The sequence below is a fragment of the Segatella hominis genome, assembly GCF_004535825.1.
Classification (GTDB): Bacteria; Bacteroidota; Bacteroidia; order Bacteroidales; family Bacteroidaceae; genus Prevotella; species Prevotella hominis.
In genome coordinates, this window is sequence record NZ_SGVY01000004.1 from 1 (window position 1) to 115,343 (window position 115,343).

Genomic DNA, 115,343 nt, shown 5'->3' on the forward strand with positions numbered 1-115,343 from the left:
TTTACCCGAATCATCGGGAAAATCAGCGCATTTACAGTCTTGCAATATATTAATTATGTAAACAACAGACCGGTTGGCAGGGTTAAGTATGCGCTAAATTAATTCCGCCAACGGGTTAAAGGATATAATAATTCTACAAGTTTATTGGCTATATAGGTAGAAAAATAAACATCAGAGCAAGATGGAATGGCAAAATAATAATATTAAATTATACCACTTATGTCGCTTCCAATGATACGGCTCGTATCACTCAAATGATACCGCCTATGCCACTTTGACGATACCCTCAAAATAGGGTGCACCAGTAAATTCCAGTGTCTATAATGTGGGATTGTTTACAGGTGCGTCCAAAAAAACAGTGAAAACTTTGTTAGTTTCAAAATAAAGCCTTAACTTTGCACATATAAACTGGTTAAATTTCATAGCATGATGAAACAGCAAGTAAAACAAGTACCATACGGAGTATCTGATTTCGCCACGGTGATGAGTCAGAATCTATATTATGTCGATAAGACGATGTTTTTGCCAGAGCTGGAGAAGCAGCCTCGCAATCTCTTCTTCATCCGTCCCCGTCGTTTTGGAAAGAGCATATTTCTCAGTATGCTCTACTCTTACTATGACTGTAATCAGAAGGAGAGTTTCGAAAAACTCTTTGGTAGTTTGTGGATAGGGCAGCATCCTACATCCCTGCAAGGAATTTACCAGGTACTGTTTCTGGATTTTTCTCAGATAACAGGTAAGATAGAAGTTTTGGAGGAAAGATTCAATGCCTATCTCTGCATCAAGTTGGATAGTTTTGTAGAGCAGTATGCTGCATATTATGGTGATAAGAAGGTTCAGGAAATCAAGACGAAGACACAGTATGCTGATAAGATGCAGATAATCTTTGATGCAGCCAAGGCAAATCATTTTCAGCTTTATCTTATCATCGATGAATATGATAATTTTACTAATGTAGTGCTCAATGAGCATGGTGAGAAAGTGTATCATGCCATTACTCATGCCGATGGATTCTATCGTGATGTCTTCAAGAAGTTCAAGGGAAACTTCGAGCGCATCTTCATGATGGGTGTCAGTCCTGTAACCCTGGATGATGTGACAAGTGGGTATAATGTGGGATGGAATATCTCCGTAAAGCCAGAGTTCGACGAGATGCTGGGCTTCTCTACCAAGGATGTAGTCGAGATGTTCACTTATTATAAGGAGATGGGAAGCATTCCTGCAGATAGCGATGTGGAAGCCATCGTCAACGATATGAAGCCTTGGTACGACAACTATTGCTTTGCAGAAGAAGCATTGAATAAGAGTGTCAGAATGTTTAATTGCGATATGGTGCTTTACTATCTTCGCAATTATATGGATTACGGACGTTCTCCTCGGCAGATGATAGACCCGAATACCAAGACTGATTATGGCAAGATGAAGAAGCTCTTGCAATTCGATAAGTTGGATGGCGAGCGCAAGGGTATCATCCGCAAGATAGCGGAAGAGGGACAGATTGTTGCACAACTGGAGGAACAGTTCTCTGCTTATCAGATACCGAAGGCTGAAATCTTCCCAAGTTTGCTTTTTTATTATGGCATGTTGACCATCAAGGGTACACGTGGCTCTAAGTTGATTTTAGGCATTCCTAATAATAATGTTCGCAAGCAGTATTACGGATATTTGGAAGAAGAGTATCAAGCAAAGTCGTATGTAGATACCAACAGATTGACGGATTACTATTACGATATGGCTTATGATGGTGTATGGGAGGAAGGATTGCGTTTCATGGCTGATGCCTACGCTAAGGTTTCTTCCGTGCGTGACGGAATAGAATCGGAGCGAAATCTGCAAGGTTTCTTTATGGCATACTTGAACCTCAACGATTATTACATCACGGCTCCCGAATTGGAGTTGAATCATGGCTATTGTGATTTCTTTTTATTGCCTGATCATACCCATTATGCCAGTCTGCACAGCTACATCCTCGAACTCAAGGTTCTCTCCAGAAAGGAGTTTGATGAAGAGTTGAAGGATGTCTTGAAGGAAGATGGTAGCCCTATGAAAAAGTCGGAGAAGCAATGGTTGGATGCAGTGGAACAGATCAGGCGATATGCCGATGCTCCAAGGGTTGAGGCTCTTCGCCAGGGCACAACGCTTCATAAGATTATCATGCAGTTCAAGGGCTGGGAGTTGGCAAGGATAGAGGAAATAGAGTAAAAGATAGGGTTTATAACTCTATCTTTTTTTCATAAAATACCCCTTTATATCTCTATCTTTCAGCAAAGTTAACATAAAATAATTGCACTTGCTTGTTGAATTCGCACTGATTATATTCACCTTTGGGTATCAATACAATGTTATTGCTATTTTATATTTAATATTTAACATCCTTTTCTTGTATGTTACCTCTTTTTTCTGTAATTTTGCACAAAAAGAAATATACGTTAGGTATAAATGAAGATTTCAGTTTCTCTGGTCTGTTTTCTGATGCAGGTCTTTGCAACTGCAAAGATAGTGAGAATGAATTTGTTATTGCGCTAACTAAACGGATGGATGTTGTAAGCGTAGTGTTTTGGTATTGTCAAAAAGCAAAGATATGAATAGTGATAATATAGATTTTGTAACTTATTGCATAGGTAACTTATCTCGCAGGTTGGGATTGAATGCTCGTGATGTATATCACCGTCTTAAAACTTCTGGTATACTTGCTGATTATATTATCCCAAGCTATGATGTGCTCCATACTTTCAGCAAGGAGTATCTGATGGAAGATCTTACTGATTTTATGAAAGAGAAAGGAGTGTTAGCCTCATGAAAGTTTACCATGCTTCAATGGTGAGAGTTGAACATCCTGATGTTTTACACTCACGTAAGTTCTTGGATTTTGGTCAAGGTTTTTATGTAACGACTTTGCGAGAACAAGCCGTTAAATATGCGCAGCGTTTCATTCGTAGAGGAAAAGAAGCTTGGCTCAATGTTTACGAATTGGACGAACAGCTTATAACCTCTTCCTATTCTCTGAAAGAGTTTGAAAAATATGATGAGGAATGGCTGGATTTTGTAGTTGCTTGCCGTAAGGGAAATGTTGTTGGTGATTATGACATTATCCAAGGTGGCATTGCTAATGATAAGGTATTTCGAACTGTTGATTTGTTTTTTGCAGGAGATATAACAAAGGAAGAAGCTTTGCGTCGGCTCTTGTTTGAAATTCCTAATAATCAACTGTGTGTTCGTTCGCAAAAGTTATTAGATAATTGTTTAGTTTTTAAAGAAAGTATAAGATTATGACAAACAATACAGTTCTGCATGATGAAGGTTGGCATGCTATATTGGAAGCAAAGTTTGCTAGAATCATATCTGAAATTAGTAAGATGTATAACGTGTCACTAGATGATGCGATGGATATGTTTTATAATTCAGAAACAATGCAGTTGATGGAAGAGGGGGTTGCTGACCTTCATTGCCGAAGCGAAAAATACTTGGCAGAGGAGGTTTGGAGAGAGAAACATTCTTGATGATTATCTTTGCAAAAACATAAAGGTAATCTTTATGACGAGAATGCCTAAAGTAGGAAGGGTGGCTGCAGCCTTGTAGAAACAAGGCTGCGGATTTTTTATTCCAGCCCCCACATATCATTCAGCATACTGATTGCTGACTCCGAGCGGAAAACATGATTGCGGAAGGTGATGATGCCTTCGGGAGCAAGGTGGGCTTCGAAGGAATTCACCAGGAAATCTGCTTCGAGCAGAATGCGATGGTCGAGGCTGGTAACATCTTGATAAGTATGATGATGGGCAATGAGCCAACAGATTCTTTCTATCTGTGCGGCTGTGAATCCATCAACTTCTGACAGTACTTTTCTTGCCTCGTCAGGACCCAGTTCTTCCTGGTGCTTGCCATCGCAGTTGCCGTATCTGGCTTCTGAAACGTGAATGCCTACATCGTGAAGAATGGCTGCTGCTTCGAGCACGAAGAGGTCTTCCTGGTTCATTCCCTCTGCTATCGCAATCATGCGGGCAAAGTCGTGTACCTTTACGAAATGCTGGATGCGTGGCGCATCGCCACCATCGTATTTTATCATCGCCCTCATCAGTTGGGCGAGTATCAATTCCTTGTTTGTCATAATCTTATGTTTTTTAAATTCTTTTTTCTTATTCCAATTACCTATAGCCACCATACGCTACGCCTCCAGAAGGAAGGTTAATCCGCTGATTCCGATATAGGCATAGATGATGTATTTGAGCAGGGAGCCGCTGAGGTGCCTGAACACCCAGGCGCCTATCAGGTTGCCAATGAAGACTCCCGCTATTCCATACACATAACCTATGGAGACCGTAGTGGTGAAGAAACCATTGTAGGCTCTTGCCAGTGTCATCATCAGATTGCCTGCCAGAAAATAGGTCTGCGTCATCGCCAGATAATGTTCCTTGTCTGGCTCAGAACTTACGAAGTAGAGCACGGCTGGGGGACCCTGCATTCCGAAGAATCCTCCCATCAGTCCGCTCAATGTTCCTGCCGTAACCTGCACGGGCAGCGTAGTCTTCACCTTGATGCGCTTGCTGAAGAAGGCGAAGTAGATGCTCACGATGATCAGCGTAATACCGAGCAATATGTTCAGTATGTGATATTCCATCCGCTTGAGCACGAAGATGGCTCCGATGGAGATGATGATGAAGGTGAACAGAATAGGCAGCAGCCGCCTCCAAGTGATGTACTTGTATTTCTGAATGACGATGATCAGCGAGGTGGTCATCGCCAGGATGCCCGAGAGGGTTGTTGCCTCACCGAAGGAAGGCATGATAGAGGGGAGCATCGTCATGATGAAGATGCCAAAGCCGAAGCCAGTGGTGCGTTGTACAAAACTGGCTCCGATGCTCAACAGAAAAAGTTCGATGACAATATTGTCCATTCTGCTGTAGGCTTATTGATGGATGTAATCCAGAATCTGCTCAGCATGAATCTTGGTCTTGATTTCCTTAGGAGTGAAGATTTTTTCGATGATGCCTTCTTCGTTGACGAGATAGGTGGTGCGGAGGATTCCGATGGTCTTTCTGCCGCAGGTAACCTTCTCACCCCAGCAGCCGAGTTCCTGCAACAGGGTGGTCTCGGTATCAGCAATAAGAGGGAACTGCAGGCCCTTGGTTTCTGCAAACTTCTTCTGCAGTGCCTGCTTGTCCTTGCTCACGCCGATAATCTCGTAACCGGCAGCTGCTAACTCTTCCTTATGAGCCTGCAGGGAGCAGGCTTCGGCAGTGCATCCGCTGGTGTTAGCCTTTGGATAACTGTAGAGCACAATCTTGCGACCACGAAAATCGCTTGCCTTGATTTCACGTCCGTCCTGGTCAATGCCAAGAATCTCAGGTATTTTATCTCCTACATTCATAATTGTAATTTTTAAATTTGTTTTCTGTTCTTTTTATCACTAACTATTGATGATAAATCAAATGCAAAAATACAATATTTATTCTAATGGAGAAATGAATTAGCCTTTTTTAATTTAATATGCCAACAGGATTTAACGATACCCATACGTTTTTGCCATTTTTCCTTTGTCATTTCGAATAAAATGGGCAATACAAGATTTAAAGCTCTTGAAGCCTTGAGGGAATTTTATGACGTCTATTATATATTATCATCCTGACTGAGCATGAGCGCCCATAATAAGAAACTTATACATGAAACTATGCCTCTCTCCTCTGTCTCTGACAGTTTGTTTTGGGAATCTGTTACAAATACCCCTTTATAACTCTATCTTTTGTCATAAAGCGCCCCTTTATAACTCTATCTTTTGTCATAAAACACCCCTTTATAACTCTATCTTTTGTCATAAAACACCTCTTCATAACTCTATCTTTTGTCATAAAATACCCATTTATAACTCTATCTTTTAGCAAAGTTAACATAAAATAATTGCATATCTCGTTAATAATCAGTATTTTTGCAACTGTATAATCATAAAGACGCAAAGATATGGATAAATACTTGTCAAGAAGCATCGACCAGGCTTTACTGGAATGGAAGGATAATCCTCGAAGAAAACCGCTTTTGGTGAGGGGCGCCCGACAGGTAGGCAAGTCGAGCACCATTCGGCATTTAGGCAAGAACTTCAAATATTTTTTGGAAGTTAATGTGGAAAGAAATCCTGAGGTGATGGAATTCTTTAAGGGCAGTCGTGATGTGAAGAGCATTGCTGCTAAGCTCTCCGACTTCTTTAATGTGCCAGTTGTTCCGGGCGAAACCCTTCTTTTCCTTGATGAGATACAAAAGTGTGAAGACGTCATTCATAGCCTTTGGTTTTTTAAGGAAGATTATCCCGAACTTCATGTCATTGCTGCAGGTTCGCTCTTGGAGTTTGCGCTGAAGAATTTGTCATCATTTGGAGTGGGCAGAGTAAGTTCCCTGTTTGTCTATCCGATGTCTTTTGATGAATTCCTGACAGCAACGAGACAAGAGGGGCTTCTTAGAATCAAGCGAAATAGCAGTCCTACGAATCCGCTTCCCGAGGCATTCTATAATAGGTTGGTGGAAGCCTTCCGAAGTTATATGCTGGTTGGCGGAATGCCAGAAGCCGTGGCAACCTACACGGAGACAGGATCTTATCGCTATAGTAGTGACATTGTAAACGAAATCATTCAGGGCTATCAGGACGATTTTGCCAAATACGGAGCCAAGGCAAATCCTCTGCTTTTGCGCCAAACTCTCATAAGTGTAGCGCATCAGGCAGGAGCCAAGTTTGTTTGCAGTAGGGTAGAAGGGCAATATCGTTCGGCAGAAGTAAAGGTGGCTTTGGAGATGCTGAAGGATGCCGGGCTAATCATACCGACCTATCATACGGATGCCAATGGGGTGCCGCTTGGAGCTGAAATCAATGAGCGGGTAGTAAAATATCTGATTCATGATACTGGCGTGCTACTTGGTATCTTAGGAATAGATGATGATATCGATGAGCGCATCAAGGAGATGATGGTGGCAGACTCCATCGATCTTGTTGACAAGGGGCATGTGGCAGAGATGATGGCGGGTTTGGAACTTATCAAATATTCTTCTCCGCAGACGCGGCACCAGTTGTACTATTGGCAAAATATGAACAAAGGTACTTGTGCCGAGGTGGATTATGTAATAGGTCGCAGTGGCAGCATCGTTCCGATAGAAGTAAAATCGGGCGTGAAGGGTTCTATGAGCAGTATGTATTCGCTGATGCGCAATCCGCAGAAGCATATAGAAATGGGCATTCGCTGTTCTCTCGAAAATTTTGGTACATTCGCGAGTCCTGATGGCAAAAAGATAGACATTATTCCTCTTTATGCAATCTCCAATTTATTTGCGGAGAAGTAGATGGGGGATATATAAATGATATAGTTATGAGCAACGATAAAAAAACAATAAAGGAAATGCGGGCAAACGAGATGACTTCGGCTTTTCCTACGCATCCTGGAGATGTTCTGAAGGATGAAATAGAATATCGTGGAATCTCTCAGCGACAGTTGGCGGAGGAAATGGGGATTGCCTATTCTGCTCTGAATGAAATTCTGAATGCTCGTCGCCCTGTGACGGAAAAAACAGCTTTGCTCTTTGAGGCTGCACTTGGAGTGAATGCTGAGCCTTTGTTGAAAATGCAGATGGGATATAATCTGCAATCAACTAAAAATGATTCTACCTTTATGGCCAGATTGGCAAAAGTAAGAAGGGTGGCTGCAGCCTTGTAAAAATAGTCTTCGTGGTTTCTGATATAAGTATCCATATCTTCCTCCTTAACAAGGATTGGACCTTTGATGTTTGTAAAGATGAAAGGGTAGCAGTCGTCATATTTTATATTGAAATAAAAATTCCCCAACCCGCTTGAAAAAGTAGGTTGGGGTTATTTGTTATGGTATCCAGCATAAAAGAAAAACGTTAGTTTTCGCTTTTATCAGTAGCTCAGATTTTGAACCATATCCAAAGGTAGCTGGGTCGCTTTGGCTACCTGTTCTGTTGGAAGTCCCATAGCCAGCAAACGTTGAGCTGTTTCTATGTTAGCTTCTATTCTACCTTCCCTTTTCGCCGTATCAATGGAGTTCTTGATATCCCGGTATGCCATCTTGCTTGCTTCATACTCCCTCATTTCCTGAGGTGTAAACTTGGCTATTTCTGCTTCCTCGAAGAGTCGGTCGAAAACTTTATCACACAGTTCCTTCGGACGCTGTGTAAGCTTATAGAGGTTTTTCAGCGCATATAGCCATTTATCATACAAGGTTTCCAACTCATCTAAAGTCTTGTCGAACTTAGCAATCTCTACATAGATAAACTCCAGCTTATCGTAGAAAATCTTATGGGTAGCGGTATCGCACAACTGTACATGGTGACGGATTTCCTCCTTGTCGAAGGCGTCCTCGTTCATGTTGAAGTTGAGCAGCGCAACTGTATAGACATGGTTGAGTTGGAAATCCCATTCACTCCCCTTTGGTGCCTGCTCGCGAATCGGGAAAGTGGAGTAGAAGAGAGAGCGGTCCTTGAAATAGGTCTGGTAGGCATTCTGCATTTCTACGATAAACTTCTCGCCGTTTTCTCCTTCGCAATACACGTCAAAGATAGCCTTGCGGTCTGTATAGACATCTCCCACGTGCTCTGGATTCAGATACGATACATCCTTAACAACCTGTCTGCCATTAAACAAGCTGTTGAGGAAGCAAATCAGCAAATCCTTGTTCATTGCCGTTCCAAAAATGCGCTTGAAGCCGAAATCGGTCAGCAAGCTGATATATCGTTCTTCTACCTGTTTCATACGATATTCAATTTAAATTATATGTAAATATAGTGACTGCGAGTGTAATGAAAGCATGCTTTCTGATTGCCGAGCGCCGCCTATATCCTGCAAAGTTAAGACATTTATTTCTATTAATCAAGAAAATCTTGGATTTTTTCTTTATCTCCCTATAACTTTTCAAGAAACTGGAAAATTTGTAGTATCATAGATTGTAAATATCAATTAAAAAAATTATTTTTGCAATATCTTTCCTTTATCCCACACAACTCGTCACATCAGAATACTGAGATACGGCGAAGGCATTCTTCTTCTCGGTCTTCACAAGGTTGAGGTCGGCCTGGTCGGGGTTCTTACCCTCTCGTTTTGCCTGGTTGATACGTGATTTAGCCTGATTGATAGCAAGGAGGTTACTGTTCACTGAGCGCATGGTAATGCTGTAGTTAATCATACTTTTTGTGTGTTTTGATGGTTGATATTTCAATTCCCCAGAAGCCCCGTTTCTTGCCCTTATTTTGGTCGTCATTGACGACCGACGCCTAACATCAATCGAGACTCAAATGTGTCGTCTGTAAAGACCGACTTTCGGTGCAAGAGAAGCTTTCTTTCGATTGCTGGTGCAAAGGTACAACAATTTGGAGTTGAAAACAAATTTTTCCGCTACAGATTTTTTAGGGGTGTCTGTAAGTGTCTGGCTGATAATGCTTTACAATGATATTTCGGAAATCAATTGCTGCATTTTGACTGATTTTGAAGAAAATGAAGGTTTGCTACTCAAGAATTTTAAAAAAGCGGTCATTTGGTCATGGTCATGTTCGGTCAAAATCGTTTTCGGGAGCGCTCGGTCATCCTATAATATAATATAAATAATATTTATATTATATTATAGACCATTTTGACCGATTCAAATTTCATTTTGACCGAAAATGACTTTGACCAAATGACCGGATTTTGTTTTCTTCATAGCAAGTGTTTTAGTGTATAAGATGTAGTTAGAAGTGCTTGAGTGTCAGTGTGTTATATGATTATTGAACCCTCTTTTTCTCTCCAGAAAAATCTTATTCTTATATGCTCCTGTCTCTCAAATTCTAAGAAAATCCATGTTCAATATCCATTTCTTGCCTATCATTTTGTTGTGTTTCTTTACTAAAACTGCATTTTGGGGTACTTGTTTTTGCATTTCTGCTTCATTTTTTCGACATTTTCGAGGTCTTAAATCGCAAAAATAGCCTCAAAAATAACTTTTACATTAAAAAAAATAATAAAATTCGATATTATATAAAAGATTTATTCTCTTTGCCAAAAGATATGAAATACGGAACATTTTAGATGCTGATAAACATATAGAGCGAATTAGAATTACCCCCAAGTGGCAGAGTTAAGTACTTTATTATGAGTGACTTATAAATCCTAACTCATGGGAGTTGAATCAACCATAGGCAGTAATACGTAAATTAGAGAGGGAACAATTATTGTGTATTTATACTATGATAAGAAATCCCTATTTATGGAGCGTTTTTCGGCTTATTCTTTCACTTAAGAGCTCAAAACTGCGGATTTTTTCACTAAAACCCCTTATTTTGATTTAACGATACCCATACGTTTTTGCCATTTTTCCTTTGTCATTTCGAATAAAATGATTAGCTTTGCTGTTGTAAAATAGCAAGTTTTTAAAGGATGCAGAAGTATAAACTTTAACGAAGCGCTTTATTGAGGTCTAATGATGCGCTTCGTTAGGTGTTAATGATGCGCTTCGTTAGGTGCTAATGATGCGCATCTTTAAGGTGCAATGATGCGCATCTTTAAGTCATGTTGTTTCTCTATAAGCTATATCCTTGAAAATCAATAACTTTCGGCAAAGATTCAATATGACTTGAGCACTATTTCTGCTACCTTTTCCAACCATTCTTTATCAATACTATCGAAGGTGTTGAGGTGTTCGCTGTCAATGTCCAGTACGGCGATGACCTCACCATTTCTAATGACAGGCACTACTATCTCTGAGCGGGAAGCACTACTGCAAGCTATATGACCAGGAAACTTTTCTACATCTTCTACAACGATGGTTTCTGCCTTGTCCCAAGCTGTGCCACAAACTCCCTTGCCCCGTTTGATGCGGGTACAAGCCAAAGGTCCTTGGAAAGGTCCTAATACAAGGTTTTCATCAATGACGCGATAGAAACCTACCCACCAGAAATGAAAGGTATCCATGATGCATGCTGAAATATTTGCCATGTTGGCGATGATGTCGCTTTCTCCCTCTATGAGCGATTGAAGCTGAGGGAGGAGAGTGGCGTAAAGTTCTGCCTTCGTTTCTCCTTTTATTATAAGATGTTCTGCCATGATGAAAATGTTTTGTCTTGTTGATGTTTATGCAAAGTTACTGATTTTCCTAAAAATAGGGGGCTAAGAATGGGTTAAATCTTCTAAAAAAGTAAAGCCTATCCGCTATGAAAGTAGATGGTAAGCTGGCAAGTTCTCAATAGAAGTGCAAAAAACTAAGGGGCAGGCTTCATAATGATCAACTCATAGCCTGACTTCACTAAATTTTTCGTCCTAAAATTTGTGAATATCGAATTAAAATGTTATCTTTGCCATGTGTTTTTTAAAAATATGATTATGGAATATCAATGGTTTGAAGAATTGCCACCGAGTTGTCCGCCATTTGACTCTGTTGAATGCGATGGTACTTATTTCCGTGTATCCTATGGAAATCCTGCGGAATCAGAGGACTTTTTCTCTCAAAAACGATTGGCACCAAATAAAGTTTTTAAAGGAGAAGGTATTGATGATTGTATAGTGAGAGCAGTATCTGTCTTTTCCTTATTGGAGGATGCAAAAAGACTATTGAAACTCCCAAAAAGTTCAAGCATGCCAATATAGCGGAGGTAAGCCTTCGGCCTATGGATGGAAAAATTAAGAAGACATTCAAAAACTCTCATTATTCTTGGTGGAGAAGCAAAGCGTTTGATATTAAAAAGGCAAAAACAATAGAATTATGAATATGAAACAATCCAAGCTAAAAGTAGATAGCATACTGGAGTATTACGACAATCCTCAATTGCTAACCGCAAGGGATTGTTTTGATACGTTGTATTTGTGTTTGCTGTATGAAGATACTCCCGAATGCAAATATACGGCAATTCGTATTTCCAGTAAGAGATTGCAGAATTTCTGCATGGGAAAGAAAGACTTGCGCTCCTTGTTCTTGTCTCCTGAAGGAGATAAGGAGTACTTTAATGTGAGAGGGGCTGATAATAACCTTGTGCTGGATTTGAAAATCAATACAACAATACCTGAAGATCGTTTGCCAGATGAAGGTTATTATCTGGAAACTTCAGGTAAGGAAAGCATTGTTGTTAATATCCCAGTTAAGGATAAAGGTCTGTTTACTGAAATAGTCAGAAAGTTTGGTTGGGCTTGTATGTAGTTGTATAGAAGTGTCATTATTTAAAGAATGGAATATATGGCAGATAAAGATATGAAATGGAAGACGCTCTCGCAGAAATATCTGATAGAGAAGCCTTGGCTCACGGCGCGTGTTGATAAGGTGCAGTTGCCAACTGGGGTTATCATTGACGAATATTATGTGTTGGAATATCCTGATTGGGTGAATACCATTGCCATTACGAAGGACGGAAAGTTTGTGTTTGTTCGACAGTATCGTTATGCATTAGGAAAGACGGTGAACGAACTTTGCGCTGGAGTGGTGGAGAAGGGGGAAGACCCGATGGATGCTGCCAAGCGAGAACTGATGGAAGAAACTGGATTTGGTGGTGGTAACTGGCAGAAGTGGATGATAATCTCTGCTAATCCAAGTACACATACCAATCTGACTCACTGCTATTTAGCCACGGATGTTGAACCTTTAGGTGAACAGCATCTTGATCAAGGTGAAGACTTGGAACCTCGTATGTTCTCCCGTGAGGAAGTATTAGATATGCTACAGAAAGGGGAGATTTGGCAGGCTTTGATGGCTGCTCCACTATGGAAGTATTTCGCAAACTAAACGTTGTTTTTGTCATATGGATTTACGTTTGTCGGTTATATCAATAGTTGCGTTGATTGCATTGCCTGTCTTCTCTCAGGAAGATAGCATCAAGACCGTTCATCGCATTGCTGTAGATGCCGTTCCTGCTACCATCTTTCATACCAACGAGTTTCTGCGTGGTGGAAATGAGGAGATCAGGACGATGAACCACGATATGACCTTTACGCTTAAATATGCTTTTATGAATAGAGATGAGGTACGACCGGGGGCTATTCATCAGGGAGTGTATCAGGGTGTGGGCTTGGCAAGGCATGAGTTCAACCGATGGCTGGCAAATCCTATCTCCGTTTATCTGTTTCAAGGTGCGCCTATCGTGAATTTCTCCCGTAGGGTTTCGCTCAATTATGAATGGAACTTGGGTATGGCGTTTGGATGGAATGGATATGATGAACTGAACAATCCGGAGAACAAGGTTATCGGATCGAAAGTTACGGCTTATATTGATGCTGACCTTTACGTCAAATGGATGCTCTCCAAGGCCTTTGACTTGAATGCCGGTATCTCGTTGAGTCATTTCTCTAATGGAAACACCACCTATCCTAATATGGGGCTGAATACGGGTGGTATCCGGTTGGGATTGGCTTATTACATCAACCGACAACCATTGACTGTGCCGAAGGTGGAGCGAGAAAAGTTGCCAGACAGCCGTGGTTTTTATACAGATGTGATTCTGTATGGTGCCTGGAAGCAGGGCGTAGGGTATGATGGTTATGATCATTATCTGTTGCCTGGAAAATATGGCGTGATGGGCTTCAATGTCAATCCGATGTATCGGCTGAATCCGTGGCTCAGTTTAGGAGCGTCGCTTGATGGCGTGTACGATCGTTCGGCAGGCAGGGAGAATGATTCCTGGGGCGAGGATGTGAATCATAAGTTTAGTACTCAGGCTGGTTTGGGTCTTTCGGCTCGTGGTGAATTTGCCATGCCTTATTTCAGCATCAACTTCGGTGTCGGAACCTATCTGCTTGGCAATCGCAACGATTTCAGAGGTGTGTATGAAGTGCTTGCCCTGAAGATTCATATCACCAAACGTGCCATGCTGCACATCGGCTACAGTCTTGTGGATTTCAAAACTCCCAATAATCTGATGCTGGGATTGGGGTGGCGATTTGGCGGCAAGTAATGCCGCCATCTTTCGCCAGCTATTCTATTATGATATCTTATTTCTTTATTTGAATATATTTTTGATAGCATAAAGCGGATATACCCTGATGTCTTCATAACACGAAAAGTTTTCGAGTGATGTGCGGATTCCGTAGTCGATGCCTTTCTGTTGAAGGAAAATACGCATGCTTTGCATTGATCCTTTTATGCCCGACTTTACTTCAATAGGTCGTATTTTATCGCCTAGCTGAACCACATAATCCACCTCTGCGTTGCTACCGCTTTTTTCTCTGTGCCAGCAGTATAATGATCGCGGTTCGTAGCATGGCGATGATTTTATAATCTCATTACCTACAAAGGTTTCTGCAATGGCTCCTCGATTAATTACTTGCATATCAGTGGTAGCGATAAAATCGGCAATGTTCAGTCCTAAAACGCTTTGTAGTAAGCCTGTATCTAGAAATATCATGCGGCGGTATTTCTCATTGATTTCTGCGCCTAAAGGAATTCCGTTGGCAGAGGTATGGGTGACTGGATATACAAGACCTGCTAAAATCAGTGTTTCCAGTGCTGTCTTGATTTGCCCACTATTACCATCGCAGTCCACCTTATTATATACAAACTTTCCTAGTCCTTGTTCTGCTACAGAACGGAATACTGCATCGATTCGCATAGATGGTACCCTTTGACGATATTTTGCAAAGTCATCTCTGTAGGATTGTATCAATTCTTTCAATATGCGCTGGCATTCCAGCAGGTCTCCGTCTTTACAAAATCTAGCTATGACGGCTGGCATGCCTCCGAGAACAAGAAACTTACGTAGTTGTCTGGCTGCTTGCTCGTGTATTGGTTCAGGCAAAGGTGTCTGAGGTGTGGATTTGGAAATCATATCGGCCAGCATCTCGTCATTTGTTGCCCACAGGAATTCTTCAAAACTGAATGGGTACATAAAAATACTACGTATTCTTCCTACTCCATAAGATGGTAATGATTCCAAAGCAAACTCTAGCAATGAACCTGCTGCAATGAGATGTAGCTCAGGATATTTCTCATAAAAATATCGTAGGCGATTAATGGCTTGTGGGCATGCTTGTATTTCATCGAAGAACAACAAGGTCTTGCCTGCGATGATAGGAGTGTGTAGCTGGATGGATAGCAATTGACAGATTTCCTGTGGTGAGTAAGTGCCGTTGAACATATAATGTATATCTGGGCGTTCATTGAAATCTACTTCTGCAAAATATTCAAACTCTTCTGCAAGATGTCTTACTGCTGATGTCTTTCCTACTTGTCTTGCTCCACGTAAAAGCAATGGTTTTCTCTCTTGAGATTTTGCCCAAATCTCAAGTTCTTTGTCTATATGTCTTTTTAGATATTTTTTCATAATTCGTAACACGTTGATAATCTGGTGCAAAGATACGGATTTTTCTAAAATTAGGGGCTAAGAATGGGTTAAATCTTCTAAAATTAGGGGCTAAGAATGAGTCAAACCTTCTAAAATTAGGGGCTAAGAATCTAAGATACAGGTGCATTACTGCCCGGAACCACGCTCATTATATGGAGAATCTTACCGACCATGATCTGGTGTATCTCGCCATTGTGCCTGAGCATCATTAATATCTCTGGAATATCAGGGAAAAACACATCATGTTCCTCCTGAGGAAAATGAAAAAATAGAAAGTCCAACTCGGATGCCTCTCTTATAAAAAGGCTCCAAGCTGGACTTTCGTCATTCTTCTCTCTCTCTTATATTGTTATAGTCATCTGTTTTTATCTAAAAGAATATGCTGCTGATTAGAGTTTCTCGCAGAATTCGATTTTCTCCTTGTTAGGACCCTCAATAGTGAAGAACTTAACCCCGTTCTCCCAGAAAGGAAGACCATTTACCTGCTGATCCAGCATCTTGAAGGTTCCGGCTTCCTTTACTACCTGGAAAAGATCCTCTATGTTCTTTACATCAATAGCAATGTGGTCGATGGCTCCATATTCCATCTTTGCCTGATGGTTCTGATAGGTCTCGATGATGAGATTGTGGAGCTGGAGGAAGGCTACTTCCTCGGTGCCGTTCACTGTGCGGAGGGCTGTCTCGAAGCCCAGGGCATGATAAAACTCAATGGTCTTGTTGATGTCGTTGGTAGGAATGCCGATGTGCTGCACGCCTGTTGTAAATTCTTTGATCTTCATAATGAATTTGTGTTTAGATGATTGTTATGATAAAATTTTCTGTGTTCTTTGAAGATTTAGAAGCGGATGATTTCTGCTCCAATCTGGAAATAGCTCTCGTTGCTCTGCGGATTCCACATGCCCTTGGCGTAAACCGGAACGGTGTAGTTGCCGAGCTTGAGATCGTGGGTGGCTTGCAGTGATACGTGAACGATGCCTGCCGTGGTTCCGAAGAAGTGGGCATCCTCGCCAGCTCTGTTCAGGGCGAAGGCTCCACCTACTCCTGCATCTACCTTCCAGCCATCCTTCTGGTAGATTGAGTATTCCGCATAGGCGAAGGTGGAATATTTCTGCTCGGTATTGTCGCTGTTGCGGTCGCGTCCGAAGACTACCGTTGACCAGCTCAGGAGCAGTGGAAATTTCTCGTCCTGAAACCGGTAGCTCAATGTTGCATCGAGGAATCGGCCCGTGGTATGGGCAGAGTAGTTCCAGTATTCCTTATTATTATAGTTGGCGCCAGGGGAGAAGTTGTAGGTGTCCCACAGGGCGAATCCCCAACCGCCATCCTTCAGATTCAGATAATGGTTAAACTCCTTGTAGGAGCCTTCCGAGTTGCAGCCACCCCAAAGTCCTATGGTAACGTGGTCGTTGGCCATCGTATAGCTCAGGTCAGTGAGGAGGACGATGCCGTCGGAAACTTCCATGCCACGCCACAGATGGTTGTTCTGCACGTTGGCTTTCAGATGGAGCTGTGCCTGGGCATTTCCCAGGCAAGCAGCCATCATCAAAACAATAACTACAATTCTTTTCATGGTTTAACAACAAAATTCCTTCGGTAATACAGGCATGGCTCCATTCTGTGTACAGACGAATGCCGAAACCTTTACTGCCAATTCATGAGCTTCCTTTACGCTCTTACCCTTCAAGATGCTTGCCACGAATGCGCCTGTGAAAGAATCACCGGCACCCACTGTGTCTGCCACTTCCACCTTTGGTGTCTCTATAAACGAAACTTCGCCAGGGGTGAACACATAGCTGCCGTTTACGCCGCAGGTAAGGATGAGCATCTTCAGATTGTACTTGCCCAAGAGGAGCCAGCATTTATTCTCCAAGTCGATGCCCGGATAGCCGAAGATGCGGCTTACGGTGATCAGTTCTTCATCGTTGATCTTGAGGATGTTGCATCGCTTGATGCTCTCGGTGATAATTTCCTTGGTATAGAATCCCTGACGGAGATTGATATCGAAGATTTTGAGGATTCCTTCTTCCTTCGGCATGTTATCGAGGAAGCGGTAGATGGTGTTACGGGAAACCTCGTTGCGCTGAGCCAGCGAACCGAAGCAGACTGCGGTGCAATTCTTTGCCAACTTCTCCAGGGCTGGGGTGTAAGGGATGTTGTCCCAAGCTGCTCCTTCCTTGATGTCGTAGCAAGGAATACCGTTAGCGTCGAGTGAAACCTGGACGGTGCCCGTAGGGTAGGCTACCTTATCTATCTGATAGTTGAGATGGTGATCGTTGAGTTCCTTCTCCAGTTCCTTGCCCAGCTCATCATCGCCCATTGCGCTGACTGCACAGCTCTCGAGTCCGAACTGCGAAACGTGGTAAGCAAAGTTGGCTGGAGCGCCACCTAACTTCTTTCCTTCTGGAAGCACATCGAAGAGTGCCTCGCCGATACCTATCACTGATTGTTTCTTTTCCATTGTCATTTTTACTTTAAGAATGTTAGAGATGTTACTTGATTTCTGTTGCAAAGGTAGCATTTTTCAGCTACCTTCACAAAGAAAAATCATCTAAACTTTCTGCAAACGTTCCCGCAATCGTTTTCAATTTCTGCAATCGTTTGCAGTATGTTTCTGCTCTTCTATCCTTTACTTCTTCTCTTCAGGTTTCTGTTCGAAATCGATAAGAACCTTCATGCTGGTTTCGCGATGAGCGTCGATAAACTTGTAGGCGTCATCGTATTCTTCGAAGGCGAAACGGTTGCTTACGAGTGGCTTGAGGTTGACGATGCCCTTGCTTACGTAATCGATGGCTGTGAGATAATCTTCGTGGCGATACATCATTGAACCGATGAGTCTCAACTCATGCTCGCCAAGATAGAACATGCTGAGGGCTGGGTCCTTGGCAAAGACTGCCACAACCACGATGTCGCTACCTTTCTCAATGGTCTCCATCAGTGAACGGATGGAAACTTCTACACCTGCTACCTCGAAACCTACCTGATAGCCTTCCTCACCGAAGAGTTCCTGGGCTGCCTCCTTCAAGGTCTTCTTGGTGATGTTGAGGGTATGCTTGATGCCGCACTCACGAGCCTTAGCCAGGCGGAGGTCGCTTACGTCGGTAATCAACACATTTTTGGCGCCACGGGCAATACAGAACTGGGCTATGAGGTTGCCGATGGTTCCTGCACCGCTCACTACTACATTTTTACCCTTTACGTCGGTGCGGTTGCTGGCATGAGCACCAACGGCTGAAGGCTCAATCATGGCACCATAGTCGAGGCTCATGCCTTCCGGTAACTTTGCCACGCGGTCGTCATCTACTACAAAGAAATCCTGTGCTGCACCATCTGCCTGGAAAGCCTGAACACGCAGGTGCTCACAAACATTATACTGTCCGCGCTTGCAAGGGTTGCACTTGCCGCAAACCAACTGTGGGCGAGCGGTGATATGGTCGCCAGGTTTGCAGACGGTAACTTCGCTGCCTACAGCCATAACCACTCCTGAGTACTCATGTCCCTGAACCACTGGGTAGAAGGTGGCTGGGTGAAGACCGTGGTAAGAGTGAATCTCGCTACCGCAGATGCCGATGCGCTTGATGTTGACGAGAACCTGATGAGCAGTTAAGTCTGCTGCCTTTGGTTCTGCTACTTCCTTGAATTCGATATGCTTTGGTTCTACCAATATTGCCTGTCTCATAATTATAATGTTTTAAAAATGTTATTGTTATGTCGGTGGGATAAAAGATCCCGGTTTAATTTATTTCTTCTTATTTTCCAGATCGGTCATAATCTGCTTGTATTGCTTCTTGTTGAGCTTGTAGAAGCAAAGGCATCCTGCGGTGATAATCCACAAGACTCCCGGAATGGTGCTGAAGGCGTGGTGCATGATGCTCAGTACTTCTGGATTCTGCATGGCATTGCTTACATATCCTGCGCTGCCCAGGGCAATGGCGAGAAGCGATGTGCCGAGTGCCATTCCTATCTTGTTGCCCAGCGAGATGAAGGCGTATTGGAATCCGTCGTTTCTGATGCCCGTCTTCCACTCGCCATACTCCACACAGTCGGGGATGATGGCATAGATGGCTGTATTGAAGCCTGAGAAAAAGAACCACGACAATGCCGAGAACAGATAGAACATGATGGCGCTACCGTTAGGGCTGAAGAAGTACAGACCTATCATCGTAATACCGGTGAGGAAAGCGAAGATGGCTGCCGTGAAACCCTTGTTGCCCGTTTTTCTGAATACCAGAGGGAAGCAGGCTGCACCTATGATGCTTGGTACGATGATGGCCATGGAATAGTAGGAGAAGAGCGTTGCCGAACCTTCTACATAAGTGAAATAGTAGAGCATGTCGGCGTTGCGTCCGTAGTGAATGAAACCGAAGAGCAACTGTCCTAAGAGGGCAAGCAGATAGGGCTTGTTCTTCATCACGGAGCGAAGCTGCACCTTTAGAGGGAGCTTCTGTCCCACAGGAACTTCTACCACTTCCTTGGTCTTGTGGAAGCAGAACAGATGGCAGGCGGCGAAGATGATGCCGTAGAGTACAGCCACAGCCAGATAACCATATTTGGTATCGCCTGCGCCAAACCAGCTGATGAGCGGAACGGTTACGATGTTGATTACTCCGATGGCCATCATGGCGCTCACCGAACGGCTGGTATTGAGCTTGGCTCTCTCATCGATGTCTTGTGTCATGGCTCCGCAGAGTGTGCCGTAAGGCAGGTTCACGCAGGTATATCCCAACACCAGGATGCAGTAGGTTACTGCCATATAGATAATCTTGGCGGTCTGGCTCCATTCCGGATGAGCCCAGAAGGTGAGTATCAGTACCAGTGCCGTGATAGGAGCTCCGAAGAGCAGCCATGGGCGGAATCGTCCCCATCGGGTGTGGGTCTTATCGGTAAGTGTGCCGATGATGGGGTCGTTGATGGCGTCCCAGAATCGGGACACAAGCATCAGGGTTGCTACGGCACTCATGCTGATTCCGAACACATCGGTGTAGAAAATCATGAGGAAGTTGCCCACGAACATCCAACTGAAGTTGCAGCCTACATCGCCCATTCCATAGGCGAGCTTGCTGATGAAGGGAACCTTTCCCTGTGAATGGTTCTCCTGCGAGTTGGTCGCTTGAGATTTTGAATCCTGTTCCATTTTTTTTAGGTTTGATTGTTATGTTTGTTATTATTTATTTATATTTCTTATGAAGATAAAAAGCGATTTGTGAATTCGTTTTTTTCTTGTTTCCATTGCAAAGATAGAGCTATTTTGCTGGAAAAACAAGAAAAAAAACGATTGTTTTTTCGCAACCGTTCCCGCAACCGTTCCCATTTTTCGCAACCGTTCCCAAAAAGATTTCTTAGTTTTTTGTTGTACCTTTCTTAGAAAATAATTATCTTTGCAATCATATTCAACAAAAAATAAAAAGAGATATGGCAAAGTATGTAACGATCATAGATATAGCAAGGGAGTTGGGTATTTCTAAGTCCACTGTTTCGCGTGCTCTTTCGGGAGATACAGGTAATGTGAAGGCAGAAACCTTGCAGAGGATATTGGAAACAGCCGAGAGGATGGGCTATCATCGCAATGAACTGGCAGTGAACTTTCGCCAGCAGAGTACTCATAATATCGGTATTATCATTCCTGAAATCGTTACTACATTCTATATGACCTTCATCAATGATGCTCAAGCTATCCTACGCAAGCAGGGATATAAGGTGATGATTGCCATTTCTAACGAGAATCCAGAACAGGAACGGGAGAACATCATGATGATGGAGCAGCTGCGTGTGGATGGTATTCTGATGAGTGCCTGCGATAAGGAGCATAATGTGAATTTATATAATAAGGTGATAGAAAGAGGCATTCCCATCGTGTTTTTCGATAGAACCGTGGAGGGGGTAAAGGCTTCTCTTGTGCATATGGATGATTATATCATGTCGTTTTTCATGGTGGAGGCTTTGTTGCGCAAGGGATATAAACATATTATTCATATTCCGGGACCTGCCTATATCCGAAATAGTTATGAGCGGTTGAGGGGCTATCGGGATGCGCTGGAGAAGTTTCATATAGAGTTTCAGTCGCAAGATGTGTTGTCGCCAGCTTTATCTGCGGAGGAAGGTAGTTGGGTGATGGAGCAGTTCTTGAATAAGAATGTGCCCTTTGATGCAGTTTTTGGTTTTACCGAGACTGCCGTGTTGGGAGCTAAGAGTGCCATCCAAAAGCGTGGCTTGCGTATTCCGGAGGATGTGGCGCTCTGCTGCATGTCGGGCACAGCCCTGTCCACCTTGGTTCATCCGCAACTGACGGCTGTTGAGCAGCCTATTGAGAAAATGGCACAGGAATGTTGCCGACTACTATTAGGGCATATTGCCGATGGTAATAGGAATACTGAGGAAATGGCATTGAGAGGCGAAACCATAATAAGAGAATCTACATAAAGAAATCGGTTCCCAAGAACTGCATAAAAAGATAAACGACATTGAAGAATCTACATAAAAAGCGGGTATGTCATTGTATTTGAATGACACACCCGCTTTTTTATATTATATCTCTAAGTATTATTTAATCTTCTTCATTCTCCAGCAAGTCGGTGCCGAGGTGAGTGGTCTGCTCGCGCTTCAGACGGTCGCGCACTTCCTTAGGCTTGGTGGCGTAGGTAATCATTCGGATAGAATCGTTATAGCTTACGTACTTCCAGAGCCAGTTGAGTAATACCATTACCTTGTTCTTTACGCCAAGAATAGAGCGAAGATGGACTACCAGCCACAATACCCAGGCAAAGAAGCCCTGGCTGTGAAACTTGCCAAGCTCTACCACAGCCTTGTGTCTGCCTATGGTTGCCATTGACCCCAGGTTCTTGTAGCGGAAAGGCTTGAGTTGGGTATCGTCTGCTCCCTCTGCTATCTTCTGGATATTCTTGGCCAGAAGCGCAGCCTGCTGAATGGCTACCTGAGCCAACTGTGGATGACCGCCAGGATAAGCTGGGTCTGTGGTCTGGATACACTGGTCGCCGATGGCAAAGAGACCGTCCATGCCAGGGATGCGGTTGAATTCATCTACTACGATTCGGAAACCACGACCCAGATGGTCACCTTCTATACCTGTGATAGGCTGTGCCTTTACACCGGAAACCCAGAGGAAGGTACGGGTAGGAATCTCTTGACCATCCTTCATCAGAACTTTATGGTCCTTATAGTCGGTTACCATCTTACCGAATTGTACATCTACACCCATGCTGGTAAGGAAATCGTATGCTTTCTTGGACGAATCCTGCGACATTCCTGCGAGCAGTCTGTCGCCGGCTTCCAGAAGATAGATATGCATCAGAGATGAGTCCATATCAGGATAATCGTAAGGAATCACGTAGCGCTTCATTTCAGAGAGAGCTCCGGCAATTTCCACACCAGTGGCACCACCGCCCACAATCACTACGTTCAGAAGTTCCTGTCGTTCCTCTTCTGTAGCACAGGTCAAAGCACGTTCCAGATTACTCAGCACGGCGTTGCGCAATCCCATCGCCTCTGAAACGGTCTTCATCGGAATAGCCCATTTCTCGATATTGGCATTACCATAAAAATTGGTAGTGGTACCGGCTGCGAACACCAGATAATCGTACTCGATTTTACCGATAGATGTCTGCAGAATCTTCTTGTCTGGGAATACGGCTCTCGCTTCTGCCATGCGGAAGTAGAAGTTCTTGCGCTTGCGGAAAATCTGACGGAATGGGAATGAGATGGAACTTGGGTCGATACCTGCCGAGGCAATCTGATAGATAAGCGGAGGGAACTGATGGAAGTTGTTCTTGTCGATCAACACTACCTGAAGGTTTGCCTTGCTGAGGTCTTCTGCCAAGCGAAGACCACCGAGTCCACCACCTACAATCACAACTCTCTTCAACTGATTTCTCTTGATATTAATACTCATAACTGCTGCTATATTTTTATAATTACTAAATACATATATTTGCTGAAAACTATTTTCATAAGGCATATAGCCTCGTTATCTCTGAAAATTCGATTGCAAAGGTACAATATTTTTATGAGGTAGCAAAGAATGAAGTGTAGAAAAATGAGTGAGAAGTCCATTACAAACGTTCCTATTTTGAAATTTGAAAACTGATGTTACAAAATGTAATATGTGGATTGCATTTTTATAGAGGTCTTGTAACTTTTTCATGTAAAGTCAAGGATATCGTCCGTTTTTTCGCATTTTATGGTGAAAACTGGTGTTTTTTTCTTACTTTTGCAAATTAAAAACAAGATAACATCAATTTACATTATAATTTCAGAAAAAATGGTCATAGATTTTGAAAAGATTGCTGAGGCTCATTTGGAGGGCTTCAAGGGTGGAAAGGGTAAACTCGATACCCGTAATTATGTGGACGATAAGGTGAAGATTATGTATTCTACCTTGCGTCCGGGTGCATCAACTGGTCTTCATACCCATGAGGGCAACTGCGAGATTATCTATGTGGTAAGCGGCACAGCTACATTCCATTATGACGATACCGTAGAGGAGGTTCGCCAGGGACAGGTGCATTACTGTCCGATGAATCATGCTCATTACATGGAGAATCTCACAGACCATGATCTGGTCTATTTAGCTATCGTACCAGAACATCATTAAAAAAACTACGTTTCTGAAGTTATCTTTCTAAAATTCAGAACGTGTAAAGGGGGGAATGGTAATCATTCTCCCTTTTTTCGTGTTTTTGAAACAATTTTTTTTAAAAGTTATGTCTTGTTTCAGAAATAATTGTTAACTTTGCAACCGCTTAGAAGCATTTAAACAAAATAACGTTATAACAAATTTATGAACTTTACACTATTTATCACCGTTTTGCTGACGGCTGTAACCTTGGTGGTGGCTGCTTATGTCATCGCAAAGTTGATCGGTCCTCGTTCATACAATCCGGTAAAGGGTGAACCTTTTGAGTGTGGTATTCCGACACGTGGCAGCTCCTGGTTGCCATCACACATCGGCTACTATCTCTTCGCCATCCTTTTCCTGATGTTTGATATTGAGACTGTAATGCTTTACCCATGGGCAGTCGTAGTTAAGCAGTTTGGATCTATGGCTCTCGTGAGCATCGGGTTCTTCCTGTTGGTATTAGTATTAGGCCTGGCTTATGCTTGGCGGAAAGGAGCATTGGAATGGAAGTAAACAAAAGAGCCTCTATCAAGAGTATTCCTTACGACGAGTTTAAGGACAATGACACCCTCGAGAAAATCGCACAAGAGCTGAATGAGGGTGGTGCTAATGTGGTAGTTGGTTCTCTCGATGCCGCCATCAACTGGGGACGCAGTAATTCACTCTGGTCATTGACATTCGGTACCTCTTGCTGTGGTATCGAGTTTATGGCTGTAGGTTGTGCTCGTTATGACTTCTCCCGTTTCGGTTTCGAGGTAACACGTAACTCTCCACGTCAAGCCGACTTGATTATGTGTGCCGGTACTATTACCAATAAAATGGCACCTGTTTTTAAACGTTTGTATGATGAAATGGCTGAGCCAAAGTATGTGGTAGCTGTAGGTGGATGCACCATCTCTGGTGGACCATTCAAGAAGAGCTACAATGTAGTTCGTGGTATCAGCGAGTTAGTTCCTGTGGATGTCTATATCCCAGGTTGCCCTCCACGCCCAGAGGCAATCCTTTACGGTATGATGCAATTGCAGCGTAAGGTAAAGGTTGAGAAATTCTTCGGTGGTGCTAACCACAAGATGAACAGCGAGGAGAAGGAACTGTCTATGAGCAAGGGTGGTCTTCGTGGCTTGAGCAACGAAAACCTTTCTGATGCTAATCTGCTCGGACATAAGGAACCAATCATCGTAACAGAAGTACCTGAGGATTTCGACCCTCAGAAAGGTCTAACTGATTAATATAATAAGGTATAAGAATATGAAACTGAATAATATTGAATTGAGTTTTGATAATTTCGCTTCTGAAATGGCGAAGTTGAAGAACGAGAAGCATTTCGACTACCTTGTTACCATCATCGGTGAAGACTTCGGTGAGGAAGGTCTCGGATGTATCTATATTCTTGAAAATACTCAGACTAACGAACGTTGCTCTGTCAAGACTATCGCCAAGAAGGTGGATGGTTCTGATGTGATTCCTACAGTCATCAATCTCTGGAAGGTTGCTGATCTGCTGGAGCGTGAGGTGTTTGATTTCGTCGGCATCAAGTTCTTGGGTCACCCAGATATGCGTCGTCTTTTCCTCCGTACTGATTTCCAGGGCTATCCTTTGCGCAAGGATTTCGATATGAGTCCAGAGGCCAACAAGTTCCCTTGTACTGATGAGCCTGAGGATGATTTCACTGTAGAATACAGTCTTAGTGCTGATGGTCATCTGGTAGCTACTGAAAAGCGTCGCTTCGATGAGGATGAGTATGTTGTCAACATCGGTCCTAACCACCCATCTACCCATGGTGTGCTCCGTCTTCAGACCGTTATCGACGGTGAGACCGTGAAGCGTATCTATCCTCACCTCGGATATATCCACCGTGGTATCGAGAAGATGTGGGAGAATATGACTTATCCTCAGACTTTGGCTTTGACCGACCGTCTGAACTACCTCTCTGCCATGATGCACCGCCACGCTTTGGTAGGCGTTATCGAGGAGGCTATGGGTATCGAACTTTCTGATCGTATCCACTACATCCGTACTATCATGGATGAGTTGCAGCGTATTGACTCTCACTTGTTGTACCTCGGCTGTACCGCACAGGACTTGGGTGCTTTGACTGCATTCCTCTACTGTATGCGTGACCGTGAGCACGTGTTGAATGTGATGGAGGAGACAACTGGTGGTCGCTTGATCCAGAATTATTACCGTATCGGTGGTCTTCAGGCTGATATCGATCCTAACTTCGTTCAGAACGTGAAGACTCTCTGCAAGTATCTCCGTCCGATGATTCAGGAATACCTCGACGTATTCGGTGACAACGTGATTACTCACAACCGTCTCGAAGGTGTAGGTCCTATGAATTATGAGGATTGTATCAACTATGCCGTTACAGGTCCTGCAGGTCGTGCATCTGGTTGGAAGAACGATACTCGTAAGCGTCATCCATACGATATGTACGACAAGGTAGAGTGGAAGGAAATCACTTTGACCGGTTGCGATTCTATGGATCGTTACTACGTTCACATCCAGGAGTTGTATCAGAGTTTGGATATCATCGAGCAGTTGATCGACAACATTCCAGAGGGTGAGTACTACATCAAGCAGAAGCCAATCATCAAGGTTCCAGAGGGACAGTGGTATTTCTCAGTAGAGGGTGCCAGCGGTGAGTTTGGTGTATATCTCGACTCAAAGGGTGACAAGAGTCCATACCGTATGAAGATGCGCCCAATGGGCTTGTCTTTGACAGGTGCGCTCGATCCAATGCTTCGTGGACAGAAAATCGCTGACTTGATTACAACAGGTGCAGCAATCGACTTCGTAATCCCTGATATTGATAGATAATTATGTTTGATTTTAGTATAGTAACAACATTCATCGACAATTTGCTTCGCCAGACTTTGGGTTTGGGCGACTTCCTGTCGATTCTGATAGAGTGCGTGCTCGTGGGTATCTGCATTTTGACAGCATACGCGCTGATAGCCATCGTACTTATCTTTATGGAGCGTAAGGTGTGTGCCTACTTCCAGTGCCGTCTCGGCCCTATGCGTGTAGGTCCTTGGGGTATCTTCCAGGTATTCGCTGATGTGCTCAAGATGTTGATCAAGGAGATCTTTGCTGTAGATAGAGCCGACAAGCTGCTCTACTACATCGCACCATTCCTCGTGATCATTGCCTCTGTGGGTACTTTCTCATTCCTTCCATGGAACAAGGGAGCTCATATTCTTGACTTCAACGTAGGTGTATTCCTCATCACTGCCGTAAGTTCTATCGGCGTTTTGGGTGTGTTCCTCGCTGGTTGGGCATCTAACAATAAGTACTCTGTGGTATCTGCCATGCGTGGTGCCGTACAGATGATTTCTTATGAGATGTCTCTCGGTCTCTGCCTGATTTCTGCAGTAGTTCTTACTGGTACTATGCAGGTGAGCGGTATCGTTGAGGCTCAGACTGGTGCTTGGAACTGGTTGATTATCAAGGGTCATGTACCAGCTATCCTTGCTTTCCTCGTATTCCTTGTAGCAGGTAATGCTGAGGCTAACCGTGGTCCTTTCGACTTGGCTGAGGCTGAGAGTGAGTTGACTGCAGGTTATCATACAGAGTATTCTGGTATGGGCTTCGGTTTCTACTACTTGGCTGAGTACCTCAACCTCTTCGTGATTTCTGGTATTGCTTCTACCGTATTCCTCGGTGGTTGGGCGCCATTGAACATCGGTATCGAGGGCTTCGACAATCTGATGAACTTGATTCCTGGTTTCATCTGGTTCTTCGGTAAGACCTTCGTTGTGGTATGGCTCCTGATGTGGGTACGTTGGACTTTCCCACGTCTCCGTATCGACCAGATCCTGAAGTTGGAGTGGAAGTATCTGATGCCTTTGTCACTCATCATTCTGATCATGATGACCGTGTGCGTAGCATTCGGAATCCACGGATAATCTTTAATACACATTATTATAATAATAAGAAAGTATGTCTAACAATTCATATTTCGGCGGTATTGCTGCGGGTTTGAAGACCCTCGCTACTGGTATGAAGGTCACCATGAAGGAGTACTTCACACCTAAGAGCACTGAGCAGTATCCTGAGAACCGCAAGACTACACTCCACATCTCTCCACGTTTCCGTGGTCGTCTGGTTTTCGTCCGTGACGAGAATGAGGCTTACAAGTGTGTGGGTTGTACATTGTGTGAGAAGTCATGCCCTAACGATACCATCAAGATTCAGACCGAGATGGTGGAGGACCCAGAGACAGGCAAGAAGAAGCGCAAACTGGTAGATTACCAGTACGACTTGGGTGACTGCATGTTCTGTGAACTCTGTGTGAACGCATGTAACTTCGGTGCAATTAAGTTTGTCAACGATTTCGAGAATGCAGTCTTCGACCGCAACAAGTTGGTGATGCACCTCGACAAGGAGGTTTACAAGGGCGGAAGCCTTCCTAACCTCATTGATGGTGGCGCTCCACTCGAAATCGGTAAGTTTAACACCAAGACTAAGTAAGGAGGACTTTAGACAATGATAACAGCTAATTTATTTATGTTCGTCATCTTGGCAGTAGTCATCCTTGGCTCAGCCATCATGTGCGTAGCTACCAAGCGTATCATGCGTGCGGCAACTTATCTGTTGTTCGTGCTCTTCGGTGTAGCTGGTGTATTCTTCCTGCTCGACTATACCTATCTGGGTGCAGCTCAGATTGCTGTATATGCAGGTGGTATTACTATTCTTTATGTCTTCGCCATTCAGTTGGTTTCCAAGCGTACCCTTCAGGGTCTTTTGGAGCACGTGAAGGGTAGCAAGGTCATTGGCCGTGCACTCGTTTGCCTTGTAGGTTTCGTAACCTTGGCAGTCATCGTGTTGAAGAATCACTTTATCGATTTGGCTGCAACAGTAGCCGACACTGAGGTGCCAATGGAGCAGGTAGGTTCTGCCCTGGTAGGTGCAGACAAGTATGGCTATGTATTGCCATTCGAGTTTATCTCTGTATTCCTGTTGGCATGTATCATCGGTGGTATCTTAATCGCAAGAAAGGAGGATAAGAAATGATTCCAGTACAGTATTTCTTCGTGCTTTCAGCACTCTTGTTCTTCATCGGAGTATATGGCTTCTGTACACGTCGTAACCTCGTTGCCATGCTTATCTCCATCGAGCTTGTATTGAATGCAGCCGATCTGAACTTCGCTGTGTTCAACCGCATTCTCTTCCCTGGACAGTTGGAAGGTTTCTTCTTCACATTGTTCTCTATCGGAGTAGCAGCAGCCGAGACAGCCGTAGCGCTCGCAATAATTATTAACGTTTACCGCAACTATCACAGTGACCAGGTGAACAGTATTGAAAACATGAAATTCTAATTAAGACAATGAATTACAGTTATGCATTTTTGATACTTCTTCTCCCATTCCTGAGCTTCCTGGTTCTGGGACTTGCGGGTATGAAGATGAAAAAGCAGGTAGCAGCCATCATCGGTACCATCCTGATGGGTTGTGTATTCGGTCTGTCTATTTATACAGCATACGAATATTTCTTTGCTATCGGCCGTGATGCTTCAACAGGTTTGTATCCAACTGTTGACTCATTCAATTTTACTTGGTTGAAGTTTACTGAGTTGCTGACTTTCAACATTGGTTTCCGTCTGACACCAATCTCTGTATTGATGCTCATCGTGATTACCACCGTCAGCTTCATGGTTCACATCTACAGTTTCGGTTATATGGCTGAGCGTGATGAGAATTACAAGGTTGAGGGTTATGAAAAGGGTATGCAGCGTTTCTACGCTTACCTCAGCCTCTTCACCATGTCTATGTTGGGTCTGGTAGCAGCTACCAATATCTTCCAGATGTATCTTTTCTGGGAGTTGGTGGGTGTCTGCTCATACTTGCTTATTGGTTTCTATTATCCAAAGCATGCAGCAGTACATGCCAGCAAGAAGGCGTTCATCGTAACTCGTTTCGCTGACCTCTTCTTCCTCATTGGTATCTTGTTCTACAGCTTCTATGTAGGTACATTCAACTATGACTTGAATGCTCAGCCTGAACTTCAGAGTTCTTTGGCAGGTGCGGCATGGGTAATGCCAGCAGCATTGTTCCTTATGTTCATCGGTGGTGCAGGTAAGAGTGCGATGTTCCCATTGCACATCTGGTTGCCAGATGCAATGGAGGGTCCAACTCCTGTTTCTGCGTTGATTCACGCTGCTACCATGGTTGTAGCTGGTGTTTATCAGGTAGCCAGCCTCTTCCCAATCTGGGTAGAGTATGCTCCTAACACACTTCACTACGTAGCTTATATTGCAGCTTTCACAGCATTCTATGCAGCAGCAGTAGCTTGCTGCCAGCGCGATATCAAGCGTGGTTTGGCTTTCTCTACTATTTCTCAGATTGCTTACATGCTCGTTGCACTGGGTGTTTGCTTTGCTGTAGATAACCATCATGGTGGTTTGGGTTACATGGCTGGTATCTTCCACTTGTTTACTCATGCTATGTTCAAGGCCTTGTTGTTCCTCTGCTCTGGTGCCATCATCGTCATCATCGGCAGCAACTTCAAGGAGTACATGGGTGGTTTGCACAAGTATATGCCTATTACCAACATCTGCTTCCTCATCGGTTGCTTGGCGATTGCAGGTATTCCTCCATTCGCAGGTTTCTTCTCTAAGGATGAAATCATTACTGCTTGCTTCCAGTTCTCTCCATTCATGGGCTGGTTTATGACAGTAGTAGCTGGTATGACAGCATTCTATATGTTCCGTCTTTACTATGTTATCTTCTGGGGACAGAGCTATTATGAGTTGGACCCAGAGAACCGTCGTAAACCACAGGAAGTTCCTTTTGTAATGTGGGGTCCATTGGTATTCCTCGCAGCAATCTCTTGTGTTTGCGGTATGATTCCTTTCGGTCACTTCGTTTCTGCTACAGGTCAGAGCTATGATATTCACATCGATACTCAGGTGGCTTGCACCTCTATCGTTGTTGCTATTATCGGTATTGCTCTTGCTACTTATATGTATGCACCAAAGAAGACTCCATTGGCAGACGGTTTGGCTAAGAAGATGCCTAAGTTGCACAAGGCAGCCTTGAATCGTTTCTATATTGATGATGCTTGGCAGTTCTTTACACATAAGATTGTCTTTGGTTTGTTCTCAAAGCCTATTGCATGGTTCGACCGTCGTGTCATCGATGGTACCTTCAATTTCATGGCTTGGGGTGCACAGGAGGCAGGCGAGACTATCCGTCCATGGCAGAGTGGCGATGTACGCAGCTATGCTATCTGGTTCCTTACAGGTACTGTAGCGTTGACTTTGTGTCTGCTCGCTCTTCTTTAATTAAAGTCTCACAATTAAGTAAATAGAAAAGAAATGAATTTAAGTATATTCGTCATAGTACCACTCCTGATGTTGCTCGGCCTTTGGTTGGCTCGCAACGACAAGCAGGTTCGTGGTGTGATGGTAGCAGGTGCCAGCGTGTTGCTTGGCCTCTCCATCTATTTGGTGTTTGCATTTCTCGAGGCTCGTGAGACAATGCCAGCAGACCAGGTTCCTATGCTCTTCACTTACAGTGTGCCTTGGTTTGAGCCATTGCACATCAACTATTCACTCGGTGTGGATGGTATTTCTGTAGTGATGCTTCTCTTGACTTCCATCATTGTGTTCACCGGTACATTTGCTTCTTGGCAGATGGAGCCAATGAAGAAGGAGTACTTCCTCTGGTTCACTCTCTTGAGCATCGGTGTATATGGTTTCTTCATCTCTGTCGACATGTTCACCATGTTCATGTTCTATGAGGTTGCGCTGATTCCTATGTATCTCCTCATCGGTGTATGGGGTAGCGGTGCAAAGGAGTATTCTGCTATGAAGTTGACTTTGATGTTGATGGGTGGTTCTGCTCTTTTGATTATCGGTATCTTGGGTATCTACTTCTACAGTGGTGCTCAGACATTCGAAATTCTGGATATCGCTCACCATACCAATGGTGCTCACGCTATTCCTGAGAGCGTTCAGAATGTATTCTTCCCATTGCTCTTCATCGGTTTCGGTATTCTTGGAGCTTTGTTCCCATTCCATACATGGTCTCCTGATGGTCACGCAAGTGCGCCAACAGCCGTATCTATGTTGCATGCCGGTGTATTGATGAAGTTGGGTGGTTATGGTTGCTTCCGTATCGCTATGTTCCTTTTGCCAGCAGCTACTCATGGTTTCTGGATTAAGGTGTTCTTGGTATTGACAACCATCTCAATCGTTTATGGTGCTTTGTCAGCTTGTGTACAGACTGACTTGAAGTACATCAACGCTTACTCTTCTGTATCTCACTGTGGTATGGTGCTCTTCGCACTCTGTATGATGACCGAGACAGCTGCAACTGGTGCTATTCTCCAGATGTTGTCTCATGGTTTGATGACCGCCCTCTTCTTCGCCGTTATCGGTATGATTTATCATCAGGCTGGTACACGTGACGTTCGCTACTTGGGTGGTTTGATGAAGATTATCCCATTCCTCTCAGTAGGTTATGCTGTAGCAGGTTTGGCTAACCTCGGTTTGCCAGGTTTCTCTGGTTTCGTAGCTGAGATGACTATCTTCGTAGGTTCATTCCAGAATGCCGATATGTTCCACCGTGTATGTACCATCATCGCATGTACTTCTATCGTAGTAACAGCGGTTTACATCTTGCGTTGTGTAGGTAAGATCCTTTATCAGAAGGTTCCTAATCCAAAGTTGGAGAAACTCCACGATGCAACATGGGATGAGCGTATTGCAGTAGCAGGTCTGATTGCCTGTGTAGCAGGTCTCGGTATGTTCCCACTCTGGGCAGAGGAGATTATCATGGACGCAGTAGGTCCTATCTTTAGTGTAATTATGTAATAAATATCAGAAGAAATGAATTACAGTCAATTTTTAAATATGATTCCAGAAGCTACCCTGATGGTAGTTCTGCTGATCACTTTCTTTGCTGACTTCTGCAGTTCCAAGAGCGCAGACCGTAAGTGGTTCAATCCTCTGGTATGTCTCTTGATGGTGGCTCACATTGTCATCAATATCTTCCCAACAGAAGCCACAGAGGCATTTGGCGGCATGTACACAACAGGTCCTGCTGTCGGTGTCTTGAAGACTATCCTTGCTCTCGGTACCCTCATCGTGTTGGTACAGGCCAAGGAGTGGTTGAGCCGTAAGGACACAGCCTTCAAGGAGGGTGAGTTCTATATGTTGATTATCTCTACCTTGCTCGGTATGAATATGATGGTAAGTGCCAACCACTTCCTCCTGTTCTTCCTCGGTCTTGAGATGGCATCTGTGCCAATGGCTTGCTTGGTAGCATTCGATAAGTATCGTCACAATTCAGCTGAAGCTGGTGCTAAGTTCATCCTTACTGCTACATTCTCAAGTGGTGTGATGATTTATGGTATCTCTTTGCTTTATGCTGCTTGTGGTACTTTGTATTTCGATGACGTTGCAAAGGTTATCTCTGCATCTCCATTGACCATTGCTGGTATGGTATTCTTCTTCAGTGGTTTGGGCTTCAAGATTTCTTTGGTTCCTTTCCACTTCTGGACAGCTGATTCATATCAGGGTGCTCCAACTACAGTTACAGGTTATCTCTCTGTAGTTTCTAAGGGTGCTGCTGCATTTACTCTCTGTGCTATCCTCATGAAGGTATTTGCTCCAATGGTAGAGTACTGGACAGTATTGCTTTACATTGTCATTGTACTTTCTATCACTATCGCCAACCTCTTTGCTATCCGTCAGAGTGACTTGAAGCGTTTCATGGCATTCTCTTCTATCTCTCAGGCAGGTTACATCATGTTGGCTGTGGTTGGTAACTCAGCAATGAGCGTGACCGCTCTGACATACTATGTATTGATTTATGTAGTTGCCAACTTGAGCGTGTTTACCATTATCTCATCTGTTGAGGAGCACAACAATGGTACAGTTATGATGGACAGCTACAACGGTTTGTACAAGACCAATCCACGTTTGGCATTCCTGATGACATTGGCATTGTTCTCATTGGGTGGTATTCCTCCATTTGCAGGTATGTTCTCAAAGTTCTTTGTGTTTATGGCAGCCGTTCAGGGTGCAGATATTCACACCACTCTTGGAGCATGGGCTTATGGCGTAGTATTCATCGCTTTGGTTAACACCGTATTGAGCTTGTACTACTACTTGCTTATCGTGAAGGCCATGTTTATCAAGCACAGCGATAATCCGCTGCCTACTTTCCAGAGCGCTTGCTCAACAAAGTTGGCGCTTGCCATTTGCACAGTAGGTATCGTTGCATTCGGTATCTGTTCATGTGTATTCGATTGGATTTCTGTAGCAGCTAATGCATAACATCATTAAGGTATAGAATTCTTATCAAGAAGAAAATACAGATTTAATATAAAAAAGGATGGGGCTCCATGATAGAGTCTCATCCTTTTTTTGTATTTTTGCACCATGAAAAAGATTTTTAGATCATTACTATATATTATCATGATGCTGGGGTTGGCATTACTTCCCGACCTCTGGCTGTGGTTTGATGCTGTTTCTACTTGGCCTTTAGCTTTGGCAATAGCATGGTGGATACCATCAGCTTTGCTTCTTCTGGCAGAAACAGGACTGCAATTTGGCGTATATCATAGACTTTCAGTAAGAGTCCTTTTTACGATGATTCTTTTTTCTGTGATGCCAAAGATAGTTTATATCCTTTTGTCTCTATTTTTGCCTTGGTGGGTTGCCATTCTTCCTGCCTTGTTTATGATAGGGGGATTCATATTTGGTTTCACGAAGGGATGGAGAAAGTTGGAAGTGAAACAGATCACCTATTCGTCACCGGATTTACCTCCCTATTTTGATGGTTATAAGATACTGCATTTCACGGATTTTCATTTGGGTACTTTTCCCAAAGATACGGATTTCGTAGAAAAAGTGGTGGAATGTGCCAATAATGAAGATGTAGAACTGATGGCTTTTACAGGAGATTTAGTCAATAACTCTGCTACAGAAGTCGCTCCATATCTGGAAACATTAAAACAACTTCATGCTCCCGACGGAATCTATTCGGTATGGGGAAATCATGATTATTGTGAGTATGATAACAATCATTCCATTGGAGCTTTGAAGCGAAACCGCAAAATGCTTTTCGGATTTCAGAAGGAGTTGGGCTGGACTCAGTTGATGAATGAGCATGTTACCTTATCGCATGGACTGGCAAGTATTGAGATAATAGGAGTAGAGAATGCAGGAAATCCACCTTTCTCTAATCGTGCCAACTTGAAAAAGGCAATGAAAGGAATCGTAGATAAGAAAGCTTTCAAAATACTCTTGACCCACGACCCACATCATTGGCGCAAGGAGGCTCTGAAGGCTGGCATACATCTTACCCTTTCCGGTCATACTCATGCTGGACAGATTCTCATAGGTAAATTGACACCAGCCCGTCTGGCTTTCAAGGAGTGGGGAGGTATTTATAGGCGGGGTGCCCAGATGCTTTATGTATCCGCAGGTATCGGTGGCTCTTTCCCTTTCCGTTTGGGAGCATGGCCTGAAATGACTGTCATCACATTGAAAAGAAAGTTATAAAATAGCGATTTCCTTTCAAAAAGTTTATCAATTGTTTGGAAGTTATTTAGAAAAACGTTATTTTTGCATAAGAGTAGAGTTATGTCATATAATTCAGTCAATTTAGGAGTTTTAAAATCAAAGAGAAGATGAAAAGTTTAAAGAATCTTGCCCTTGTGGCAATGACATCATTGGTGTTGGCTTCCTGTGGAACCACCCAGCAAGTACCACTGACAGGTCGTACTCATCGTATTTCAGTTTCTGATGAGCAGGTGTTGAGCCTCTCTAATCAGGAATATACAAAGTATATGGCTTCGGCTAAAAAATCCAAGAATGCTACTCAGACAGCTATGGTCAGAAGAGTAGGTCAGAGACTGGCAACTGCCGTAGAAACATATTTGAAGCAGAATGGTTTTGCTAATGACTTGAAGAATTATTCCTGGGAATTTAATCTGGTGCAAGACAATAGTGCCAATGCTTTCTGTATGCCTGGTGGTAAAATTGTAGTTTATGAAGGATTGCTCCCATATACCCAGAACGAGACCTGTCTTGCCATTGTTCTTGGTCATGAAATTGCACATGCTGTAGCTAAACATAGTGCCGAGCAGTTGAGTAAGCAGCAGAATCAGCAGATTGGTACTAATATTTTAGGCAGTGTTCTGAATCAGGCTGTGGGAAGTGGTGTAGGTGATGTGGCCAGTGCTGTTGCCGGTCAGTATTTCTCATTCCGTAACTTAAAGTATTCCCGTGACAATGAGACAGAGGCTGATTATATGGGTCTGATCTTTGCAGCGATGGCTGGTTATGATCCTCAGCAGGCTATTCCTTTCTGGAAGCGCATGTCCAGCGGTTCAAGCTCAAACAAGAGTGATATCTTCAGTGATCACCCTTCTGATGCTAAGCGTATTGCTGCTTTGCAAAAAGAAATGCCTACAGCTTTGCAATATTATAAGGCTGCAACTCCTGCCGTTACTTCTGTTAAGACTGTCAGAGCTTCGCAATTGACAAACAATAGAAAGACTGCAGCGAAGAAGACTACAACGAGAAGACGTTAGACAATATAAAAATACTAACCATTCAAAATCATAGAATCATGATAGACTATATTTCTCAAAATCTTTGGCTTTTCTGGACCATTATTACAGTAGTGTGTCTCATCATGGAACTCTCATCAGGTGATTTCTATGTTACTTGTTTCGCCCTTGGTGCTCTGGTAAGTATCTGCCTGGCAGTGGCAGGTTTGCCTTTCTGGGTGCAGGTTATTGCCTGGGCAGTCTGTTCGGTATTGAGTATTTGGCTCATACGCCCTCATCTGGTTCATGCCATCCATCAAGGAGCTGATGACAGGAAAAGCAATGCTGATGCCCTCTTGGGGCAGGTGGGTGAAGTGACGCAAACCATTGTTGCCGGTGATTACGGAAGAGTGAAATTGGATGGTGACGACTGGAAAGCAGAGGCGCCATCTTCATCTGTGAACATCGAAGTGGGAACAAAGGTAAAGATAGTCGGAAGAGAGTCTATTATTCTGAAAGTTGAAAAGCTGTAAAAAGCATTTTTTAGTCAATTTTCATTTATTATTAACTAATCAAAACATACAATTATGAGCATCGGTATCTACGTGTTAATTGTTATTGTGGTTCTTGCACTTATCATCGTCAAGAAGACCATTGTCATCATTCCTCAGAGTGAGACCAAGATTATAGAGCGTCTCGGTCGTTATTATGCGACTTTGAAACCAGGTATCAATATCATCATACCTTTTATCGATCATGCGAAGGATATCGTTTCCCAGCGCAACGGACGTTATTCCTATAGTAATAGCATCGATTTGCGTGAGCAGGTTTATGATTTCGCCCGTCAGAATGTAATCACGAAGGATAATATTCAGATGCAGATTAATGCCCTCTTGTATTTCCAAATTGTAGATCCATTCAAGAGTGTGTATGAAATCAATAATTTGCCAAATGCTATCGAGAAGTTGACACAGACTACACTCCGTAATATTATAGGTGAGATGGAACTTGACCAGACTTTGACTTCCCGAGATACCATCAATACCAAATTACGTTCTGTATTGGATGATGCTACCAACAAGTGGGGTATCAAGGTAAATCGTGTTGAGCTGCAGGATATTACTCCTCCAGAGAGTGTGCTCGTTGCCATGGAAAAGCAGATGCAGGCAGAACGAAACAAGCGTGCTACCATTCTGACTTCTGAAGGTGAAAAGGAGAAACAGCGTTTGCTTTCTGAAGGTGAGAAGGCTGCTATTGTCAACAAGGCTGAAGCTGCAAAACAGCAGGCTATCCTGAATGCTGAAGGTGAAGCTACTGCACGTATTCGCAAGGCAGAAGCCGAGGCGATTGCTATCCAGAAAATAACTGAGGCAGTAGGGCAGTGTACCAATCCAGCCAACTATCTCTTGGCACAGAAATATATTCAGATGATGCAGGAGGTAGCAGAAGGTAAGAACAATAAGGTGGTTTATTTGCCATACGAGGCCACAAACCTGTTGGGTTCAATTGGTGGAATCAAAGACCTCTTTAAGGGATAAAGCCGAACCTGATGAAACCCCTTTCCTCAGATAACTTATAATTTTATACTTTATATCAAGTAAACTTTATGAAAAAGATTTGTATTGTAGCAGGAGCAAGACCAAATTTTATCAAGGTAGCTCCACTTATCAGAGCTATCGTATCAGCAAAAAACAGTGGTCATGATATCGGCTATCAACTGGTCTATACAGGAATGGAGGATGATCCTACGTTGGAAAATTCTCTATTTGAAGACCTGGAGATAGCGAAGCCGGATGTTTATCTGGCTGTGGACTGTGAGAATTTGAATGAACTTACAGGTCATGTCATGGCTAAATTTGAAAAATATCTCCAGGAAAATCCTGCGGATGTGGTTGTAGTGGTGGATGACTTGGCTTCTACTATGGCAGTAGCCATCGTAACTAAGAAACAGGGCATTCAATTAGCCCATATTGCAGCGGGTACCCGCAGTTTCGATATATCGATGCCTAAGGAAATCAATCGTCTTGTCATTGATGGTCTCTCTGACATCCTCTTTACTGCAGGTATTTCAAACAACAGTATTGCCAATAAGGAAGGTGCTGAACTTTCCAAGGTATATATGGTAGGAAATATCCTTATCGATAACATCCGTTTCCTGAAGAACAAGATGTCTCGCCCATCACTGATGGATGAGCATGGATTGGAAGATGGGAAGTACCTTGTTCTGACCATCAACCGAAAAGTTTTGCTTGCCGATAGAGATAAGTTGAATGCCTTACTCTTTGTGATTGATGCGGAGGCGCGAAAGGCTGGTGTCAAGGTGATAGCTCCTTTGAGAGGTAAAGCTTTGGAGGCCGTACTGTCTTTCCAAACCCATCAGGCATTGCATGATCATCATACGGGAATAGAGATTGTTTCTCCACAGGCTTATCTTGATTTCTGTTATCTCACAGCTCATGCTCAGGGTGTCATCAGTGATTCTGGTAATGTGGCAGAAGAGGCTACGTTTAATGGTGTTCCGTGTATTACGCTCAATAATTATACAGAGCATATTGAGACGGTAAAAGTGGGAACCAATGAACTGGTAGGAGAAGATGCAGAGATACTTGCTGCCATGTTGCAGAAAATCTTCAAGGGCGAATGGAAGAAGGCTGGTATTCCTGACCGTTGGGATGGTCGTTCTGCAGAACGTATCCTTCAGATCCTTTGTGATTAAGTATAGCGATAAGTTATGTAGGTTTTACATCATTGATTTTCAAACCAATATGAACAAAAAAATAAGAGTGTGATGAAGTTTTCCATCACACTCTTATTTTTTTGTTTTTATAATGAATTTTATATTACTGTTTGGAACGGTTTTCATTCGGGTTCGGATAATTGTATCTATCAAAATAATCCATTCCCTTATTATTATACCATACACCCTCCACATTGATTCCGATGGAGAAATTCTTGTTGACATTGTACTTCACGCCTGCACCTAAGACATTGGCTCCTGGCATTCCCATACCATATCCGAAAGGCATGGTTCCTCCCATTCCCCATAAACCGGGATAATAGCCTAATCCGTAGCCGCCATATCTTCCATAACCATAGGGGCCATATCCAGCATAGCGACTGTAGAAGTTATCATAGTTGTTGCTGATGCTGAGTTGTCCATATACATAAGCTTCCCAATGCTCATTGAATTTATAGCCCATGATGGCATAAAGTCCAACGTCACGATAGCTGTCGCTTCCCCAGAAAGTATTGTTGAAATATCCTCCTCCTGCAATCCAGAGTTTTCCATCTTTAGAGAGAGGAGCCAGATAAGTGGCATTGATATTCTGCGAGAATCCGCCTTTATGAGGCAGGCCTTTTCCGAAAGTTGCAAATGCTGAAGCACCTAAGGAAACATTCAGTCCTTTGTGCAGTCCATAGCCATACTCCAATCCCTTGTTATCATCTAAACTGCTTAGAGGAGATAAGTTGGATTTTTCTTCAGAGAAAGATTTCTGTTCTTCATTCCAAGAAGGTGAACTGACTGTATATTTCACGTTCTTCATTGGCTTTCCCTGATAAATCATCTTTTGACCGGTTTGCATGATGGTGTCACCAGGCAATAACCAGTCTGCTCTCGGACTATCTGCGCTGTGTAGTGGGCCGAAAGTTAAGGTTTGTGCCTGTGCTTGAGCAATGCAGAAACCAAAGAGTGATATCAGAGTTACGATATATTTCTTCATATTCCGTACTTGTTTTATTCTGCAAACTTACAATTTTTTCTTGTATTTCTATCAGGCTTTAATATAAAACAACAAAAAATAGGCTTGCTTTACTTAAAAAACAAGCCTATTATATAATAATGTAAAAATCAGGAACTTTTCCGGACCTTTACTTTCCGTTTATCAGAAGAATTAGTAAGCGAACAGAGGATAGTCCTTCATAGTCTCATTTACTTTCTCGCGAACTCGAGCGATGACCTTCTCGTCCTCTGGAGCATTCAAAACTTCCTCGATAAGTTCAGCAATCAGGTGCATCATGTCTTCCTTTGCACCACGAGTAGTCATGGCAGCTGTTCCGAGACGGATACCTGATGTCTGGAATGCAGAACGAGAGTCGAATGGAACCATGTTCTTATTGACAGTGATATCTGCTGCAACAAGTGCATTTTCAGCAACTTTACCTGTCAAGTCAGGATACTTAGAGCGCAGATCGACAAGCATAGAGTGGTTGTCTGTACCACCGCTGACAATACCGAATCCACGACCGATGAGGTCTTCTGCAAGTACGGCAGCGTTCTTCTTAACCTGAAGTGCATAATCTTTCCAAGATGGTTGCAGGTTCTCATTGAATGCAACTGCCTTGGCAGCGATGACATGCTCCAAAGGTCCACCTTGCTGTCCTGGGAATACGGCAGAGTTGAGCAACATACTCATCTTCTTCACCTCGCCCTTCTTGGTTGTCAGACCCCAAGGATTATCAAAGTCTTTACCCATCAGGATGATACCACCACGAGGACCACGGAGAGTCTTGTGGGTAGTAGAAGTAACGATGTGGGCATACTTCAATGGATTATCCAACAAACCAGCAGCAATCAAACCAGCAGGGTGAGCCATATCAATCATCAGCAAGGCGCCTACCTCATCAGCAATTTTGCGCATGCGGGCATAATCCCACTCACGGCTATAGGCACTACCGCCACCGATGATCAACTTAGGTTTATGTTCAAGAGCCAATTTCTCCATTTCGTCGTAATCAACTCGGCCTGTCTCTTTGTTGAGGTTGTAACCGATAGGGTTGTAGAGAATACCAGAAGTATTGACGTGGCTACCATGAGAAAGGTGGCCACCGTGGTCGAGATTCAATCCCATGAAAGTATCGCCAGGTTTGAGAACTGCGAGCAAAACGGCTGCATTAGCCTGTGCTCCAGAGTGAGGCTGAACATTGGCATACTCAGCACCGAAGACTTTCTTGACACGCTCGATGGCAAGGTTCTCTACGATATCAACAACTTGGCAACCGCCATAGTAACGTTTGCCAGGGAGACCTTCTGCATACTTGTTGGTCAAGTATGAACCCATAGCTTTCATCACTTCTTCACTTACGAAATTCTCTGAAGCAATCAGCTCCATACCTTTCAACTGACGCTGATGCTCTCTCTCAATCAGGTCGAAAATCTCTTGATCTTTTTCCATTGGCTCTTTTATTGTTAAGTTCTTTATTTATGAATTGCGGATGCAAAAATAAGCATTTTTCTTCAATACTCCAAATAATATGGAAGAAAAAGAAGAAAAATGCTTTCAAATTGTTACTTACAAAGTTCTACCTTGCCTAATTGTTGCTCTTTATCGCAATAGTGGCAGCGGATAATTCCGAGTGCAGCATCTACTGTGTGGAAGATAGTTGCCATAGGCTCATTGTTGGTGATACACTTAGGATTGTTGCATTTTACGATGCCTTTGAGTGTATCAGGAGTCTTCACGGTCTTTTTCTCCACGATTTCATAGTCCTTGATGATACTCAGACCAATGTTTGGAGCAACTACAGAGAGGCGGTTGATTTCCTCATCAGTGAAATACTTGTTGGCAACCTTGATGATTCCCTTTTTGCCGATTTTCTTGGAAGGCAAGTTGTAGCCGATAGTGACAGGAGTGTCCATCTTTTCCAACTGGAGCAGGTTGACAACCTGATAGGTCTTCTCGGCTGGTATGTGGTCGATTACGGTACCGTTTTCGATAGCCGCAACTACGAGTTGATTCTTATTGTTTCCCATAATTACATTAATCACTAAACATTAAACATTACTCAATCACGGTCTTGTCATTCTTGACGTCATCGAGTGTGATGCCGAGGCAGTGACAGAAGATGGCTTCTCGTGCATAGAGACCATTTTGAGCCTGCTGGATGTAGTATGCATGTGGGTCGTCATCCACATCGTATGCAATTTCATTCACGCGAGGCAGTGGGTGCATGATCTTCATGTTTTCCTTAGCCTTGCTGAGCATTTCGCGTTTGAGGATATATACGTTCTTTACTCTTTCGTATTCCATCAGATCACTGAAACGCTCCTTCTGTACACGGGTCATATAGAGAATGTCGGCACCAGCGATGACATCCTCGTTGAAATCTTCGTGCTCCACATACTTAATGTTGTGCTGCTGGCAGTACAACTTATATTCCTGTGGCATAGCGAGTTCCTTAGGAGCGATAAAGTGGAATGTAGGATTGAAATGGCGCATGGCCGTGATGAGAGAGTGAACTGTACGTCCGTACTTCAGGTCGCCCACCAGATAAATATTGAGGTTTTCCAAAGTACCTTGTGTTTTGTAGATAGAGTAGAGGTCGAGCAAGCATTGTGATGGGTGCTCGTGGGCACCGTCGCCGGCATTGACGATTGGCACAGGAGCAACTTCGCTTGCATATATGGCAGCACCTTCGATGAAGTGGCGCATAGTGATGACGTCAGCATAGTTGCTTACCATCAGGATGGTATCCTTGAGAGTCTCACCCTTTGTAGTGCTGGATGTCTTGGCATCAGAGAAACCAATGACACGGGCGCCAAGGCGGTTGGCTGCTGTCTGGAAACTGAGTTGGGTACGAGTGGATGGTTCGAAGAAAAGGGTTGCTATAACCTTTCCCTTCAACAGCTCCCTGTTAGGATGCTTTTCAAACTCTTGTGCCATTTCCAAGAGATACATGAGTTTCTCCTTGGAAAGGTCTGCAATCGTCACAAAATTATGTTTTTCCATTGTAAATTTGATTGAATTGTTCTGAAATCGCCTCCAAAGTTACATATATTTTTTGGTTTTTCATTCATTTCCTCTGAAAGTTTTAGGTTATTTTGCACATCGTCTTTCATTGTTGTCATGTTTTTCTCTAATTCCTTTTCCAATCTCAAACTTTTTGTCTATCTTTGCACTCACATGACGAATAAAAACATAGCATCATGAAGATGGTGAATATGTTTACCTATTTATATATATAAGAGATAGGAAATATTCGGTAGATATTAACATCATAAAGTACAAGATAACTATGCCAAAAGCAACAGGTTCGATACATTATATAGAACACCGTTCGCCGATGAAAGACGAGACCGGCGAATATTTGATTCATCCTCAGTTCGTTTATAGCGATATTTATGATTTTAAGGATATGACAAAGGGAATGCGGCATCATCACCAGATGACGCCAGCCCAATTTGTGGCAGCCATCGAATCCATTAAGGACGAGACGATGCTGGCTCTCTCCCAAGGTATGGAAGTGAAGATAGGAAATATGCTTGTCATTCGTCCAAAGCTAAAGTTACGGGAACACAAGGATGAAAATGGTAATTATTATCACAAGGTTTATCATGAAGGTGAGCGCATACCTGCCAGTGAGGTGGTATGTTCCGGTTTTGAGGTGCGAACCACCAAGGAGTTTGACAAGGACTTTTTCATAGAGTATGATAGTAAATGCAGCCGTAGTCCTTGGAAAACAAAAGCTTTTGCGCAAGATCCGGAGCAAGAATGGCAGGTTATCACCAATTATTGCAAGGAACATGGTTTTATAACGGTCAAGAACTTCCGTCTTTTGTTGGGCGTAGCAGACTATCATGCTCGCCAAGTGCTTGATGGTTATTGTGAAGGAGATTTTCCGAAGATGGTTCGCGAGAAGGTGGGTGCCACTTATTTGTATCGTGTAATAGGGGAGTGAAATCATGCGATTGTAGAGTAAAAAGGTATATTGCTTAAGAGTAATTACCAATACTTATGGGATGAAACTTATGCTCCAAACCTTTAGTACGTAGGTAAGAAGAGTTTTTGACGGCTGTCAAAAACTCTTTTGGTTATTCTCGAAAGCTCTTGTGACGGTAGTGAAAACTATCAGAACATTACTTTTCTACTATCTCACTTTTTTCTGGTTATTCCTTTGCTTGTATCATTATTTTTTGTAACTTTGCCGAAAGAAATTAAAATGGTAGCAATATGAAATATCCTATCGGAATACAGAGTTTCGAACAAATCATAGAAGATGATTATGTTTATCTCGATAAGACGGCATTGGTCTATGACTTAGTGACTAATGGTAAAATATACTTTCTGAGTCGTCCACGACGATTTGGAAAGTCGTTGCTCGTATCTACCTTGAAATGCTATTTCGAGGGTAAGAAGGAACTGTTCAAGGGGCTTGCCATCGACAAGCTGGAGAAGGAATGGAAGCAATATCCTGTGTTCCATCTCTCTTTTGGTGGTCAAAACTTTGTAGAGCCTTATGCGTTAGACAAAGTGTTGGAGGAGTTTGTTGCCATGGCAGAACGTATCTATGGGCGTGAGGAGTTGGCCGAGACTTTAGGTAGTCGCTTTAAGGCAGTGTTGGGGAAAGCTCATCAGAAGACAGGAATGAGAGCTGTCGTACTCATTGATGAGTATGACAAGCCTTTGCTTGATGTGATGGATATGGATATTTCTGTGCAGAATGAATATGGAAAGATGACTTTGGAGGATTATAATCGCAATCTGCTCAAAGGCGTATATTCTGTGTTCAAGGAAGCTGATGATGACCTGCAGTTTGTTTTGCTCACGGGTGTTACCAAGTTCTCGCAGGTAAGCGTGTTCAGTGGTTTCAATCAGCCTAACGACATCAGTATGGACGAGCATTACGAGGCACTTTGTGGTATTACGGAAGAGGAATTGTATTCCACTTTCGAGGAACAGATCAAGGCGATGGCTGTGAGATATAAAACCACAGAGGAAGGAATGAAATACAAACTGAAGAGGAAGTTTGACGGTTATCACTTCAGTCCCAATATGCTTGATATCTATAATCCTTTCAGTATCTTGAATGCTTTGAGCAAGAAGATTCTGGCAGATTATTGGTTCCGCACCGGTTCGCCAACCTATCTTGTTCGCTTGTTGTCTCATTTTGATGAGAACATCAACGAGATGGTGAACAGGTTTTATCCTACGAGTAGTTTTATCGACTACAAGGCAGATGTGGAAGCACCGTTGCCAATGATTTATCAGAGCGGTTATCTTACCATCAAAGATTGGAATATGGATACCGATTCCTATCTCCTGGATTTCCCGAATGATGAAGTGAGGAGCGGTTTCCTGACGCTGGTAGCTTCCAGTTATCTGAAGCCATCGAAGTCAACGGATGCCTGGGTTATTCAGGTAATAGATGTGATGTCGAAGGGCGATTGCCATCAGTTGGAGAATCTGATGACTTCCTTCTTTGCCAGCATTCCTTATAGCCAGCGTCGCAAGGGCGATGAGCGCGAGAAGGAACGTTATTTTCAATACACCTTCTATCTCGTATTGAGAATGATCAGCTGTTTCACGGTCTTCATCGAAAAACAGCAAAGCGAAGGTAGGGTAGATTGTGTGGTTGAAACCCAGAACTATATCTACATCTTCGAATTCAAGCGAGATGGTTCGGCTGAAGAAGCCCTGAAGCAGATAGAGGATATGGGCTATGCCAGGGAATATGCAGCAGATGGTAGAAAGATTTATCAGATAGGCTGCAACTTCTCATCGAAGACGGGAACCATTGATGGGTGGAAAATGAAGTAGGTGATTTGCAAGAATTACCCGAAGATGTAGTGATGTGGCTTTGTTAAGAATGAATCTTCTTTACATTAGCTTGCCTGAGATTCTCGTTTTTTCAGACGCTTATTATTTCTTTGAGAATATCGTAAATATGAAGAAAATAGGAAAGGTATTGGTAATCAGACACTTGTGGTTTTCTGACAAGATGGTGGCGTTGAGGAAAATCTATAGTCGTGAACACCCAAAGAAATTCTACTGCTCGTATGGTGGAATATAAATTGCATGAGCAGGCATCTATCTAACTAATTTATTTATTAAAATAGCTAAAAATAGAACAGAAAAACAAGGAAAAGTTAGTTTCCTGTTCAAAATTTTACTATTTTTGCAGAAAAAAGTTGCGGCTCGGCAATTGAAACAAGTTTCATAGCTCTCGCACTTGCATTATTTTTGCACTATGATATTGGATTTAGAACATATAGGTAACATACCAGTCAGTACTTCGGTAATAGCTTCGTTGTTTACAAATATAGAAGCAGGAAATCAGAAAGTGCGCAATCTTGAGGCGGCTCATAAGATTATCCGCCTCAAGAAGGGGCTTTATGTGGTCTCTCCAAATGTGTCTCGTGTTGCTCTATCCACAGAACTTGTTGCCAATCATCTTTATGCTCCTTCATACGTATCAATGCAGACGGCTTTGCGTTATTATGGCTTAATCCCAGAAGCTGTATATACTACCCAGTCGATGACACTAAAGCATTCTCGTTGTTTTGATACTCCAGTAGGACGCTTTGAGTATAAGAACATGTCAAGAGAAGCTTTTCCCATAGGAATCACAAGCATCAATAGGCAGAGTTACGCCTTTCTGATGGCAACCCCCGAAAAAGCACTTTGCGATTTGATTGCTAATTCTCCCAAGGTTAATTTACGCTATCTGAAAGATGTTGAGGTCTATTTGGAAGAGGACATCCGAATGGAAAAGGATGATTTTAAGAATATGGACATAAGCATATTTGAGCGATACGCTCAGGTTGGCAAGAAGTCTAAATCCATAGAAACTCTAATTAAATATTTAAGAAAATGAGTACAAACCAATCAGGAAGAGCTTGACAAGGAAACTTTCCTGCAAAAGTTGAACGAACGGCTTGCTACAGCAGACATTAATCAAGTAAAGGCTGATGTCTTGCCTTTTGTGAGAAATCCAAAAGAGTTGGATATTTGGTCGAATGACTATTTTTTGCAATTAGCTAAGATGATTAGATTTGAATGAAAATAACTGAGCCCACTTTGCATCTTGCCAGTCTTGAGCTGCATGGCATTGTGGTTCTTTGCAAACTTTCGATTGTCTGGACTTTGATAGGCACCATCTGCATACAGGTCAATGCCAGTTCTTTCCTGATATTCGCAGATGCGGCGGCGAAACAGATAATAGGTATCTATTGATGGAGTCACATCTGTTCGTTTTCTCATTCTATTACCCAGTCTGTGATGTTCCTTGTCTTGCCGTCAAAGTTGACGCCTACCTTGGTAATTGGTTTCTCGCTTAAAGCGAAACGCTGGCGGTAGTTCTTGAGGTTGATCTGCTGCATTGCAGTCTGGGCATCCTGATTAAGTTTCAATTCTATGAGGTAGAGATTGGTCTTGGTCAGGAGAACAATGTCAACTCTGCCTTTTGGGGTATGAACCTCCACATCTACTAAGTAGTCTGTGAGCAAAGTAAAAATGATGTATAACATCTGTTGGTAATGCCCCTCGTAATTGGTGTTGCTGCAGTAAGGTACAGTGCCGAGGAAAATCTGGAGCAGTCCCAATGCTCCATTCATATCCTGCTTGTCGAGAGCCTGGGCTATACGACGAGCCGTATTGGTGGCAGCAAGTGTGTTTGAGGTGACGTATGAAGGAATCAAAGATTTGGTCAGTCCCACTTTTACCTCTTTGTTTGGAATGTCGAGGGTATAATAATTATACTCCTGGTTGTAATCTTTGATGGTGATGTAACCACTTTGGTAGAGTAATGGCATGATGGTCGTCATGTTCTCCGTTGGTGCATCAAATTCGCTTGCATCAGCTTCTACTCTTGTGATGTCCGATGGTATAACGTCGAATTTTCGCATCATATTGATGAGGTATGTAGGAGTGCCAGAGGCAAACCAATATGAACCGAATTTCTTCTCATTGAAGCAATTCAGCAAACTGTAAGGATTGAAAATGTCTGGTGATTCGCCAGAGAAGTGATAACCATCGTAATGCTCTTTGAGCTTTTCGATGGCTTGCTCCTTGGTAATGCCTATTTTCTCAGCCAATTCTCCTATGTCCTCCGACATTTGGGTAAGCAGTTCTTCTTTTGTGATACCACAAATGCCAGCATAGTCATCATTCATGGAGAGAAGAGTGATGTTGTTTAGTTCACTGAAAATGCTGACTTGCGAGAACTTGGTGATGCCTGTGAGAAAAACAAAACGGAGAACAGGTTCTCTGTATTTCAAAGGGCTGTAGAAATTGCGCATAACATCACGAAGAGCTATCAGTCTGTCATTGTCATGAGCAACGTCTAACAATGGCGCATCATACTCATCAATGAGAACGACCACTTGTTTGCCGCTTTTTTGATACGCAGTGTTGATAAGGTCTATCAAACGATTGTTGTTACCTTTTGCAGGGTTAGAAATTCCCCATTTCTTTTCCTCATCTTGGAGGCGATATCCCAGATACTCTTCCAGCTGCTCCTTGTCCATGTGCTTTCCACCGCTCATGTCAAAATGCAGTACAGGATATTCTGTCCATTCTTTCTCAAACTTTTCGATGGCAAGTCCTTCAAACAAATCTTTCTTGCCTTCAAAGTAGCTTTGGAGCGTTGAGACAAGTAGTGATTTTCCAAAACGGCGAGGGCGAGCCAGGAAGAAATATGTACCACTGGTATGAGTCATGTGGTAGATATATTCCGTCTTGTCTATATAGAGTTTGTCTTCCTTGCGGATTCTCTCAAATGTCTGTATTCCTAAAGGATATAGTTTTCTTGCCATAAGCATCTAAGTCTTTTTTCTGCCGACAAAGTTAACATTATTATTTGGAATATGCAAAATTTCCTTGATTTCTTTTGCGTAACAACTTTTTTTGTGTAATTTTGCACAAATTATCAAGAAATGATATTTGAAATATAATTTAATTAGTGATGAGAAAACGTTTCATACATATTTTGTGGGCGCTTCTTGCTGGAGGTTTTGTTTCTGCAATAGTTGGATTCTTTGCCATTTGGTTTGGCTGGATTGGCTATATGCCGGATATTGAAGATTTGCAGAATCCGATCAACCGCTTTGCGACTCAGGTATATTCTTCTGACGGTAAGGTTATCGGTACATGGAATCTGAATAAGGAAAACAGAATTGTGATACCTTATAAGAAAATGTCACCTTATCTGGTTCAGGCTTTGGTGGCTACTGAAGATGAACGATTTTATGAGCACTCTGGTATTGACTTCAGAGCGCTGGGTCGTGCTATCATTAAGCGTGGTATTTTGGGGCAGACTAATGCTGGAGGTGGTTCCACCATTACTCAGCAGTTGGCTAAGCAGTTGTATAGTAGTACTGCGCAAAGTGCTGCTCAGCGAATGTTCCAGAAGCCAATAGAGTGGGTCATTGCCATCAAGTTGGAACGTTATTATACCAAAGAGGAGATTATTGCTCTCTATCTCAACTATTTTGATTTCTTGCACAATGCTGTCGGTATCAAGACGGCAGCTAATACCTATTTTAATAAGGAACCGAAGAATCTGACGGTGTGCGAAGCTGCTACTTTGATAGGCCTTTGTAAGAACCCATCGTTCTTCAATCCGGTACGTTATCCAGAACGTGCCAAGGAACGTCGTAATGTTGTTCTCTCGCAGATGGTGAAGGCTGGTTATATGGACCGTGCTGAGTATCAGAACTATTCAAGTGAACCTTTGACGCTGAACTTCCATCGTACTGATCATAAGGATGGTACGGCTACTTATTTAAGGGAATTCTTGCGCCAGTACATGATGGCAAAACGCCCTGTTCGTACAGATTATCCTTCGTGGAACAATGTGCAGTTTGTTGCCGATTCAATAGCCTGGGATACGGATCCTCTCTATGGCTGGTGCAATAAAAACTTCAAGAAAGACGGTTCGCCATATAATGTTTATTCTGATGGACTGAAGGTGTTTACTACCATCGATAGTCGTATGCAGAAATATGCTGAAGAGGCTGTTTATCAGCATGTTGCCCGTTATCTTCAGCCAGCTTTTGATAAGGAAAATAAGCCAAAGCCAAGTTCTCCTTATTCAGATAAGTTGACTCCTCAGCAGATTCGTAATATTCTGAACCGTTCTATTACCCAGAGTGAGCGCTGGCGTACGATGAAGGCTGCGGGATGCACACCAGAGGAAATCAAAGAGGCTTTCCGCAAGAAAATTGAAATGACGGTGTTCACTTATCATGGAGATATTGATACCTTGATGAGTCCGCTCGATTCCATCAGATATTACAAAGGTTTCCTGCGTAGTGGTTTCATGAGTATGGATCCGAAGACTGGAGCTGTCAAGGCTTATGTGGGCGGTTTGGATTATCCTCACTTCATGTATGATATGGTAAGCTTAGGTAGGAGACAGGTGGGTTCTACTATCAAACCATTCCTCTATAGTTTAGCTATGGAGAACGGATTCACACCTTGTGATTATGCTCCTAACCGTCAGCAGACATACATGGTTGCCGGAAGGCCTTGGACTCCTCGTAACGTGAGTCATGCCCGTTATGGACAGATGGTACCATTGAAGTGGGGACTGGCGCAGAGTAACAACTGGATCAGTGCTTATCTGATGAGCAAGTTGAATCCAAACCAGTTTGTTCAGATTCTCCATGACTTCGGTATTCATAATCCTGATATTCATCCATCCTTGAGTCTCTGTCTGGGTCCTTGTGAAGTGAGTGTGAGCGAGATGGTGAGTGCCTATACGGTATTTGCCAATCATGGTATCCGTACAGCTCCTATGTTTGTGAGTCGAATAGAGGACAATGAAGGAAATACCATTGCTACATTCCAGCCTCGAATGAATGAGGTGATTGGTGCTGCCAATGCAATGAAGATGCTTACGATGCTGATGGGTGTAGTAGATAATGGTACTGCTGGACGTTTGCGCTATCGTTATAATTTCCAGGGACAGATTGGCGCCAAGACTGGTACGACCAACAATAATAGTGATGGTTGGTTTATCGGTTTCACTCCACAGTTGGTTAGCGGCTGTTGGGTGGGCGGTGAAGACCGTGACATCCATTTTGACAGAGGACAGATGGGACAAGGTGCTACGATGGCGCTTCCTATATGGGCTATCTTCATGAAGAAGGTGTATGCTGACAGGTCATTAGGTATAGATCCTATGGCAAAGTTTGATCTTCCGGAAGATTATAATCCTTGTGGTCAGAAGGCTGAAGAGGATGATTTTACTGAAAATGGAATAGATGAGGTTTTTGAATAATACCTTGTCTTCCTGATAAATATGTATCCCACGATTATGCAGAAGTAGATGAGGCATAATTGTGGGATATTTATTTTTATCCCATCAATGCTTGCTCCTGGCAGCATGGTTGTGAGTTTCAGGGCCGTATTCGTTGCTTGAGTGATACTGATGAGTCCACTTGTTGCAAAGTGCAGAAGCGGTTCTGACAGTAAACTCATCAGGGGTATATGGGTAAGAAGTGTAAGTAGGAGAATAGCGGCAGATAACCAAAGGATTACTGTGGCTGCAGGGATGGCTATGAAACCTGTGAAAAGAGCATAGCATGAGATGCGACCAAAATAATAGATGATGAGTGGCATGGTGCCGATTTGAGCGGCTATGGAAATGCAGAGCATACTCCAGGGCCATCGGGTATAAAAATGACTGGTACTGCAAAGGCCTTCAAGAGGCTGGTAGAATAATAGTATCGAATAAACTGCCATAAATGACATTTGAAAACTGATGTCGAATAAGTAGAGTGGATTGTAAATGAGCATGATAACATAGGCAAACGCGAGGTTGTTGATGGACAGTGCTTTTCGATGGGAAAGCATGGCAAAACAACAGATGCTGATCATGGTAGCAGAACGTATAGCACTGGCAGGCATTCCGATGAAGATGACATAAGCCCAAATGGCAGTGATGGAAAGTATGATGGTAGGGATACTGCGTCTTCGTCCTCCTAACAATAGAATGAATAGTTGGAAAATAATTCCTATATGTAATCCGCTGACAGCCAGTATATGACTGGCTCCTGATATCGAATAGATATCTTTGGTTTCTTTAGTCAATGAGGTCTTGTCTCCGAGGGTCATGGCAGAGACGATGGCGAAGTCCTGTTCCTGGATGTTGAGGCTTCGCAATTGTTTTTGGATTGTGTTTCTGCATTCTTGAGTGACTAACATGGTTTTGTCAAATGATGAAAGGTTTTCTTCAGTGATGATTTGCGGCTTATCCTGTTTCTTATCCAATTGGTGAGAAGTCAGAGTTCCTCCCATACAGAATATGCAGAAAATCAGGGAAAGGCATTGGGCGTTTATTGTCGATGAAGAGCGTTTGAGAAGATAGAATGAAATGCCCCATGAAAGCAGTGTAGCCACCAGCCAAAAGATGGTGTCAATATAGCCGTATCCCATCTTTGCGATGAGAATTCCAAAGGTTAGGAAGATGCTGATGTGCATCAGGGGTGTTATCTGTGGGGACTCTTTTTTTCGCATGTTATTTTGTTTTGAAATCTATCTTCCAAATGAAAAAGTTTCTGTTTTCGCTGGAAAAATCGCATTAAACTTTTAATAAGTGCAAATATACGAATATTTTTTCGTCTAAGTCTGTTTTTTTTTGTATTTTTGCAAAGTTTTAGAGAAAATCATAAAAAGTCGAAGTGCGTGAGGTGCTTCGATGTGAATTTTGAGAATACAAATAAAATCATTATAATGAACGTTTCTTACAAATGGCTTAAAGAATACGTCGATTTCGACTTGACTCCTCAGGAAGTTGCGGACGCGCTGACTTCTTGTGGTCTGGAAGTTGACGCTTTGGAAGAAGTTCAGTCTATCAAAGGTGGACTGAAAGGTCTTTACGTGGGTAAAGTGTTGACATGCGAGATGCATCCTAACAGCGATCATCTTCATGTAACAACTGTTGACCTGGGCAAGGGTGAGCCTCAGCAGATTGTCTGTGGTGCGCCAAATGTTGCCGCTGGTCAGAAGGTTATCGTAGCAGACTTAGGCTGTGTACTTTACGATGGTGACCAGAGTTTTACTATCAAGAGAAGCAAGCTCCGTGGAGTGGAGAGCCTTGGTATGATTTGTGCCGAGGATGAGATTGGTGTGGGTACAGACCACGCTGGTATTATTGTTCTCCCAGAGGATGCTCCAGTAGGGCAGCCTGCTGCTGAGTATTATCATCTTGAGAGCGATTGGTTGATTGAGATTGATATCACTGCCAATCGTGCAGATGCACTGGGTCACTGGGGCGTAGCCCGCGACCTCTATGCTTGGTTGAAGCAGAATGGTTATCAGACCAGTCTTTATCGTCCTTCTTGCGATGAGTTTGTCGTAGATAACGAGGACCTGCCTATTGACGTAGAGATTCAGAATACTGATGCTTGCAAGCGTTATGCATGTGTAAGTATCACAGATTGTGAAGTAAAGGAAAGTCCAAAGTGGTTGCAGGATAAGTTGAATATCATCGGCTTGCGCCCAATCAACAATATTGTGGATATTACCAACTATATCATGATGGCATATGGTCAGCCATTGCACTGTTTTGATGCTGACATGGTAACCGGTCATAAGATTGTAGTTCGTACCCAGCCAGAAGGAACTAAGTTTGTTACCCTCGATGGTGAGGAACATACACTTGGTGAGCACGATTTGAGCATCTGCAATGCAGAAGAGCCAATGTGTATCGCTGGTATCTTTGGCGGTAAGGGTTCTGGTACATACGAGACCACCAAGAATGTAGTTCTGGAGAGTGCTTATTTCCATCCAACCTGGATTCGCAAGAGTGCACGTCGTCATGGTTTGAGTACAGATGCCAGCTATCGTTTTGAGCGTGGTGTTGATCCAAACGGACAGATTTATGCTTTGCAGCAGGCTGCTATTCTCTGCAAGCAACTTGCAGGTGGTAAGATTTCCATGCAAATCAAGGATGTTTATCCAGAGCCTATTCAGGATTTCCCTGTTCGCTTGAACTATGAGTACGCTCATCGTCTCATCGGTAAGGAAATCGGTGTGGAGACTATCAAGAACATTGCTACATCCCTGGAGATGAAGATTGTGAAGGAGGATGCTGAAGGCATCGATCTCCTTGTTCCTCCATTCCGTGTAGATGTTCAGCGTCCTTGTGATGTAGTAGAGGACATTCTCCGTATCTATGGTTATAATAATGTGGAAATTCCTACCCAGTTGAAGAGTTCTTTGACAGTTCAGGGAGAGGAAGATAAGCATTATCATACTCAGAATATCGTAGCAGAGCAGTTGGTGGGTGAAGGTTTCATGGAAATTCTGAACAACTCTCTTACCAAGGCAAGCTATTATACTGATTTGGAACTCAATGCTTATCCTGATGAGCATACTGTTAAGATCATGAATCCATTGAGTACTGATCTCGGTGTGATGCGTCAGACTATGCTCTTTGGCGGTTTGGAGAGTGTTTCTCGCAACATCAATCACAAGAGTCAGAATCTGAAGTTCTTCGAGGTTGGTAACACCTATATATATAATAAGGAGAAGTGGGATGCTGAGAATCCTATCAAGGGTTATACTCAGGAGGGTCATATTTCTCTTCTCATTACCGGTAAGCGTGTAGAGGGCAACTGGGCTCATGCTGATGAGCAGAGTAGCATTTACGAGTTGAAGGCTGTGGTAGAGAATATCCTTCGTCGTGTTGGCATGCCTGCCAATAACATTGTGATTAAACATAGCGACAACAATATCTTCTCTAAGGGTGTACAGTATGAGACACGTGCAGGTAAGGTATTGGTAGAGTTGGGTATCTTGAGTCTCAAGTTGAAGAAGGCTTTTGATATTGAGCAGGATGTATTCTATGCTGATGTGCATTGGGACAACCTGATGAAGGCCATTAAGAAGGTGAACCTCACCTATACTGATATCAGCAAGTATCCTTCAGTAAGCCGCGACCTGGCTCTCTTGGTAGATAAGAGTGTACAGTTTGAGCAGATTGAGCAAATCGCTCGTCAGACAGAGAAGAAACTTCTGAAGAGTGTCGTTCTCTTTGATGTCTATGAAGGTAAGAACTTGCCAGCTGGCAAGAAGAGTTATGCTGTCAACTTCATTCTTCAGGATGAAGAAAAGACTTTGAATGACAAGCAGATAGATGCAATCATGAAGAAGTTGATTGCCAACCTGACAGGCAAGCTCAATGCAGAGTTAAGATAATATTTTAAACAAAACGATAAATATTTTTAAAATTTATTCCAATGGGAAGAGCATTTGAATATCGTAAAGCTACAAAGCTGAAAAGATGGGGCCACATGGCCAAGACATTTACTAAGTTAGGTAAGCAGATTGCAATTGCAGTAAAGGCTGGCGGTCCTGAGCCAGAGAACAATCCTACTTTGCGTGCTATCATCGCTAACTGTAAGCGTGAGAACATGCCTAAGGATAACATCGCTCGTGCCATCAAGAACGCTTGTGGCAAGGATACCAGCGATTACAAGGAGGTAACATACGAGGGATATGGTCCTCACGGTGTTGCTGTATTTGTTGACACATTGACAGACAATACTACTCGTACTGTAGCTGATGTTCGTTCTATTTTCAATAAGTTCAGCGGCAACTTGGGTACTACAGGTTCCCTTTCTTTCCTCTTCGATCACAAGGCTGTGTTCACATTCAAGAAGAAAGATGGTCTGGATATGGACGAGTTGATTCTCGACCTGATCGACTATGGTGTAGAAGACGAGTTCGATGAGGATGAGGAGAACAATGAAATCACTATCTATGGTGCTCCTACAAGCTTCGGTGAAATCCAGAAGCACTTGGAGGCTGAGGGCTTCGAGGTAACTGGTGCTGAGTTCACTTACATTCCTAATGATTTGAAGGATGTAACTGCTGAGGAGCGTGAGACTATCGACAAGATGGTTGAGAAGTTGGAGGAGTTTGACGATGTTCAGACTGTCTATACCAACATGAAGCCAGAAATTCCTGCTGAAGCTGAATAAGTTTTCTATGATCAACAACGAGAATGTAAAGCATCTTACCAAGGTGACTTATCAGACTCATGGTACCTGCTCCAAGTACATCTGCATCAGTGTAGATGAGAATGGAGTCGTACAGGATGCGCAGTTTATCGGCGGTTGTGATGGCAATACCAAGGGCGTTTGTTCCTTGATAAGAGGTATGAAGGCGCAGGAAGTGATTGCCCGATTGAAGGGTATTACCTGCGGCAACAAACCAACAAGCTGTCCAGACCAGTTGGCAACTGCACTTCAGGAAATGGGGTACTAAATGTAAAATACAGCATTACTGGTCGGTTTCCAGTAGAAACAATATAAAAGTCCCGAAGAATTAAATCTTTCTTCGGGACTTTTTCTGCTTTTAATCTTTGTTTTTTCTGCTTTTAATCTTTGTTTTTTTCTGCTTTTAATCTTTGTTTTTTTCTGCTTTTAATCTTTGTCTTTTCTGCTTTTAATCTTTGTCTTTTCTGTCTTAATATTTAAAGGTTTCGTCCAATAGAACTTCCTTTGGATTTTTAGCAGAATGATAGATGAATCTGAAAGCAAAATGGGCTTCTTTGTATTTCTGAAGTCCTGGATTATTGTCTAATGACTGCTTTTGTGCATCATAGAGTTTCTTGTGGTTCTGTTTGATGAGTATGGCATTATCTGCTTTGTTTCTCAAAGTCATATAATAAATATAGGTATGGGTATTCTTGTCGAATACCGTACTGTCTGTGCGCCCATCATTCACGAAAGGAGTAGGGCATACTTTCTCTGTATATTCCCTAGCCTCTCTTACAGCTCTGTCTTCAATGCTTTCTGAGCATGAAGCCAACATTGTAATCAACATGATTGGAAAAATAATCTTTTTCATATCTTTCTTTTTAATATTTGTCCTTTATCGTATTTATCCTTTTAATTCTTTTTATTCACAAGTACAATATGCTGTTCTGTATTTGAATTGTACTGAAATTCCGGCACAAAGATAAGTTTTTTTGATGGAATAGCAAAGCAATCTGCTACGTTTTTGTGGGGAAGATTCATCAAATCATACTTTTTCTCATTTTATTTTCTTTTTTCTCTGGTTTTTGCAGTACCTTTGTATTACAAAATATAATATCTTCAAAAGTATAATATCTTTGAAAGCAATGAAATTTTTTAAGAAAACAAAATCATTAAAGTCAGCTTGTTTGTTGATGTTGATGTTGCTCATCCTGCCTTTGCAGATGTTGGCAGCAGAATTGGGTGAAGCTGGTAAACGGTTAGCGGCTCTTCCTGGTGTGAGTAAAGTGGAACCGCTGCAGAGTACTTGTTTCCCAGAAAAATACGTGTTCTTTATCAAGCAGCAATTAGATGCTAAGAACCCGCAGGCTGGTCAGTTTGAGCAGCGAGTAGTGCTCTGTCATCGCGGTTTTGACCGTCCAACAGTACTTGTTACAGAAGGCTATGATGCCAATTATGCGTTGCATGAGGGATATATAGAGGAACTGTCCAAGCTTTTCGATACCAACATCATTACCGTGGAGTACCGTTATTTTGATAAGTCCATGCCAAGCCCTTGCAACTGGGATTATCTGACAGTGGAGAATTCTCTTTATGATTTGCATCATGTGAATGAAGCATTACATGCTTTATATAAGGGTAAGTGGATGGCTACGGGCATCAGTAAGGGCGGTCAGACAACCATGTTCTACCGTTCCTACTTTCCAAACGATGTTGATATTTCTGTTCCATACGTAGCTCCACTCAACAGAAGTGTTGAGGATGGCAGACATGAGAAATTTCTCCAATATGAGGTTTCGACTCCTGAAAACAGACAGAAAGTGCTCGACTTCCAGCTTCTGCTCTTTAAGCGCAAGGCAGCTCTTCTTCCTATGCTTGAGAAATATTGCAATGACAAGCATTATACATTCAATGCCCCTTTGGCTGAAATATATGACTTCTCAGTCTTTGAGTATGCGTTTGCTTTCTGGCAGTGGGGTTCTGATATCCAAAAGATTCCTACAAGAGAGGCTGATGATTTAGCTGTATTCAAGTATTGGATGAGTCATTGTGAACCCGATTATTTCTCCAATCAGAATCCCTATTTCTCGTTTGATGTGCAGGCGGCTAAAGAATTAGGTTACTATGGCTATTATACAAAACCATTCAAGAGATATCTGAGTATTAAGACGGCAAAGGGATATTTGCATCGGTTGATGTTGCCGAAGGATGCGGAGGAAGTGAAATTTTCTCCTGTATTATATAAGCACACAGTAGATTTCCTGAGTAAGAATGATCCTAAGATGGTTTATATCTATGGTTCTATCGACCCATGGAGTGCTTCTGGTATTTATGGACTTCCATTTACAAAGAACAAGCAAAACTTGCATGTTTATATGTGTCCGGGAGGTTCTCATAAGACCCGTATTCTTTCCTTTCCAGAGCCTACTCGTCAGGAAATTATTAATTTGATAGGTCGTTGGTTGAAGGAATAGTACATTATATAAAAAGTTAATAAAAACGTGTAAGTAATGATGTTTACTTACACGTTTTTGTTGTTTTGAATATCTGGCTCTGCTGATGTGCCATTTCTATTAAACTCTCGAAGTCATTGCAGAATTCGGTCATCTGATGGTAAAGAAGATTACTGCCTTTATCTGATAACTCATTAGCTGGTAATGGACCGGAATTGATAGCTACCGTGAAGATGTTAGCAGCAACACCCGCTCTGACTCCTAATGGAGCATTCTCTACAACGATACCTTCCCATGGTTGAAGATTGCCCGTTTTCTGCAATCCCATCAGGTATGGGTCAGGGTTTGGTTTTCCACGTTTCACGTCATACGCAGTTACAATATGCTCTTCATCCAGAAAATCGCCGAAGTCATTGAGTAGGCGCATGATGAGAGGGCGCTGTCCGCTACCGGTAACCACACCCACTTGCATACCAGCATCCTTAATCTTCTGCATGATTTCCTTAACACCAGGGAAGATTTCTGCCGTTGGCATAGCGTGGAAGATATCCGTCTTTACATCATACATTTTCTGAGCTTCTTCCAGAGATATGTCGATACCTTTCTGTTTTTTCACCATCATCTTGATGGTATCGATACCTCGTGCTCCCTCTGTGGCATAAGCATCAGCTGCAGTCATGTGGATGTCAAACTGCTTCATAGATTCCTGCCAGGCCACGGCATGATTAGGCATACTGTTGTATAGCACGCCATCCATATCAAAAAGAACGGCTTTAGGGTTGAATTCCCCAAAGCCGTGGTCTTTTAAGTATTTTGAAATAATTTCTTTCATCAATAATGAAATGATTTCTTAATATCGATTATTTCTCGTTAGCCAAACGCTCCTGGATAGCCTTGCTTTCAGCCTCATAACCAGGCTTGTTGAGCAATGCGAACATATTCTTCTTGTATGCCTCAACACCAGGCTGGTTGAATGGGTTTACCTCTTCCAAGAGACCGCTGATACCGCAAGCCTTCTCGAAGAAGTAGATTAACTGACCGAGGTAGTAAGCGTTCAACTCTGGTACGTTAACCAAGATATTAGGAACACCACCGTCAACATGAGCCAAGCGGGTACCGAGCTCTGCCATCTTGTTCACCTCGTCAACACGCTTGCCCTCCAAGAAGTTCAAACCATCAAGGTTTTCATTATCGTGAGGGAAGAGCAACTTCTCGTTAGGAGTCTCTACGCTGATAACAGTTTCGAAGATAGAACGCTCACCTTCCTGAATCCACTGACCCATAGAGTGAAGGTCGGTAGTGAAGTCGCAAGCTGCAGGGAAGATACCCTTCTGGTCTTTACCCTCGCTCTCACCATAGAGCTGCTTCCACCACTCAGCGAAGTAGTGAAGTTTTGGCTGGAAGTTGCAAACGATCTCAATCTTCTTGCCAGCCTGAGTATAGAGTGCCTGACGAGTAGCTGCATAGATAGCAGCAGGGTTCTCATCGAAAGCAACGTCCTTACCACAAGCCTTTTCCATGTCAGCAGCACCAGCAACGAGCTGTTTTACGTCGAAACCAGCAACTGCGATAGGCAACAAACCTACTGGAGTAAGAACAGAGAAACGCCCACCTACATTGTCAGGAATGATGAAACTCTTATAACCCTCTTTGTCGGCGCAAGTACGGGCAGCACCCTTCTTGGCATCGGTAACGGCTACAATCACATCCTTAGCCTCTTCCTTACCACGCTGATCCTCGCACTGCTTCTTCAAAAGACGGAAAGCGAGAGCAGTCTCAGTTGTGGTACCAGACTTAGAGATATTGATAACACCGAACTTCTTGTCCTTCAAGAAAGAAGTCAACTCGTAGAGGTAATCCTCACCGATGTTGTTACCTGCGAAAAGGATTGTTGGATTCTTCTTATCATTTACGAGCCAAGCGAAAGAATTGCTGAGACCTTCGATAACGGCGCGAGCACCAAGGTAGCTACCACCGATACCAGCAACAACAACAACCTCACACTTTTCACGCAATGTGTTGGCAACTGCCTGAATCTCATTCAAGAACTCAGGAGTGATAGAAGATGGCAAATGCAACCATCCCAAGAAATCGTTACCTTCACAAGTGCCGTTCTCAAGAGCTTCCTGAGCGGCTTTTACCTTAGGCTCGTAAGCCTTTACTGCACCTTCTGCGAGGAATGATGCAGCCTTAGTAATGTTTAAGCTGATACTTTTCATTTTCTTATTTAAATATCTAAATGAATGTGTTAATTTTTCTCCTTTATCTGAACGAATCAGTCAAGAGTTTGATTTCGATTTGCGGACTGATGCGCTCGTACAGTATATTATATACAGCATCGAGAATCGGCATGTTGACGTGCATGTGGCGATTGATTTCCTTCATACACTTTGTACCGAAAAATCCCTCGGCAATCATCTCCATCTCTATCTGTGCACTTTTCACGCTATAGCCTTTACCTATCATGGTACCGAAGGTGCGGTTGCGTGAGAAATTACTGTAACCTGTTACGAGCAGGTCACCGAGATATACTGAATCGTACATGCTGCGGTCGATAGGGTGGACGGCAGTGAGGAAACGGTGCATCTCCTGAACGGCATTCGACATGAGTACCGCCTGGAAGTTGTCGCCATATTTCAGACCGCCACAGATGCCTGCAGCAATAGCATATACATTCTTCAAGACCGATGAGTATTCGATACCGATGACATCGCTTGAAGTCTTGGTCTTGATGTACTCGCTTGCCAGACAGTCGTTGGCAAAGGCGCGAGCCTTATCTGTGTCGCTACAGCCCACGGTGAGATAACTCAGACGCTCCAGCGCAACTTCTTCTGCATGAGAAGGGCCACCGATACAAGCCAGGTTTTCATAAGGCACGTCATATACCTGATGGAAATATTCCGAACAAACGAGGTTTTCGTCAGGTACGATACCCTTGATGGCTGTGATGATAAACTTGTCGCTGATGCGAGTCTTGAGTTTCTTGAGATGATTCTTAAGGTAAGGCGATGGGGTGACGAATACGAGTGTGTCGTAGTTCTGCACAATCTTATTGATGTCTGAAGAGAAGAAAATCTCATCCACATTGAATCTTGCCGACATCAGATAGGCAGGATTATGCCCCAAGCGCTTGAAGTCCTCGATGCGGTCGTCGCGTCGCATATACCAACCTATGTGATGAGTATGCCCCACCACAATCTTGGCTATTGCCGTAGCCCAGCTACCGCCGCCAATAATTGCAATTTTTCCGCAGTTGAACACTTCGTTTTATGTTTAATGTATAACTAATAATGTATAATTGGAGTATGCTACCCCAATTATACATTAATATATATTACTTATTTGCTGCGTCAATCCAGCCCTGGATATCATCAACAGAAGGCTTCTCATAGCCGAGTTTGTATTTCTTGTTGATTTCACCGATCTTCTGCTGAAGACCCTGAGCCTTCTCTTCACGGATGTCAGAAATCAGGTTGAACCCTGCCTTGCGGAGCACGTATGCCCAATCCTCTGGCACGCCAATCTCAGCCCATTCCTTGATAGTACTCTGTGGCATCTTCTTCTCTGGCTTCATCTGAGGGAAGAACAAAACCTCCTGGATGAAGGTCTTGCCTGTCATCAACATGACGAGACGGTCGATACCGATACCGATACCTGATGTAGGAGGCATACCATACTGGAGGGCACGGAGGAAGTCCTGATCGATGATCATCGCCTCATCATCTCCCTTGTCAGCCAACTTCATCTGGTCGATGAAACGCTCTTCCTGGTCGATTGGGTCGTTGAGCTCAGAGTATGCATTGGCAAGCTCCTTACCGTTAACCATCAACTCGAAACGCTCGGTCAAGCCTGGCTTAGAACGGTGCATCTTGGTCAATGGAGACATCTCTACAGGATAGTCGGTGATGAAAGTAGGCTGGAGGAAAGTACCCTCGCAGAACTCACCGAAGAGCTCGTCGATCAACTTACCCTTACCCATGGTCTCATCTACATCCATGCCCTTCTCCTTACAGAATGCGCGGATTTCTTCCTCTGTCTTGCCGTTGCAATCGAAACCAGTCTTTTCCTTGATGGCATCGAGGATAGGAAGACGGCGATATGGAGCCTTGAAGCTAATGATGTTACCATCTATCTCGCGTTCTGGCTTTCCATTGACTGCGATACAGATAGTCTCGAGCAATTTCTCAGTGAATGACATCATCCAGTTGTAGTCCTTGTACTGAACATAAAGTTCCATACAGGTGAACTCTGGGTTGTGGTTACGGTCCATACCCTCGTTACGGAAGTTCTTGCCAATCTCATAAACACCCTCGAAACCACCTACGATAAGGCGCTTCAGATAAAGCTCAGTAGCGATACGCATATACATATCCTGATCGAGCGCATTGAAGTGAGTGATGAATGGGCGGGCAGAAGCACCACCAGCGATGCTCTGGAGAGTAGGAGTCTCCACCTCTGTATAACCAGCGTTGTCGAGAACGCTGCGGAGTGTACGGAGAACAGTAGCACGCTGCAAGAAAGTATCCTTTACGCCATCGTTGACGATGAGGTCAACATAGCGCTGACGATAGCGCAACTCAGGGTCGTCGAACTTGTCGTAAGCAACACCATCCTTATATTTTACGATAGGGAGTGGTTTCAAACTCTTAGAGAGCAGGCACAGTTCCTTGGCGTGAACTGAAATCTCGCCAGTCTGTGTGCGGAAAACAAAACCCTTTACACCGATGAAGTCACCGATGTCGAGAAGTTTCTTGAAAACAGTATTATAAAGGTCTTTGTTCTCGTCTGGACAAATCTCGTCGCGTGCGATATAGACCTGGATTCTTCCCTTTGAGTCCTGCAACTCTGCGAAGCTGGCTTTACCCATTACGCGTCGGCCCATCATACGACCTGCGATGACTACCTGGCGTGGCTCTTCCTCGTCTTTGAATTCAGCTTTGATATCAGTGCTGAATGCATTGGTTGGAAACTCTGCAGCTGGGTATGGATCAATGCCCATCTCGCGCAATGTTTGAAGACTTTGTCTGCGAACGATTTCCTGTTCGCTTAACTCTAAAATGTTCATATTCTATTTAGATATATCTAATTTTGTTATTCTGTCTGCAAAAATACAAATAATTTTCTGAACTCCACTTTATTTTTATGCTTTTTAATATAATAAGTCGGAAATAGTTGTGCAAACATTTGCATTATAGCTTAATGAAAATCTTCTTTTGGTACATCCAGATGCCCATCGCTGCATGAATGGCAACAAAAAACAGGGCATAGGTGAGGGAAACCAGATACTCGTCTGAAATGACATTCCTGATGAGGCCTAACAGGTCGTCCTTGATGCCGTATGTTCCGAAAACGATGGCAAGGAACTCGCTCAGGACATAAAGAAAAAGTGGATTCATTCCGAATGACAGAAACAGAACTGTTATCGGATTCTCCTTTGTTTTTATCGTCTTTCCTTCTGTATTTGCTTCATTCTTTCCTTCTGTATTTGCTTCATTCTTTCCTTCTGTATTTGCTTCATTCTTTCCTTCCGCATTTGCTTCATTCTTTCCTTCTGCACTGATTTCACCCCTGTCAATCCATTGGATGAGCAGACTCAAAATCCAGGCAGCAAAACCACAGGTCACAAATACATAGCTTGGACTCCATATTCTCTTATTGATGCCGAAACCAATCAAGGAAAGGAAGAAACCAAGAATGAGCATGACAAGACCACTGATTTTCAAAAACTTAATTTTGGAATGAACGTTCTGGCCTGCAATGCTGATGTATTTGCAACAGAGGAAACCTATCATCGTATGGGCGATGGCTGGCAATGTGCTCAGCAGTCCTTCGGGATCTACCGGACTCTTATGATAGAGGTGATCGTAGCCGAAAAAATGGAGATCTGCCTGGGCGATGATGTTGACTGATGCATCGTAGGCATAACCGTTGCCGAAAGCTAAGATGCCCATATAGACTATGATGATGCCGAGGATGATATGGACAAAATACCGTTGGTTGATATGGATGGCCAACAGGGATACAATGCCATAACAGAGGGCTATGCGCTGTAAGACTGCCCATATACGCAGATGCGCAAAGTCTAATCCATTACCCGAACAAATCATATCAAACCAGTTGATACTGAGTCCGATAAGGAAAAGCAAGATGGTGCGTTTTGCGATTTTTCTGTAGATAATTAGCGAGGGCTTAAACTCCGTCTTTCTCAAAGACAGATAGGTGGACATACCCATCATGAAGAGGAAGAAAGGAAAGACCAGGTCGCAGGGAGTCAAGCCGTTCCACTTGCTATGCGTCAGAATATGATAGTTCTGTTCACCGCCATTATTGACCAATATCATGAGGGCTACTGTGAGCCCTCGCATGATATCCAGAGATTTGAGTCTGATCATAGTTTTCTGGGTGTTTTATCTTGTTCTTAATATTTCTTATCTGATAAAATTGATAACTTCCTTCGCCACTTCCACACAGTCTCCTTCAGGTTGATCACTGTAGGTATTGTGCTGCAGAGTCCATGGTTCCTCTATAGCATACCAGTCAATTACCGGACCGCCAGGCAATGCCATTTGAAAGAGTTCGGCAGCAGTCTTGTTAGCATTCTTGCCACCGCCTAACGCTTCGTAATCCACTTGGGTGCTGGCTTTCATCTGGTCTTTTAATGCCTTCATATAGGTACTCCATCTCTTGTAGTAGAAGTCTTTCAGTAAACCTTGCCATTCCTTGTGTGCATAGTCTCGGAGCCCTCCCTTATCAGCACAGGTGCGGTTTCCCCATGTGGTAATCTGTACACGAGCATTCCATTCATATTGGTCTTTCTCTGCCGTAGTCTTGCCGATTTTGCGTGCCTGTTCTGTCCAATGTCCCAGACGGAATTCAGAACGGGTGCCTAAGAGTTTGTCCTGCAGGAGAATCATCTTCAGGAATCGGTCTGCATTCTTGTCAAAGTCTTTACGGGCAAAGGCATTGTAGTCGGCAATCGTCTGCAGGTACTGTTTTCTGCCCTGATCTGCGAGAGCCTGTCGGCAGATATCCACGAGATCATATTCGTAGTTGTTGTTTCCTTTGTATTTATCAGCTACTTGTGCGAAGAGGATGGCAGCCTGTCGGGTGTCTTCCGGATCATAGTAGTTGTGCATTTTCGACCAGCTGGAAACCTGGAAATTGTTTAATGATGGGCGTCCGCAGAAGATGCTCTCATGGGGACCTTGCTGGTTGTTGCCGAGCGGACAGTTGTAGATGCTTTTTGCAAGCAAAGTCCAGGCTTTCACGATTGTATCATCGTGGACGCCATATCTGGCAAAGCAGTATTCCTGGATCCATTCTTCCTTGGTCATCTTCTCCGCTCTCCAAGGCAGTTCGCTCATCAGTTCGAACATCACCGGGTTGTTTTCTGAACCTTCCATCGTAAAGCCCCAGCCCTTCAGTGAAGAGTTAGTGATGAGTGAAGAATTCTCTTGCTTTTGGGTGTCCGTTTTCCCCGTTCCGAGATAAAAGTTGTTGAGAAGCTGATCCATTCTTCCATGAAGACCCACGTTTCCGCCAAAGTTCTCCAGAAGACAGAAAAGCCATTGATGCTTGCCGTATCCACCTTCCCGTTTCCAGATACTCGGACTTCCGAACATCGGGCGGCATTCAGAGAAGAGGTCGAGTATGAGGAGGTCGCCAACCTTCAGATTTTCTATCATCTGTGGACGTGGATTCTCGGTCCATCCCTGAACCACCCACACTGCCTCAGAATTGGCACGCTTCATGGCATCCATCAGCACCTTTCCTGCTTTTCCGTAATCAACGGCAGCATCATCATTGCTTTCGTGGAAAGGATCCATGGAGTAATAGGAAGCCTTACCGAAGAGATGGGTGAGCTCCTTATAATATAGGTCTGCGATTTCTGCAAATCGGGCATCCGTAGGCGATAGGTTGGCAGGGCGCTGATAACCATTCCAGCGACCACCATCAGTCACGTTGAGTCCTAACTTTTCTTTGGCGTCATGAGGCATCATACCGCAATAGCCCGGCAAGACAGGTTTCATACCAAGCTCTTTCATTCTTGCCAATATCTTCTTCTGCAATACTTCCTGTTGCTTGTACCAGTTGAGTGGCAGCGGACCGCCCCATCCCTCGAGGTTGTTCATTTCCCACCAAGCCAGGAAAGCAGGACCGGCAATGAATTTGCCGACTTCTTCCTCTGTATAGCCTAACTTGAGGAGCATGTTTCTCCATACACATTCTTCGCCTACGATGGCAAGCGGCATGTTGATGCCATGCAGAGCCATCCAGTCGATTTCTTTCTGCCAACGGTTCCAGTCCCAGAAAGCCATCGAGTAGGAGAAGGTGCAGTAGTTGAAATCATAGCGCAATTTGAGATCTGTCTCATGGCGCTCCTTTTTCTCAACTCGTGGCAATACGGCAGGTATTTTAGCCGTCATATTGTTCCAGGAGATATGGATGCCGGCATAGTGTTTGAGATACCAGTTGACACCCACGGCAATATTCACCCAAGAGTTGCCCCGGATGATGATAGGAGATGAAGTTTTCCTGCTGTTGGAGGAAGGATGAGACTTCTGGTCAATCTCAAAAAAATCTTTGTCTGATTTTACCAGTATGGTCTGAAACTTGCGTGAAGCGCCTTTGTCAATGCGTTCCAGGATGTCATCTACAGGATTTGCCTGTATGCTCGTAACGGTCAATAGAAATAGGTAGAATAATATTTTTCTCATATACATTATATAAATATAGGTTTAACATGATGATGAAAAGGTCTCATATTTGAATATAGAAAAGGTCTAAAATATAAATGTTGAAGAGTTTGTGTATCTTCATTCTTCCTTCTGCTGATACACATTCTCTCCAACATTTCATAAGATTATCCTTCTCTGAAGAAATCCAGTGCTTCCTTGATTTCGTCCATGGTAGCCGTCTGGTTGATGCGGATGTCACCGATGCCTCCCAAGAGGGTGAAGTTGATGATGCCGTTCTGGTTTTTCTTATCGTGGTGCATCAACTCTATCAGTTCATCGTAGTCATCACAGGTGATAGGCAATGTGCCGTAGTATTCCTTGATGAAACTTACGGTCTGTCTCATCTTTTCGGTAGGGAAACCTGTATGTGTGGCACTGAGATATAGTTCGCAGATCATACCGAAAGCAACCGCATGACCATGCAGGATAGGCTTGCGCTTCAAGGCCCAACTCTCAAAGGCATGACCGAAGGTGTGTCCTAAGTTCAGTGCCTTGCGGATACCATGCTCATGAGGATCTTCTTCTACGATGCGTTCCTTTACCTTCACGCTGTCAGCCACCATTTGCTGCAGATGCTTTAAATCAGGATTTGCCAAATCGAAGGTAATCAGTTCCTTCCACATATCCTCCGTTGAGATGAGTCCGTGCTTCAACATCTCTGCATAGCCAGAACAGATGTTCTCGGCATCCAGACTGCGCAGAAATTCCGTGTCGAGGATGACAAACTTAGAATCGTTGAATACACCTATCTCATTCTTCAGTCCGTTGAAGTTGATACCCGTCTTACCGCCAACCGATGCATCCACCATGGCAAGCAGGGTAGTAGGGATATTGATGAAGTTGATGCCGCGTTTGAAGGTGGAAGCAGCAAAACCGCCGAGGTCAGTTACCATGCCGCCACCGAGATTGATGAGACAAGAGTGTCGTGAACCGCCACCATCGCCGAGTGATTTCCATACATGTGCTATTGTTTCCAGGTCCTTATGGGTGTCTGTAGCACCTATCGTGATGACCTGTGCATTTTTCAGCGTAAAGAATCCCTGGATGACCGGAAGGCATTTTTCCTTCGTCACCTCATCGACAAGGATAAAAATCTTGTCGTGCTCGCATTCAGTGAGTGCATTGGCAATCTCACTCTCCAGATGAGTAGATATGATAATTCTCTGATTCATAACAAAAACGTTTAATAATGTTGCAAAGGTACGTTAAAAAACTGACTTATACGGCAAAAAATCCTATTTTTTTTGATTGTTTACTCTATATTTGGCATAAAAATAGTATTTTTGTTTAAACCTTGTATAATTATGTACGTCAAAAAGGCAAATCAAAAATAACTTATTGCAATGAAAAAATCAATTTTGATGATGCTGTTGCTTTTGGTCTCAATAGCATCGTTTGCTCAGGAACGCTTGGTAAGCGGAGCGATTATCGACCGGGATACCAAGGATCCTGTAGAGCAGGTGACCGTCCAGTTGCTCAAAACTGATAGTACCTATGTGACGGGTGCCATCAGCAACGAGAAAGGTCTTTTCCATCTGAATGCGCCTGAAAATGGCAAGTATCTTCTGAAGATTACGAGTGTAGGATATAAGCCTACCGTGAAGCGCGTGGTCATCGAACAGGACAAGAATCTGGCGTTGGGTAATGTCGTTGTCGGTGCTGATGCCATCATGCTGAAAGGAGCTGTGGTTACCGCTATGGCTCAGAAAGTAACGCTCAAGGAGGATACCTTCGTATATAACTCAGCAGCCTACCGTACGCCGGAAGGTTCGGTGGTGGAAGAACTCGTGAAGCGTCTGCCGGGTGCTGAGGTGAGCGATGACGGTACCATCAAAATCAATGGTAAGGAGGTGAAGAAAATCCTCGTTGACGGCAAGGAGTTCATGACGGGAGATACCAAGACTGCCCTCAAGAACCTGCCTACCAGCATCATCGATAAAATCAAGGCTTACGATGAGAAAAGTGATCTCTCGAAGGTGACGGGTATTGATGATGGTGAGGAACAGACCGTGCTCGACTTCAATGTGAAGAAGGGTATGAACAAGGGTTTGATGTCTAATATCGACCTCGGTATAGGTAATAAAAATAGGTATAGTGCCAGAGGTATGGGTGGATATTTCAACAGTAATAACCGCTTTATGCTTTTCGGTAATGCCAATAATACCAGTGACCGTGGCTTCAGTGGCGGTGGGCCAAGACGTGGCTTTGGTGGTGGCAATGGATTGAATGCAAGCAAGATGCTGGCAGCCAACTATAATTATGAGGAGAAGAATAAATTCAAATTTAATACATCTCTTCGCTGGAATCACAGTGATGGTGATGTATGGAGTCGTCGTTCCAGTGAGAACTTCATGGGAAGCAGTTCCTCTTTCTCCAACAGTCTGAACCAGAATTTCTCTCGCAGTGACAGTTGGAATGGTAATATCCGTCTGGAGTGGATGCCGGATACAATGACCAACATTCTCTTCCGTCCTTCTATCTCATGGACTACTAATGATAGCCGCAGCACGGGGCTTTCTGCATCGTTCAATCAGGATCCGTACCAATATACCGAAGACCCTCTTTCTGATGAGGGCATAGAAAAGATGGATGAAGTGGATGCTGTGATCAACAGACAGAATTCTGTAAGCTTGAGTAATTCCAAGAACAACAACATCCGCGGCATGCTCCAGTTGAATCGTAAACTCAACAATAAAGGACGTAACGTAACCCTCCGTATGGATGCCAAATATACCGATAAGGACAGTAAGAGCATCTCCCTGCAGAATGCTCATCTTTATCTGGTACAGAATGAAGCTGGCTTGGATTCCACATATCAGACCAACCGCTATAATCTGACTCCTTCCAAGGATTACAGTTACAGTGCTCAGGCCACCTATAGCGAACCGCTCTGGAAGGCCACCTTCCTCCAGTTCAGCTATAAGTTCACCTACAGCTACTCCAAGGGTGACCGCAGCACCTACGATTTCAGTAAATATAGTTTTGATGGAATCAATCCAGAATACGGAGCGTGGGGCAATTATCTTGGCCGTCTGGATGGCGAACTGGGTGACTATCGAGATGACAAACTGAGCCGCTATTCAGAGTATAGAAACTATACCCATGATATTCAGGTGATGATGCGCTTCATCCGTCAGAAGTATAATCTGAACTTCGGTGTGATGATCCAGCCTCAGCGTTCCAAGTTCATACAGGATTATCAGGGCAAATATGTAGATACGGTGCGCACGGTGACCAACGTCAGTCCGACCCTTGATTTCCGTTACCGATTCTCCAAGATGAGCAATCTGCGTGTCAACTATCGAGGAACGACTTCACAGCCAAGCATCTCTCAGTTGCTTGATATCACAGATAACAGCGATCCGCTGAACATCTCGAAGGGTAACCCTGGCTTGAAGCCATCGTTCACTCAGAACTTCCGATTGTTCTACAACAATTTCGTTCAGAATCACAACAAGGGTGTGATGACCTATATCAATTTCTCTACGACCAGCAATAGCATCAGCAATAAGGTGACCTACGATGAGACGACTGGTGGAAGAATCACCCGACCTGAGAATATCAATGGCAACTGGAATGTGATGGGAGCCTTTATGTTCAACTGTTCTATCGACAGTGCTGGTGTATGGAATATCAATACCGATACCAATTTGGGTTATAATCACTATGTGAGTTATCTGAGTCTCGACAAGTCGCAGGATTCCCAAAAGAATACCACCCAGAATACCACGTGGAATGAGCGTCTCTCTCTGAGTTATCGCAATGATTGGTTGGAATTGTCACTCGATGGAACATTGGCTTACAATCATGCCAAGAACAAGTTGCAGCCTAACAGCAACCTGGATACCTGGCAGTTCTCTTATGGACCTTCGATGACATTGACCGCTCCTTGGGGCACAAGTTTGAATACCAGTCTCTCCTGCAGCAGTCGTCGCGGCTATTCCGATGCATCGATGAATACCGATGAGTTTGTGTGGAATGCTCAACTTTCACAGGGATTCCTGAAGGGTAAGCCTCTCACCGTGATGCTTCAGTTCTACGATCTGTTGCACCAGCAGAGTACCTTCTCGAGAGCGATTTCATCCGTTTCGCGTACGGATACGGAATACAATGCCATCAACTCTTATGCGATGCTTCACGTAGTATATCGCATGAATCTCTTCGGAGGCAAGGATGCACGCAAGGAAAATCGTGGGGAAGGTCCAGGTGGACGTCCTGATTTCCGTGGTCGCCCATTTAATGGAAGTGGTCGTCCAATGGGTCCTCCTCCAGGACGTTTCTTTTAATAGAATTTTTTAGGAGATAACTGAACTTTCGAGTCTTTAAGACGATAAGAAATAATTTAGGTATGGCTTTATAAAAGCTGAACAGCCGCTTTCTCATGTGTTCGAGAAGCGGCTGTTCTTATTTTTTTAGTTGGCTTGATCCAATATTTAGTTGGCTTGCTCCAACTTATTCTGTGCGATGATTTCCTCAGCTCGTTTGAGCGCCTTGCTAATATGGTCGGTGATATTCTCCTTACCGAGCATATTGTAGAAACCAGCGTGCTCCAATTGGAAGTTTACTTTCTCGCAAACACCGGAGAGAACGATCTGGATGTTTTCCTTCTGACTCATTTCGCAGAGGTTGGTGAGGTTGTGAATACCTGTAGAATCTACGAAAGGAACCTTGCGCATACGGATGACGCGTACCAGCGGGCGATCACCGAAGGCAGCCATCACTTCCTCAAATTTATTGCCGGCTCCGAAGAAGAAAGGACCATTGATCTCATATACCTCCACACCCTTAGGAATGGTATAGTGCTCCAGGTTGGTAGAAAGGAAGTCAAACTCTTTGTTGAGGTCAATCTCATCGTCGGTAATAGCCTTTACGTCGGTCGTCTCAGACATACGTTTCATGAAGAGCAGACAGGCGATAATCAGTCCCACTTCGATAGCTACGGTAAGGTCGAAGATGATGGTGAGGAAGAAAGTAATCAGGAGCACAGTAACATCGCTCTTAGGATTCTTCATCAGTGCTAAGAATGAACGCCAGCCAGACATACCATAAGAAACAACTACCAATACACCAGCCAGACAAGCCATAGGGATAAACTTAGCTAATGGCATCAGGAAGAGGAAGATGAACAGTAAGACGATGGCATGGATGATACCAGCCACAGGAGTCTTACCACCATTATTAATATTGGTCATCGTACGGGCGATGGCACCTGTAGCTGGAATACCGCCGAAGAGAGGAGAGGCAATATTGGCCAATCCCTGTGCCACCAACTCTGTGTTGGAATCGTGGTGGTCGCTGATCACACCATCTGCTACGGTAGCAGAAAGCAGACTCTCGATGGCACCGAGAATAGCGATGGTGATGGCAGGAGACACCAGGTTCTTGATGGTTTCCCAGTTGATTTCAGGCACCTGTGCCGCAGGCAGTTCATTGCTGATAGAAAAACGGTCTCCGATGGTCTCGATGCTTGTCACACCGGCATATTGTTTCAGGATGAGCGCTACTATCGTCATCAGGATAATGGCGATGAGCGAACCCGGAATCTTCTTGCTGAAACGAGGAGTGATGGCAATGACAATCACGCTCACCACACCGATGAGGGCACACCAAGGGTCGATGGTATCGAAACTCTGGAAATAAACGCCCCATTTCTCGATAAAGTCAGAAGGATTGCTGGTTAAGGTCAAGCCAAAGAGATCCTTGATCTGTGTGGTGAAGATGGTAACAGCGATACCACTGGTAAATCCCACTACGATCGGGTAAGGAATGTACTTGATGATGGTGCCGAGTCGGAGCAGTCCGAAGAGTACCAGGAAGAGACCCGCCATCAATGTGGCGATGGTCAGTCCCTCCATGCCATACTTCTGGATGATGCCATAGATGATGACGATGAAGGCTCCCGTAGGACCACCAATCTGCACTTTACTACCGCCAAAGACGGAGATGATAAGACCTGCCACTATGGCGGTGATAATTCCCTTCTCTGGGGTCACGCCTGAGGCAATACCGAATGCGATGGCCAGAGGCAGGGCTACGATTCCCACGATGATTCCTGCCATGAGGTCAGACATGAATGTTTTCTTGTTGTATGTCTTCAGACAAGAAAACAAGCTTGACTTGATTGCTATTGCTTTCATTACCTTATTAAAAAATTATATTGTATTTTTTGTTATCCAAAAATATCGCTTGCAAAGGTACGATAAATATTTTAAATAACAAAATGTTTTTTAATGTTTCTTAATTGTTGATCTCGTTTCATTGATTTAGCGTACTTTTGTACGTCATCTAAGGTTTAGATAGCATACAGATTATGGCAAAAGACAAGATAGCATACGTTTGCAGCAATTGCGGACAGGAATCAGCCAAGTGGATTGGCAAATGTCCGAGTTGTGGACAATGGAATACTTTTAAGGAAATCCGAATCGCTGGAGAAACGGGAACCCAGGCTGCCCGAAATGCGGGCATGACGATGAGACATGGTGGCGCAGCTACTATGTTTGGTGGCGTGCGTGCTTCGGATGGCGCAGCCCAACCCATGAAGCTTCGTGATATCTCTGCCCACGATGAACCCCGTATTGATATGCATGATGAGGAACTGAACCGTGTGCTCGGTGGGGGAATGGTGCAGGGCAGTATCACTTTGTTGGGTGGTGAACCGGGTATCGGTAAGAGTACGCTCACACTGCAGACCATTCTCAATATCCCTGAAAAGAAAGTGCTCTATGTGAGCGGAGAGGAGAGTGCGCATCAGATCAAGTTGAGAGCCGACAGGTTGGCTTCTTCGATCACACCCGATGGAACGGATGTGAATCTCGACCATATCTCTATCCTTTGTGAAACTTCCTTAGAGAAGATCTTCTCCCATATCCAGCAGGTGGCTCCGGAAATCGTAGTCATCGACTCCATCCAGACCATCGCAACAGAGGATGTGGATAGCAGTCCGGGCAGTGTCTCGCAGGTCAGAGAGTGTGCTGCAGCTTTGTTGCGATTTGCCAAAACCAGTGGCATTCCTGTTATCCTGATAGGACATATTAATAAAGAGGGAACGCTTGCAGGACCTAAGATACTGGAACATATCGTGGATACCGTCATCCAGTTTGAGGGCGACCAGCATTATATGTATCGCATCCTCCGTAGTATCAAAAACCGATTTGGAAGTACTTCGGAATTGGGAATCTATGAGATGCAGCAGGGAGGACTCCGCCAGGTCAGTAATCCGTCAGAACTCCTCTTGACTGAGGATCACGACGGACTTTCGGGAGTGGCCATTAGCAGTGCCATCGAGGGTGTGCGCCCATTCCTGGTCGAGACTCAAGCCTTGGTTTCCACTGCCGCCTATGGAACTCCCCAGCGCTCAGCTACGGGTTTCGACCAGCGCCGACTTAACATGCTTTTGGCCGTATTGGAAAAGCGCGTGGGATTCAAGTTAATGCAGAAGGACGTGTTCCTGAATATAGCAGGAGGACTGAGAGTCACTGACTTGGCGATGGATTTGAGCGTGATAGCCGCTGTCTTGAGCAGTAATGTGGATACAGCCATAGAGGCTGGCTGGTGTATGTGTGGCGAGGTAGGTCTGAGCGGAGAAGTGCGCCCCGTAAGCCGTATCGAACAGCGAATAGCTGAGGCTGAGAAGCTCGGTTTTCAGCACATCATTATCCCTAAATACAATTATTCGGGATTTGATCATTCGAAATACAAGATAGAGATTCACCCGGTCAGAAAGGTGGAAGAGGCGCTGAGATGCCTGTTTGGATAGAGGCTTTTTGAAAGGTAAAAAGGTAAAAAAGTAAAAAGTTAAGAAAGTAAAAATATATAGAGGAAATGAAAGATTCAGTGATTATTGTGAGTGGTGGTATGGACAGTATCACGCTGCTCTACGACAAGAAGGACGAAATCGCTTTGGGCATTAGTTTCAATTATGGTTCCAATCATAATGAGCGTGAGATTCCCTTTGCCAAAATGCATTGCGAGCGTCTTGGCATCAAGCATATTACTATCGATTTGGGCTTTATGCACCAGTATTTCAAGAGCAGTCTCCTTGAAGGAGCCGATGCTATCCCAGAAGGGCATTATGCTGATGACAATATGAAATCCACGGTGGTTCCTTTCCGTAATGGCATCATGCTGAGCATCGCCATCGGCATTGCAGAGAGCAATCAGCTGAAGAAGGTGCTTATAGCCAATCATGGAGGAGATCATACGATTTATCCCGACTGTCGTCCTGAGTTCATTGATGCCATCGACAAGGCGGCGCAGGCAGGTACTTTCGTAGATGTGCAGGTGAGTGCTCCTTATACCAATATCACCAAGGCTGATATTGCTCGTATCGGCAAGAAGTTGGGAATCGACTATGCTGAAACCTGGAGCTGCTACAAGGGCGGCGAAATTCATTGCGGTAAATGCGGCACATGCGTAGAACGCAAGGAAGCGCTTGCCGAGGCAGGTATCGAGGATACAACCGTATATGAAGCCTGAGAATGACGTGTATAAGATTAAAATTAGTAAATGACAAAATAACAACAAAATGAAAAAGAATTTGATTTTGAGTGCAGCTCTTTTGCTTTCTGCAACTGCAGCGATGGCACAGAGTGGCACTTTCACATTGAAGGCCAACTTGAAGAACTTTGGTGACACCGTGATAGTCTTTAAGAACAGAGGTGTGAAGAACGATACCGTCTTGGTAAAGAAGGATAAGTTCACTTATACCACCACTTTGGATAAGCCAATGTCTATCATTTTCGCAACTCCAGGTACATTCCGCAACACAGAGTACAAGATGGCTCGCATCGTAGCAGTACCAGGTGAGAAAGCAGAGCTCGTAGGTGATGTTCTCACCCGTTACGATATCTCTGGTAGCAATTTCTACAAGCAGTATCATTCATTGGATCTGATGTTGGAAGAGGCAGAGAAGCCTTTCACAGAGTTGCGCAAGTCTATCGAGGACCGCATGAAGAACGGTGGCGATCAGAATGCTCTCCGCAAGGAATATCAGGAGAAGGCTATGGAACTCGAGAAGACACGCAATGAGAAGGTAATGAATTACATTTCCCAGCATGCCAACGAGGAGGCTACTGCAGCACTCGTTCCTCAGTTCCAGGAGTATGACGTCATGCAGAAGGTTGTCAATATGCTTTCAGAGTCAGTTCGCAATGGTCGTATGAAGGCATTCTATCAGCCAATGTTGGATCAGGCAAAGGCTCAGATGGAGGCAGAGGAGAAGGCAAAGAAAGTACAGGCCGCCGGTGTTGAGGCTCCTGATTTCACCTTGAAGGATATTGAGGGCAACGACTTCACCCTTTCCAGTTTGCGTGGCAAGTATGTAGTTCTCGATTTCTGGGGTTCATGGTGCGGTTGGTGCATCAAGGGTATGCCTCAGATGAAGGAGTACTATACCAAGTATGCTGGCAAGTTTGAGATAGTAGGTATCGATTGCAATGATACCGAGCAGAAGTGGAAGGATGCTGTGAAGAAGCACGAGTTGCCATGGAAGCATGTTTACAATCCACGTAATGGTGCCGAGAATATTTGTGACAAGTATGCCATTCAGGGTTTCCCTACCAAGATTGTTCTTTCGCCAGAGGGTAAGATTGTGAAGACCATCGTAGGTGAGGATCCTGCATTCTATACATTGCTCGACGAGTTGCTCGGCAAGTAAATCTTGCGTGCTGGTTATCAGGGGCAGATTGGCAGTAAATATCCCGCTGTTTTCCTTTCAGACGGGGTTATTTGCTTCTAAATAAGCATAAACAGCCAAATATTTGCAAAAATATTTGGCTGTTTCAATAAAAAGTTGTACCTTTGCACCCGCAAGTTTAGAAATTGCAAATGATTAATTGATGGTTCCGTAGCTCAGTTGGATTAGAGCAACAGCCTTCTAAGCTGTGGGTCTTGGGTTCGAACCCCAACGGAATCACAAAAATCATGGAGAAAGAGGTTTGTCAGGAGTTCCTGGTGAGCCTCTTTTCTGTTTAATATAAGTCAATGGCTGCCGTTAGAATTGTGATAGCCTTGCTTTTTGGACAAAGCTGGGGCTTCACTCAGGAGGATATGTATAGACCCAACAACAAATATTGAGGGATGGAATGGAAAGGAGTCATGGACATTTAGAACAAAGAAAAACGCCCCTTCTGCAGATTTGTATCATAAAATAGTGGTAGTGGAGACTTCCCCACTCTGCAAAGGCTAAGTCTTGGTACGGAGAGGATACGGACTTGGTATGAAGGTGGTCTTGCTTCTTTTGTTTGGTTTCCTTTTGAATCATTTTTCAGTTTTATGAGTCTCCTATATCTATGAATCTCCTATATATTTAATGGATATCAGACTCTTCCGCTACAGATGCTTTGCTTTCCTTGGGTTGTGGTTTGGGTACGAAACCTAGAATGGCAACCAGACAACTCATCAAAGGACTGATGATATTGAAGAAACAGAAGGGGAGATAGATCAGAGTTGGGATTCCAAGAACCGTACTTTGCGTCATACCGCAGGCAGTCCATGGAACCAGTACGCTCGTCACGGTAGCACTATCCTCTGTACTTCGGCTTAAGAGTTCAGGTCGGTAACCTCGTTCTGCATACTCATCCTTGTAGATAGATGCATTCATGATGATACTCAGGAACTGGTCGCCCATAACGAGATTGAGCAACACACCCGATGCCACAGTACTGCATACAAGTGATATTGTGCTGTGTATGCTTTTCAGAAGCATGTGGGTGATAGCGTGAAGCATGCCGCTGGCTACCATACATGACCCGAAACACATGGCACAGAGGATGAGCCAGATGGTATTGAGCATGCCAGCCATGCCTCGGGTGGCAACAAGATTATTGATGTTCGCCATACCGCAATCTACCTGGGTATGGGTGTAGCAGGTGGTCATGATTCCCTCAAAGAGACTCTTGGCAGTGATGCTGTCTTCGTCAGCAATCTTTACCAGTACTTCCGGTTGGAGGGCGAGGGCACAGATGCATGCTGAAAGGGCTGAAAGAAGAAGTGTGATGAGAGAGGGGGTCTTGCGGTAGATGAGCCATCCTGTAAAAGCTGGAACGAGCATCGTAAGTAGGGAGATATTGAAACCATGACTCAGACCGGTAAGATACTGGCTAATATCCACAGGCTTGGAATCATAGCAGAGTCCGATGATGAGATAGAGTACCAGCGAGAGCAAGATGCTTGGTATGGTGGTATAGAGCATGTAGCGAATATGCGAGAAAAGATCGGCACCGGCTATGCTTGAAGCCAGGACCGTGGTATCGCTCATAGGTGAGAGCTTATCACCAAAATAGGCTCCCGAAATGATGGCTCCAGCGGTATATGGGGCTGGTATTCCCAGGGCATCACCGATTCCCATCAGGGCAATACCGATGGTGGCAATGGTGGTCCATGAGGTTCCCGTCATCACAGAAATAATGCTGGAGATGATGCATGCGCAGGGAAGGAAAAAGATTGGTGACATAATCTGTACGCCATAATATATCAATGTAGGTACTATGCCACTGATCATCCAGGTTGCTGACATCATTCCGATGAGCAGCAGGATCAGGATAGATACTCCGGCATCGCCCACCGTCTTTTTGATCATCTCTTCAAAGATATTCCATTTCATCCTATAGATGCCCATGCCGAGTGCCACACATACGGCAGTGGCTATCATAAGGGCCACCTGGGAGGCACCGGCCAGGGCATCGTCAGGGAAGAGTTTGACAACCAGGACGATGAGGGCGATAAGTACTGCCAGTGGTATGACAGAAATGAAAGGATGTGGACTAGCTGGCTGCTGCGGTGGGCAGGATGCCTGATTCTCTGCAGCTTGAGATTTCTGTTTCTTTTCTTCTTGTTCCATTTTTAATACTCTCTTATACAATTATTTAAAATCAAAGTCTTTCATTTACTTTGCGTTTTCATCAGTTTCTTTAACGCTTCTCTTCTGGGTATTCGGCAAGAATCCTGCTATGATGCCGAGCAATGGCAGGAAGGCACTCACCTGGAAGATAAACTCAATACTGGTCTTGTCGGCTAACCAGCCGAAGAAGGCTGAACCCAAACCTCCCAGTCCGAACATCAGTCCGAAGAAAATGCCTGCTATCAATCCCACTTTATCCGGCATTAGGTCGGTGGCATATACCACGATGGAAGAGAATGCCGATGCGATGATCAGTCCTGACATGAAGGTGCAGATGATGGTCCATGTGAAGTTCACAAAAGGCATGGCGATGGCAAAGGGTGCTGCTCCCAGAATGGAGAACCAGATGACATACTTCCTGCCAAACTTGTCACCCAGCATTCCTCCTGCCACCGTACCTATGGCAAAGGCGGCAAGGAATACGAAGAGGCACAACTGAGAGGTCTGTACTGATACCCCGAACTTATCCATCAGGAAGAAGGTGAAGTAACTCGTAATGCACGCCGTATAGAAATACTTGGAGAACACGAGCATGATGAGGATAAATAGTGCCCAATACTTCACCCTTTTAGAGATATGGTTATTAAGAAGGGGCTGTTTCTGCGGATGTTTTACCACGTAAGCCAATCGTGCTTTATACCAGACTCCCAATCTTACCATGATGATTGCGGCAAGCAGGGCTGCAAGGGCAAACAAGGAGATGGCATGCTGGCCGAAAGGCAGGATGATGATGGCTGCTAACAGTGGTCCTATTGCCGATCCGCCATTGCCGCCCACCTGGAAGATGGATTGTGCCAGACTCTTCTTACCTCCCGATGCCATCTGGGCCACTCTCGATGCTGTGGGATGAAACACGGACGACCCCAGGCCGACAACGCTCACTGCCAGGAGAATCAGGAAATAATTCTCGGCGAAAGCCAGCAGGAGCAGGCCCACCAATGTGAAGCACATGCCGATGGAGAGGGCATAGGGACGGGGATGCTTATCGGCATAAAGTCCTGTGAAAGGTTGCAAGATGGAAGATGTCATCTGGAAGACCAGTGTGATGATACCTATCTGTGCAAACGAGAAGTCGAACTTATCCTTCACGATCGGGTAGATGGAAGGAATGATCGACTGAATCATATCGTTCAGAAAATGGGAAACACTGCAGATGATGAGCATGGAATATACCGTGCCCTCTATCATCTTGGGATTACCCTTGATTTTATTACCTATTGACTTGATATTCATTTTGTTTTTTACAAATCTTATTGAATTTACAAATGATGGAATGCTTTTATGATTATTCTGTCTCCAGCTCCAGCAAAATTCTCTTAGCTTCCAGTCCTCCGGCAAAACCTGTCAGGGAACGGTTGCTGCCGATAACGCGATGGCAAGGAATAAGAATACTGATGCCATTGACTCCGATAGCTCCTGCTACGGCTCTGCTTCCCTTAGGATTGCCTATATTTTGAGCTATGTCCTTATAGCTTCTAGTTTCACCGTATGGTATTTCGAGCAATGCACTCCATACTTTTTTCTGGAAATCTGTTCCTACAGGATACAATGGAATTTCGAATGACCTGCGGGTGCCCAAAAAATATTCATCCAGTTGCAGCTTGGTCTGTTCCAGAACAAGGGATGTTTCAATCTTGAAATCTGCATTCATATACCTTGTAAGTCTATTTTTATTGTGCTCTGAACATGGCATTTTATTCCAATCACAAAGACACAAATCATCACCCACTGATGCCAGAATTAACTCTCCGCAGGGCGAGTTGTAATATTGGATGTTTATTTGCTGCATTTTTTCAAATACGATTAAACGGAATCTTTATTTTTCATACAGTTCTATCGGTAAACCATCTGGGTCATTGAAGAATACAAAACGCTTGCCTGTATATTCATCCGTGCGAATGGGTTCATGCACGATGCCTTTACTGTATAGTTCATCAATTGTCTCCAAAAGGTTATCTACCTCAAAAGCAAGATGGCGCAGACCGGCTGCTTCCGGATAGGAAGGACGTGCTGGTGGGTTAGGAAAGGAGAATAACTCGATGATATAGTTGTCATCAAGCCAGCAGTCAGCTTTCCAGGAGTCACGTTCCTTACGATAGTTTTCACTCATAATCTTCATTCCGAGCACATCTGTGTAGAAATGCTTGGATTTCGCATAGTCGGAACAAATCACGGCTACATGATGGATTTTGTTAAGCTTCATATTTCTTAAATATTTCTCATCGGTTTGTTTATCATGCTTTTCTATAATATGAATATTCCGATGAGTCCACAAAACAGCATGACTAAAATAGGATTCGTCTTCCTTACTTTTGTGAAATAAAAGGCGAAGGCAAAGAGGAGTATGCTGATGGTAAACTGGTATGGACTCTCCTCTGGCGAACCGAAATTCTCCTTGTTCATCAATAATACTGCTGCTGCGGCTATCAGACCTATAATGGCTGGACGGAGACCGCTGAAAATGTTCTGCACATCCTTGGAATCCTTGTGGCTCATTAAATACCGACTGATTAAAATCATGATGATAAAGGGTAACCACATGATTGAAAGGGAGGCTATGAATGAACCTATACAGGCTACCCAATGGGAATAGCCTGCATGAAGTACGGAGGTGTAACCTACATAAGTGGCACAGTTGATACCGATTGGTCCAGGTGTGGACTGGCTGATAGCTACGATGTCCGTGAACTCGGCATTCGTGAGCCAGTGATTTTTTACTACTGTCTCATTGTGGATGAGCGAAAGCATGGCATAGCCTCCGCCAAAATTGAATGTTCCTATCTTTGTGAACGTGAGAAATAAATCCAGAAAAATCATATTTGCTTTTTTATTTGTCCTTTTTGATGATTCTGCCATAAAGCCAACCGAGTACACCGGCAGCGATGATGATATAAATAGGGGATACGGCGAATATCGGCAATGCGATGAGCGCACAGCATACAATCGGTATCCAAAAATTGTACTTATTGATATTGGCTGTCTTTGCCATCTTGAAACAAGGTGCTGCTATCAGGGCTACTACAGCTGGTCTTACACCTGCAAAAAACTTAGCCACCCAGTAATTGTCCTTGAAATGCTGGAAGAACATAGCGATGATGAGGATGGCGATGATTGATGGCAAGGCTATACCGATGGCGCCCACGATGCCTCCCCATACTCCTTTTAATTTATATCCGATATGACTGGCCATGTCGATGGCAAATATTCCCGGAGTGGTCTGCGCTACTACCATGATGTCCATGAACTCCTGTTTGTCCATCCACTTGTTTTTATCCACAAACTCTCTCTCCATGATGGGGATCATGGCATAGCCTCCTCCCAAGGTGAAAGCCCCAATCTTGTTGCACGTCGCAAAAAAATTCAATAACATCTGTCTTTCTGTTTTAATTTGGCTGCAAAATTACACATAATTTGTTAAATATTGACCATAACTTCATGAGATTTTTTTATTTTCTTGTTTTATTTCAAGAATATTCATTATCTTTGCATTTTATAAAAACGCATTTTGAATTAAACTTAAAAAAATATAATAGCATGAATTTAAAAGTACGTTTGGCAGTGATGAACTTCTTAGAGTTTGCTGTCTGGGGAGCTTATCTTACTTCTATGGGTAATTATCTTGGCAAAGCTGGCATGGGTGCCGAAATTGCCTGGTTTTACGCTATTCAGGGAATAGTGTCTATCTTTATGCCTACCTTGATGGGTATTGTTGCTGATAAATGGATTCAGCCTCAACGCCTCCTCGGATATTGCCATCTCTTAGCAGGTTTTGGGATGTGTGCGCTCTTTGCTATGGGACAGGCTGCGGCTCAACCGGACGAGGTGCTCTTTATGTCTGTCTATACCTTCAGTGTGGCTTTCTATATGCCTACACTCGCACTGTCAAACACGGCTGCTTTCACCATTCTCAAGGATCATGGACTGGATACGGTGAAGGACTTCCCACCTATCCGTGTGTTCGGTACTGTCGGCTTCATCCTCATGATGTGGGTGGTGAATTGTGCGACATGGGAAGACGGTTCTTTCTCTTTCCTCCTTATAGAAAATGCAAATAAGTTCCAATATACGCATCTGCAGTTCCTCATGTCGGGATTGATGAGCTTTGTGCTTTTCCTCTATTGCTATTCCTTGCCTCAGTGTAAGATAGTCAGGAAGGAAAACCAGAGTATTGCGGAGATGTGGGGACTGGATGCCTTCAAACTGTTTAAGTCTAAGCAGATGGCGCTGTTCTTTATTTTCTCCTGCCTATTGGGCATGTCTCTGCAGGTGACCAATGGTTATGCTACTCCTTTTATTACCAGTTTCAAGGGAGATCCTGCCATGATAGATACGTTTGCTGCCAATAATGCTACTCTGTTGGTTTCTATATCTCAGGTGGCTGAGGCACTGTGTATCCTGCTGATTCCGTTCTTCCTGAAGCGTTTTGGTATCAAGGTGGTGATGTTGATAGCCATGTTTGCCTGGGTGCTCCGATTTGGATTCTTCGGATTGGGTAATCCTGCTTTCCCTGGTGTTATCCTCTTTGTGGCTTCCTGCGTCGTATATGGTGTGGCTTTCGACTTCTTCAATGTTTCGGGCGGCTTGTTTGTTGATCAGAAATGCGACCCGAAGATTAGGGCATCTGCTCAGGGACTGTTTATGCTGATGACGAATGGTCTGGGTGCTACGATCGGTACGCTGTTGGCTGGACAGGTGATCAATCATTATTGCCAGTTCAACGAACAGGGTTATCTGATGGGCGACTGGAGAAGTTGCTGGTTGATTTTTGCCGGTTATGCGCTTGTTGTAGCCGTACTCTTTGCTTTCTTGTTTAAACCCAAGAAGCTGAACTAATGTGTGATTTTTTATAGGAGATGATTATTTATGGACTCTTTATTATTAATTAAAAGTGTTTCCGAGATTTTGGGAATCAAGGATGTGGCTCTGGTGTCTTTGGTTAATGCTACAGAGACAAGACAGATTGTCGTTTCTTGTGAGCTGGAGATGCGTGATCTGATCATGAAGTATATGACGGATAGGCCTGAGACCCAGATGCTTTTCCCCAGTGTGGTGAATGATATCTTAGCTACGCGGGATAAGAGTTCGCTGGAGGTCAGGATCAATGGTGTCAAAGATGGTGTTTATCAAACTGAAATTTATGATCGGTTGACACAGAAGTCTTTCCCTATCAGATGTAGTGATGGAATTTTTATGTCTGTTGCCTGCAAGCTTCATATTTATGCTTCGGCAGAGGTGATGCGCCTTCATTCAATTCCTTACGTAACGGGTGCTACGAAGGTTGGACTTCCTTTATCCGTACTCTCTGAAAAGTTGCTCAAGAATTCTCTCCAGATGGCGATTGAGACTGAAAACTATGAGATGGCTTCCAATTTGCGGGATGAACTCAATAAAAGACATAAAGATAAGCACGAATGAAAGAGATAAGATATTTTTTTGTGCCTGATGCAGGCAAAGTGACTGAATTGCCTCAGGAGGAGGCTAAGCATGCACTGAAAGTGTTGCGCCTCACCTCGGGTGATGAGATAAATCTGATGGACGGCGAGGGGAACTTCTATCGTGCTGAAGTTAGCCTCGCCTCCAGCAAGCACTGTCTCTATCAGATATTGGAGACCTTCCCTCAACAGCCTGCCTGGAAGGGGAAGGTGCATCTGGCTATTGCGCCTACGAAGATGATGGACCGTATCGAATGGATGGCTGAAAAGGCTACGGAAATCGGTTTTGATGAACTCTCTTTCCTCTCTGCCAAATTTTCTGAGCGCAAGACTATTCGTGTGGACCGCATGGATAAAATTGTGGTTTCTGCCGTCAAGCAGAGTCATAAGGCTTGGAAACCTGTGGTGAATGAAATGATTCCTTTTAAGGAGTTTATAGCCCAGCCTCGCACGGGGAAAAAATATATCTGCCACTGCTATGAGGAGATAGACAAGGTGGACTTGTTTGCTGAACTCCAGAAGCCTTTCGATGATGAGGGGGATGTGACGATTCTCGTGGGTCCGGAGGGGGATTTCTCTATCGAAGAGGTGCAGTTGGCCTTGCAACATGGATATGTATCGGTGAGTCTTGGTACCAGCCGATTACGTACGGAGACCGCTGGTCTGATGGCTGTGGCTATGGCTAATTTGGCTCGACGCATTTAATTTAATTTATATAATGGAACTGATGAAAAAAATGAATATCAGCATGGCACTTGCCTGGCTGATTACGGGAATGGTATTTTTCTGTTCCTGTTCTGGGTCTGATTATATCAACGCTATTCCTGCCAACAGTTCTGCACTCATCTCCATTGATATGCAGAAAATGGCTGAGAGTAATCCGCAAGCCAGTAAGACTGGTGTATTGAAGTCTTTGCTTCATGTGGAGGATGTGACTGATTGTGGCATTGATGTTTCTGAAAAAATGTATCTCTTTGAGACTGTTGATGGGAACTTGGGACTTTGTGCAAAGGTTTCTGATGCTGCCGATTTGGAAGATTGGTTAAACCAATTATCGAAGGAACAGAAACTTTGCGAAAATGTAACTGAAAAGAAAGGCTTTCATTTTTCTGTGCTCAAGAATTCCTGGTTGGTAGGTTTCTCAGATCAGGCGCTCCTCATCATGGGACCTGTTGTTGCTGATGCTCAAGCTGAACTGCAACGCATGATGATCAAGTATCTGAAGGCTGACGAAGAACATGGCATCCAGTCTTCTCCGATGTTTGAACGTCTCGATTCAATCTCTTCTCCGATGGCATTAGTGGCTCAGGCTCAGGCTTTGCCAGAGAAGTTTGTGGCTCCTTTCACCTTGGGCGCTCCTAAGAATGCGGATGCTTCTCAAATCGTCATTGCTGCCGAAATGAATCTACAGAAGTGTATGCTCAGAATCAAAGGCGAGACTTTCTCTTTCAATCCTGATATCAATCAGGCTCTCCAGTCTGCGGTTGCTTCTTACCGTCCTATACAGGGCAAGTATCTGGAATCGATGCCTGATGATGCTACTGCTGGTATCTTCATGAATGTGGATGGTAAGAAATTTCTGCCGATGATGCAGACCAATAAGGGTATCCAACAGCTTTTACTTGGCATCAATGCGGCTATTGATATGGATAATATCATCAGGAGTGTGAATGGTGATATGGCTATCGTACTACCTTCTTTCTCTGATGCTAATCTGAAGATGACGATGGCTGCGCAATTGGCTCATTATCAGTGGTTGGCAGATGTAGATTACTGGAAAGAGTCATGTCCTAAGGGGGCTTCTATTGCCGACTGGGGGAAGAATGCCTATTATTACACGGATGGGAAAACGTCTTTCTATTTCGGTGTTAGCGATGACAAACAGTTCTTTAGCGGAAGTGACGAGCTGCTTGCTTCCTATGCCATCAAGCGTTCTAATCATCCGGTTTCTGCGGATATCAGAAAAGAAATCAAAGGGCAGAAGTTGGCGATGGTTATCAATCTCAACAAAACTGGTAACAGCGGTGATGCCATGGCGGCAGTTACTTCTCTGCTGAGTCCGATTTTCGGAAATCTCAATTCCGTTGTATATACATTGAAGTAATGGTAAACTAAGTTTTTAAAATATAAATAACTAAGTTTTTTAAATATATATCAAAGTGGAAACAATTCAGTTTCAATCTGTTCTCCCTCAGGTCTTTGCGCAGCGCAATGATCTTGATTCGGAGATATGGCAGCAGGATGTCTCTTTTGAGAAAGGGCATCTTTATCTTGTTGAAGCAGACAGCGGAAAGGGTAAGAGTACTTTCTGCAGTTATGTTTTGGGGTATCGTCACGACTATAGCGGAAGTGTGTTGTTTGACAAGGATGTGACCGCTCATTATCAGGTGAAAGATTGGGTAGAGGTAAGAAAGCGACATATCAGTCATCTCTTTCAGGAACTTCGTCTTTTCCCAGAACTCACGGCGATGGAGAATGTTGAAATCAAGAATAAAATCACAGGATTTCAGCAGAAAGATACCATCCTACAATGGTTTGAAAGATTGGGCATTGCTGATAAGGTGGATGCCAAGATAGGGCGTATGTCCTTTGGTCAGCAGCAGCGTGTGGCTATGATTCGTGCACTGTGTCAGCCTTTCGATTTTATCTTGGCTGATGAGCCTATCAGTCACCTGGATGATACCAATTCTCGCATCATGGGAAATATCATGATGGAAGAAGCGGGCAGACAGGGGGCTGGTGTCATCGTGACCAGTATCGGTAAGCACATGGATCTTGCCTACGAAAAGATTGTAAGATTATAGTTTAGTTTTGGTGTTATGAATTTAGTTTGGAAATTACTTAGGCAACATATCAGTATCTCGCAGTTTGCTGGTTTTGCTTTTGCCAATCTATTTGGTATGCTGATTGTTCTTTTCGGCTTTCAGTTTTATCAGGATGTCTTGCCTGTGTTCACCCAGCAAGATAGTTTTATGAAGGCTGATTATCTTATCATGAGTAAGAAAATCGGTATGGGGAATACGATCAGTGGTAGAACCAACAGTTTTGCGGGTAGTGAGATTGATGAGATTTCATCGCAGAAGTTTGTGAAGAAAATAGGTAAATTTACTTCTACTGAATACAAAGTGGATGCTTCTATGGGCGTGAACGGTGTGAATGTACTCAACTCAGAACTGTTCTTCGAGAGTGTTCCAGATGGTTTTGTGGATGTTCCTCTGAAAGACTGGAAATATGAGCCTGGGGCACATGAGGTTCCGATTATTCTGCCTCGTACCTATATTAATATGTATAATTTCGGTTTTGCCCAGAGTCATTCTCTCCCTAAAATCAGTGATGGACTGATGGGCATGATTGATTTTCAGATTTTCATTCAAGCAGGAGGTAAGAAGGAACAGTTTAAGGGTAAGGTGATCGGTTTCTCTTCCCGTCTGAATACAATCCTCGTTCCTCAGGCGTTTATGGACTGGAGTAATCAGGAATTTGCTCCCGATAATCATAGTGATCCTACTCGTTTGATTGTGGAGGTGGGAAATCCTGCGGATGAGAATATCAGTCAATATCTCGATAATCATGGTTATGAGGTGGAAACGGATAAGTTGGATGCTGAGAAGACTACCTATTTCCTCCGTATGATCGTGATGATGGTGATGGTCATCGGTTTGGTGATTTCAGCTTTGAGTTTTTATATTCTTATGCTGAGTATCTATCTGCTGGTTCAGAAAAACTCATCTAAGTTGGAAAATCTGCTGCTTATCGGCTATAGTCCTGCGCAGGTTTCAAAACCTTATCAGATATTGACCATGGGTCTGAATGTGGCTGTGCTGATAATAGCCTGGGTAGCTCTTTTCTTTATCCGCAACTATTATATGGATTTCATAGAGGCCTTGTATCCTGATATGGAGGATGGCAGTATGCTGCCTGCCTTCGGATTGGGATCGGTATTGTTTCTGATTGTTTCGCTGCTCAATATCGTGGCGATTCGCAGAAAGGTAGGGAATATCTGGAAAAGAAAAGAATAATTGTTTGATATTATTCATAGTACGGCAAAAAGAAAAGTCATTTGTCAAGTCCTCTTATGTAGGGCTTACAAATGACTTTTTTATTTTCTTATTTCTTCAAATGCGTAAACAGGTCTTTCTTTGGCATATCTGCCATGTATTTCTTTCTCAGTTTTTCGAAGAATGCCATGGAGTCATTGGAGAAACCATGTCCCTTCCAAGTGGAGGTGTTGGTGATCAGAATCCAGCATTGTCCATCAGGATATTTCAGGATGAGAGCAGATGTTCCTGATAGAGAACCTGTTCTGATCCAAGGTCTTCCCTTGGCAGTGAAATTCCAACCGATAGAGAAATTATGGTCTGGCTGTTCGCGTGTCATGAATTCTACGCTCTTCTTACTGAGAATGTCCTTGACGTGTGGCATTCCGTCGATACAAGCGATGAGTCTTGACAATTCTGCTGCCGAACCGCACCAGGCACCGGCACCTTCCAGTCTTGGAACATCGTTCTCTCCATAACAGCGAGGTACCATTCTGCCACTATTGTTGTATTCATATACATTTTCAGAACCCTGATGCATGTAATATTTCACCTCGTTAGGTCGGCGATCTTCGTAGTAGGTGCCTGCAATGTGCATATCATAGCAGCCAGCCGGATGCAATACATATTTCTGCATGAAATCGGCATATTTCATTCCTGATTTTTTTGCGATGATCTCTGATAGGAGCATATAGCCCAAATTGGAGTAGCATCTTCCTTCACCTGGCGTATATCCGAGTCGCCTTTTCAGTAGGATTTTCAGCAGTGTCTTATGGTCGGGTGGAGTAGTGAGGTGATTTTGCATGATAATGTATCTTGTAGAGAACATCGGGTCTCCTGCTCCGTTGGTAAAACCTGCATTGTGTCTGAGCAACTGTTCTACGGTTATATCGTAGTATCTGTTGTCCTTGATGCTGTTGTTGTAGGTCGTATCGTTGAGAATTCCTTTCGGACCAAAGACTTTGTCGCTCATCCTGACTTTCTTCATCTCCACCAATCTCATGACACCTACGGCTGTGATGAGTTTGGAAACAGATGCGAATCTCATCACCATATTGGGCTGCATCTGGATTCCTTTTTCTTTATCAGCATAGCCAAATCCTCGTGCATAGAGGAGGGAATCGTTGCGGGAAATGACGAGCTGCGCTCCATTGATTTCCCATCTTTTCAGATAACGTGCCACAAGAGAGTCAAACTCCTTGTATTCCTTCCCGTCTGACATCTTATTGTTTAATACCTCATTCAGATGTACGCTTGTTACAGAATCTTTCTTCTCTGTATCTGTACTTGAACACTTGCTGATGCATCCTCTCAGGCAGAAAGCGATGATGGTGAGTAGGATGAGCAGGAGTGCTGCTATTCTTTTTGTCTTCAGTCTTCTTCTTCTTTTCATTTTTCAAGGTTTATTCTTTAGAATCATTTTTATTTATTTTTTTCAATCTTCTCATGGCTTCAGGATGTGTCGGATAGAGTTCGAGGGCTTTTTTATAATTATTAATGGCTGCCCCCTTCATATTCTCTTTCTCACATTCTTTTCCAAGAATCACAAATTCTGTAGCCAGTTTCTTGAGGTAATCTTCCAACTTGTTTCGTTCTTCGTCTTTTTGTCTGACGACTTCTTTTAGTTGGGCATTTTCATCTTTCAAACGGTTCACAATATCCAGTTTTCTCCGGATGAACCTTTTTGCAAGCGGCTTTTCTATATCATAGCGACTGTGAATGGCAAGATAGAAATTATCTAGTGCTCCCTGCATATCTCCCTTGTCGAAGGCTGCAGCAGCATCGTGATATTGCTTGTCGGCCTTGCTTTGCTGTAAGGCATTGTTGATGATGTTGTGGTCATTGTATTGACGTGCAAACTGTTTTACTTCATTTCTTACGAATACTTCATTGTGGCGGATAGGTTCCTGAAGGCTGATTCCTTCCAGGCTGGTACATCTGGAAAGTGCTACGTAAGTCTGTCCACCTGCAAATACGCCTCCAGTGAAGTCTATCTTTACCTGTTTGAAAGTGAGGCCCTGACTTTTGTGAACGGTGATGGCCCACGCCAATCTGAGTGGATATTGGGTATATCTTCCGATTTCCTCTTCTTCTATTTTTTTCTCTGTTTCATTGAAATGGTAGCGCATATTGCTCCAGGCAGCCGGTTCCACCATCACATCTTCCCCGTTTTCTGTTCTTACATAGATTCGACTGTTTTCGTCGTCGTCAAATCCGATGACGGTTCCTAACGTTCCGTTAACCCATTGGTGGTCGATGTCATTTTTGATGAAAATCACCTGGGCACCTGTTTTCAGATAGAGTTCTATAGGGGTAGGAAGACTGCTTTCTGGAAATTCGCCTTCGATGGTTCCCCTGAAGAGCGTAGGGGCTCCTGGGAGCTCTTTCAACTTGTTTTCATTGATGAAATCTACCGTGTCTCGTCGGGTAGATAAGGTGATTGCCAGTCGTGAGTCCCCTTCATCCAGAGTGGCTCCCACACGCTCATTGAGTTTTATGAGGTCGCTGTTTGCCACCTGACTGGTTCGGATATGATCGAGTATGTTGATGAATACAGGATCGCTCTGCCGGTACACCTTTTTCAGTTCGATGCTGACCAACTGGAACTGATAGAAAACTTTGGCATCAAAGAAAAAGTTGCTGGAATAAAAAGGGCTGAGCAGTTTCTTGTCGTCTTCCCTAACTACTGGTTCCAACTGGTATATATCTCCCACCAAAAGCAACTGTTTTCCTCCGAATGGTTCACGCATATTGCGGTTGTAAACCCTTAGAATCTTGTCAATGAAGTCTATAATGTCTGCTCTTACCATACTGATTTCATCGATGATGATGAGTTCTACTTCTCTGAGAAGTTTGATTTTCTCTGAGTTGTATTTCATGGTATTTCTCAGGTTGCGTACACTATATTTGCTGTCGTTAGGCAGGAGGGGATAGAAGGGGAGTTTGAAAAAGCTATGTAAAGTAGAGCCTCCTGCATTAATGGCTGCAATACCTGTAGGTGCTAGCACCACGTGCTTTTTCTTAGTGTTTGCTGCGATATAGCGTAGGAATGTAGATTTACCCGTTCCCGCCTTTCCGGTAAGGAAAAGGGAGCGGTGTGTATATTGTATGATCTGCAAAGCATTTTGCAATTCTTCGTTCTGTAAATCTATATTCTCAGCCATATCGGTTATTCTTAAAAAAGAGAATCGGCGGTTTCAGTAATATGACGGAAACCACCGATTGTCCTATTGTTTATTATCTTTAAAAGCTTTTCTCTTGTAAGCTTAATTACTTGTTTTTCAAGCTTATCTTTTTCAAGCTTTATAAATCGTCGAAATTGATGACCTGTTCTGCAGGTTTGGCTTTTTTCTTTTCTTTCTTTTCGCCATTCTCTTCCTGCTTCTTTTCAGCATTTGCTTTCTCCTCAGAGCTTGGAATCTCTCGGATAATCGGGTTGCCGTTTTCATCGAGAATGATTTCCTCGTTCATGGCAGCACTGTCTATCCTTGTAGTATCCACTTTGGCTTTCGGTACATAACTTGCGCACATGTACATATCCTTGGTGATGTCGCCATCCTTCGGTTTGTCAAATTTAGCCCTATATTCCTTGAAGGCTGGATCTTTGAGTACGGATTGCAGGAAGTAACCGCAGATAGGTAATGCCGTGCGTGAACCTTGTCCTAAAGCTCCGGTGCGGAAGTGGATGCAACGGTATTCGCCGCCTACCCAGGCACCGCAGACTAACTTTGGACTTACACACATAAACCATGCATCTGAATGGTTATTAGAAGTACCAGTCTTTCCACCAAATTCAGTATCCTTATAGTCGCCTACATAGCCCCACAAACTTTGTGAAGTACCGCCTGGTTCCAGCATACCTCCTCTGAGAAGCTGCTGCATCAGGAAGGCGCTCTTATATGGAATCACCTGTTCGGCAGTAGAAGGACCCGTATATACTTCCTTTCCGTCTTTGTCAACGATACGTGTAACTAGTACCGGATCGTGATGCATGCCATTATTTGAGATGGTGCTATAGGCACATGCCAATTCCAGCAAATTGACGTCGCTTGAACCAAGCGCCAATGATGGTTCGTCCTCCAAAGGACTGTTGATACCCATCTTTTGAGCTGTTTCAATGATGCGCTTGATGCCCATTTCCTGTCCGAGTCTTACGGCTACTGAGTTGATACTCTTGGCAAACGCACTCTTCAATGGGATGGAATCACCCGAGAAAGAACCGTTTGCATTGGATGGAGTCCATTTTACCATTTCATGTTTCTTCTTGTCGTAAACATCCATGGAGATGTATTCGTCACGACGCTTGTCGCATGGTGTCAATCCCTGGTTCATCGCCTCTGTATAAACGAAGAGTTTGAAGGTAGAACCCGGTTGGCGTTCTGCTGTTACCTTATCGTATTTCCATGCATCGAAATCGATGTCTCCTACCCATGCTTTCACTGCACCGGTCTGTGGTTCCATTGCCACAAAAGCACAGTGCATGAATGTAGTCATGTACTTGATGGAATCTTCTGAAGTCATCATCTTGGTGACAGTTCCCTTTTCATAGTCAAATACCTTAACAGGGTGAACCCATTCCTTATAATAGTAGTTGACTGAATCTGGATTATTAGGGAATTTTGCCATCAGATTCTTATAGAAGGTCTGACGCTCTGCGATGCCCTGGATGAAGTTTGGTATCTCCTTATGGTTTTCGTCCTGCCAAGGATTTTGTCCCAACCATTTCCCCTCGCCAGCCTTGCCTCGGTTGATACTCCAGTGACTGTTGAAATTCTTCTGAACCTGCTTCATCTGTTTTATGGCAGCTTCTTCTGCATATTTCTGCATTCGTGTATCGATGGTAGTGTAGATTTTCAGACCGCTGGAATAGAGGTCGTATCCTTCTTCTTCGCACCAACCTTTGAGGTAGTTAGCAACGGCTTCACGGAAGTATTTAGCCTGTCCGTCGTAGTTTTCTTCTACCTTAAAGTCCAGTTTGATAGGCAATTCCTTCAGTTCGTTATATTTTTCCTTTGACAGATCACCGTGTCTTACCATATTATATAATACGACATTTCTGCGGGCGAGACTGTTTTCTGGATTAGAACGAGGGTTGTAGTAGGTTGTGGCTTTCAGCATGCCCACTAACACTGCAGCCTGGTCTGTAGTCATATCCAACGGAGTGGTATTGAAATAGGTCTTGGCAGCTGTCTTGATACCGTATGAGTTGGAGCCGAAATCCACAGTATTAGCATACATAGTGATGATTTCCTTCTTGCTATATACGGTTTCGAGTTTAGCTGCGATGATCCATTCCTTGCTTTTGATGATGAGAATACGGAGAACAGGAATCTTGCCCAACAATCCTGTAGAGTATTGTGAGCGAACTCGGAACATGTTCTTTGCCAACTGTTGTGTGATGGTAGAAGCACCACGTGCGTCATGGTGTAAGAGCGCATCTTTTGCAGCACCGAACAAGCCGATGGGGTCGATACCTAAGTGTTTGTAAAAGCGTTCGTCCTCAGTATCTACAAGGGCTTTGAAGAAATCAGGGTTGACTTCTTCGTAAGTCACTGGTGTACGATTCTCATTAAAATATTTACCGATCAGTTTACCATCAGCACTATAGATTTCAGATGCCTCGCTTGTCTGAGGATTCAGGATACCTGAAAAATAGCCCGGTGATTTTCCAAAGAGCCACAGAAAGTTGATATCTACTGCGCCAAGATATAGAATGAAGGCGACGATGCAACTCACCAGTCCAATGGCGGTTTTGGTGTACCATGCTTTGCCTCGATATAGATTTCTATACCAAGGCCAGAAGCCACTGAACTTGTGCCATAACCAGGCAAAAAATGTCTTGAGTTTTTTCATATTTTTTATTGTTGAGGGCTATTGAAGGAAGAGATTTTCGAAGCTTTCTGACTTTCTGATGCCTTATTGACCTTAGAATCGACTTGGTCGTGTCTTTTCAGAAATCTTGAGAGACTTTTAAATCGATTTAGATCAGTCTATTCTGAAGTCTTTAGAAAGCTTTTTGAATCTTTCAATTCCTTTTCTAACCGTTTTTACGTGCAAAAATAGCAAAATTATTTCTTTTGCAAGCAGGTATCAATATAATTTATGATTTCTTTACTGTTGTCGGGGTGAAACCAGGTGATTTCTTCATCTCTTTTAAACCATGTCAACTGCTTTCTCATGTATTCTCTACTATGCGACTGGATTTGTCGGATGGCTTCCTGTAGGTCTATTTCCCCATCAAAGTAAGCAAACATTTCTTTATATCCTACAGTTCTGAGAGCTGTCAGTCCTTTTTGAGAATATACGTTTCTTGCTTCTTTTTCAAGTCCTTCTTCCATCATCAGGAGTACTCTCTGGTTGATTCGCTCATAGAGTTCTGCTCTATCTCGGTTGAGTCCTATTTTGATGATGCGGAATGGTCTTTCTTTCTTTTCTGCAGTACGGAAGGAGGTGTATGTCTTACCAGTTTGATGACAGATTTCGAGTGCATGAACTACTCTGCGTGGGTTTTTCTTATCTACGATGTTGTAGTGTGCTGGATCCATCTTTTGCAGTTCTTCCACCAGTTTTTCCAAACCTTCTTTTTCCAGTCTTTCCTTCATCCATTGGCGGATATCATCTCTTATAGTAGGAATGTCATCAATTCCCTTGCAAACGGCATCAATATACATCATGCTACCGCCCGTGAGAAGTGCAGTATCGTGACTTTTGAATAGGTCGTTCTGTAGGAGATTCATTACATCTGCTTCATACATGGCTGCGCTGTAATAATCTTCTATATTGTGATTTCCTACAAAGTAATGGGGTATTCGCTTTTGCTGTTCTTTAGTTGGAGCTGCAGTTCCTATTGGAAGTTCTTTAAAAATCTGACGGGAATCAGCATTGATGATAGGTGTCTGCAAATGTTCTGCTATGGATAGGCAGAGCTCTGTTTTTCCTACACCAGTTGGACCGAGAACAACAATGAGGGTCTTCATTTTATTGCTTTTAAAGTTTAAGATGATCATTCCCTTTTGGGAAAGGGAGTGCTTTCAGCTTCTTTGAGACTTTAAATTCTTTGATATTATCAGATTCATTTGAACCTTCTGATTTTGACATCATCTTGTTCATTTGAGTTTCTGTCTTTTTGTCGCTAGAATTTTAAACAGAAAACACTCCCTCTTTTTTATATTTTAGATTCAGAATTACTTTCTTTTCAGAAAATTTTTCTTGAGAAACTTTCTCTCTATTTAGAAATACTTATCTTCATGATAAATATTTCTTTTATTTTAGAAAGTCTTCTCTTTTCTTCATGGGAAATAATTCTTTTCCTTTTAGATGATTTTCTCTTTCCTTTCAGAAAATTATCTGATAATTCCTCGTTTTGATGTCTCTACGAAGTCGATGATGTATTGAATTTCAGGAGTAACATCAAGGTTGTTCTTGATTTCCTGAATACCTTCTTTCAGCACACCCTTAGAGTAGAGAAGGCGATAAGCCTCATGGATATTCTGAATGAGCTCATTGCTGAAACCGCGACGACGAAGACCTACGAGATTCAAACCGCAGTATTTTGTCGGTTCCTTACCTGCAATAATATAAGGAGGAATATCCTGAGAGAAGCGGCATCCACCCTGGATCATCACATAGCCTGCGATGTGGCAGAACTGGTGAACGAGTACGTTGGCACTAACAATAGCATTGTCATCAACTACTACTTCGCCTGCAAATTTGGTTGAATTACCGATGATGCAGCCGCTGCCTAACTCACAGTCGTGAGCCACGTGCACACATTCCATCAGAAGGTTGTTGCTGCCCACTACGGTCTTACCCTTAGAGGCTGTACCTCGAGAGATGGTTACGTTCTCACGGATACTGTTGTTGTTGCCCACTTCACAGATGGTTTCCTCGCCACGGAACTTGAGATCCTGTGGCTTGGTAGAGATGCTTGCACCTGGGAAAATTTCATTTCCATTGCCGATGCGAGCACCTACATGTATTGTTACACTATTTTGAAGTACATTATTATCTCCTAGCACGGTATTTTTGTCGATATAACAAAAAGGACCGATGATATTGTTGTCACCGAGTTTTGCCTCTGGATGAACAAATGCTAAAGGACTTATTTGATTCATATTTTATTCTCGTTATTATTTATTTTTTACTATCTGAGCGGTGAATGTTGCTTCTGCTACTACCTGATCGCCTACGAACATGTAACCTTTCATGCTGCTAATGCCATGACGTACTGGAGCCAACAACTCAACACGGAAAAGCAATGTGTCGCCAGGAACTACCTTTTTTCGGAACTTCACATCGTCAAGTTTCATAAAGTAAGTGCTCCAACGTTCTGGTTCTTCCAACTGGTTGAGTACAAGCAAGCCTCCACACTGTGCCATTGCTTCTACCTGGAGTACACCCGGCATTACTGGTTCTTCAGGGAAGTGACCTGTGAAGAATGGTTCGTTAGCAGTTACGTTTTTTACACCTACGATGCTGGTAGGACCCATAGCGATTACCTTATCTACGAGCTGCATAGGGTAGCGGTGAGGCAAGAGCTGGCGGATACGGATGTTGTCCATGATTGGTTCCTCGTTAGGATCGTAGATAGGAGCCTGGATTTCATGTTTGCGGATTTCCTTGCGCATCAGTCGCGCAAACTTATTATTGACGGTATGTCCTGGTCTGGTAGCGATAATGCGACCCTTGATAGGTTTGCCAATGAGTGCCATATCACCGATGATATCGAGCAGTTTATGGCGTGTACATTCGTTTTCCCACTGCAATGGTTTGTGCTGGATATAGCCGAGTTTTGTAGCATCCATGCGAGCCACCTTGAGATGGTCAGCAAGCTGATCGAGCTGTTCCTGTTCTACCTGACGCTCGTAGATAACGATGGCATTGTCGAGGTCGCCACCCTTGATGAGGTTGGCTTGGAGCAAAGGCATGATGTCACGTACGAAAACAAAAGTACGTGCAGATGAAATCTCTTCAACGTATTTCTCCATTCTGTCGAGTGTAGCAAACTGGCTGTTGATGAACTTGCTTTCGAAAGAGCACATGGCAGTGATGCTGAATTCTTCATCTGGGAGGATGGTGATGACGGAACCATTGTCGTCTTTCACTTCTATCTTGTGACGGATGATATAGAAATCTTTCTCTGCATTCTGTTCCTGAATTCCTACACTCTGAATTTTCTCTACGTAGGGTGCTGCAGAGCCATCGAGGATAGGAAACTCTGGTCCGTTGACCTGAATTAGACAGTTGTCAATGCCGAGTGCATAAAGTGCAGACATTCCGTGTTCTATTGTACTCACACGGATATCGCCTTTGCCAAGTACTGTACCACGCTGAGTTTCAACCACGTTCTCTGCCACAGCTTGAATAATAGGTTGACCTTCGAGGTCTATGCGCTGTATCTTATAACCAGTGTTCTCCGGTGCAGGATTGAAGGTAACAGTGAGGCTCAAGCCAGTATGAAGTCCTTTTCCGCAGAGCGAGAAACTACCTTTAAGTGTTTTCTGTTTTGACATAACGATGTATTTTAATGTTAAGTGTTAAGTGTTAAATGTTAAGTGTTAACTTGTTGGTGGCATTCGCTCATTTAACACTTTACATTTAACTTTGAAAAATTACTTTTTCTTTAGTTCTTCAATCTGCTTCTTCAGGTCGTTCAGTTCCTTATACATTTCCGGCAAGCGACGGAAGATGGCCTGAGACTTGAAGTAAGCACGCTGCTCCATAGGAGGAGTACCGATGAGTTGCTGACCGCTCTTGAGACTGCCAGGCACACCGCTCTGAGCTCCGAGGAAAACCTTGTCGCCGATGGTGATATGACCTGCAATACCTACCTGACCGCCAAACATACACCACTGACCAACCTTGGTACTGCCTGCAATACCTACCTGTGAGGACATCACGGTATTTGCACCGATATCGGTATTGTGGGCTATCTGTACGAGATTGTCGAGCTTCACCCCCTTACGAACGTAGGTAGAACCCATTGTAGAACGGTCGATACAGGTATTGGCGCCGATTTCTACATTGTCCTCGATGGTAACGATACCGATTTGTGGAATTTTGTCGTAGCCTTCAGGACCCGGAGCGAAACCGAAACCATCAGAGCCAACTACACTACCAGCATGAAGTGTTACATTATCGCCCAATTTGCATCCGTGATATACGGTTACGTTAGGGTAGATGAGCGCATTTTTGCCCACTTTCACACCCTCACCGATATATGCGTTAGGATAAATTTGGCTTCCTTCACCCACTTCTGCGCCATCACTGATGTATGCGAAAGCACCTACGTAAACGTCGTCAGCCACTTTAGCCTTTGGAGAAACGAAAGCTAATGGATCAATGCCAGTTTTCTTAGGCTTCATAGAATCATACATCTGGAGCAGTTTTGCTACGCATTCGTATGCATTCTTTACGCGGATCAGCGTAGCGCTGACAGGCTTTTCCAGTTCCACGCTTTCGTCAATGAGGACGATGCTTGACTTAGTGTCGTACACGTAGTGAGTATATTTCGGGTTAGAAAGGAACGAGATAGCACCTTCCTTACCTTCTTCAATTTTAGCGAAGGTGTTCACGGTTGCGTTCTCATCACCTTCTACCTTGCCCTGAACAAACTGGGCAATCTGTTGAGCGGTAAATTCCATATTTATCTATTCTTTTGATTTTAAGCCAGCTTTAACCTGCCGGCTGGTTTGCTTTGCTTTATTATTTGGTGCAAATATAGTAAAAAAGTTTCGAATTCTTGTAATTATCTTGTAATATTTCGCTTTTTTCCCAAACAAACCTCTATTTTTTAGGCGCAAAGCCTCATTCTTGATGAAACAATGCGCCTAAAAGATACTTTTTATCTTTTTATAGAGTCTGACCGTTACTCTTTTAGAGTTTAGCCAATTCTACTTTAGATTTTAGCCAATTCTGCAGCCATTTGCTCCTGGAGTTCCTTCGCCTTCTGACCAGCTACTTCGGCGAAGTCCTCACCATTGCTGGCATAGATGATACCGCGAGAAGAGTTGACGAGCAGACCGCAGTCCTTAATCATGCCATATTTGCAAACTTCCTGCAGGCTTCCACCCTGTGCACCTACACCTGGTACGAGAAGGAAGTGGTTAGGAGCTACCTTGCGGATGTCCTCAAACATGCTGCCTTGAGTAGCACCTACTACATACATCATGTTTTCTTCGTTGCCCCATTCCTGACTCTTTTTCAGTACTTTCTCGAAAAGTCTTTCGCCTTCCTTATCCTCTGTGAGCTGGAAGTCGTGGCTTCCCTTGTTGCTAGTAAGAGCCAACAGAATTACCCATTTGCCCTCATACTCTAAGAATGGTTTCACTGAATCCTCGCCCATGTAAGGAGCCACGGTGAGAGAGTCAAGATCATACTCCTTGAAGAAAGTCTGTGCATACATCTTGGATGTATTACCGATATCGCCACGCTTAGCATCTGCGATGATGAAGTGGTTAGGGTAGTACTTCTTGAGATACTTCACGGTGTTCTCGAAGGCAATCATGCCATATACACCACAGCTCTCATAGAAAGCGAGGTTTGGCTTGTAGGCTACGCAGTAAGGAGCTGTTGCATCGATGATAGCCTTGTTGAATTTGAAAATCATACTAGCTTCTGCACCCTGAATCTCTTCACTTTCAGTAATGCATACTGGCAATTTGTCGATATCTGTGTCAAGACCTACGCAAAGAAAAGTTTTCTTTGCGAAGATCTGCTCTACTAGTTCTTTTCTATTCATATTCTTTGTGATTTTTATAGTTCGGTTTCTTTCAATTTTTCTGCGTTTTCAGCCACGGTCAGCGCATCGATCATGTCCTGGATGTTTCCTCCGAGGAAACCATTCAAGTCGTGAGTAGTGTATCCGATACGGTGGTCGGTTACGCGTCCCTGAGGGAAGTTGTATGTACGGATTTTCGCACTGCGGTCACCTGTAGAGACGAGGCTCTTACGGCGGCTTGCGATATCATCTACATACTTCTGATGCTCGCGGTCGTGGATGAATGTGTATAGTCGGCTCAAAGCGCGCTCCTTGTTCTTAGGCTGGTCGCGGGTCTCTGTACATTCGATGAGGATTTCCTCCACTTCGCCTGTATTTGGGTTCTTCCAAGGATAGCGGAGGCGGACACCAGATTCCACCTTGTTGACGTTCTGACCGCCCGCACCTGAGCTTCGGAAAGTATCCCACTTGATGTCGCCCTCGTTGATGTTTACCTCAAATTTGTCTGCTTCTGGCAGAACGGCTACTGTGGCTGCTGATGTGTGCATACGTCCTTGAGTCTCGGTAGCAGGCACGCGCTGAACGCGGTGAACGCCAGATTCATATTTCAGCGTACCGTAAACATCTGTTCCGCTTACGGCAAAGTCGATTTCCTTATATCCACCAACGGCGCCCTCAGAGACTGAAGTTACACTCACGGTCCATCCCTTAGACTCGCAGTATTTCTTGTACATACTGAAGAGGTCTCCTGCGAAGAGAGCAGCCTCGTCGCCACCTGCACCACCACGGATTTCCATCTGCACGTTCTTGGCATCTTCTGGATCCTTTGGTACAAGTGCTATCTTGATTTCCTCTTCGAGTTTTGGCTGCAGAGCTTCATTTTCGTTCAACTCCTCTCGTGCCATTTCTTTCATTTCCGGGTCACTCTCGTTGGCGAGAATGTCCTTGGCTTCTTTGATGGAGTTGAGGCAGTTGATGTATCGCTTACGAGCGTCCATGATGTCGCCGAGGTCTTTCCATTCCTTGGTCAACTTTACGTATCTGCTCTGGTCTGCGATGACATCCGGGTCGGTGATGAGGGTGCTAACTTCCTCGTATCGGCTCTCTAAGCCTTCCAGTTTCTGTAATATATTGTTATTATCCATTTTATGATGATTATTATTCGAATGTTCTATTGATTAATATTCGAATGTTCCAAATTCGCTCTTGATGGTGAGGCTGCGCTTGCCTTCCTCGATGTGACCTACGATCTGTGCATCGATATTGGAGCTCTTGCTGATGGCGATGACCTTTTCTGCAATCTCTGGGCGTACATAGATTTCCATGCGATGACCCATGTTGAATACCTGGTACATCTCCTTCCAGTCGGTGCCAGAACAGTCGTGGATAGCCTTGAAGAGTGGTGGTACTGGGAACATGTTGTCCTTCACTACCTTGCAGTCTTCTCCTACGAAGTGGAGCACCTTGGTCTGTGCACCACCTGTACAGTGTACCATACCGTGGATTTCTGGGCGCAGTTCGTCGAGCAATTTCTTGATGACTGGTGCGTAGGTGCGGGTTGGTGAGAGCACAAGTTCGCCTGCATTGATAGTTGCGCCTTCCACCTCGTCGGTTAATTTGTATTTGCCGCTATAAACCAATTCGCTTGGTACTGCATGATCGAAACTTTCTGGGTATTTCTCAGCGAGATACTTGGCGAAAACATCGTGGCGAGCAGAGGTGAGTCCGTTGCTGCCCATACCGCCGTTGTACTTTTTCTCGTATGTAGCCTGACCTGTAGAGGAAAGACCTACGATAACGTCGCCCGGACGGATGTTGGCATTGTTGATGACATCGCTGCGTTTCATTCGGCAGGTTACGGTAGAATCTACGATGATGGTACGTACGAGGTCGCCTACGTCAGCAGTTTCGCCACCTGTAGGGTAGATGCCGATACCCATTTCTCTCATTTCGTGGAGGAGTTCATCAGTACCATTGATGATGGCAGAGATGACGTCTCCAGGAACGAGCATCTTGTTTCTACCGATGGTAGATGAAACGAGGATGTTATCTACAGCACCTACGCAAAGCAAGTCGTCTGTATTCATTACGACTGCATCCTGTGCGATACCTTTCCATACGGAGAGGTCACCCGTTTCTTTCCAGTACATGTATGCCAAGCTTGATTTTGTTCCAGCACCGTCGGCATGCATGATGTTGCAGTACTCAGGGTCGCCGCCCAGAATATCAGGTATAATCTTGCAGAAAGCCTGTGGGAAAATACCCTTGTCGATGTTCTTAATGGCGTTGTGTACGTCTTCTTTAGCTGCGCTCACTCCGCGCATCATATAGCGATTGTTGCTCATTTTTCTATTTTTTATCGTTTTAACTTAAAGTCTTTTCTCCTTTACATTATTATATATTATATAATCTGAAAAGTTTTCATCGGAAAGTCTTTTCATCTGATGATTTCCTTCTTCAGAATAATCCTTCATCTGAAATTCTTTTCCTTTGATGTTTTCTTTCTTCTGAAAAAATATTCTTCTGAAAGTCTTCTCATCTGTTAGAGAATCTTTCTTCAGAAAAATCTTTTTTACAGTTGCTCTTTCCCTTCCCAGAAATCCCAAGATGCGAAGGCTTGCAGGAGTAACATTTCCAGTCCGTTCTTTACGGTGGCTCCCTGCTCTTTGCCCTTCTTCATGAAGAGGGTTTCATCGGGGTTGTAGATCAAATCATATAATAAGGTATGGCTGTCCATGGCCTCGTATGGCAGTGGTGGACACTCATCTACGTGAGGGTACATTCCCACAGGAGTACAGTTGACAATCACGTTGTATTCTTTGATGATTTCAGGTGTAATCTTGTCATACTGCAGAGTGCCAGGACGCTCGTATCGGCTCACGAAGACGGTTTCCAGTCCGAGCGACTTCAGTCCATAGCAGATGGCCTTGGATGCACCACCCGTACCGAGAATAAGGGCTTTCTTGTGGAAAGACTCGATAAACGGTTCTATGCTCTGGGTGAAGCCTATCACATCACTGTTGTAGCCTCTGAGCACCATTTCGTCGCCTTTGTGGGTAACTCTTACCACGTTTACAGCACCGATAGCATTTGCCTCGGGACTTACGTAGTCCAGATAGCTGATAACCTTTTCCTTGTAAGGGATGGTCACATTGAATCCTTTTAATTCAGGATTGGAGTCGAGCACTTCTGCCAGGTCTTCGATGGTAGGTATCTCGAAGTTGATGTAGGTAGCGTCGATACCCTCGTTCTCGAATTTCTCGTTGAAGTAATTCTTTGAGAATGAATGCCCCAGAGGGTAACCTATGAGTCCATACTTGTCCATACTGATTATTTTTTTGTTTTTATTTTGTTGCGAAATACATCGTACAGATGCCGAAGGTGAGTCGCTTGAATTCAGCTTTCTCAAATCCTGCTTTCTTTAGCACCTCCATCATCGTTTCTCCCTGTGGGAAGGCTTCGATGGTGGCCGTCAGATAGCTGTAGGCACTCTGGTCTTTAGAAATCAGCTTACCGTATATCGGCAATACCGTGTGGGAGTAGATGCGGAATAGCTGCTTCATCGGGAATTTCACGGGATGTGTGAGTTCTACGATACTCAGATGTCCGCCCTTCTTCAATACTCGGCACATTTCCTTGAGACCCTGGTCGAGGTTCTGGAAGTTTCGTATGCCGAATGCTGCCGTCACTGCATCGAAGGTTTCATCAGGGAAGGAGAGGTGCAGACAGTCTTCTTTCTTGAAACTGATGATGTCTTGCAGATTTTCCTTTTCTACTTTCTTTCTTCCGATTTCCATCATGCCCTCGGATATGTCTGCTCCGATGAGCTGTTGGGGATGCAGTGTTTTTGCCGCCAGGATAGCGAAGTCGCCCGTACCGGTGGCGATGTCGAGCATCTTTTCAGGGTGGTGGCGCTGCAGCAGTCCGATGGCTTTGCGACGCCACCCCTTGTCGATATCCCATGAGAGGTGATGATTGAGGGTGTCGTAGGTAGGAGCGATGTTATCGAACATTTCTTCCACCAGCTTGCCCTTGTCTCCTTCGCCTTCATAGGGCTTAATTTGTTCTTGCTTGTACATTAATATATATAGTACTCTTTTCAGGGAAAAACTAACTCCTCTGCGGAATAATTATTTCCCAGGAATGATTACTTTCTTGCTGCAAGCCATTTGCTTACGTTCTTCTCGATGCGGGCAGCGATATCGCCTTCCTCGGTTGCCTTGTCAAACTTCTCGCCTGTAATGTGCTCGTAGAGTTCGATGTAGCGGTCTGATACGCTCTCTGCATACTCATCGGTAATCTCAGGCATGGTCTGTCCTGGCTCGTTCATGAAGTTGTGCTCGATGAGCCACTGGCGTACGAACTCCTTAGAGAGCTGGCGCTGTGGTTCGCCCTTTTCGAACTTCTCCTCGTAGCCATCAGCATAGAAGTAGCGGCTTGAGTCTGGAGTGTGGATTTCGTCGATGAGGTAAACCTTGCCATCGCGCTTGCCGAATTCATATTTTGTATCTACGAGGATGAGTCCCTGCTTGGCAGCAATCTCCTGTCCGCGAGCGAAGATGCGACGGGTGTAGTCTTCCATCACTGCATAGTCTTCAGCACTAACAATGCCCTGGGCGATGATTTCTTCCTTAGAGATGTTCATGTCGTGACCTTCGTCAGCCTTTGTGGTAGGAGTGATGATTGGTTCTGGGAAACGCTGGTTCTCGCGCATACCCTCAGGGAGTTTCACGCCACAGATTTCGCGGCAACCCTTCTGGTATTCTCTCCATGCGCTACCTGTGAGGATAGAACGGATGATCATCTCTACACGGAAACCTTCGCACTTCAGACCAACGGTGACCATTGGGTCTGGTGTAGCCAACTTCCAGTTAGGACAGATGTCTGTCGTCGTATCCAGGAACTTCGCAGCTATCTGGTTGAGTACCTGTCCCTTGAATGGGATGCCTTTTGGCAGCACAACGTCGAACGCTGAGATTCTGTCGGTAGCGACCATCACGAGGATGTCGTCGTTAATGTCATACACATCACGTACTTTACCGTGGTAAACACTCTTCTGTCCATTGAAATGGAAATCTGTCTTTGTTAATGCTTTCATTTTTATTTTGAACTTTGAATTTTGAACTTCGAACTTTCCGTCGCCTTTCCTTATCTCTTTGTAGAGGGGTTGCTTCCTTCAGTTCCTTATTCTAAATTATTTTGAATTTTCTGTCTTTTCTGCTTTCATAGCTTCCCGGGCTTCTGCTCTTTCCTTGTCGTATTTGTCGTATGCATTTACGATGCGGGTTACGAGCTTATGTCTTACGATATCTTTCTGTCCGAGGTTGACCACTCCGATACCTTCCACACCTTCGAGTATCTTGAGAGCCTCTTTCAGTCCGCTTCGCTGTTCTCTTGGCAGGTCTATCTGCGTGAGGTCTCCCGTGATTACCATTTTGGTGTTCATACCCATACGTGTTAGGAACATTCTGATTTGCTGGGAGGTGGTGTTCTGAGCTTCATCGAGGATGACTACAGCGTCGCTCAGTGTGCGTCCGCGCATGAAGGCAAGTGGAGCTATCTGTATGATATGCTTTTCCATCATGTCCTGCAGTTTTACGGCAGGTATCATGTCTTCTAAGGCGTCATAGAGCGGTTGCAGATAAGGGTCTATTTTGTCTTTCATGTCGCCCGGTAGGAATCCGAGTTTTTCGCCTGCTTCTACGGCAGGGCGCGAGAGGATGATTTTCTTGGCTGTTTTTTCCTTGAGAGCTTTTACTGCAAGTGCGATGCTGAGGTAGGTCTTACCTGTTCCTGCAGGACCTACGGCAAACACCATGTCGTTTTTCTCGTATGCATCAATAAGCTTTTGTTGGTTGGTGCTCCGGCTCTTGATAGGCTTTCCGCTGATGCTATATACCAGTACATCCTTAGCTGAATCGGCCTTGGTCTGCTTGCCTTTCACAATGTCAAGGATATCCTCTTCGTTGAGCATGTTGTATTTCGCCAAATGCTTGCGCATCTGCTCTATTTCTTCTTCCGCTTTCGCCATTTCCTCCTCGTCGCCGAGCACACGAAGTACATTGTCGCGTGCAACGATACGCAACTTCGGGTACAGTGATTTAATCATCTGCAGGTGACTGTTGTTCACTCCGTAGAACATCACTGGGTCAACGTCTTCGAGTACAATATGTTTCTCTATCAAAACTCTAAAAATAATATAGTTTAAACTTATATGATATTAATACGCTGCAAAATTACTATTTTTCCTTGAAATGAGCAAAATTTCTGATATGTTTTGTTTAAAAAGACTTTAAAAAGTTTTGCATTTTCGTTTTTTTACCGTACTTTTGCACTACATTTTTGATTAGGCAGGTCTAAAAGCTTGGCTTCTGCTCTGGGATTCTTTCTCTCATCGGAATAAGGCTAAGGCTTATTTCCCTTGGAACCTTGCTTAGGGATTCTTTCCCTATATGCGGAAAGTAATCTTCCGAAACTGGAGCTTGATCAAAATAAAATTGAAAATACTCAAATCATGAAATTGAAAGAAATCGTACGAAATATCATCAGAATTCTTTGTGCCATGTCGAGCAAAAATCGTTTTCTGCTCGGATTTGTTGTGATAGTCCTGATTCTCGCCCTGATAAGAGTAGCGAAACCGAGCGTGGCGGAATCCTGTTTAACAAAGACTGAGGCTGTTGATTCTTTGAAAAATGATTCTGCTGCTCTGTTGGCAGAGGATGATGCTGCGCTGGAGGCGGAAGCTTCTCGGTCTAATGAATCTCAATTAAATGGTGCTTCTGCTGGGAATATAGTGGATGCTGTGCCTGGAATTGCTTTGGACTCTGCTGCAAAGGGGAGTTCGATTTTCTTTGATAAGGACGGCAAGGAGGTGAAACACCGCATCTTTTCTGTTCCGCATTTTGGAAATACGTTTCCCGATCAGCAGGATGTGCAGATACAGGCAGCCAACCATTATGGGGTAAAGCCGGTGCAGAATCGTGATGAGGCTGAACACAGCAAGGGAGCGCTGGTCTATGTGGGTAGTAATCCGTTTTTTTATGTTGATAAACTCAACAATAGTATTCCTTATCTCGTACCCCGTGCTTCGGTGCTTTTACAGGATATCGGAAGGGCCTATTTCGACTCGCTCCAGATCAAGGGCATTCCGCTGCACAAAATCATTGTGACGAGCATCCTCCGTACCAAGGATGATGTGGCGAAACTCCGCACAAGAAACGGAAATGCAACTGAGAATTCCTGCCATCTATACGGCACAACTTTTGATGTTTGCTATAATCGCTATAAGACTGTGCAGACGGCTAAAAATCCTCGTCGGGAGGTGAGAAACGACTCTCTGAAATGGGTGCTCAGCGAGGTGCTGCGCGACTTCCGTGAGCGTGGTCGCTGTCTTGTGAAATATGAGGTGAATCAGGGCTGTTTTCATATTACTGTGAAGTAGGTCTTAATCTTTGAAAATTTGAAAAATCAATCTTGTTATAATTAGGAAGAAAATATGACATTAAATATGAATATGAAAATGGTGATGGCGAGCATAGCACTTGCTCTTTTCGGGCAGCAAAGCTATGCTCAGGATTATATGAATGCCAAGGAAGTGACAGTCTTAAAGGGCATTGCCGTGGAGGGTGTTGATACGGCTGGAGTGCATCAGGACCCTACCTGTCCGGAAGTCTTGTTGGAAACTACGATGGGCAATATCCGCATTGCGCTCTATAATGATACGCCTCTGCATCGCGACAATTTTCTGAAGTGGGTGAAGTGTGGCTATTATAATGGCTGTATCTTCCATCGTGTCATCAAGAATTTTATGGTGCAAGCTGGTGATCCGGCTACCCGAAAGGTGGATCCTCTGAAAAAGGAGGTTTTTGATACAGCTTATGCCGTTCCTGCAGAAATCCGCTATCCGAAATATTACCATAAGCGAGGTCAGCTCTGTGCTGCACGCGAGGGAGATGAGGAGAATCCAAAGTTTGCTTCAGCTCCCTGCGATTTCTATATTACTTGGGGTAGGAATTTCTCGCGCCGACAAATAGAATATTTGATAGAGAAGGAGGCCAGAGAGGAGAAGACCTATGTGCTGCCTAATAAGCAGGTGATTGACGGGTATGTGAAATACGGCGGTGTGCCTCATCTCGATGGCGGCTATACCGTTTTCGGGGAAGTACTTGAGGGTATGGATGTGGTGGATAAAATCCAGAATGTGGCCACAGACAAGGGTAATAACGACCGCCCTCTTGAAGATATTATTATCCTGAAGGCTTCGGTTGTCCGATAGCCTTCATGAGATATGGGAAGGGAAAATTCCTCCTCTTTGGAAATTTTATTCCTTACAGAATCTGTGAATCACATAAGTGACGACGCCCCATATCATAAAGCGGTTGTTTTCGTCCACTCTAATGGGTGAGTAGTCGTTATTCCACGGCACGAGCCAGCCGAAGTTTCCGCTTTCGTCCATCTTGAACTGCTTGATGGTGAATTCACCGTCCACGAATGCAATCACGAAGTTGCCATTACCGGGTTCTATCAGTCTGTCCACCACGGCCAGATCTCCGTCCAGGATGCCAGCATCCCTCATACTATCGCCCGAAATTCTCACGTAGAATGTAGCTTCCCTGTGTTTCACGAGCACATCATTGAGGTCTATTTCTCCCTCCATATAGTCTTGTGCAGGCGAAGGAAATCCTGCCTTTACACTCTGTTCAGCCATCGGAATGGCCATCTTTTCCCCGATTTCTGCGGGGTGTATAGTTAGTTTTATTTTTTCTTTCATTCTGTTTCTTCTATTCTTTATTATTAATATCTGTTTTGTTTTCCTTTCTTCTTTTGCTTATTCTTTTTTCAAAAAAAGTTGTTTTTAAAGGAGTCTTTCTACCTTTTTTCTCAACCTTTCTCTCAACCTTTTTTATGGATAATATTCTCAACATTTCACTTCCAGTATGTCGCTAATATCTGTGGTGAAACGTTTCGACATGTATTCACGCTTCAGGTCGAAACGGCAGTCTGTGCCCTGGATGGCTTGTCGGATAGTTCCGTATCCGTTCTTGTGGTTGATGGCATCGATGGCCGCCATCAGTGCCTTCTGGCGCTCACGGTTGATGGGGTCGAAGAGGTCCTGCTCACGTGGCGTGGAGGGGGATATCTGCCAGAGTATCACGCCTGCCTTCTTGAAGCGGAACGACAGGTCGGGACGGTCGGACACAGATTTTGGATAGCGGGCGCGTAGGATGGTGAGCGCTGCTCCTACTATCTCGTCTTGAGCATCAGTGGCGATGGGCAGTACGAGCGAGTCGTGGATGGTATATTCCGGCACATGATTGTTGAAACGAGAGGTCCAAGCAAATACGGTAACACCCTGACATACACTGCCTTGTCTGCGTAACTTCTCTGTGCAACGTACGGCAAAATTGGCCATGGCCTCCTCTATTACATTCTTGTCGCTAATGCCCTCGTTGGCAAAGCTCCTGCTCGTGCAGATACTTTTCTTCTGGGGTAGTTCCTCGATGCTGATGCAGTTTTCGCCGTTGAGTTCCTTCCAGGTTCTCACGGTGGTGATATTGAAATGACTGCGCACCCAACTCTCTTTCTGTTCGGCCAGTTGAGCTGCGGTTCTGATTCCCATATAGTCGAGTTTGCGGGCTATTTGTCGGCCGATTCCCCATACGTCTTCTATAGGGAAAAGCGACAGTGCCTTGTGTCTGCGCTCCTCGGTATCGATGAGGCAGCAGCCCTGATAGCCCTTGTATTTCTTGGCGAATTTTGAAGCGATTTTGGCCAGCGTCTTGGTTTCAGCGATGCCGATGGAGATGGGAATGCCCACTGCCCGGAGTAGGTCGGATGAGATTCTTGCGCCGTAACGGTGGAGCAGGGAATCCGTTTTTTCGGAGGATTGATTTTCCTGAAAGAAGGCAGCGGCAATGGATTTGTCCACTTCGAAGAAACTCTCGTCGATGGAGTATTGGTCGAGTTGGGGAGAGTAATGAGAGAGCATTGACATCACTCTGTTGGACAGTGAACCATAGAGAGTGTAGTTGCTCGAAAATATCGCTACGCCCTCAGCCTCCAACTTTTCCTTCATCTGGTAGAAAGGATCGCCCATCTTGTAGCCAAGAGCCTTGGCTTCTTCCGAACGGGCGATGATGCAGCCGTCGTTGTTACTCAGTACAACCACCGGCTTGCCCACCAGGTCAGGGCGGAAAACCCGCTCGCATGAGCAGTAGAAATTATTGCAGTCAGCAAGTGCTATCATTTTACTCCTTTCGTTTTAATTGTTAATAGAATTTATATCTTTATCCATAGAATTTTCCTTTAGGTTCTTCCCCTGACATTTCCTTTGTTTTTTTTATTAATTATGTATTATTTTGCCCATACTTACGCAAATCTGAGTGCAAAGGCATTTGGGGAATAAAATAAAAGGCGTATGTTCCCATCACGAGAACAGTACGCCTACTATAAATGAAACCTAAACTTTAATTCAATTTGTATTTCTTCAGATATTCATCCACTCTGGTATCACCCAGCTCCTTAGCTTTCAGCAGATTACCTTTGGCTTCCTCTTTCTTGCCTTTCTCTGCTTGCAGAATACCGAGGAGAAGATAACCATCAGCGTATTCCGGTGCCAGTCTGATACAGGCTTCTGCAGCGCTGATTCCCTCATCATATCTCTTCACGCGGAGATCGAGACTTGCCCATTCTGCAAAATAGGTTGGTTCGTTCGGATTGAGATAACAGGTGCGGGCGATGTCCAACAATGCTTGCTGCCATTGGTGCAACTTCATCTCGCATTTGTATCGGGCATAGAAGAAGGTAGGGGCTATCGGACGAGCTATGCTGTCATACATATTATAGTCTGCCAATGCTTCTCTGGTCTTGCCCTGGGCATCAAGGAAATTGGCACGTGCCAGATAATAAGGGGCTGCCATCTTGGTGCGTACTCCTACTGATACGGCACTGTCCAAAAGTACTTTCAACTCATCGTATGGTGCTTTCAGCTGACTCTTAGCTTGGGCTGCCTCATACCATATCTCGCCACTGTTCATCGGTGTCTTGGTCAGTTCCATAAACAGGTCGTATGCCTTCTGATAGTCCTTTTTCAGGTAGTTGATTTTACCCTCCTGGTGCTTGTAAAGCGGCTCAGCCTTGATACTATAGGCTTTCTGTGCTTCCTGCAAAGCCTTGTCTGCATTCCAAGCAGGGTAGATGGAATCGCCTACGTATGCTACCTTCTGATAGATGAGGTCAGCAAAATCGCCGTGAGCCTCATTCTTCTTGCTGCATTTCTTGATGCTTTCCTGCATTACTTTCTCTGCCTCCTCAAATTGCTGTTTGTTGACCAACAAGGCTGCCTTTTCCTTATAACCGAATGAGGATGTAGGGAACTTTCCGATAAACTCGTCTGCATATTTCATGTTGTCATCAGCCGATTTCTGTCCCTTGCTCAGCGTCATCATCGTGATGGCATCTTCCTCCTTGTCTGGCAAGGCGGTGCGGATGCCGCTTTCTCGAAGGGCTGCGTCCAGGGTGGAGAGACCGGTTACATGCAGTTGTTTGCCATAGTTGGCATCGATGGCCGTAACGGTACCATTGGAGTGCATAAGTCCGATTACTTGTCCGTCTTTATTGACAAATGGGCAACCTATGGCATTCTCTGGTGCGGTATTGCTGAAAATATAGTAGTTGTAGGAGGTGTTAAACTGCTCTACGCTACTGATATCCTCTTGCTGGTATTGTGGCTTTTTGATGGAGTAGGGAACCAGCCATACCTTGTTGCCAGCTTCTGAAGCCTTGCTTGCAATCGGTGCAGCATTGGTATTGCCGATGACTCTGAATTTAGCCATATCATACAACTCGTCTGCACCCATGATGGCATCTACTTCCATCGATTTGCCATTGGCATCTACTACGGTTGCCTTGGTAGCGCCGATAAATGGCTTGAAGGTACTGATGGCAGTGCCCTTGTTGTCGATGAAGACGCCCTGGGTAGAAGCGATGATGCCTCCATCTTTGTTGAAGGTGGTGAGTGAGAAGACACTCTTGGCTACCTTCTGCACAGAACCTGGCTGTGCAAGGAGAGATGATGCTCCGACCATCCATCCTATCATAGTTATATATATTCTTTTCATATTCTTAATAATTCCTTGGCATTAGCGAGTGCCGCCTCACTGACATCACTTCCACTGAGCATCTGGGCGATTTCCTGTACACGCTCCTGCTGTGATAGTTCCGTCATGCGACTGATAGTTCCATTGTCGGTTTCTTCCTTGCTCACCTTGTAGTGGTGACTGCCCATGGCTGCTATCTGTGGCAGGTGGGTAATGGAAAGAACCTGTCGTTCGTGGTTGCCCATCTCTGCCATGATCTGTGCCATCTTCTCTGCTATCTTGCCGCTTACTCCAGTATCTATCTCGTCAAAGATGATGGTTGGTAGTTTCACGGCTCCGCTGATCATTGCCTTCAGCGAGAGCATTACACGGGCAATCTCTCCTCCTGATGCTACCTGGGTAACAGGTTGGAGGGGGGTGCTCTTGTTGGCACTGAAGAGGAAACTTACCTTATCTCCACCATCGTGGCTGAGCGGTTTCTCTGTCAGACTGATGCTGAATCTTACGTTTGGAATGCCCAGCGGGATGAGGCGCTGCTTCATTTCCTCCTCTACTTTTTTGGCAGCCTTCGTACGGATAGCGGTCAATTCCTTTGCCTGTTTCTGTGCTTTCTCTAACAATTGGGTCACTTCCTGTTCCAAGGCTTCCACATCCTCGTCGCTATGGTCGATGTGTGAAAGCTGTTCCTTGAGCTGATGGTAGGTTTCTATCAGTTCTCCCAAGTCTCTGACGTGGAATTTCTGCTGCAGTGAGTTGAGTTTGTCCAGTCGCTCATTGATGGTCTCCAGACGGGCAGGGTCAAATTCTACATGATCGGTCAGTCCGTTTACTTCCTGGGCAATATCTTTCAGTTCGATATAACTGGAATCGATGCGCTCCAACAGTTCGGTTACTTCGGGATAAACATCCTTGATGTTAGCGAGTTGCTCTGATGTCTGTTTCAGTCTTTCGATGATATTGCCGTCATCTCCCGACAGATGGTTGTCTGCCTGATAGAGTGCCGTCTTGATATCTTCGGAATGACTGAGCATCTCATATTCCTGTTCCAGTTCTTCCTGTTCTCCATTCTGCAGTTGTGCCTCATCGAGTTCCTTAAACTGGAATCGGAGGAAGTCCTCGTTCTCCCTGTTCTTTTCGATTTCAGCCTTCAGAGCGTTCAGTTTCTGGTTGGCTTGTTTATATTGATTGTACGCAGCCTCATAATTCTTCCGCTGTTTCTCGTCCTGTGCAATAATATCCACCACATTGAGCTGGAAGTCTTCCTTCTGCAACAGGAGATTCTGGTGCTGCGAATGTATATCGACGAGTTGTTCCCCCAGTTCCCTCATCTTGGTCAGCGATACCGGTGTATCATTGATGAAAGCACGGCTTTTCCCTGCTGCCGTCAACTCACGGCGGATAATGGTATCCGACAAATCTTCATCGATGTCATTGTCGGTGAAGAACTGTTGCATATCATATTTAGACAGATCGAAGTGTGCCTCGATGACGCAACGATCTCTGCCAGCCTTGATAGACTTGCTGTCAGCACGGTTGCCTAACAACAGACCGATGGCTCCGAGGATGATACTCTTTCCTGCACCCGTTTCACCCGTGATGACAGAGAAGCCTGGGTGCATCTGGATGTTGAGTTCGTCGATGAGCGTGAAATTCTTGATATATAATTGTTTGAGCATAATTATTGCTTGATTTTGTCCCACGAATTGTTCTGTGTAGGATTGATGGAGAAGAGGAGGTCATAGATACTTTCCTTCTCTTTCTGAGTTCCCTTTCCCTTGTAGATATTGGAGAGCTCGTCTTTCTTGTAGTCCGTCCATATCTGTGGCAGGAGACTGAGCGGCTTGTTTTCCCTTGCCTTCTTCAGGTTCTCCTCCAGAGTGGTCGTGATTTCTGTACGTCCTCGTTCTGCATTGTTTGCCATCTCGTCAAGTCCCTTTCTGTAATAATCGTATTGGAGTTGGCGGAATGGTTTCATACCTCCGTCCAGATAGTCGGCGATGATGGCATAGCGGTTTCGGTTGTTGTCGAAAGCTTTCCATCCCGGGAAGTCGAGGTTCTGGGCATTGTTGGTGAGGTTCATGCAGCGCTGCAGGACGTCTTCTCCTCCCATCGGGGAGAAGGTGTCGAGATCCAGACCGATGATGAGATAAGCGTAGTAGGCGAAGAGGGCAGTCAACTGGTTGTCGAGTGTTTCCTCATTGAATTCAATCTGGTCGAACTCAGCAAACTTGAAGATAAAGTTCTCGTCCACATTATTATATATAGTAGTGGTGTAGGCGGAGTTATAGACGGGGCGGTTGGCCTGTATGAGTGCCTTGCAGGTGAAGAGACCTTGGCTCTTGTCATACTTGCTCACCGTCAGATTGAAGTTGCAGTTGATGCGCTCGTTCTTCTGAAATTGCAGATGCGTCCATTGTCGCTCGTTGACGAATCTCTCTAACGTCTGCTGCAGGTTGTCGAAAACAGCGTTGTCCGTGCCCGAAATCTGGGCATGGTTGATGGTAATCTTCGCTTGCAGTTCCTGCGCATGAATATAGGATGCACCACTAACAAGCAGGGTGCATCCTATCATCAGTATCTGAAGGCAGAAGCCTTTCATATTAGAAGAGCTTAGCCAATTCATCGATGATGTCGGCAGCCACTTCTGTCTTTGGCTTTTTCTCATATTCTATCTTACCCTTTTCAGAAATAATCGTGATTTGATTTTCGTCTGTCCGGAAGGTGGTGCCTGGGTTGCGGGTGGAATTGAGCACGATGAAGTCTGCGTTTTTCTTGATACGCTTCTTCTCTGCATTCGTTTCCTCATCATTGGTTTCCAGTGCGAAGGCTACGATGTGC

At 44.0% G+C, this 115,343-nt stretch carries 107 protein-coding genes, 1 tRNA gene and 3 pseudogenes (1 of these 111 running past the window's edge); 52 read left to right on the forward strand and 59 right to left on the reverse strand.

What is annotated here, in order from left to right:
• From EXN75_RS01965 to EXN75_RS01985, 5 genes and pseudogenes are all read left to right on the forward strand, one after another.
• Positions 1–102, forward strand: a pseudogene (locus tag EXN75_RS01965) (IS982 family transposase); the annotation flags it as partial.
• Positions 103–429: 327 nt separating this feature from the next.
• Positions 430–2,202: an ATP-binding protein gene (locus EXN75_RS01970; protein ID WP_167639432.1), complete on the forward strand. Its 1,773-nt coding sequence runs from the start codon at positions 430–432 to the stop codon at positions 2,200–2,202.
• Positions 2,203–2,581: 379 nt separating this feature from the next.
• A complete protein-coding gene (locus EXN75_RS01975) occupies positions 2,582–2,800 on the forward strand; it encodes a DUF3791 domain-containing protein (protein WP_134842590.1) in 219 nt (72 codons plus the stop codon).
• Positions 2,797–3,273 carry a DUF3990 domain-containing protein gene (locus EXN75_RS01980; protein WP_134842591.1) on the forward strand — a complete coding sequence of 159 codons (477 nt, stop codon included), beginning with the start codon at positions 2,797–2,799 and terminating at the stop codon, positions 3,271–3,273. Before EXN75_RS01975 ends, EXN75_RS01980 begins: the two co-directional genes overlap by 4 nt.
• Positions 3,270–3,500 carry a DUF3791 domain-containing protein gene (locus EXN75_RS01985; RefSeq protein WP_134842592.1) on the forward strand — a complete coding sequence of 77 codons (231 nt, stop codon included), beginning with the start codon at positions 3,270–3,272 and terminating at the stop codon, positions 3,498–3,500. Before EXN75_RS01980 ends, EXN75_RS01985 begins: the two co-directional genes overlap by 4 nt.
• A gap of 98 nt (positions 3,501–3,598) precedes the next feature.
• On the opposite strand, the gene EXN75_RS01990 is transcribed toward EXN75_RS01985, so the two are convergent.
• The 3 genes from EXN75_RS01990 to EXN75_RS02000 are packed head-to-tail and all read right to left on the reverse strand — an operon-like array spanning position 3,599 to position 5,368.
• Positions 3,599–4,108 carry an HD domain-containing protein gene (locus EXN75_RS01990; RefSeq protein ID WP_134842593.1) on the reverse strand — a complete coding sequence of 170 codons (510 nt, stop codon included), beginning with the start codon at positions 4,106–4,108 and terminating at the stop codon, positions 3,599–3,601.
• Positions 4,109–4,165: 57 nt separating this feature from the next.
• Positions 4,166–4,894: a sulfite exporter TauE/SafE family protein gene (locus EXN75_RS01995; protein WP_134842594.1), complete on the reverse strand. Its 729-nt coding sequence runs from the start codon at positions 4,892–4,894 to the stop codon at positions 4,166–4,168.
• Positions 4,895–4,906: 12 nt separating this feature from the next.
• Positions 4,907–5,368 (reverse strand): peroxiredoxin, encoded by a 462-nt coding sequence (locus tag EXN75_RS02000; protein WP_134842595.1) that lies wholly within the window; start codon positions 5,366–5,368, stop codon positions 4,907–4,909.
• 587 nt (positions 5,369–5,955) lie between these two features.
• Here EXN75_RS02000 and EXN75_RS02005 point away from each other — a divergent pair.
• Complete coding sequence (locus EXN75_RS02005) at positions 5,956–7,320, forward strand: ATP-binding protein (RefSeq protein WP_134842596.1); 1,365 nt, start codon at positions 5,956–5,958, stop codon at positions 7,318–7,320.
• Positions 7,321–7,346: 26 nt separating this feature from the next.
• Positions 7,347–7,691 (forward strand): HigA family addiction module antitoxin, encoded by a 345-nt coding sequence (locus tag EXN75_RS02010; protein WP_134842597.1) that lies wholly within the window; start codon positions 7,347–7,349, stop codon positions 7,689–7,691.
• A gap of 203 nt (positions 7,692–7,894) precedes the next feature.
• Here the strand turns inward: EXN75_RS02010 and EXN75_RS02015 are convergent, their stop codons facing one another.
• From EXN75_RS02015 to EXN75_RS02025, 3 genes are all read right to left on the reverse strand, one after another.
• Positions 7,895–8,746 (reverse strand): Rpn family recombination-promoting nuclease/putative transposase, encoded by an 852-nt coding sequence (locus EXN75_RS02015; protein WP_118120544.1) that lies wholly within the window; start codon positions 8,744–8,746, stop codon positions 7,895–7,897.
• 235 nt (positions 8,747–8,981) lie between these two features.
• The gene (locus EXN75_RS02020; RefSeq protein WP_246031263.1) at positions 8,982–9,176 is read right to left on the reverse strand and encodes a hypothetical protein; all 195 of its coding nucleotides are present in this window, start codon (positions 9,174–9,176) and stop codon (positions 8,982–8,984) included.
• A gap of 1,412 nt (positions 9,177–10,588) precedes the next feature.
• The gene (locus EXN75_RS02025) at positions 10,589–11,068 is read right to left on the reverse strand and encodes a GAF domain-containing protein (protein ID WP_134842598.1); all 480 of its coding nucleotides are present in this window, start codon (positions 11,066–11,068) and stop codon (positions 10,589–10,591) included.
• Between the two features lie 276 nt (positions 11,069–11,344).
• Between EXN75_RS02025 and EXN75_RS02030 the strand changes: the two genes are divergently transcribed.
• The 4 genes from EXN75_RS02030 to EXN75_RS02045 all read left to right on the forward strand — a co-directional run bounded on the left by EXN75_RS02030 (position 11,345) and on the right by EXN75_RS02045 (position 13,899).
• Positions 11,345–11,608 carry a hypothetical protein gene (locus EXN75_RS02030; RefSeq protein ID WP_246031264.1) on the forward strand — a complete coding sequence of 88 codons (264 nt, stop codon included), beginning with the start codon at positions 11,345–11,347 and terminating at the stop codon, positions 11,606–11,608.
• A 115-nt stretch (positions 11,609–11,723) separates the two neighbouring features.
• On the forward strand, positions 11,724–12,155 hold the full coding sequence (locus EXN75_RS02035; protein WP_246031265.1) for a DUF6575 domain-containing protein: 432 nt from the start codon (positions 11,724–11,726) through the stop codon (positions 12,153–12,155).
• Positions 12,156–12,191: 36 nt separating this feature from the next.
• Complete coding sequence (locus EXN75_RS02040; protein WP_134842599.1) at positions 12,192–12,734, forward strand: NUDIX hydrolase; 543 nt, start codon at positions 12,192–12,194, stop codon at positions 12,732–12,734.
• Between the two features lie 16 nt (positions 12,735–12,750).
• Positions 12,751–13,899: an acyloxyacyl hydrolase gene (locus EXN75_RS02045; RefSeq protein ID WP_134842600.1), complete on the forward strand. Its 1,149-nt coding sequence runs from the start codon at positions 12,751–12,753 to the stop codon at positions 13,897–13,899.
• 45 nt (positions 13,900–13,944) lie between these two features.
• Here the strand turns inward: EXN75_RS02045 and EXN75_RS02050 are convergent, their stop codons facing one another.
• Complete coding sequence (locus EXN75_RS02050; RefSeq protein WP_134842601.1) at positions 13,945–15,264, reverse strand: ATP-binding protein; 1,320 nt, start codon at positions 15,262–15,264, stop codon at positions 13,945–13,947.
• 139 nt (positions 15,265–15,403) lie between these two features.
• Here EXN75_RS02050 and EXN75_RS18595 point away from each other — a divergent pair.
• Positions 15,404–15,497, forward strand: a pseudogene (locus EXN75_RS18595) (cupin domain-containing protein); the annotation flags it as partial.
• Between the two features lie 177 nt (positions 15,498–15,674).
• Here the strand turns inward: EXN75_RS18595 and EXN75_RS02060 are convergent.
• From EXN75_RS02060 to EXN75_RS02080, 5 genes are all read right to left on the reverse strand, one after another.
• Positions 15,675–16,064, reverse strand: a complete 390-nt coding sequence (locus tag EXN75_RS02060) for a VOC family protein (protein WP_134842602.1) — start codon at positions 16,062–16,064, stop codon at positions 15,675–15,677.
• Positions 16,065–16,120: 56 nt separating this feature from the next.
• Positions 16,121–16,855, reverse strand: coding sequence for a hypothetical protein (locus tag EXN75_RS02065; RefSeq protein WP_134842603.1), 735 nt, complete (start codon positions 16,853–16,855; stop codon positions 16,121–16,123).
• Between the two features lie 3 nt (positions 16,856–16,858).
• Positions 16,859–17,743 (reverse strand): carbohydrate kinase family protein, encoded by an 885-nt coding sequence (locus tag EXN75_RS02070; RefSeq protein WP_134842604.1) that lies wholly within the window; start codon positions 17,741–17,743, stop codon positions 16,859–16,861.
• 168 nt (positions 17,744–17,911) lie between these two features.
• Positions 17,912–18,961: a zinc-dependent alcohol dehydrogenase gene (locus tag EXN75_RS02075; RefSeq protein ID WP_134842605.1), complete on the reverse strand. Its 1,050-nt coding sequence runs from the start codon at positions 18,959–18,961 to the stop codon at positions 17,912–17,914.
• Positions 18,962–19,021: 60 nt separating this feature from the next.
• On the reverse strand, positions 19,022–20,416 hold the full coding sequence (locus tag EXN75_RS02080) for an MFS transporter (RefSeq protein WP_134842606.1): 1,395 nt from the start codon (positions 20,414–20,416) through the stop codon (positions 19,022–19,024).
• 278 nt (positions 20,417–20,694) lie between these two features.
• Here EXN75_RS02080 and EXN75_RS02085 point away from each other — a divergent pair, with 278 nt between their 5' ends.
• On the forward strand, positions 20,695–21,702 hold the full coding sequence (locus EXN75_RS02085) for a LacI family DNA-binding transcriptional regulator (RefSeq protein WP_134842607.1): 1,008 nt from the start codon (positions 20,695–20,697) through the stop codon (positions 21,700–21,702).
• A gap of 124 nt (positions 21,703–21,826) precedes the next feature.
• Here EXN75_RS02085 and EXN75_RS02090 read toward each other — a convergent pair whose 3' ends face one another.
• Entirely contained in the window at positions 21,827–23,188 is a 1,362-nt protein-coding gene (locus tag EXN75_RS02090) for an NAD(P)/FAD-dependent oxidoreductase (protein WP_134842608.1), read from the reverse strand.
• A gap of 369 nt (positions 23,189–23,557) precedes the next feature.
• Between EXN75_RS02090 and EXN75_RS02095 the strand changes: the two genes are divergently transcribed.
• From EXN75_RS02095 to EXN75_RS02170, 16 genes are all read left to right on the forward strand, one after another.
• Positions 23,558–23,890 carry a cupin domain-containing protein gene (locus tag EXN75_RS02095; RefSeq protein WP_118115854.1) on the forward strand — a complete coding sequence of 111 codons (333 nt, stop codon included), beginning with the start codon at positions 23,558–23,560 and terminating at the stop codon, positions 23,888–23,890.
• A 186-nt stretch (positions 23,891–24,076) separates the two neighbouring features.
• A complete protein-coding gene (locus EXN75_RS02100; protein ID WP_022251748.1) occupies positions 24,077–24,427 on the forward strand; it encodes an NADH-quinone oxidoreductase subunit A in 351 nt (116 codons plus the stop codon).
• Positions 24,418–25,143, forward strand: coding sequence for an NADH-quinone oxidoreductase subunit B (locus EXN75_RS02105; protein ID WP_118115852.1), 726 nt, complete (start codon positions 24,418–24,420; stop codon positions 25,141–25,143). Before EXN75_RS02100 ends, EXN75_RS02105 begins: the two co-directional genes overlap by 10 nt.
• A 19-nt stretch (positions 25,144–25,162) precedes the next feature.
• Positions 25,163–26,734, forward strand: coding sequence for an NADH-quinone oxidoreductase subunit D-related protein (locus EXN75_RS02110; RefSeq protein WP_118115850.1), 1,572 nt, complete (start codon positions 25,163–25,165; stop codon positions 26,732–26,734).
• 2 nt (positions 26,735–26,736) lie between these two features.
• Positions 26,737–27,822: an NADH-quinone oxidoreductase subunit NuoH gene (gene nuoH / locus EXN75_RS02115; protein WP_134842609.1), complete on the forward strand. Its 1,086-nt coding sequence runs from the start codon at positions 26,737–26,739 to the stop codon at positions 27,820–27,822.
• A 34-nt stretch (positions 27,823–27,856) separates the two neighbouring features.
• Entirely contained in the window at positions 27,857–28,387 is a 531-nt protein-coding gene (locus tag EXN75_RS02120) for a NuoI/complex I 23 kDa subunit family protein (protein ID WP_134842610.1), read from the forward strand.
• A gap of 15 nt (positions 28,388–28,402) precedes the next feature.
• Positions 28,403–28,930, forward strand: coding sequence for an NADH-quinone oxidoreductase subunit J family protein (locus EXN75_RS02125; RefSeq protein ID WP_134842611.1), 528 nt, complete (start codon positions 28,403–28,405; stop codon positions 28,928–28,930).
• Entirely contained in the window at positions 28,927–29,235 is a 309-nt protein-coding gene (gene nuoK / locus EXN75_RS02130) for an NADH-quinone oxidoreductase subunit NuoK (protein ID WP_006846356.1), read from the forward strand. The genes EXN75_RS02125 and nuoK overlap by 4 nt, the downstream gene beginning before the upstream one ends.
• Positions 29,236–29,243: 8 nt before the next feature.
• Positions 29,244–31,199 carry an NADH-quinone oxidoreductase subunit L gene (gene nuoL, locus EXN75_RS02135; RefSeq protein ID WP_134842612.1) on the forward strand — a complete coding sequence of 652 codons (1,956 nt, stop codon included), beginning with the start codon at positions 29,244–29,246 and terminating at the stop codon, positions 31,197–31,199.
• 33 nt (positions 31,200–31,232) lie between these two features.
• On the forward strand, positions 31,233–32,732 hold the full coding sequence (locus tag EXN75_RS02140; protein ID WP_134842613.1) for a complex I subunit 4 family protein: 1,500 nt from the start codon (positions 31,233–31,235) through the stop codon (positions 32,730–32,732).
• 15 nt (positions 32,733–32,747) lie between these two features.
• Entirely contained in the window at positions 32,748–34,199 is a 1,452-nt protein-coding gene (locus EXN75_RS02145) for an NADH-quinone oxidoreductase subunit N (protein WP_118115840.1), read from the forward strand.
• A gap of 105 nt (positions 34,200–34,304) precedes the next feature.
• Positions 34,305–35,429 (forward strand): metallophosphoesterase, encoded by a 1,125-nt coding sequence (locus EXN75_RS02150; protein ID WP_134842614.1) that lies wholly within the window; start codon positions 34,305–34,307, stop codon positions 35,427–35,429.
• A gap of 128 nt (positions 35,430–35,557) precedes the next feature.
• Positions 35,558–36,463 carry a M48 family metallopeptidase gene (locus EXN75_RS02155; protein ID WP_134842615.1) on the forward strand — a complete coding sequence of 302 codons (906 nt, stop codon included), beginning with the start codon at positions 35,558–35,560 and terminating at the stop codon, positions 36,461–36,463.
• Between the two features lie 38 nt (positions 36,464–36,501).
• Positions 36,502–36,954, forward strand: a complete 453-nt coding sequence (locus tag EXN75_RS02160; RefSeq protein WP_022109912.1) for an NfeD family protein — start codon at positions 36,502–36,504, stop codon at positions 36,952–36,954.
• A gap of 54 nt (positions 36,955–37,008) precedes the next feature.
• On the forward strand, positions 37,009–37,959 hold the full coding sequence (locus tag EXN75_RS02165) for an SPFH domain-containing protein (RefSeq protein WP_118115832.1): 951 nt from the start codon (positions 37,009–37,011) through the stop codon (positions 37,957–37,959).
• A gap of 68 nt (positions 37,960–38,027) precedes the next feature.
• The gene (locus tag EXN75_RS02170) at positions 38,028–39,137 is read left to right on the forward strand and encodes a UDP-N-acetyl glucosamine 2-epimerase (RefSeq protein WP_118115830.1); all 1,110 of its coding nucleotides are present in this window, start codon (positions 38,028–38,030) and stop codon (positions 39,135–39,137) included.
• Between the two features lie 124 nt (positions 39,138–39,261).
• Here the strand turns inward: EXN75_RS02170 and EXN75_RS02175 are convergent, their stop codons facing one another.
• From EXN75_RS02175 to EXN75_RS17570, 5 genes are all read right to left on the reverse strand, one after another.
• Positions 39,262–40,143 carry a hypothetical protein gene (locus tag EXN75_RS02175; protein ID WP_134842616.1) on the reverse strand — a complete coding sequence of 294 codons (882 nt, stop codon included), beginning with the start codon at positions 40,141–40,143 and terminating at the stop codon, positions 39,262–39,264.
• A 171-nt stretch (positions 40,144–40,314) separates the two neighbouring features.
• Entirely contained in the window at positions 40,315–41,595 is a 1,281-nt protein-coding gene (gene glyA / locus EXN75_RS02180) for a serine hydroxymethyltransferase (protein WP_022110140.1), read from the reverse strand.
• Positions 41,596–41,708: 113 nt separating this feature from the next.
• The gene (gene pyrI / locus EXN75_RS02185) at positions 41,709–42,173 is read right to left on the reverse strand and encodes an aspartate carbamoyltransferase regulatory subunit (protein ID WP_134842617.1); all 465 of its coding nucleotides are present in this window, start codon (positions 42,171–42,173) and stop codon (positions 41,709–41,711) included.
• A 28-nt stretch (positions 42,174–42,201) separates the two neighbouring features.
• Positions 42,202–43,149: an aspartate carbamoyltransferase gene (gene pyrB / locus EXN75_RS02190; RefSeq protein WP_134842618.1), complete on the reverse strand. Its 948-nt coding sequence runs from the start codon at positions 43,147–43,149 to the stop codon at positions 42,202–42,204.
• On the reverse strand, positions 43,128–43,292 hold the full coding sequence (locus tag EXN75_RS17570) for a hypothetical protein (RefSeq protein WP_223176141.1): 165 nt from the start codon (positions 43,290–43,292) through the stop codon (positions 43,128–43,130). The genes pyrB and EXN75_RS17570 overlap by 22 nt, the downstream gene beginning before the upstream one ends.
• Positions 43,293–43,435: 143 nt before the next feature.
• Between EXN75_RS17570 and EXN75_RS02195 the strand changes: the two genes are divergently transcribed.
• The 5 genes and pseudogenes from EXN75_RS02195 to EXN75_RS18105 all read left to right on the forward strand — a co-directional run.
• Positions 43,436–44,098, forward strand: a complete 663-nt coding sequence (locus EXN75_RS02195) for an HU family DNA-binding protein (protein ID WP_134842619.1) — start codon at positions 43,436–43,438, stop codon at positions 44,096–44,098.
• 272 nt (positions 44,099–44,370) lie between these two features.
• On the forward strand, positions 44,371–45,957 hold the full coding sequence (locus EXN75_RS02200; protein WP_134842620.1) for an ATP-binding protein: 1,587 nt from the start codon (positions 44,371–44,373) through the stop codon (positions 45,955–45,957).
• A gap of 127 nt (positions 45,958–46,084) precedes the next feature.
• Positions 46,085–46,210, forward strand: a complete 126-nt coding sequence (locus EXN75_RS18450) for a hypothetical protein (RefSeq protein WP_281279445.1) — start codon at positions 46,085–46,087, stop codon at positions 46,208–46,210.
• 177 nt (positions 46,211–46,387) lie between these two features.
• A complete protein-coding gene (locus tag EXN75_RS02205) occupies positions 46,388–47,014 on the forward strand; it encodes a type IV toxin-antitoxin system AbiEi family antitoxin domain-containing protein (RefSeq protein WP_134842621.1) in 627 nt (208 codons plus the stop codon).
• A 36-nt stretch (positions 47,015–47,050) separates the two neighbouring features.
• Positions 47,051–47,200 (forward strand): annotated as a pseudogene (locus EXN75_RS18105) (nucleotidyl transferase AbiEii/AbiGii toxin family protein); the annotation flags it as partial.
• Here the strand turns inward: EXN75_RS18105 and EXN75_RS02215 are convergent.
• Together EXN75_RS02215 and EXN75_RS02220 are read right to left on the reverse strand one after the other, a co-directional pair.
• Positions 47,161–47,400 carry a hypothetical protein gene (locus EXN75_RS02215; RefSeq protein WP_134842622.1) on the reverse strand — a complete coding sequence of 80 codons (240 nt, stop codon included), beginning with the start codon at positions 47,398–47,400 and terminating at the stop codon, positions 47,161–47,163. The pseudogene EXN75_RS18105 and the gene EXN75_RS02215 overlap by 40 nt on opposite strands.
• On the reverse strand, positions 47,397–48,953 hold the full coding sequence (locus EXN75_RS02220) for an ATP-binding protein (RefSeq protein ID WP_408005914.1): 1,557 nt from the start codon (positions 48,951–48,953) through the stop codon (positions 47,397–47,399). Before EXN75_RS02220 ends, EXN75_RS02215 begins: the two co-directional genes overlap by 4 nt.
• Before the next feature lie 149 nt (positions 48,954–49,102).
• Between EXN75_RS02220 and EXN75_RS02225 the strand changes: the two genes are divergently transcribed.
• Positions 49,103–51,421 (forward strand): penicillin-binding protein 1A, encoded by a 2,319-nt coding sequence (locus EXN75_RS02225; protein ID WP_134842624.1) that lies wholly within the window; start codon positions 49,103–49,105, stop codon positions 51,419–51,421.
• Here the strand turns inward: EXN75_RS02225 and EXN75_RS02230 are convergent.
• A complete protein-coding gene (locus EXN75_RS02230) occupies positions 51,364–52,659 on the reverse strand; it encodes a ComEC/Rec2 family competence protein (RefSeq protein WP_134842625.1) in 1,296 nt (431 codons plus the stop codon). The genes EXN75_RS02225 and EXN75_RS02230 overlap by 58 nt on opposite strands.
• A 207-nt stretch (positions 52,660–52,866) precedes the next feature.
• On the opposite strand from EXN75_RS02230, the gene pheT reads away from it, so the two are divergent.
• The 3 genes from pheT to EXN75_RS02245 are packed head-to-tail and all read left to right on the forward strand — an operon-like array spanning position 52,867 to position 56,415.
• Positions 52,867–55,344, forward strand: a complete 2,478-nt coding sequence (gene pheT, locus EXN75_RS02235; protein ID WP_342776591.1) for a phenylalanine--tRNA ligase subunit beta — start codon at positions 52,867–52,869, stop codon at positions 55,342–55,344.
• Between the two features lie 41 nt (positions 55,345–55,385).
• Positions 55,386–56,129, forward strand: coding sequence for a YebC/PmpR family DNA-binding transcriptional regulator (locus EXN75_RS02240; RefSeq protein ID WP_134842627.1), 744 nt, complete (start codon positions 55,386–55,388; stop codon positions 56,127–56,129).
• Between the two features lie 7 nt (positions 56,130–56,136).
• On the forward strand, positions 56,137–56,415 hold the full coding sequence (locus EXN75_RS02245) for a TIGR03905 family TSCPD domain-containing protein (RefSeq protein ID WP_118115802.1): 279 nt from the start codon (positions 56,137–56,139) through the stop codon (positions 56,413–56,415).
• A 201-nt stretch (positions 56,416–56,616) separates the two neighbouring features.
• Here EXN75_RS02245 and EXN75_RS02250 read toward each other — a convergent pair whose 3' ends face one another.
• Positions 56,617–57,000, reverse strand: a complete 384-nt coding sequence (locus EXN75_RS02250) for a membrane lipoprotein lipid attachment site-containing protein (protein WP_134842628.1) — start codon at positions 56,998–57,000, stop codon at positions 56,617–56,619.
• 274 nt (positions 57,001–57,274) lie between these two features.
• Here EXN75_RS02250 and EXN75_RS02255 point away from each other — a divergent pair, with 274 nt between their 5' ends.
• Positions 57,275–58,603: a S28 family serine protease gene (locus EXN75_RS02255; protein ID WP_246031266.1), complete on the forward strand. Its 1,329-nt coding sequence runs from the start codon at positions 57,275–57,277 to the stop codon at positions 58,601–58,603.
• Positions 58,604–58,646: 43 nt separating this feature from the next.
• On the opposite strand, the gene EXN75_RS02260 is transcribed toward EXN75_RS02255, so the two are convergent.
• The 7 genes from EXN75_RS02260 to aroB form a co-directional block, all read right to left on the reverse strand.
• On the reverse strand, positions 58,647–59,414 hold the full coding sequence (locus EXN75_RS02260) for an HAD family hydrolase (RefSeq protein ID WP_134842629.1): 768 nt from the start codon (positions 59,412–59,414) through the stop codon (positions 58,647–58,649).
• Positions 59,415–59,442: 28 nt separating this feature from the next.
• Positions 59,443–60,801 (reverse strand): glucose-6-phosphate isomerase, encoded by a 1,359-nt coding sequence (locus EXN75_RS02265; RefSeq protein ID WP_134842630.1) that lies wholly within the window; start codon positions 60,799–60,801, stop codon positions 59,443–59,445.
• A 43-nt stretch (positions 60,802–60,844) separates the two neighbouring features.
• Positions 60,845–61,843: an NAD(P)H-dependent glycerol-3-phosphate dehydrogenase gene (locus EXN75_RS02270; protein ID WP_022111146.1), complete on the reverse strand. Its 999-nt coding sequence runs from the start codon at positions 61,841–61,843 to the stop codon at positions 60,845–60,847.
• A gap of 73 nt (positions 61,844–61,916) precedes the next feature.
• Entirely contained in the window at positions 61,917–63,647 is a 1,731-nt protein-coding gene (lysS, locus tag EXN75_RS02275) for a lysine--tRNA ligase (protein ID WP_022111147.1), read from the reverse strand.
• A gap of 124 nt (positions 63,648–63,771) precedes the next feature.
• Complete coding sequence (locus EXN75_RS02280; RefSeq protein ID WP_134842631.1) at positions 63,772–64,974, reverse strand: acyltransferase family protein; 1,203 nt, start codon at positions 64,972–64,974, stop codon at positions 63,772–63,774.
• A 36-nt stretch (positions 64,975–65,010) separates the two neighbouring features.
• Positions 65,011–67,299: an alpha-N-acetylglucosaminidase gene (locus EXN75_RS02285; protein WP_134842632.1), complete on the reverse strand. Its 2,289-nt coding sequence runs from the start codon at positions 67,297–67,299 to the stop codon at positions 65,011–65,013.
• Between the two features lie 146 nt (positions 67,300–67,445).
• The gene (gene aroB, locus EXN75_RS02290; RefSeq protein ID WP_118115790.1) at positions 67,446–68,492 is read right to left on the reverse strand and encodes a 3-dehydroquinate synthase; all 1,047 of its coding nucleotides are present in this window, start codon (positions 68,490–68,492) and stop codon (positions 67,446–67,448) included.
• Between the two features lie 171 nt (positions 68,493–68,663).
• On the opposite strand from aroB, the gene EXN75_RS02295 reads away from it, so the two are divergent.
• Complete coding sequence (locus EXN75_RS02295; protein WP_134842633.1) at positions 68,664–71,606, forward strand: TonB-dependent receptor; 2,943 nt, start codon at positions 68,664–68,666, stop codon at positions 71,604–71,606.
• A 147-nt stretch (positions 71,607–71,753) separates the two neighbouring features.
• Here the strand turns inward: EXN75_RS02295 and EXN75_RS02300 are convergent, their stop codons facing one another.
• Entirely contained in the window at positions 71,754–73,457 is a 1,704-nt protein-coding gene (locus EXN75_RS02300; protein ID WP_134842634.1) for a SulP family inorganic anion transporter, read from the reverse strand.
• Between the two features lie 173 nt (positions 73,458–73,630).
• Here EXN75_RS02300 and radA point away from each other — a divergent pair, with 173 nt between their 5' ends.
• The 4 genes from radA to EXN75_RS02320 all read left to right on the forward strand — a co-directional run bounded on the left by radA (position 73,631) and on the right by EXN75_RS02320 (position 77,233).
• On the forward strand, positions 73,631–75,076 hold the full coding sequence (gene radA, locus EXN75_RS02305; protein WP_134842635.1) for a DNA repair protein RadA: 1,446 nt from the start codon (positions 73,631–73,633) through the stop codon (positions 75,074–75,076).
• A 65-nt stretch (positions 75,077–75,141) separates the two neighbouring features.
• The gene (queC, locus tag EXN75_RS02310; RefSeq protein WP_022111156.1) at positions 75,142–75,795 is read left to right on the forward strand and encodes a 7-cyano-7-deazaguanine synthase QueC; all 654 of its coding nucleotides are present in this window, start codon (positions 75,142–75,144) and stop codon (positions 75,793–75,795) included.
• Positions 75,796–75,844: 49 nt separating this feature from the next.
• On the forward strand, positions 75,845–76,975 hold the full coding sequence (locus tag EXN75_RS02315; RefSeq protein WP_134842636.1) for a TlpA disulfide reductase family protein: 1,131 nt from the start codon (positions 75,845–75,847) through the stop codon (positions 76,973–76,975).
• A 183-nt stretch (positions 76,976–77,158) separates the two neighbouring features.
• Positions 77,159–77,233: transfer RNA gene (locus tag EXN75_RS02320), tRNA-Arg, on the forward strand.
• Between the two features lie 393 nt (positions 77,234–77,626).
• Here the strand turns inward: EXN75_RS02320 and EXN75_RS02325 are convergent.
• From EXN75_RS02325 to EXN75_RS02350, 6 genes are read right to left on the reverse strand one after another with little or no spacing between them, the layout of a single operon-like run.
• Entirely contained in the window at positions 77,627–79,159 is a 1,533-nt protein-coding gene (locus EXN75_RS02325) for a Na+/H+ antiporter NhaC family protein (RefSeq protein ID WP_134842637.1), read from the reverse strand.
• A gap of 45 nt (positions 79,160–79,204) precedes the next feature.
• On the reverse strand, positions 79,205–80,452 hold the full coding sequence (locus tag EXN75_RS02330; RefSeq protein ID WP_118115775.1) for an MFS transporter: 1,248 nt from the start codon (positions 80,450–80,452) through the stop codon (positions 79,205–79,207).
• Positions 80,453–80,504: 52 nt separating this feature from the next.
• On the reverse strand, positions 80,505–81,008 hold the full coding sequence (locus EXN75_RS02335; protein ID WP_134842638.1) for a methylated-DNA--[protein]-cysteine S-methyltransferase: 504 nt from the start codon (positions 81,006–81,008) through the stop codon (positions 80,505–80,507).
• Positions 81,009–81,035: 27 nt separating this feature from the next.
• Positions 81,036–81,422, reverse strand: a complete 387-nt coding sequence (gene gloA2 / locus EXN75_RS02340; RefSeq protein WP_134842639.1) for an SMU1112c/YaeR family gloxylase I-like metalloprotein — start codon at positions 81,420–81,422, stop codon at positions 81,036–81,038.
• Positions 81,423–81,463: 41 nt separating this feature from the next.
• Positions 81,464–82,036 carry a chromate transporter gene (locus EXN75_RS02345; protein WP_134842640.1) on the reverse strand — a complete coding sequence of 191 codons (573 nt, stop codon included), beginning with the start codon at positions 82,034–82,036 and terminating at the stop codon, positions 81,464–81,466.
• Positions 82,037–82,046: 10 nt separating this feature from the next.
• Positions 82,047–82,589, reverse strand: coding sequence for a chromate transporter (locus EXN75_RS02350; RefSeq protein ID WP_134842641.1), 543 nt, complete (start codon positions 82,587–82,589; stop codon positions 82,047–82,049).
• A 164-nt stretch (positions 82,590–82,753) separates the two neighbouring features.
• Between EXN75_RS02350 and EXN75_RS02355 the strand changes: the two genes are divergently transcribed.
• From EXN75_RS02355 to EXN75_RS02380, 6 genes are read left to right on the forward strand one after another with little or no spacing between them, the layout of a single operon-like run.
• The gene (locus EXN75_RS02355) at positions 82,754–84,052 is read left to right on the forward strand and encodes an MFS transporter (RefSeq protein ID WP_134842642.1); all 1,299 of its coding nucleotides are present in this window, start codon (positions 82,754–82,756) and stop codon (positions 84,050–84,052) included.
• Between the two features lie 30 nt (positions 84,053–84,082).
• Complete coding sequence (locus tag EXN75_RS02360) at positions 84,083–84,634, forward strand: bifunctional nuclease domain-containing protein (RefSeq protein ID WP_118115763.1); 552 nt, start codon at positions 84,083–84,085, stop codon at positions 84,632–84,634.
• Positions 84,631–85,356: a 16S rRNA (uracil(1498)-N(3))-methyltransferase gene (locus EXN75_RS02365; RefSeq protein ID WP_134842643.1), complete on the forward strand. Its 726-nt coding sequence runs from the start codon at positions 84,631–84,633 to the stop codon at positions 85,354–85,356. The genes EXN75_RS02360 and EXN75_RS02365 overlap by 4 nt, the downstream gene beginning before the upstream one ends.
• A gap of 22 nt (positions 85,357–85,378) precedes the next feature.
• Positions 85,379–86,755 carry a DUF4836 family protein gene (locus EXN75_RS02370; RefSeq protein WP_408005915.1) on the forward strand — a complete coding sequence of 459 codons (1,377 nt, stop codon included), beginning with the start codon at positions 85,379–85,381 and terminating at the stop codon, positions 86,753–86,755.
• Between the two features lie 55 nt (positions 86,756–86,810).
• Entirely contained in the window at positions 86,811–87,455 is a 645-nt protein-coding gene (locus EXN75_RS02375) for an ATP-binding cassette domain-containing protein (protein ID WP_134842645.1), read from the forward strand.
• Between the two features lie 15 nt (positions 87,456–87,470).
• The gene (locus EXN75_RS02380; RefSeq protein ID WP_134842646.1) at positions 87,471–88,670 is read left to right on the forward strand and encodes a cell division FtsX domain-containing protein; all 1,200 of its coding nucleotides are present in this window, start codon (positions 87,471–87,473) and stop codon (positions 88,668–88,670) included.
• Between the two features lie 88 nt (positions 88,671–88,758).
• Here the strand turns inward: EXN75_RS02380 and EXN75_RS02385 are convergent, their stop codons facing one another.
• From EXN75_RS02385 to EXN75_RS02455, 16 genes are all read right to left on the reverse strand, one after another.
• Positions 88,759–90,081: a serine hydrolase domain-containing protein gene (locus EXN75_RS02385; RefSeq protein WP_134842647.1), complete on the reverse strand. Its 1,323-nt coding sequence runs from the start codon at positions 90,079–90,081 to the stop codon at positions 88,759–88,761.
• A gap of 10 nt (positions 90,082–90,091) precedes the next feature.
• Positions 90,092–91,852 (reverse strand): AAA family ATPase, encoded by a 1,761-nt coding sequence (locus tag EXN75_RS02390; RefSeq protein WP_167639429.1) that lies wholly within the window; start codon positions 91,850–91,852, stop codon positions 90,092–90,094.
• A 139-nt stretch (positions 91,853–91,991) separates the two neighbouring features.
• A complete protein-coding gene (locus EXN75_RS02395) occupies positions 91,992–94,541 on the reverse strand; it encodes a transglycosylase domain-containing protein (RefSeq protein WP_134842648.1) in 2,550 nt (849 codons plus the stop codon).
• Positions 94,542–94,756: 215 nt separating this feature from the next.
• Positions 94,757–95,665, reverse strand: coding sequence for a tRNA (adenosine(37)-N6)-dimethylallyltransferase MiaA (gene miaA, locus EXN75_RS02400; protein WP_134842649.1), 909 nt, complete (start codon positions 95,663–95,665; stop codon positions 94,757–94,759).
• A gap of 10 nt (positions 95,666–95,675) precedes the next feature.
• Positions 95,676–95,798, reverse strand: a complete 123-nt coding sequence (locus EXN75_RS18455) for a hypothetical protein (RefSeq protein ID WP_281279447.1) — start codon at positions 95,796–95,798, stop codon at positions 95,676–95,678.
• Positions 95,799–96,031: 233 nt separating this feature from the next.
• A complete protein-coding gene (gene lpxA / locus EXN75_RS02405; RefSeq protein WP_118115748.1) occupies positions 96,032–96,802 on the reverse strand; it encodes an acyl-ACP--UDP-N-acetylglucosamine O-acyltransferase in 771 nt (256 codons plus the stop codon).
• A gap of 15 nt (positions 96,803–96,817) precedes the next feature.
• Positions 96,818–98,200 (reverse strand): bifunctional UDP-3-O-[3-hydroxymyristoyl] N-acetylglucosamine deacetylase/3-hydroxyacyl-ACP dehydratase, encoded by a 1,383-nt coding sequence (locus tag EXN75_RS02410; protein WP_263011543.1) that lies wholly within the window; start codon positions 98,198–98,200, stop codon positions 96,818–96,820.
• Between the two features lie 99 nt (positions 98,201–98,299).
• Positions 98,300–99,331 carry a UDP-3-O-(3-hydroxymyristoyl)glucosamine N-acyltransferase gene (gene lpxD, locus EXN75_RS02415; protein WP_134842650.1) on the reverse strand — a complete coding sequence of 344 codons (1,032 nt, stop codon included), beginning with the start codon at positions 99,329–99,331 and terminating at the stop codon, positions 98,300–98,302.
• A 254-nt stretch (positions 99,332–99,585) separates the two neighbouring features.
• The gene (gene pyrF, locus EXN75_RS02420; RefSeq protein WP_134842651.1) at positions 99,586–100,428 is read right to left on the reverse strand and encodes an orotidine-5'-phosphate decarboxylase; all 843 of its coding nucleotides are present in this window, start codon (positions 100,426–100,428) and stop codon (positions 99,586–99,588) included.
• Between the two features lie 14 nt (positions 100,429–100,442).
• Positions 100,443–101,552 (reverse strand): peptide chain release factor 1, encoded by a 1,110-nt coding sequence (gene prfA / locus EXN75_RS02425; RefSeq protein ID WP_022110832.1) that lies wholly within the window; start codon positions 101,550–101,552, stop codon positions 100,443–100,445.
• A 33-nt stretch (positions 101,553–101,585) separates the two neighbouring features.
• Positions 101,586–102,734 (reverse strand): AIR synthase-related protein, encoded by a 1,149-nt coding sequence (locus EXN75_RS02430; RefSeq protein ID WP_134842685.1) that lies wholly within the window; start codon positions 102,732–102,734, stop codon positions 101,586–101,588.
• A 42-nt stretch (positions 102,735–102,776) separates the two neighbouring features.
• On the reverse strand, positions 102,777–103,013 hold the full coding sequence (locus tag EXN75_RS02435) for a hypothetical protein (protein ID WP_134842652.1): 237 nt from the start codon (positions 103,011–103,013) through the stop codon (positions 102,777–102,779).
• The gene (locus EXN75_RS02440) at positions 102,980–103,732 is read right to left on the reverse strand and encodes a shikimate dehydrogenase family protein (protein WP_134842653.1); all 753 of its coding nucleotides are present in this window, start codon (positions 103,730–103,732) and stop codon (positions 102,980–102,982) included. The genes EXN75_RS02435 and EXN75_RS02440 overlap by 34 nt, the downstream gene beginning before the upstream one ends.
• 19 nt (positions 103,733–103,751) lie before the next feature.
• A complete protein-coding gene (gene ubiE, locus EXN75_RS02445; RefSeq protein ID WP_134842654.1) occupies positions 103,752–104,486 on the reverse strand; it encodes a bifunctional demethylmenaquinone methyltransferase/2-methoxy-6-polyprenyl-1,4-benzoquinol methylase UbiE in 735 nt (244 codons plus the stop codon).
• Between the two features lie 68 nt (positions 104,487–104,554).
• Positions 104,555–105,505 (reverse strand): phosphoribosylaminoimidazolesuccinocarboxamide synthase, encoded by a 951-nt coding sequence (locus tag EXN75_RS02450; RefSeq protein WP_134842655.1) that lies wholly within the window; start codon positions 105,503–105,505, stop codon positions 104,555–104,557.
• A gap of 96 nt (positions 105,506–105,601) precedes the next feature.
• A complete protein-coding gene (locus EXN75_RS02455; RefSeq protein ID WP_134842656.1) occupies positions 105,602–106,591 on the reverse strand; it encodes a PhoH family protein in 990 nt (329 codons plus the stop codon).
• Positions 106,592–106,921: 330 nt separating this feature from the next.
• Between EXN75_RS02455 and EXN75_RS02460 the strand changes: the two genes are divergently transcribed.
• Entirely contained in the window at positions 106,922–107,848 is a 927-nt protein-coding gene (locus EXN75_RS02460) for a DUF5715 family protein (protein ID WP_246031267.1), read from the forward strand.
• A 54-nt stretch (positions 107,849–107,902) separates the two neighbouring features.
• Complete coding sequence (locus EXN75_RS02465; RefSeq protein ID WP_134842657.1) at positions 107,903–108,682, forward strand: peptidylprolyl isomerase; 780 nt, start codon at positions 107,903–107,905, stop codon at positions 108,680–108,682.
• A 45-nt stretch (positions 108,683–108,727) separates the two neighbouring features.
• Here EXN75_RS02465 and EXN75_RS02470 read toward each other — a convergent pair whose 3' ends face one another.
• The 7 genes from EXN75_RS02470 to coaBC form a co-directional block, all read right to left on the reverse strand.
• On the reverse strand, positions 108,728–109,114 hold the full coding sequence (locus EXN75_RS02470) for a LexA family protein (RefSeq protein ID WP_233524594.1): 387 nt from the start codon (positions 109,112–109,114) through the stop codon (positions 108,728–108,730).
• Positions 109,115–109,187: 73 nt separating this feature from the next.
• Entirely contained in the window at positions 109,188–109,331 is a 144-nt protein-coding gene (locus EXN75_RS17575) for a hypothetical protein (protein WP_167639430.1), read from the reverse strand.
• Positions 109,325–110,653: a Y-family DNA polymerase gene (locus EXN75_RS02475; RefSeq protein ID WP_134842658.1), complete on the reverse strand. Its 1,329-nt coding sequence runs from the start codon at positions 110,651–110,653 to the stop codon at positions 109,325–109,327. Before EXN75_RS02475 ends, EXN75_RS17575 begins: the two co-directional genes overlap by 7 nt.
• A gap of 220 nt (positions 110,654–110,873) precedes the next feature.
• A complete protein-coding gene (locus EXN75_RS02480; protein WP_134842659.1) occupies positions 110,874–112,526 on the reverse strand; it encodes a tetratricopeptide repeat protein in 1,653 nt (550 codons plus the stop codon).
• Complete coding sequence (gene recN, locus EXN75_RS02485) at positions 112,523–114,181, reverse strand: DNA repair protein RecN (RefSeq protein WP_134842660.1); 1,659 nt, start codon at positions 114,179–114,181, stop codon at positions 112,523–112,525. The genes EXN75_RS02480 and recN overlap by 4 nt, the downstream gene beginning before the upstream one ends.
• Positions 114,182–114,183: 2 nt before the next feature.
• Positions 114,184–115,077: a type IX secretion system protein PorD gene (gene porD, locus EXN75_RS02490; protein WP_134842687.1), complete on the reverse strand. Its 894-nt coding sequence runs from the start codon at positions 115,075–115,077 to the stop codon at positions 114,184–114,186.
• A gap of 28 nt (positions 115,078–115,105) precedes the next feature.
• Positions 115,106–115,343 carry the final stretch of a bifunctional phosphopantothenoylcysteine decarboxylase/phosphopantothenate--cysteine ligase CoaBC gene (coaBC, locus tag EXN75_RS02495; RefSeq protein ID WP_134842661.1) on the reverse strand. 1,034 nt of this gene lie beyond the right edge of the window, so the window shows 238 of its 1,272 coding nt (coding positions 1,035–1,272); its start codon lies beyond the right edge, outside the window; the stop codon is at positions 115,106–115,108.

What these genes read in the sequence shown, in the direction of transcription:
- EXN75_RS02360 (WP_118115763.1), top strand. Translation starts at nt 84,083, where the DNA reads ATGGACTCTTTATTATTAATTAAAAGTGTTTCCGAGATTTTGGGAATC.
- EXN75_RS02075 (WP_134842605.1), bottom strand. Translation starts at nt 18,961, where the DNA reads ATGAGACAGGCAATATTGGTAGAACCAAAGCATATCGAATTCAAGGAA.
- EXN75_RS02440 (WP_134842653.1), bottom strand. Translation starts at nt 103,732, where the DNA reads ATGGACAAGTATGGACTCATAGGTTACCCTCTGGGGCATTCATTCTCA.
- EXN75_RS02060 (WP_134842602.1), bottom strand. Translation starts at nt 16,064, where the DNA reads ATGAAGATCAAAGAATTTACAACAGGCGTGCAGCACATCGGCATTCCT.
- EXN75_RS02330 (WP_118115775.1), bottom strand. Translation starts at nt 80,452, where the DNA reads ATGAATATCAAGTCAATAGGTAATAAAATCAAGGGTAATCCCAAGATG.
- lysS (WP_022111147.1), bottom strand. Translation starts at nt 63,647, where the DNA reads ATGAACATTTTAGAGTTAAGCGAACAGGAAATCGTTCGCAGACAAAGT.
- aroB (WP_118115790.1), bottom strand. Translation starts at nt 68,492, where the DNA reads ATGAATCAGAGAATTATCATATCTACTCATCTGGAGAGTGAGATTGCC.
- EXN75_RS02015 (WP_118120544.1), bottom strand. Translation starts at nt 8,746, where the DNA reads ATGAAACAGGTAGAAGAACGATATATCAGCTTGCTGACCGATTTCGGC.
- EXN75_RS02125 (WP_134842611.1), top strand. Translation starts at nt 28,403, where the DNA reads ATGATAACAGCTAATTTATTTATGTTCGTCATCTTGGCAGTAGTCATC.
- EXN75_RS02230 (WP_134842625.1), bottom strand. Translation starts at nt 52,659, where the DNA reads ATGCGAAAAAAAGAGTCCCCACAGATAACACCCCTGATGCACATCAGC.
- nuoH (WP_134842609.1), top strand. Translation starts at nt 26,737, where the DNA reads ATGTTTGATTTTAGTATAGTAACAACATTCATCGACAATTTGCTTCGC.
- EXN75_RS02040 (WP_134842599.1), top strand. Translation starts at nt 12,192, where the DNA reads ATGGCAGATAAAGATATGAAATGGAAGACGCTCTCGCAGAAATATCTG.
- EXN75_RS01990 (WP_134842593.1), bottom strand. Translation starts at nt 4,108, where the DNA reads ATGACAAACAAGGAATTGATACTCGCCCAACTGATGAGGGCGATGATA.
- EXN75_RS02395 (WP_134842648.1), bottom strand. Translation starts at nt 94,541, where the DNA reads ATGAAAAAACTCAAGACATTTTTTGCCTGGTTATGGCACAAGTTCAGT.
- recN (WP_134842660.1), bottom strand. Translation starts at nt 114,181, where the DNA reads ATGCTCAAACAATTATATATCAAGAATTTCACGCTCATCGACGAACTC.
- pyrF (WP_134842651.1), bottom strand. Translation starts at nt 100,428, where the DNA reads ATGAATAGAAAAGAACTAGTAGAGCAGATCTTCGCAAAGAAAACTTTT.
- EXN75_RS02315 (WP_134842636.1), top strand. Translation starts at nt 75,845, where the DNA reads ATGAAAAAGAATTTGATTTTGAGTGCAGCTCTTTTGCTTTCTGCAACT.
- EXN75_RS02410 (WP_263011543.1), bottom strand. Translation starts at nt 98,200, where the DNA reads ATGTCAAAACAGAAAACACTTAAAGGTAGTTTCTCGCTCTGCGGAAAA.
- EXN75_RS02005 (WP_134842596.1), top strand. Translation starts at nt 5,956, where the DNA reads ATGGATAAATACTTGTCAAGAAGCATCGACCAGGCTTTACTGGAATGG.
- EXN75_RS02150 (WP_134842614.1), top strand. Translation starts at nt 34,305, where the DNA reads ATGAAAAAGATTTTTAGATCATTACTATATATTATCATGATGCTGGGG.
- EXN75_RS02390 (WP_167639429.1), bottom strand. Translation starts at nt 91,852, where the DNA reads ATGGCTGAGAATATAGATTTACAGAACGAAGAATTGCAAAATGCTTTG.
- EXN75_RS02035 (WP_246031265.1), top strand. Translation starts at nt 11,724, where the DNA reads ATGAATATGAAACAATCCAAGCTAAAAGTAGATAGCATACTGGAGTAT.
- queC (WP_022111156.1), top strand. Translation starts at nt 75,142, where the DNA reads ATGAAAGATTCAGTGATTATTGTGAGTGGTGGTATGGACAGTATCACG.
- EXN75_RS02195 (WP_134842619.1), top strand. Translation starts at nt 43,436, where the DNA reads ATGCCAAAAGCAACAGGTTCGATACATTATATAGAACACCGTTCGCCG.
- prfA (WP_022110832.1), bottom strand. Translation starts at nt 101,552, where the DNA reads ATGGATAATAACAATATATTACAGAAACTGGAAGGCTTAGAGAGCCGA.
- EXN75_RS02030 (WP_246031264.1), top strand. Translation starts at nt 11,345, where the DNA reads ATGGAATATCAATGGTTTGAAGAATTGCCACCGAGTTGTCCGCCATTT.
- EXN75_RS02085 (WP_134842607.1), top strand. Translation starts at nt 20,695, where the DNA reads ATGGCAAAGTATGTAACGATCATAGATATAGCAAGGGAGTTGGGTATT.
- pyrB (WP_134842618.1), bottom strand. Translation starts at nt 43,149, where the DNA reads ATGGAAAAACATAATTTTGTGACGATTGCAGACCTTTCCAAGGAGAAA.
- EXN75_RS02355 (WP_134842642.1), top strand. Translation starts at nt 82,754, where the DNA reads ATGAATTTAAAAGTACGTTTGGCAGTGATGAACTTCTTAGAGTTTGCT.
- EXN75_RS01975 (WP_134842590.1), top strand. Translation starts at nt 2,582, where the DNA reads ATGAATAGTGATAATATAGATTTTGTAACTTATTGCATAGGTAACTTA.
- EXN75_RS18450 (WP_281279445.1), top strand. Translation starts at nt 46,085, where the DNA reads ATGAAGAAAATAGGAAAGGTATTGGTAATCAGACACTTGTGGTTTTCT.
- EXN75_RS02050 (WP_134842601.1), bottom strand. Translation starts at nt 15,264, where the DNA reads ATGAAAAAATATCTAAAAAGACATATAGACAAAGAACTTGAGATTTGG.
- EXN75_RS02260 (WP_134842629.1), bottom strand. Translation starts at nt 59,414, where the DNA reads ATGAAAGAAATTATTTCAAAATACTTAAAAGACCACGGCTTTGGGGAA.
- EXN75_RS01980 (WP_134842591.1), top strand. Translation starts at nt 2,797, where the DNA reads ATGAAAGTTTACCATGCTTCAATGGTGAGAGTTGAACATCCTGATGTT.
- EXN75_RS02065 (WP_134842603.1), bottom strand. Translation starts at nt 16,855, where the DNA reads ATGAAAAGAATTGTAGTTATTGTTTTGATGATGGCTGCTTGCCTGGGA.
- pyrI (WP_134842617.1), bottom strand. Translation starts at nt 42,173, where the DNA reads ATGGGAAACAATAAGAATCAACTCGTAGTTGCGGCTATCGAAAACGGT.
- EXN75_RS02225 (WP_134842624.1), top strand. Translation starts at nt 49,103, where the DNA reads ATGAGAAAACGTTTCATACATATTTTGTGGGCGCTTCTTGCTGGAGGT.
- EXN75_RS02385 (WP_134842647.1), bottom strand. Translation starts at nt 90,081, where the DNA reads ATGAAAAGAAGAAGAAGACTGAAGACAAAAAGAATAGCAGCACTCCTG.
- EXN75_RS02255 (WP_246031266.1), top strand. Translation starts at nt 57,275, where the DNA reads ATGAAATTTTTTAAGAAAACAAAATCATTAAAGTCAGCTTGTTTGTTG.
- EXN75_RS02140 (WP_134842613.1), top strand. Translation starts at nt 31,233, where the DNA reads ATGAATTTAAGTATATTCGTCATAGTACCACTCCTGATGTTGCTCGGC.
- EXN75_RS02265 (WP_134842630.1), bottom strand. Translation starts at nt 60,801, where the DNA reads ATGAAAAGTATCAGCTTAAACATTACTAAGGCTGCATCATTCCTCGCA.
- EXN75_RS02000 (WP_134842595.1), bottom strand. Translation starts at nt 5,368, where the DNA reads ATGAATGTAGGAGATAAAATACCTGAGATTCTTGGCATTGACCAGGAC.
- EXN75_RS02215 (WP_134842622.1), bottom strand. Translation starts at nt 47,400, where the DNA reads ATGAGAAAACGAACAGATGTGACTCCATCAATAGATACCTATTATCTG.
- EXN75_RS02345 (WP_134842640.1), bottom strand. Translation starts at nt 82,036, where the DNA reads ATGATTTTTCTGGATTTATTTCTCACGTTCACAAAGATAGGAACATTC.
- radA (WP_134842635.1), top strand. Translation starts at nt 73,631, where the DNA reads ATGGCAAAAGACAAGATAGCATACGTTTGCAGCAATTGCGGACAGGAA.
- EXN75_RS02280 (WP_134842631.1), bottom strand. Translation starts at nt 64,974, where the DNA reads ATGATCAGACTCAAATCTCTGGATATCATGCGAGGGCTCACAGTAGCC.
- miaA (WP_134842649.1), bottom strand. Translation starts at nt 95,665, where the DNA reads ATGAAGACCCTCATTGTTGTTCTCGGTCCAACTGGTGTAGGAAAAACA.
- EXN75_RS17575 (WP_167639430.1), bottom strand. Translation starts at nt 109,331, where the DNA reads ATGTTGAGAATATTATCCATAAAAAAGGTTGAGAGAAAGGTTGAGAAA.
- EXN75_RS02295 (WP_134842633.1), top strand. Translation starts at nt 68,664, where the DNA reads ATGAAAAAATCAATTTTGATGATGCTGTTGCTTTTGGTCTCAATAGCA.
- nuoL (WP_134842612.1), top strand. Translation starts at nt 29,244, where the DNA reads ATGAATTACAGTTATGCATTTTTGATACTTCTTCTCCCATTCCTGAGC.
- EXN75_RS02145 (WP_118115840.1), top strand. Translation starts at nt 32,748, where the DNA reads ATGAATTACAGTCAATTTTTAAATATGATTCCAGAAGCTACCCTGATG.
- EXN75_RS02300 (WP_134842634.1), bottom strand. Translation starts at nt 73,457, where the DNA reads ATGAAAGCAATAGCAATCAAGTCAAGCTTGTTTTCTTGTCTGAAGACA.
- EXN75_RS02285 (WP_134842632.1), bottom strand. Translation starts at nt 67,299, where the DNA reads ATGAGAAAAATATTATTCTACCTATTTCTATTGACCGTTACGAGCATA.
- EXN75_RS02105 (WP_118115852.1), top strand. Translation starts at nt 24,418, where the DNA reads ATGGAAGTAAACAAAAGAGCCTCTATCAAGAGTATTCCTTACGACGAG.
- glyA (WP_022110140.1), bottom strand. Translation starts at nt 41,595, where the DNA reads ATGGAAAAAGATCAAGAGATTTTCGACCTGATTGAGAGAGAGCATCAG.
- EXN75_RS02165 (WP_118115832.1), top strand. Translation starts at nt 37,009, where the DNA reads ATGAGCATCGGTATCTACGTGTTAATTGTTATTGTGGTTCTTGCACTT.
- EXN75_RS02205 (WP_134842621.1), top strand. Translation starts at nt 46,388, where the DNA reads ATGATATTGGATTTAGAACATATAGGTAACATACCAGTCAGTACTTCG.
- gloA2 (WP_134842639.1), bottom strand. Translation starts at nt 81,422, where the DNA reads ATGAAGCTTAACAAAATCCATCATGTAGCCGTGATTTGTTCCGACTAT.
- EXN75_RS02200 (WP_134842620.1), top strand. Translation starts at nt 44,371, where the DNA reads ATGAAATATCCTATCGGAATACAGAGTTTCGAACAAATCATAGAAGAT.
- EXN75_RS01970 (WP_167639432.1), top strand. Translation starts at nt 430, where the DNA reads ATGAAACAGCAAGTAAAACAAGTACCATACGGAGTATCTGATTTCGCC.
- EXN75_RS02020 (WP_246031263.1), bottom strand. Translation starts at nt 9,176, where the DNA reads ATGATTAACTACAGCATTACCATGCGCTCAGTGAACAGTAACCTCCTT.
- EXN75_RS02430 (WP_134842685.1), bottom strand. Translation starts at nt 102,734, where the DNA reads ATGATGCGCGGAGTGAGCGCAGCTAAAGAAGACGTACACAACGCCATT.
- EXN75_RS02070 (WP_134842604.1), bottom strand. Translation starts at nt 17,743, where the DNA reads ATGGAAAAGAAACAATCAGTGATAGGTATCGGCGAGGCACTCTTCGAT.
- EXN75_RS02090 (WP_134842608.1), bottom strand. Translation starts at nt 23,188, where the DNA reads ATGAGTATTAATATCAAGAGAAATCAGTTGAAGAGAGTTGTGATTGTA.
- EXN75_RS01985 (WP_134842592.1), top strand. Translation starts at nt 3,270, where the DNA reads ATGACAAACAATACAGTTCTGCATGATGAAGGTTGGCATGCTATATTG.
- EXN75_RS02160 (WP_022109912.1), top strand. Translation starts at nt 36,502, where the DNA reads ATGATAGACTATATTTCTCAAAATCTTTGGCTTTTCTGGACCATTATT.
- EXN75_RS02480 (WP_134842659.1), bottom strand. Translation starts at nt 112,526, where the DNA reads ATGAAAAGAATATATATAACTATGATAGGATGGATGGTCGGAGCATCA.
- EXN75_RS02025 (WP_134842598.1), bottom strand. Translation starts at nt 11,068, where the DNA reads ATGGCAGAACATCTTATAATAAAAGGAGAAACGAAGGCAGAACTTTAC.
- EXN75_RS02120 (WP_134842610.1), top strand. Translation starts at nt 27,857, where the DNA reads ATGTCTAACAATTCATATTTCGGCGGTATTGCTGCGGGTTTGAAGACC.
- EXN75_RS01995 (WP_134842594.1), bottom strand. Translation starts at nt 4,894, where the DNA reads ATGGACAATATTGTCATCGAACTTTTTCTGTTGAGCATCGGAGCCAGT.
- EXN75_RS02010 (WP_134842597.1), top strand. Translation starts at nt 7,347, where the DNA reads ATGAGCAACGATAAAAAAACAATAAAGGAAATGCGGGCAAACGAGATG.
- EXN75_RS02175 (WP_134842616.1), bottom strand. Translation starts at nt 40,143, where the DNA reads ATGAAGAAATATATCGTAACTCTGATATCACTCTTTGGTTTCTGCATT.
- EXN75_RS02080 (WP_134842606.1), bottom strand. Translation starts at nt 20,416, where the DNA reads ATGGAACAGGATTCAAAATCTCAAGCGACCAACTCGCAGGAGAACCAT.
- EXN75_RS02110 (WP_118115850.1), top strand. Translation starts at nt 25,163, where the DNA reads ATGAAACTGAATAATATTGAATTGAGTTTTGATAATTTCGCTTCTGAA.
- EXN75_RS02475 (WP_134842658.1), bottom strand. Translation starts at nt 110,653, where the DNA reads ATGATAGCACTTGCTGACTGCAATAATTTCTACTGCTCATGCGAGCGG.
- nuoK (WP_006846356.1), top strand. Translation starts at nt 28,927, where the DNA reads ATGATTCCAGTACAGTATTTCTTCGTGCTTTCAGCACTCTTGTTCTTC.
- EXN75_RS02045 (WP_134842600.1), top strand. Translation starts at nt 12,751, where the DNA reads ATGGATTTACGTTTGTCGGTTATATCAATAGTTGCGTTGATTGCATTG.
- EXN75_RS02450 (WP_134842655.1), bottom strand. Translation starts at nt 105,505, where the DNA reads ATGAAAGCATTAACAAAGACAGATTTCCATTTCAATGGACAGAAGAGT.
- EXN75_RS02460 (WP_246031267.1), top strand. Translation starts at nt 106,922, where the DNA reads ATGAAATTGAAAGAAATCGTACGAAATATCATCAGAATTCTTTGTGCC.
- EXN75_RS02325 (WP_134842637.1), bottom strand. Translation starts at nt 79,159, where the DNA reads ATGGAACAAGAAGAAAAGAAACAGAAATCTCAAGCTGCAGAGAATCAG.
- EXN75_RS02370 (WP_408005915.1), top strand. Translation starts at nt 85,379, where the DNA reads ATGAAAAAAATGAATATCAGCATGGCACTTGCCTGGCTGATTACGGGA.
- EXN75_RS02465 (WP_134842657.1), top strand. Translation starts at nt 107,903, where the DNA reads ATGACATTAAATATGAATATGAAAATGGTGATGGCGAGCATAGCACTT.
- lpxA (WP_118115748.1), bottom strand. Translation starts at nt 96,802, where the DNA reads ATGAATCAAATAAGTCCTTTAGCATTTGTTCATCCAGAGGCAAAACTC.
- EXN75_RS02250 (WP_134842628.1), bottom strand. Translation starts at nt 57,000, where the DNA reads ATGAAAAAGATTATTTTTCCAATCATGTTGATTACAATGTTGGCTTCA.
- EXN75_RS02365 (WP_134842643.1), top strand. Translation starts at nt 84,631, where the DNA reads ATGAAAGAGATAAGATATTTTTTTGTGCCTGATGCAGGCAAAGTGACT.
- EXN75_RS02350 (WP_134842641.1), bottom strand. Translation starts at nt 82,589, where the DNA reads ATGTTATTGAATTTTTTTGCGACGTGCAACAAGATTGGGGCTTTCACC.
- porD (WP_134842687.1), bottom strand. Translation starts at nt 115,077, where the DNA reads ATGATAGGATGCACCCTGCTTGTTAGTGGTGCATCCTATATTCATGCG.
- EXN75_RS02170 (WP_118115830.1), top strand. Translation starts at nt 38,028, where the DNA reads ATGAAAAAGATTTGTATTGTAGCAGGAGCAAGACCAAATTTTATCAAG.
- EXN75_RS02470 (WP_233524594.1), bottom strand. Translation starts at nt 109,114, where the DNA reads ATGGCTGAACAGAGTGTAAAGGCAGGATTTCCTTCGCCTGCACAAGAC.
- EXN75_RS02100 (WP_022251748.1), top strand. Translation starts at nt 24,077, where the DNA reads ATGAACTTTACACTATTTATCACCGTTTTGCTGACGGCTGTAACCTTG.
- EXN75_RS02380 (WP_134842646.1), top strand. Translation starts at nt 87,471, where the DNA reads ATGAATTTAGTTTGGAAATTACTTAGGCAACATATCAGTATCTCGCAG.
- lpxD (WP_134842650.1), bottom strand. Translation starts at nt 99,331, where the DNA reads ATGGAATTTACCGCTCAACAGATTGCCCAGTTTGTTCAGGGCAAGGTA.
- EXN75_RS02220 (WP_408005914.1), bottom strand. Translation starts at nt 48,953, where the DNA reads ATGGCAAGAAAACTATATCCTTTAGGAATACAGACATTTGAGAGAATC.
- ubiE (WP_134842654.1), bottom strand. Translation starts at nt 104,486, where the DNA reads ATGTACAAGCAAGAACAAATTAAGCCCTATGAAGGCGAAGGAGACAAG.
- EXN75_RS02245 (WP_118115802.1), top strand. Translation starts at nt 56,137, where the DNA reads ATGATCAACAACGAGAATGTAAAGCATCTTACCAAGGTGACTTATCAG.
- EXN75_RS18455 (WP_281279447.1), bottom strand. Translation starts at nt 95,798, where the DNA reads ATGAACAAGATGATGTCAAAATCAGAAGGTTCAAATGAATCTGATAAT.
- EXN75_RS02155 (WP_134842615.1), top strand. Translation starts at nt 35,558, where the DNA reads ATGAAAAGTTTAAAGAATCTTGCCCTTGTGGCAATGACATCATTGGTG.
- EXN75_RS02335 (WP_134842638.1), bottom strand. Translation starts at nt 81,008, where the DNA reads ATGCAGCAAATAAACATCCAATATTACAACTCGCCCTGCGGAGAGTTA.
- EXN75_RS02240 (WP_134842627.1), top strand. Translation starts at nt 55,386, where the DNA reads ATGGGAAGAGCATTTGAATATCGTAAAGCTACAAAGCTGAAAAGATGG.
- EXN75_RS02095 (WP_118115854.1), top strand. Translation starts at nt 23,558, where the DNA reads ATGGTCATAGATTTTGAAAAGATTGCTGAGGCTCATTTGGAGGGCTTC.